The organism is Rahnella victoriana, assembly GCF_004330295.1.
Classification (GTDB): domain Bacteria; phylum Pseudomonadota; class Gammaproteobacteria; order Enterobacterales; family Enterobacteriaceae; genus Rahnella; species Rahnella victoriana.
The window spans coordinates 1-115343 of the sequence record NZ_SJOJ01000005.1; the positions used below are offsets into that span (position 1 = coordinate 1).

The following is a 115343-nucleotide window of genomic DNA, read 5'->3' on the forward strand; positions in this document are numbered from 1 at the left end:
AACGTGCGCGAGGTGCCGCCCAAAAGCGACATGGCGAACGTCATGCAGGTGGCGATCCAAAGCCGCGTGAAGCTGTTTTTCCGCCCGGCCGCCATCAGCAGTCAGATCAAAAATAACTGGCAGGAACAGCTTCAGGTTGTCCGGCTCCGCGACGGCCTGAAACTGACCAACCCCACGCCGTTTTACATCACCGTCGGTTATCTGGGAACGGACAATAAAGGCAATATTCCCGGCTTCGACAGCGTGATGCTGGCCCCCTTTGCGACGGAAAATCTCACCGGCAGCCGCTATGTCAGTGACGAATACAGCCTCGGTTACATGGACGATTACGGCGGTTTGCAGGTGAACGAATACCGCTGCCAGACCTCGCCGTGTCAGATCGTCAGCCAGCCCGCCAAAAAGTAAGGAAGCATGATGCGATTTGTCCTCAGACGATTACTGAACCCGCCGGTTTTAATCTTGTTGCTGCTGTTATTTTCCCGTCACGCGCTGGCGCTGGATTGTGTCGAAAAAGGCACCGGCATCGTGGATAAACCGGCGATCCCGGTCGGGCAACTGGCGATCCCGGCCAATGTGCCCGCCGGAACCAAGGTGTGGGAATCCAATGACATTACGGTGACGGCCTACTGCGACAACGTGCTGGGGTCGGCCATTGACGTGGTGCATTTCTACTTCAATCCCAAATCCCAGTCGATTGGCGAGGGATTAAGGCTGGGCGTCAGTTACAACGGGCAGGAACTGGAGCAGGATCAGCAACGCACCAGCACCAACAGCACGCCGATCCAGCGGGGCGGGAGTGTGACGCTGGATGTGACGTTTCGTCTGTATATCAAGGTGACCGGCACGCCGCCTTCCGCCGGGTATTATCAGGGGACTGATCAGTTTACGGTGTTTCAGCTCGACGGCAGCAGCCGCGTCAACAACACGCCGGGGGCGAAAAACCTTAAATATAATCTGTCGGGATTGCAGGGGGTCCGCTTTCTGGCCTGCGGTTCCGATCTCATGGTGTACCCGGAATCCCAGATTGTGGATTTCGGCGCGATCCACTCAACTACCTTATCGCGCTCGTCCGGCATTTCGCTGCCGTTTGCCATCAAAGCGGTGAAACAGGGGTGTCTGGATAATTTCTCGCTACAGGCCGAGTTTTCCACCGCCAGTCCGTTGCTGGATAACACCGCCATTGACCTGCAAAACGGCGCCAGACTGATGCTGTATAACGATCAGGATCAGCCGGTGGTTTTTAACCGTTACGATGACTTCGCCGCACTGAATAACGTGAATGAGGTGACGAAAAATTTCAGCGCCAGACTGAGTGCCATTCCCGGCCGGGCGCTGACGCTCGGGCAGTTTGATGCGTCCGTGATCGTCAAAATTAACTATTACTGACGACCGGCAAAAAGAACAACATTAAAGCTGACGCTGATCAGCCTGCAAGGTGCGCCGGTATTTCTGAATGGCTTTATCCAGCGCGGCTTTGCTGTTGTTCACGGCGATCAGGGCGTGCTGAATATCTTCCTGCGACACTGCCGACGCGCCGCCGTACTGGATCCGGCGGTTGTAATCATTCAGTGCCTGCTGATAGGCCATCTGCGCTTTCAGAATTCGGGCGTTATTACGGTCATCTCTGGCGTAACGTGCTTTCGCCATGCTGACCGTTTCGATCCGCTTCACCGGCATAACCGGCTCCACCGGTTTATTCACCGGGGCGGAAGCCGGGAGGAGATTTCTGGCAATATAAGCACGGCGGGGTTCTGGCGGTGGTGTCGAATTAAAATAACAACAGGGAACAGACAGTAAGTTAAATATAAAAAGTAACGCCAGACAAATTAATTGTGTATTGGTTCTCTTCATGAGAATAGTAAACCCCACGCAGACCGGGGCGTGTTGAGGTGATCCATCATTTAAATTGAAAAGTAAGAATAAACGTCACGGCCGATGAAATACACCAGACGCATCGGAAACTTTTGCAGGGAATATCCTACACGTGAAGTCCGGAGGGGAAATTAATTAACAGATACTATTTTTCTTAATGTGCATAGAAATGGGCATTCGGAGTAGGTAGACTGAAAATAGTCCCGTTGCTGAAAAAGAAGACTGCCAGAGCATGAGCAAAACCCATAAATTAAATGCGGTCATTGTTGACGATCATCCGCTAGCCCGTATGGCGATCAGAAACCTGCTGGAAAGCGAGGGGATCACTGTGGTCGGTGAAGCCGGTGATGGCGCACAGGCGCTGCAACTGGTGGATCAGCTGTACCCGGATCTGGTAATCGTGGATGTCGATATCCCGGTGATGAGCGGCATTGAGGTGGTGGAGAAACTGCGCAAGCAGGCGTTCAGCCGCATTATTATTGTGGTTTCTGCCAAAAACGATCTGTTTTACGGCAAACGCAGTGCCGATGCGGGGGCGAATGCCTTTATCAGTAAAAAAGAGGGAATGACCAATATTATCGCGGCAGTGAATGCCTCCCTGAATGGCTACAGTTATTTTCCTTTATCCCTGCATGCTTTTATGGGCAGCCTTTCCTCGGAGCAGGAAATGTTGCAGTCGCTGTCCAGTCAGGAAATCAAAGTGATGCGTTATATTCTCGCGGGTACCGATAATATGAAAATTGCCTCAGAGATGAACATCAGCAATAAAACGGTGAGCACCTACAAAAGCCGCTTAATGGAAAAACTGAACTGCAGGTCGTTAATGGATCTCTTCTCTTTTGCCCAACGCAATAAAATCGGTTAATGCCATGATCCGCCGGGTGATGGCCGTGATGTTTCTTCTGCTGGCGGTCGTCTGCCCGCTGCGCGCCGCCACGCCTGAACCGGTAACCCTCACCCTTGCCAGCGATTATCAGGTCTTTACCCCTGCGCTGCCGTTAAGCCATCTCGATCTGCTGTGGCTGGCGGCCAAACGGACACTGACTGTCGGCGTGTATGGCACGGAAACCCCGCCGCTCAACATGAACACCTCCACCGGTCGCTACCGGGGGATGAACGCCGATTACCTGTTGCTGCTGGAAAATTCCCTGCAAGTCCGCGTGGTGATCAAACACTATGCGGATCAGGCTCAGGCCCTGACGGCACTTCAGGGCGGCAACCTTGATCTGATCCTGACCTCCCCGTCGGGGGGAGAACCGCTGGCGGCACCGTTCACCGCCTCGCTGCCACTGGTCCGCGCTTTTCCGACGCTGGTGACCCGTCAGGCCGATGTGATGAAACCCTTGTCGGATGAGCATGACGCGGTGAAAGTGGCGATTAAGCAAGGCTATCCTTCCGACGCCTTTATCAAAACGGTGTTTCCGCAGGCGCAGATCACCGCCTATGCGGATAACTATCTGGCGCTGGCGTCGGTCGCCAATAAAGAAAACGACTACTTTTTTGGCAACAATCTCACCTCCAGCTTTATTCTGGTGCGCGATTTTTATCAGGCACTGGACATGGTGAAATTCTGGCGCGAACCGCAGACCGGCAACGCGTTTATTGTGCTCGCCAGCCAGCCGCAGTTACGGGGCATTCTCGATACCTTTATCAGTTCCCTGAGCGAGCAGACGCACAAACAGGTGGCGCAGTCCTGGGTGGATAACGGCAATATTTCCTTTTTAAATAAGGCGATGAAACTCACGCCGCAGGAAGAACGCTGGGTCTCCCGCCATCCGGTGCTGCATGTGCTGATCAACCCGTATTACGCGCCGTTCAGCATGATTGATGACAATCAGGAAATCCGCGGCCTGCTCGGCGATATTCTCAACCTGATCCAGTTGCAGACCGGCTTGTCCTTCGAACCGGTGATCGCCAATTCCAACAGCGACATGGTGAATATCATGCGCAAAGGCGGCTGGGATATTTTGCCGACGGCCACTTACAGTACCGAACGCGAAGAGCAGATGTTATTTACCCATCCGTTTATTGCCACGCCGTTTGTGCTGGTGACCCGCGACACGAGCGGGCACGAAGATAGTCTGTCGCCGGGGTCGAAAGTGGCGATACCGGCGTATCATCCGCTGAGTGAAAAACTGAAGAAGAAATATCCCGGCGTGACCTGGGTGATTGCCGAAAATACCAGTACGGCGCTGAGCAAACTGATGCTCGGCGATGTGGACGCCGTGGTGTCTACCCAGCTCGCGTCGCGGTTTATCATCGATCACTATTATCCTGAGATGATGACCTATACCCGCATTCCGGATGAGCCGTCGGCGCAGATTGCCTTTGCCATTCCGCGGGACGCGCTGGAATTACAAAGTATTCTGAACAAGGCGCTGGATGATATTCCGCCGAAAGAGATCCTCAATCTGGCCGGAAAATGGGTGAAAGCGCCGGATGTGAAAATCGGCACCTGGAATCTGTATAACCGGCCATTTTATCTGGTGGCGGGGCTGGCCGCATTGCTGGTCATCAGCAGCCTGCTGTGGGGTGTCTATCTTCTGCGGGCGATCAGCCGGGGCAAGGCGTCGCAGGCGGCGCTGAGTTATCAGCTTATCCTGCGCCAGACCCTGTCCAACGCCATTCCGGTGCCGGTATATGTCATCACGCCGGACGGTGAACTGGAAAGCTACAACAGCGCCTTTGGTGAATTCTTTACGCCGGAACGCCGTGAGGCCATGCGCTATTCGCTGTATGACCGCCGCAGCCCGCTGGCGGATGTGTTCCCCGATGTGCAGCAGGAAATCCAGAAAGGGCTGACGCCGGATTCGGTGATCACTCATCAGCTGGTGCTGAATAACGGCGAAGAAGATCGCCTGATCCTGCACTGGCTCACCTCATGCCGGATGCCGGATGAGTTGCCCGCCACCCTGATTTGCGGCTGGCAGGACATCACCGAATCCCGCCAATTGATGAAAGCGTTGCAGGTCGAGAAAGACAAAGCCATCGATGCCAGTCAGGCGAAAAGCCGTTTTCTCGCCAGCATGAGCCATGAAATCCGCACGCCGGTCAGCTCGATCATGGGATTCCTGGAATTACTGACCACCCGTAAACAAAGCGCGGAAGAAGCGAAAGACACCATCGAACTGGCCTACAGCACCGCGCAGACGCTGATCGGTCTGATTGGTGACGTGCTGGACATGGAAAAAATCGAGTCGGGCAATTTTACCCTGACACCGGAATGGGTCGATCTGGATCCGCTGATCCATACCACGGTGGCGAATTTCGACGGGCTGGCGCGGCAGAAAAACCTCAGGCTGACGGTGGATTGCCGCCTCGAAGCGGGCAAAACCCTGTGGCTCGATCCGCAGGCCACCAAACAGGTGCTGGCGAATCTGCTCAGTAACGCCGTCAAGTTTACGCAGGAAGGCGGCGTCGAAGTGATGGCGCACACGCAGGCGCTGGGCGAGGAGCGGGTGTATCTGTCACTCAGCGTGCGGGATTCCGGACCGGGGATCAGCGCCGGTGAGCAGCAGCAACTGTTCAAACCTTTCAGTCAGACGCAGGTCGGCAAGCGCAATATCGGCTCCGGGCTGGGGCTGGTGATTTGCCGTGAAATGGTGGAACGCATGGCCGGGCAGATGAGCATCGCCAGTCAGCCGGGCATGGGCACCACCATGATGGTCACGCTGATGACGCAATCCTCTGACCATGCGCCCGCCGTGCCGCTGATCGCCGAACAGCAGGCGACCCTGCCAGCCGCCTTGCGCATCCTGATTGCCGAAGATAATCCGACCAACCGGTTGTTGCTGCGCCGTCAGCTGGACATGCTCGGCTACCATGTGGATGAGGCCGAAGACGGCCTTCAGGCGCTTAGTCTGATCCAAAAACAAGAGTATGACCTGCTGATCACCGATCTGAATATGCCCCATATGGACGGCATCACGCTGACGCGGCGGGTGCGCGAACGCGATCAGCAGATGGTGATCTGGGGGCTGACCGCCAACGCGCAGACCGACGAAAAAGAACGCTGTCTGGCGGCGGGCATGAATATGTGCCTGTTTAAACCCATCGACCTGCAACAGCTGAAAGCCGCCCTCAGCGGCCTGAACCTGCCCGCCGCGAGTCTGGCGCTGGAAGAGTTTGTCGATATGCCGACGCTGGAAGCGCACAGTCTCGGTGATAAAAAACTGATGATGCAGATGCTGGAACAGGCGCGGACGGAGAATGAAAAGGATCTGACCGCCGCGTCACAGGCGCTGGCGCAGCAGGAATGGGGCGTCCTGCAACATCACCTGCACCGCATTAACGGCACCCTGCAACTGCTGAGTGCGACGGCATTGCATGAACTTGCCGAAAAATTAGAAGACGCCCTGGCCGCCGGGGAAACCGGGCCGGTGATTAAAGAAAATCTTAATGTGTTGGAACAACAAATACGGATGTTCAACAGCGCCATTGAAATGTATGCTAAAACTGCCCGCCATTAATAAATTCTGCCATTGAAATCTGTTCGTTATCCTACACCTGTAGTCTGCGCCCTTCGTGAAAATAAAGCCTCTCTGATATTTTATCTTTTCTCCCCTGCGTATTATCTCCTCCTCAGCCAAGGCAGGCTGAAATAACTTTTCTCTTGTCGTAATACTTATATTGAATAAAGGATTTAGTAATGAATAAAATTATCGCCCTTGCGCCTGTTGCTTTGATGATGGCTATGGCGGGTCAGGTTCAGGCTGCTACTCAGGCTGACGTCCAGCTGCAGGGCAATATTGTCGACACCACGTGTGAAGTGACGGCAAATAACGGCGCTTCCACCCTGAACGTCGGTTCTTTCTCTAGAATCGCTTTCGACGCAGCGAAAAAACAGATTGGTGAAGAGCCTCTGCTGGTTTCCCTGAAAAATTGCAGCAAAGACGAAGCGGGCGCGTTGCAGGTCAGCGGCATTGTTGCGACCGGTAACGAAACCGTGTTCCTGAGCGATGTTGGCCAGTCCGCAGGCTTCATGCTGACCCGTGAAGATGGCACCACTCAGGTGACCAACAACACCAGCATCCCTGTGGTGGCTGATGCTTCCGGCGCGCTGACCTATACCTTCAACACCGGTATGGCAGTGCTGGATAAAGCGAACGTTCAGCCAGGTGCTTACCACGCGCCAGTGAAAATCTCTTACGTCAGCAACTAAGCGTAAGCGGTTTCAGAACGTCACTATAAGCAGTACAGAAAAGAGAGGGTTATTACGGCCTCTCTTTTTCGTTTAACGGGCAGGAACAGTATGAAGTGTTATCACAAGTGGGCGTTTATTCTCAGCCTGAGCCTGGTATTGACCGCACCGGCGATAGCCAGTATTTCGCTCGGGGCCTCACGGGTTATTTTTAACGGGGCTGACAGTGCGCAGAGTATTGATATTAATAACCGCTCACAAAATCAACCTTATCTTATTAATGTCGGTATTTCCGGATCCCTTTCAGGCCAAACGACAGACAGCGTGTTTATTCCGACACCGGCGTTATTTCGTATTGAGCCTGATTCAACCAATAAAATTCGTATTCTGAAAAAAGCGAATGCTCTGCCGCATGACCGGGAGTCGGTTTTTTATCTGAATATTATGGCGATCCCGACCGGTAAAACCGGGCAGGAGACCCGCACGGAGAATGTCGGCGGGACATTGCAGGTAGCCACCGGCAATACCATCAAGCTGTTCTATCGCCCGGATAATTTGCCGATGACGCAAAAAGAGGCGATGGGCAAATTACAGTTTGTCCGGACAGGTCAGGGCGTCAACGTCAGCAATCCCACGCCTTATTACATCTCGCTGAATAAGCTGATGATTGATGGCAAGAAAGTGAAACTCGATGTGATCAAAGGCACCAGCATGATTGCGCCGTTTGCTGCCAATACCTATCCGGTGACCGCCGGGCAGGGGAAAGCTGAGTGGGCCGCGATTAATGATTTTGGTGGCGTGGAGGCGTTCCGTGGCACGGTTAATTAAACATATTTCTTCCGGCCTGCTGCTGATGTTATCAGGTATGCCGGTCAGTCAGGCGCTGGCCGCCACGACAGACATTAAAGCCAACATCACCGATGGCAGCTGTCAGGTGTCGCTGGATCAGACCAGCCTCAGTTTTGGCAATCAAAACACCACGCAGTTCGCCACCGGCACCGCGCAAATCCTGCCGCTGGCGGTGACGCTCGACTGCACGGATATGCAGGGGCAGACACCTGCGCTGAGTGTGACCGGTGAGTCGTCAGGCTTAAATGACGCTCAGCTGTTCCGTGCCGCCAGTTCAACGGCGAAGTACGCCGGTTTTATGCTGAAAAAAGGCACGCTGACCAACCTGAGCGATTTTTATAACGCCGCTGATACCGTGGCACCGGGCGATACCGTGACGGTCACCGGCGACAACAGCGCCGTGCAGCCTTTCTCCGTGGGACTGGTGCACAGCAATGGTGACCCGATGCCGACGGCGGGTGCAGTCAGCGCCCGGATCACCTTCGCCTTTATTTTCCCCTAACGCGTTCAACAGACAGACACGATGAAAAATCATAACTCTTTATCAGGACGTCACTTCGCCCTGAGGGCATCGCTTTGCCTGTTCCTGCTGGCGACAGCCAGCTGTCCGGCGGCAACGGATGTGCAGTTTTCCGCGAACTTTCAGGCGCCGACCTGTCAGGTTTCTGCTCCGGCGTCGCTGGATTTTGGTGACGTGTCGTCATCGGCGATCCGCCAGGGCGACAGTCTGGCGAATCCGCTGACCCTGACCCTCACCGTGTCGCAGTGCGCCGGGTTTGTCGGTGCGGTGCAAAAGCCGGGCGTGAAGGTGTCGGGCGTGGGGAATACCAGTATGGGCGATTTCCTGTTCCTGCAACCGGCCACCACGAAGGCGGTGAACTATGGCGTGCACATTGCCACGGCCACCGGCGACGTGGTGAACAACAACACCGTGCTGCCGGTGCTGCTCAGCGCGTCGGCCTTTGACGGCGGCAGCGTCAGCATCCCGCTCAGCGTGGCGTTGTCCTGCGGGAACAAATGCGCCGATGCCGCCACCAAAGGCGGCACGCTGAATGCCGCCGTGACCTTTGATTTTGCCTACCAGTAAGGGGTGAGCCGTGCATGTTATTTCGTTGTGTTTACGCCGCATGGTGCTGGTAACCGGCGTCCTGATGGCGCTGGTGCAGGGCGCGGCCGCCGCAGACGGCGGCATCGGCCTTAGCCGCACGCGGGTCATTTTTCAGGCAGGGGACAGCGCACAAACGCTGACCCTGCAAAACAACGGCTCGCGGCCTTATCTGGTGCAGTCGGCGGTGGTGACACAGCCGCAGGGCCATGAAGCCGCGCCGTTTCTCGCCACGCCGCCGCTGTTCCGGCTGGAAGCCAACAGCAAAAACACCCTGCGGATTTTGCGTAAGGACGGAGCCGCGCTGCCGGTCGATCGGGAGTCGGTCTTCTACTTCACCGCGATCGCCGTACCGGCCATGACGCTGCCGGAAACGGCGGACGAGGCCTCGCTGGCGGCGCGGGTGTCTGTCGGCATCCGGAACACCATCAAGCTGTTTTACCGCCCGGCCGGATTGTCGCTGGCACCGGAAGAAGCGCAGGGACGTTTAACGTTTCATCTGACCGGCGGAAAGGTGCAGGTCGGCAACCCGACGCCGTATTACCTGACCTTCTCGCACCTGAAGCTCGACGGCACGGAGATCGACGTCCGCAATCAGGGGGCGATGATTGCGCCGTTCTCGTCGGTCAGTTATCCGCTGACCGGCCATCCGCGGCAGGCGCACTGGTCGGTGATTAATGACTATGGCGGTAACAGTGCGGTTTACCACGCCACCGTGCAAAGCGGAGAAACGCCATGAGATTTTCCCTGAAATTACCGGCATGTGTCGCGGTGGTCGCCACAGCGCTGGCTGTGGCGGTGCCGTGTTTCGCCTCGCCGGAACAGCCAGCCGGTTTGTCGCTCACGCAGTTCCGGCTGGTCTATCCGGCGTCGGAAAAGAAGGGCATCACCTGGTCTCTGACCAACAACACCGACCGCGCGTATCTGATGCAGTCGTGGATCCGGCCGCTGGATGCCGCCACCGGTTTACCGGCGGCAGAAGAGGAACGCAAAGGCCCGTCAGCGACAATCCCGCTGCTGGTCACGCCGCCGTTAAAGCGCGTGGAGCCGGGCGATCCGTTGCAGCTGCGGCTGCGCATCACCGACATGTCGCTGCCGCAGGATCGGGAATCGGTCTTTTACCTGTCGGTGAAAGGGATTCCGTCCGTGCCGGATAAAGCCAGCCAGAACGGCGGGCAACTGGTGGTGGCGGTGGTGAACAACCTCAAGCTGTTTTACCGGCCGGAGGGACTGCCGGAAGGCGGGGTGAAAAAGGCAGTGCAGCAGCTGCGTTTCAGCCTGCAAGGCGATGTGCTGGTGGCGGATAACCCGACGCCGTTTTACCTGAACTTCAGCCAGCTGAGCGTGGGCGGAAAACCGCTTCCGGCCGCTGAACTGCGCAAGCTGGTGCCGCCGAAAGGCCAGCAGCGATACGCCGTGAGCGGCGGTGCGCAGGGCGCGGTGGAATGGCAGGTGCTGGATGAAGAGAGTCAGGTGACGCCGTTGCAGCGCCAGACATTGTAACGCCGGGAAAACCGGCGCAGAAAATCACTAATTGCAGAGCAGGGAACGATTTTGAGTAAGACATTGACGTCCTGTTTAAGGACTAACGGCATGGTAGCCAGCACCCGCGCCTTCCCGCGCAAAACGCTCGCCCTTTTTGTACTGATGAGCTGCCAGCCTGGCTGGGCGGCGGATTATTTCGACCCTGAATTATTGTCACTGGGCACCGGCACATCTGATGTGGATCTTTCCGCCTTTTCTCAGGCGGGCGGGATGGCCGAAGGCACGTATCCGGTCACGGTGTATGTGAACCAGCGTGAAGCGGTTTCACGGGATGTGCAGTTCAGCAAAAATACTCAGGGCAATGTGATGCCACAACTGACGCCGGAAATGCTTGGCGCGCTTGGCGTCAACGTCGGTCAGTTGCCTGCGTTTAAAGGACTGCCGGAAGACCAGCCGGTGGCCAATCTGAGCGCACTGATCCCGCAATCGACGGTGAAGTTTGATCTGTCGCATCTGCGTCTTGACCTCAGTATTCCGCAGGTGGCGATGCAGGCGGGTCAGGACAGCCAGTCGGATCCGGCGCAGTGGGATGACGGTATTCCGGCGATGTTGTTTAACTACAACCTCAGCGCCGGACGCAACGAGCAGAGTATCAACAGCGACACGCGGACCAGCAATAACCTGTTCGCCAACGTGCAGACCGGGGCCAACCTCGGCGCATGGCGTCTGCGCAGCACGCTGACGCACAGCCATTCGGATGCCGACAGCAGCAGTAACAGCAGCGACAGCACGCGTTTTTCGAATACCTACCTGTCACGGGATATCCGCGACTGGCGCTCGCGCGTCACGATGGGGGAAACCAGCACCGGCAGCGACGTGCTGGACGGCGTGCCATTCCGGGGTGTACAGCTGAGTTCGAGCGAACAGATGATGCCATCCCGTCTGCGTGGCTTTGCGCCGCAGGTCAGCGGTGTCGCCAGCAGTAATGCCCGCGTCACCGTGCGCCAGAACGGTTATGTGGTGTACGAAACGTATGTCGCACCGGGGCCGTTTGAAATCAAAGATCTGTATCAGGCAGGCACCTCCGGTGACCTTGATGTGGCGGTGACGGAAGCCGACGGCAGCGTGCACAGCTTTGTGGTGCCGTATTCGTCGCTGCCGGTGATGTTGCGACCGGGGGCAATCAAATACGAAGCCACGGCCGGGCGCTACAACGGCGGCAACACCCAGGGTTCGCGCGAATCTGACTTTGTGATGACCACGCTGATCTACGGTTTGCCGAAAAACCTGACGTTGTACGGCGGCCTGCTGGCGTCGCAGAACTACAGTGCGCTGAGCATGGGGACCGGCGTGTCGATGGGCGACCTGGGGGCGGTGTCGGCAGACGGAACGTTCTCCAGCACCAGACTGGAACATGAAGATCGTCAGGCAGGCAGTTCATGGCGGGTGCGCTACTCGAAAAGTCTGCTGACCACCGGCACCTCGTTTGATCTGACCGCGCTGCGGTATTCGACCCGCAACTATTACAGCTTCGCGGAATACAACAGCATCGGTTATTCGGCGCGTGAAGACGTGTCGCCGTGGGTGATGAGCCGTCGCCGCAGCAGCTTCCAGACTCAGGTCTCGCAGCAGCTCGGCAATCTCGGCTCGGTCAGCCTGCGCGCCAGCCGTGATGATTACTGGGGATCCACCAAAACGCTGACCAGTCTGTCCGCCGGTTATAACGGCAGTTATCACAGCGTCAGCTACGGGCTTTACTACACCGTTGACCGCATGAAAGGTCACGGCGACTGGCCGGAAAACCGTCAGGTGTCGTTCAACGTGAACGTGCCGTTCAGCATCTTTACTGCGGCACCGGCGCTGCAAAATGCCTATGCCACCAGTCAGATCACCCATGACAACCACGGGCGCACGCAGAATCAGGCGGGACTCAGCGGCAGCACTACTGACGGCAAGGTGTCGTACAGCGCGATGCAGGGCTGGGGGAATCAGGATCAGGTCAGCAACAGCACCCTGAATCTTGGCTATCAGGGCAGCAAAGGCAACGTGGCGGCGGGTTACGGCTATTCGAACGACATGCGTTCGATGAACCTGAACATGAGCGGCGGCGCAATTGTGCACAGTGAAGGCGTGACGCTGTCACGTTCGCTGGGCAGTTCGGTGGCGCTGGTCAGTGCGCCGGGTGCGCAGGATGTCAGCCTGTCGAACGGCAGCGGCAAGACGGATTCCCGTGGTTTCGCCGTGGTGCCGTATCTGTCGGATTACAGCCGCAACAGCATCGGTCTGGATCCGTCCACCTTGCCGGATAACGTCGATTTGCCACAGAACCAGCAGACGGTCTATCCGACCAACGGCGCGGTGGTGAAAGCCAACTTTGCCACGCGCATCGGTTATCAGGTGTTAATGACCCTGACCCGTGCGGGCGGGGCAGGCGTGGTGCCGTTCGGTGCCACCGCCTCGCTGGCGGAGAAAGCCGGCGGTGAGGAGATCACCGGTATCGTTGGCGATAACGGGCAGGTCTATCTGACCGGTCTGCCGCAAAAAGGCCAGCTCTCCGTGAGCTGGGGTAAAGGCAGCGATAAACAGTGCCGCGTCAGTTACAACCTGCAAGGGCTGGCTCCGACGGCGCAAATGCCGGTCATTCAGCTTGATGGCGAATGCCGCTGATAACAGGCCGCGCTCCCGGGCGCGGCATTTTCAATCCCTCATTTCTTAAGGAGCTGTGATGACAGCAAGGATGTTTTTAGGTGCCCTGACCCTTTTCTGGGGAGTGAACAGCGCCGCGCTTGAACTCAAATCCGGGTATCAGGTGGTCAGTGACGTGGTCAATACCCGGCTGACATGGACCGACGGCGATACCATTCCGGGCAACAAACCGGGCTGGTATTACTCACAAAACGTAGTGCCCTTTATGGCATCAGGTGTCGCGGGCACCGTGGTGGTTTCCCCCGTGCCGGTGCCCAGCGCGGAATGCGCATCGATGTATCCGATGAAATCCTATGACGGCTATCGCGGTTATGAGATTTCTCCCGGCATTCTGATGATCCCGTTCGGTTCCATATCCGGTCAGATTGTCATTAATTCCGGGACCATGAACCCGACTACCACCGGTGGTACGTTTATCCCTAACGGCGCGCCGGATCTGAACACCGTGTCGTCCGCGTCATGGGACAAATCCGGCAAAGGCAGCGGCGACGTCAGTGTTCGTACCGACTGTCTGGGGGTGATGACCACCTTTAACCAGTCATTTGGCGCGGTGGAAATGAACAGCGGCGGCGGCTCGCAGTCGGCGATGGGTTACGGCGTCTATGTGCAGCCGGGAGCCGCCAAAATGGCAGCAAAAACCGTTTATGCACAGGCCGCGCGTGGCTACCGCTGGAACGTCACCCCGGCGACCTTTGACCGGCGCATCCTGTCGCTGGCGTGGAGTGGCATGGACTGCACGGTGAATTCAACGCCTGCGATTGCCTTCGGTGATGTCACGCCGGATGACCGCAAGGTCGCGGTGAACTCCTCGGTGGATGTGACGTGTAGTAATCCTTCCGGCACCGCGCTGCCGGTGTCCTATTCGGTAACGCCGAAAACACAGGCCGGTGACCATTTCAGCATCCCGATGAAGTCGGCCAGCGGCACCGTTGACGGCGATGTACGCGGTTTTCTGGGCGCATCCGCGACGACAGAAGCCGGTTGTGCAGACCGCAATTCCTCACTGCCGATGGACGGCACCAAAATCAGCCTGCACACGGTCACTACCAGCACGAACTGGTCTGATCCGCTGGTCTGGGTGTTATGCCCGCGGACGACCGCAGAACCCGGTCCTGCCACGGCGGCGGTGACGCTTGACATGAGCTGGTAATCAACCTCATCGGGCCAGATTGCAGGCTCTACAAAATTGTTGATATAGGAAATAAGATGTCTGTTTTTAAGCGTTTTTTGGCGCAAGCCTTTCGTCGATGCGGGATCCAATGCATGGCCGCTATTGCACTGTTATCTTGTCAGGCGGCATTCGCGGTGAATCTCCCGCAGGGTTATACCCGTCTCGGCACCTGGACGCCGACCATCAACGGTACGGCTCATGGACCTTACGCTAGCTCCACCGCTCTGACATACGGATGGGGCTGGAAACTATCGGCCTGGCAAACCACGCCAAATGACAGTAATGGTGCAACCTGCTCAATAGCGGGCCTGCCCTACACCACGGTAGACGGTTGGTCGGGATACGAGATCCAAAAGGGCGTATTAATTGTCCTGACCGGCAGTCTGAACGCGACGACCATTACGGCGACGCCGACCGGCAACGCCAACGTGGTCACCGACACCTATTCCGCCACCTGGGACAGTAAAGGAGCCATCATCACTGACTGGCAGACACCCGGCACCGCGTCGCATTGTGCGGCGATAAAGCGTCCGATCAGCGGCAACTTCTTCATTCTTGACGGGTCTAGCACTTCGATGAATGTTTCGTACGGGGTGTATGTTTCACCAGGTGCCGCGGCAGGCCCGTTGCCCACAACCTATCTGCAACTGCATAAAACCAGTGGAAATAACAGACAGTCGCTACTGAGCTTCAGTGATCTGGTCGTGGCCAAAACGCAATGTTCGATGAACACTGCGGCGGTCGTGCCATTCGGTGACGTGACGCCGGGTCAGGCAACGGACGGCAAGGGGATTGCGGTACAGTCTTCGCTGAATGTGAACTGTACTCACGACGCCGGTGCCAGCGCCGATATCACCTATTCCGTGACACCCAAAACGCAGGCCGGTGATGATTATACGCTGCCGATGATCTCGACCGCAGGCGGCGGTATTGCGGGGGATATCCGTGGCTTTATGGGCGCAAACGCCAGCGCAGAGGCCGGATGTACCACCAAAGGCTCGTCCATGCGTATGGATAGCAGCAAAGCGACGTTGCGCACGGTGTCTTCCACGCAGTCCTGGTCTGACAATCTGGTGTGGGTGTTGTGTCCGCGCCCGACGGCAGAACCCGGCCCGGCCACGGCGGCGGCGACCCTGGATATCAACTGGTAACACACCTTCATTACGGATAACAAAAAAGGCGGACTGCATCAGAGCAGCCCGCCTTTTTTTGTGGCGTGAGATGAAAAGAGCGTCTCAGCGCAGGGGAAGCGGCTCCATCAGCTGATGAAAGAACACTGACGCCTCCACGGGGCGGGAGAAGAAATAGCCCTGAAAATGACTGACGCCCATCGCCGCCAGCGTTTCCCATTGTGACCGGGTTTCCACCCCTTCAGCGATGGTCAGACAATGCAGTTCGCGGGCGATAGCGACAATGTTGCGCACAATGGCGGCTTTACTGCGGTCGGTTTCAATCCCGCAGGTGAACAGTTTGTCGATCTTGATATAACGCGGCTGAAACAGCATCAGGTAATGATAATTCGAATTTCCCGTACCGAAATCATCCATAGAAAGGTGGACACCCAGACCTTCCAGTTTTTCGCACAATTCCTGCAACAGATCGGATCCGGTCACGGCTTGCCTTTCGGTAATTTCCAGACCGATGCATAAATCGGGCAGCCCGGTTTGCTGCATAAAGCGCTGGCAGGCGAGAAGAATGTCGTGATTTTCAAAATCCTTCGCGGCAACGTTAAAGAATAACGTGGTGTCAGGGCGGTAAATAAACGCCGTTGAGATGATGGTGCGGGCCACCGACTGAATACCGTAGGCGGTAATGCGGGAAATAAGACCGCTTTGCTCCGCCAGCGGAATAAAACACTCCGGGGAGATATTCCCCAGCGCAGGATGTTTCCATCGCATCAGCACTTCGCCGGCCACGGTATTTCCTGTGCGGGCATCCACAATCGGCTGAATAAACGGAATGAGTTGATTTTTATTGATTGCCCGGCGAAGCATAAAAAGCAGTGCGTGGCGTTGTCGCAGATATTTGCAAAACAGGCCAGACCGCAGGGCGGCAGAAAACATCTGATTAAAAAGACGCATAACGCACCGCAAAGTAAAAGTAAGGGCAGTGGTTTTAAAGCATTCCGTCTAAATAAATAATAAACAACTTTCCGTAATGCGGTTATTTCAGAGAGAGGCTACAGGCGTAGTCTCCGGCGTACATAAAAATAATCCGATACTGATGTTGGTCATTTGTTAACAGTGTAAAATTCACCCTAATCTGAAACGATAAAACGACGGCGACAATCAGGTATTTTCCCTAAGAAAATTCCATTTTTGGTTTTTTCTCAAGTTATGACTATCAAATCATCGCAGATCATTAAGAAAAACCTATTTATCACGGCGTTTCTAAATGTTGAAGTTATCGCGCATTGCGGTGTTTTGTGTGGTTATCAGATGGTTTTGCAGTGTTGTTTATGGTTGATAGCAAAAAAGTCAGCGTATGTGAATAGTTTTAACGGTTCAGAAAATGGCCGGTGCATTAGGGGTGTCATAAATTTGTAGTTTCTGTAAATTTTATAAAAGCAAACCACAGTATTTAATGACGTAAGAATACATAAAAGGACAGTTCAGAAAGGGAAGTTATATGGATTTATCAAACTCCGTAATTTCTGACGATTATTTTTTCATCCTCGGCCTGAGTGCGCTGTTGTCACGCGAGCTGATTGATGAAAATTATTATATCGTGGATGTGGAGACGACAAATCATTTGCAGGCCAGCCCCTGTTTATTCCAGGACAGAAAAGTTTTTGCCTTTATATCCAGTGATCTCGATTATTACACGCACTGCCATCTGGAGAATGTGACGTTTATTGACCGGCGTACGCCGGTAAAAGAAGTGCTGTCCTGTCTGCTGGTGGATAATGCGCGGTTTAATTACCGGGTCAGGCATCCTTTATCCGGCCGGGAAAAGGAAGTGTTACTCGGTATGCAGAACGGGCTGAGTACCCATGAGATAGGCGAAAGGCTGGGCATGAATATCAAAACATTTTATGCCCACCGCACCCGTCTGATTAATAAATTACAGGTCGGAAATCGTATTGCGTTATACAAAAATATTGCCAGGCACAGAGCAATAGCCTGACGCTTTTTCGGATTGAAAGACAGATGAATGAAAAGCGTCAGGATGAAAAGCAGTGGTCACCCTCATTTTTATTTCCATAAAAAGGAGTTGTCCCGATGAAATCAATACATCATATTCCACCGCATGAACCCTGGTCTGACACCCCTTCCGGCTGGGCCTCTGAAACGGGCGGCACGACCGGCGGGGGCGAAAGGCCCGTCCTCAGTTATTACGTGACCAATATCGAAGAACTGCGGGAGGCGCTCAACGAGTCCGGCGACCATCACAAATGCATCTGGGTTGGCGGTGTGATTGACGCCAGCGGCGGTTCGCCTTATCTCAACCGGCAGGATCAGTCGCGGCGGGGACGGATATTCATCAGCAGCAATACCACGCTGATAGGTATCGATCAGAATGCGAAGTTTATCGAAAGCGCGCTGATCGTTCAGGATGTCCACAATGTCATTATCCACAACCTGTTTATCGAAAATCCGGTGGATGTCGACCCGCAGTTTGAAGAGGGTGACGGCTGGAACGCCGAATGGGACGGGCTGAGCATTATCCGCGCCCATCATGTCTGGGTCAGTAATGTGGCCTTCAGTGACGGGCGTTTCACCATGGACATGTACAAAATTGTCGATGGCTGGAAATACGTGCAGCATGATGGCGCGTTAGACATCAAGCGGGCGTCGGATTACATCACCGTCTCGCGTTGCTTCTTTACGCTGCATGATAAAACAATCCTGATTGGCCACAGCGACGGCAATGACGCGGAAGACAGCGGCAAATTGCGCGTCACCTTCCATGACAATGTCTTTCACCGCATCGTGCAGCGCACGCCGCGCGTGCGGTTTGGCGACATTCATCTTTATAACAACCTGTTCGACAATGATGTCGCGGATCCGATTTACAAATACCAGTACAGCTTTGGTATCGGTAAAGACTCCCGCACGCTGTCGGAGCTGAATGTGTTTAATGTGAAAGGGCTGACCGATCACTGCAAATTATATAAAGGCTTTGGCGGCGAATATCTGCATGACGCGGAGTCAGTGTTCAACTGTACACGGGGGGATTTTAACGGCTGCGGTTTCAACCACACGTCTGTTCTGCGTCCGCCGTACTGTTATTTCCCGCAACGGGAACTGACGGAAGAGGTGCAAAACGCCCTGCGGGAAGCCGCCGGTAACGTGCATAATTACCGTATCTGGGTGTGATTCTCCGCCGTGATGCCCCGTACCGCAGGGCATCACGGCGATGTTTTTACAGCGTATTTTTGAGGATCTCCCCGTCTTTGACGATCACGCGAAACGCCTCTTCCGGCTGCGCAATCAGATCGATATCCGTCAGCGGATCGCCTGCCACCACAATCATATCGGCATACGCCCCGGCTTCTATGACGCCAATTTTCCCCGGATAAGGATTGCGCGGGCCGGACAGGGCGCATAATTGGGCATTCACACTGGTGGCCATTTTCAGAATTTCCGGCGGCGTATACCAGCGTTTCAGTTTGGCTAACTGCGCGCCCTGACGGGTGGCGAGCCGGGCGTCAAACAAGGTGTCCGTGCCCCAGGCGGTGTCGATCTGATATTTTTTTGCCAGTTGATAGGCCGTGTCAGTGCCTGCCGACATCACCCGCTGCTTGGCGCGTGACGCCGGAGTGGCCATCGGCACGGCATCTTCATCGTTCAGGAAAGGTTGCAGACACCACCAGATGTGCTGTTTCGCCATCTGCTGCACGGTTTCCTCATCCACCAGCTGACCGTGTTCAATGCACTTCACGCCGCCTTTTATCGCCATAGTCACCGCCCGCGCGGTATACGCATGCACCGTGACGTACGTTCCCCAGTTTTCAGCCGCGGTGACGGCGGCCTGAATCTCCGCCACCGATCCTTCGGTGACATCAATGCCGTCATACAGGGACGCCACGCCGCCGCCCGCCATAAATTTCACCTGCGATGCGCCGCGCATAAGCTGTTCCCGCGCGCGCAGCAGCACCTGATCGGCACCGTCGGCAATCGCCGTAATGCCCACCCGTTCGATATAACTCAGGCTGTCTCCCGGCGCACGCGGCACTTCATGCAGCAGGCGAAAATCGCCGTGCCCGCCGGTTTGCGAGATAAAGGCGCCGGAAGGATAGATGCGCGGTCCGGCGGTGATGCGTTCGTCAATCGCCCGTTTCAGACCAAAAACCGGCCCGCCCATATCCCGCACGGTGGTAAAGCCGCGCAGCACCGTCGCCTTGGCCTCTGCAATCGCCAGCGCCTGGATATAACTGAAGTCAGCGGTCATGGCGGTCATCATCGACGGGCGGGCCATGATGGCGTGCCAGTGGGCATCAATCAGCCCCGGCATCAGCACGCCGCCCGCCCCGTCAATGACGTCAATTCCGGCGGGCAGCGGCGTCCCCGCAGGCTCAACGGCGTTGATTTTATTGCCTTCGACAATGACCTGTAGCCCTTCGCGCAGGGCATCGGACATCCCGTCAAAAATACGCACGTTGATAAAGGCTTTCAGCGGCGCAGACGGAGCCGGGTTTTCGTCGTGTGGCGAACTGGCGTCGGACAGGGCAGCGGAAACCGTCGCGGCGGTGATCGGCGGGGCTTTTGCCGCTTCCTCTGTCAGCACGGTATTGATACGTCTGAACGCGGGGCTGTGACACAGACAGGCCTCAGAATGTTCATGGAGAGGGTAGATCAACGATATTTGTGGCATAACGCAACGCTCCTCATCGGATGCACGGATGTCATCAACGTATTGTATTCAGACGTAAAGTTAAGAAATAAATATAGCCGTCAATTATATGAGTTGTATTATCAGTTCATTGAATCAATAAGTTAATGGATTTTTTCAAGGAGAGTGGTGATGAAAGCGAAATTTCCGCAAGGTTTTATGTGGGGCGGGGCGACGGCGGCGAATCAGGTTGAAGGCGCTTACGATCAGGATGGCAAAGGCTTGTCGATTGTGGATGCCATTCCCGGCGGCAAGGCGCGCTTAAGTATTGTTTCCTCGCCGGAATTCGATTTCACGCTGGATAGCGAAAAGTACACCTATCCGAACCACAAGGGCATCGATCACTATCACCGTTTTCAGGAAGATATCGCCCTGTTTGCCGAGATGGGGTTCAGGTGTTACCGCTTTTCTATCGCCTGGACGCGCATCTACCCGAACGGTATTGAACAGCAGCCGAACGAAGCGGGGCTGAAACATTATGACGCGGTGATCGACGCCTGTATCGCCCATGGCATTGAGCCGGTGATCACGATTTCCCACTATGAAATGCCGCTGCATCTGGCGACGGCGTTTGGCGGCTGGAAAAACCGCGAACTGATCGGCCACTTCGAACGCTTTGCCCGCACGGTGCTGACCCGCTTTGGTCATAAAGTGAAATACTGGATGACCTTTAACGAGATCAACAGCGCGGCGCATTTCCCGATCATGAGTCAGGGGCTGACGGTGAAAACCGGCGCGCTGGAGGCGCAGGCCAAATATCAGGCGTGGCATAACCAGTTTGTCGCCAGCAGTCTGGCGGTGAAAATCGCCCACGAAACGCGTGCAGAAATTCAGATCGGCTGCATGATCCTGTTTGCGACAAATTATGCCTACGACTGCAATCCGGTGAACCAGCTCGAAACCCTGAAAGAGACGCAGGCGTTTAACTTCTACTGCGCCGACGTGCAGGCGGGCGGCAAATATCCGTACTACGCGAAACGTCTGTGGCAGTCGCAGGGCGTCGAACTGGATATTCAGCCGGGCGATCTGGAGCTGATTAAACAGCATACGGTGGATTACATCGGTTTCAGTTATTACATGTCATCGACCATCAATAAAACCAATCCGGATGCCGTCTCCGCGCAGGGTAATCTGCTGGGCGGCGCACGAAACCCGTTCCTTGAGGCCAGCGACTGGGGATGGGAAATCGATCCGGTGGGGCTGCGTATCGCCCTCAACCAGCTGTACGACCGTTATCAGAAGCCGCTGTTCATCGTGGAAAACGGTCTGGGCGCGGTGGATAAACCGGATGAAAACCACTTTATCGCCGACGATTACCGCATCAACTATCTGCGTCAGCATATTGAGGCGATGGCCGAAGCCATTGAAGACGGCGTCGAGCTGATGGGTTACACCCCGTGGGGCTGTATCGATCTGGTGAGTATGTCCACCGGCGAAATGAGCAAACGCTACGGCCTGATTTATGTCGATCTCGATGACAACATTTCCGGCACCGGCAACCGCTACAAAAAGAAATCTTTCCACTGGTATCAGAAGGTGATCAGCACCAACGGCGCGGATATTCGCTGACGCCGTCTGCTCTTCGCCGCATTCCCGCCCGGCTGGCGTAAACGAAAACGGCGACACAGTAAAACGTGTCGCCGTTTTGTCTTCAGCGCTTCTCCGGCGCTTAACCGGAATAACGCAGGGTATCAATCATCAGCGCGAAGGCGGGCGGATGCTGTTTCCGGCTCGGGTAATACAGATAATAGCCGGGAAATTCAGGGCACCATTCCTGCAAGACCTGCACCAGTTCGCCGGATTTTACCTGATCCACAATCGTGTCTTCCGGCACACAGGCAATACCAAAACCGGACAGCGCCGCATCGATTCGTTCGGACAGCAGGTTAAAGGTCAGTTGCCCTTCCACCCTGACCTTCAGCGGTTTGTTGTCCTTTTCAAACTCCCAGTGATAGACGCCCCCGGCGGTCGGCAAACGCATATTGATGCAGCGGTGATGTTGCAGTTCATGCGGCGTCTGCGGGATACCCTGTTGCGCAAAATACGCCGGCGCGCCGACAATCGCCATGCGCATATCCGGCCCGATCCTGACCGCCACCATGTCTTTATCGATACTTTCGCCAAGGCGCACACCGGCATCAAAACGGCCATCCACGATATTCACAAATCCATTATCCACCACCAGCTCAATGCTGATTTCCGGGTATTGCTTTAAAAACGGTTTCAGTTTGGGCCACAGCAGGCAGCGCGCCGAGTGTTCGCCCGCAGACAGTTTGATATTGCCGGAGGCCGACCCGTTCAGCTGGATCACCGCTTGCAGTTCCTGCTCCAGATCCGCCAGACGGGGTTCCAGGCAGGCGATAATTTTCTCACCGGCTTCGGTCGGTGCCACGCTTCGGGTGGTGCGGGTCAGCAGGCGCAGGTTTAAACGTTCTTCCAGAGCCCTTACCGCGTGGCTGAGCGCCGACTGAGAAACACCCAGCTTTCCCGCCGCCCGGGTAAAACTTCGCTCTCTCGCCACGACGAGGAAAATTTGCAGCTCATTGAAGTTCTCTTTCAGCACGGAGGCTTTCCTTAAATTGACGGTAACAGCGTAAACAGCACTTATGAAAGCCGTTCATAGATGCATCCATTTTAGCCCGATTTCCGTTATGAATGGCAGGGGTTATCCTTTCCGCCGCACAGGCTGTAATAAATATCGCAAAAAGATAAATCTTAAAATTTTTATGTGGATAAGTTGCGATATGTAACATCTCTATTATCTTTTTTAAGAGTCATAAAAATTAATCCGGCGGCGCTGTACCCCGTGTGAGGCAGAGCGGCGGATTAATGACCCGATTCCCAACAGGGAATGATTACTTTTTGAGGATAAGGAATGAAACTTAAATTGATAGTCAAAAGTCTTGCTCTGGCAGGGCTGCTTTCATCCACAACGCTCACACCGCTCTATGCACAGGTTGCCCCGAAGGACGCCACGGCAGCCACCAAACAAGCCAATGACGCGCTTTATAATCAGCTTCCGTTCTCTGACAACACCGATTTTACCAATGCCCATAAAGGATTCATTGCGGCAATCCCGGCTGATGTGATCAAAGGGGAGCAGGGCAATGTGGTCTGGGATCCGCAGAAATATGCCTTTATCAAGGAAGGCGATAAAGCGCCGGACAGCGTGAATCCCAGCCTCTGGCGACAATCTCAGTTAATCAATATCAGCGGTCTGTTTGAAGTGACCGACGGCGTGTACCAGATCCGCAACCTCGATCTTTCCAATATGACCATTATTGAAGGGAAAGAAGGGATTACGGTGGTTGACCCCTTAGTGTCGGCAGAAACGGCAAAAGTGGGCATGGATTTATACTATAAAAATCGTGGCAAAAAACCGGTGGTCGCGGTGATTTATACCCACAGCCACGTTGACCACTACGGTGGCGTGCGCGGCGTGGTTGACGAAGCGGATGTGAAATCCGGCAAGGTGAAAATTTATGCCCCGGCCGGATTTATGGATGAAGCGGTGTCCGAAAACATCATGGCCGGTAACGTCATGAGCCGCCGCGCCAGTTATATGTACGGCAACCTGCTGCAACCCGATGCGAAAGGACAGGTCGGTGCCGGGCTGGGGACAACCACCTCTGCCGGGACCGTCACGCTGATCGCGCCGACCAACTACATCACCAAAACCGGCCAGAAAGAGACCATCGACGGGCTGACCTACGATTTCATGATGGCGCCGGGTTCGGAAGCGCCTTCCGAGATGCTGTGGTATGTCGAAGAGAAAAAAATGATCGAAGCGGCAGAGGATATTACTCATACGCTGCATAACACCTACTCGCTGCGCGGGGCAAAAATTCGTGATCCGCTGGCGTGGTCAAAATACATAAACGATGCGATCAACCGCTGGGGCGATAAAGCGGAAATTATTATGGCGCAGCACCACTGGCCAACCTGGGGTAACGATAACGTCGTTAAGCTGATGAAAAGCCAGCGCGATATGTACCGCTACATCAACGACCAGACCCTGCGTCTGGCCAATACCGGCCTGACCCGTGATGAAATTGCGGCGAACTTCAAACTGCCGGATGGCTTAGCCAAAACCTGGGCCAGCCGCGGCTATTACGGCTCTGTCAGTCACGACGTCAAAGCCACCTATGTGCTGTATCTCGGCTGGTTTGACGGCAACCCGGCCACACTGGATGAACTGCCACCGGAAGAAGCCGCGAAGAAATTCGTCGATTACATGGGCGGAGCGGACAATATCCTGAAAAAAGCCAAAGAGGACTTTGATCAGGGGAATTACCGCTGGGTGGCGCAGGTGGTCAGCAAAGTGGTCTTTGCCGATCCGAATAACGAGGCGGCACGTCACCTCGAGGCGGATGCGCTGGAGCAGTTAGGCTATCAGGCGGAGTCTGGTCCGTGGCGTAACTTCTATCTGACCGGCGCGCAGGAACTGCGTAACGGCGTGCAAAAACTGCCAACGCCGAACACGGCCAGCCCGGATACGGTTAAAGCGATGTCGCCGGAGATGTTCTTCGACTACCTCGGCGTGCATATCAACGGCGAGAAAGCGGCGAATGCGAAGGCGGTATTTAACGTCGATCTGGGCAGTGACGGCGGCAAGTACAAGCTGGAGCTGGAAAATGGCGTGCTGAACCATACGGCGAATGCCGAAGCGAAAGACGCCGATGCCACCATTGTGCTGAACCGCGACACCCTGAATAAAATCATCCTGAAGGAAGAGACTCTGAAACAGGCTGAAGATAAAGGGGATGTGAAGGTGACCGGCAACGGTGCCAAACTGGACGAGATGCTGGGATACATGGATAAGTTTGAGTTCTGGTTCAATATCGTCACACCGTAATCTGTCTCTCCCTGTGGCATCCCCGCCACAGGGAGTTTCCTGCATTCACTTCCTGCTTTGCCATTTCTCCTTCTGTTCCCTTATGAGATATATTAGGCGCACTTTCGTTAAACGATCTCTCTATCACAGGTAACATCGGCAATGGCTCTGATCCCAAAAAACTATGCGCGGCTGGAAAGCGGCTACCGCGAGAAGGCCCTTAAAATCTATCCGTGGGTCTGCGGACGCTGCACGCGGGAATTTGTGTATTCAAACCTGCGGGAGTTAACGGTTCACCATATCGATCACGACCACACCAACAACCCGGAAGACGGCAGTAACTGGGAACTGTTGTGTCTGTATTGCCACGACCACGAACACTCGAAATACACCGAAGCTGACCAGTACGGCACCCGCGTGGTGGCAGGCGAGGACGCGCAAAACGATGTTGAGGCGGCGACGTACAATCCTTTTGCTGATTTGAAATCGATGTTTGATAAGAAGAAGTAAGGGCGGGGGCAGCTTGTGGGGGCTGCCGTTGTCGGCAATTTTACGTTAAGACTATACGTTAAAGTATCCTCTTGATTTTCATTCAGGCGCCTGTGATGTCAACCGTGATTTCTACCGAATCTTTTAGCAACATCGTCCATTTTGTGACGGCGGCAAACTCAGGCAGTTTTACCGAAGCCGCTGAGCAACTGGGCGTGTCGAAATCGGCCATCGGCAAAAGTATTCAGCGGCTTGAGCATAACCTCGGCATCACGCTCTTTCATCGCACCACCCGTAAAATCAGCCTGACGACCGAGGGCGAAGCCTATCTGGTCAGTTGTCAGAGTGCGCTTGAAACCCTGCAAATGGCAGAGCTGGCGCTGCGTTCAAAACTGACTGAACCCACCGGCACCGTGAGGATCGATCTGCCTGCGGCCTTTGGTCGTTCGGTGATGATGCCGGTGCTGATGGACATGACAAAACGCTATCCTCATCTGAAACTGACCATCACCTTTAACGACCGCATTATTGACCCGCTGGATATGGGTTTCGACCTCGCTATCCGTTTTGGTCCGGTGAAAGACACCACCGATCTCATCGCCCGTAAACTCAACGATCAGCATCTGATTATTTGCGCCTCTCCTGACTATATCTCGACTTACGGCACCCCTGACACGCTGTCCGATCTGGCACATCACCGCTGCATTCTGGCCTGGCGTGGTGGAGCGCCGCTTAGCTGGCGGATCCGTGATGAGGGCGGGAAGGAGATCAGGCTTAAACCCGTGCCTTTTCATCAAATCAGTGATGGCGATGCAATGATTGATGCCTGCATTGCCGGAGCCGGTTTAATTCAGTTTCCCGAAGCGTTACTGCGCCCGCATATTCAGAATGGCAGGTTAGTGCCGCTGCTGAGCACCTGCAATCCCGCGCCCACCGAACTCAATGTGATATGGCCGCGCGCCCGGCATTTGCTGCCCGGCGTTCGCTTTATTATTGATGAGTTAATTGCGTTAGCCGCGCAGAAAGCCTTCGAATGATTGTAGACTCCAGTTCTACACTCTGTCCTCTTTTAGCCTGTTTATCCACCTAAGCTATCCGCGTAGGATTTCTTCAACGTCAGCCTGACTGACCTTTTATCCATTTCTGAAGGAGTTCTGCCATGCCTGTAGTCAATATCCAGATGTTTGAAGGCCGTGATGAGGCTAAACCTGCTATCGCTAAAGCGGTGACCGACGCTATCGCTACTCACGCCAACGTCGATCCCCAATATGTCTATGTCATTTTCAACGACGTCACCACCGACAACTGGGCAATCTCAGGTGAGCTTTTTTCTGAAACACTGAAAAAATCGAGCTGACATCCGGCGTTTCTTGATCATATCCGCCGTTGTGCTCCGCGCATAACGGCCTGTTCCTCCTGCAGGGAATGTCTCCCGCTCCTCTTTGCCCGCTTTCCTGCTGCCCTGACTTTGGAAATCATGATGAAAAATGAAATCACCTGCGTGTTTAACCTGGCCGTCAGTGACGGACAATTCCCTGCATTTAAAGAATTAGTATCACGCGTGGTGGACGCCACCCGTAAAGAGCCCGGCACGCTGAGTTATGTCTATAGCATGAGTGACGATCAGAAAACGACCCACATCGTCGAGCGTTACCGTCAGGAAGATCTGGTGAGCCATGTTGATCACACCTTCGCACCTTTTGCCGAAACCTTTCTCTCGTTAGTTACCATCACCAGCCTGACGGTTTATGGCGAACCCGATGATGAAATCCGCAAACGGTTAGATCCGTTTGGTGCCGTGTATATGACCCCCTTTGACGGATTTACCCGTTAACGCCCTGAATCGTATAGGTATGTTAATGAATAAAATATTCATCAGTCTTTTCGCACTTTGCCTGTCGGCAATAACCGTACATGCTGCCGAAATACCGCCAAATCAACCTTTGCATTGGTTCGGACAGCAACCGGATAGCTACCAGAGCGCCACCCCTTACGGCAACAATGCCGGGGCCGGACATTATGTGCAGTCGGGTGACGCTAAAATTTATTATGAAGTTTATGGATCGGGTGAACCGGTTGTGCTTCTGCACGGCGGAGTCGTGGGTTCGATGGCAGAAATGGGTGAGTTTGCTGACAAACTTAAAAACGATCATCTTGTCATTATGGTGAATACCCGTGGACACGGAAAATCGGACATCGGCACCGTCATGCCAGACTATCAACAAAAGGCTAAAGATCTGCATGAGGTGCTTTCTGCCTTAAATATTTCAAAAACAGATGTTATCGGTTTTAGTGATGGTGCTTATACGGGGTATCAGTTTGCAGCCGATTATCCGCGACAGATTAACAAACTGGTGGCGATAGGTGCGGGTGAATGGAAGAAGGGCTTTGTGCAAGGCGGGCGTAAAGATCGAAGTGCTCCTTTGCAGTCTGTTATTGATCTCGATCCGCGGTACTGGGCAGAGCAAGCACAAATACGGCCGCAACCCGATAAAATGAAAGAATGGTTCAAACAAGCTAATCAGCAATACGATCAGACCACCGTCGGCAAGCCACTCTTTGACGCTATTCATGCGCCAGTGCTTGTCATGGCAGGGGAAAAGGATATCAATGCGCCCCTGGATACGGTGATTGCTGCCTATAAAATGCTGCCCAATGCGCGTCTCGCCATTATTCCTGATGCCCCACATCCTGCTTTTACCGTCAATTTCGATGCGGTATGGGCGGGTATCAGGCCGTTTTTAGCGGGCAAATAAACCGGGTATTGCCGGACAGCATCAGTGCGGATGCTGTCCCTTATATCAGGCCATAACCCTAAACTTTTGCTGCCACCAGTTCCTCAAATCGCGTCGTATACGCCGGTGCCCCAGAGGATAGGTATTACGCCACAGGGCGGTTATTCCATGTGTCCTTGTAGAGGATATTACCGTCACAGCATTTCCATGTGATGCTTTCGTAACGTAGCTGAAGATTTTCGAAGTGCGTTCCTGTCTGGCCGCCGGGGTATAAATTAGGTGTAATCGCCACGACCTTCACGTTTTCTAAAATAATATTGAAATACTCGACTTCATTACCGGCCTCAGTAATTTGATACATTTTTATTGTTGCTGATTGAAACGTCGCACCCTGGCATAACGCACGATATAAAAGGGGTGTCGTTTTATCAAATTCCTTCTGTAGCGTTATCGGCGAGTGAACCCGTGTCCCCGTTAGCCGGCCTGTATGTTGGTCTGTTGGAATGTTCACATTATGGTTTACTGACCTAAGTTCGATAGCGCCAAGTCTGCCAGAAACTAATGAATTGCCGACAACAGGTGAGCCGTTTTCATCGACCAACCATAGGTATGCTGGGTTTGACATATTACATCCTTATAAATTAAGTATGATGGATCTAATAATTAGCGGGGGTGAAATCTATTTAACCATTTTGCTAAAACATAAATAACGAAGGCGACGATAAGAATCGATATTATCCGTTCCGGCCAGCTATCAAAATAGAAAATACATGCCATAGAGAGCCAGAATGCAGCGCCTCCCAACAAGGCTCCCGTAAAGCCCAGTATATTATCTACAATTTTCCGTTTTAATCGGGATAGTTTAAACATGAGCATTCACTTTAGATTCAACAAGATCGAGGATGGATTTGAACGCAGTGACACCCTGATTTCTACGTGTAATCAGGGCATCAACAAATGGCTTCAGTGCCGGTTCGAACATAAAATAGAGTAAGTCATAATTTTTTACCCTCAGAGCTTCATACACCTCGGGTTCATCGACACTGAGCTTTTCCGAGGTTCTGATACAGAGTTCTGTCATACCTCCGGCGAGCAGGATGTTACCAATCAAACCACCCCGGAATGCGATGTATACTGATGCCTGCCCGCAAATGGCCGTTGCTATTTTACCTGATATGAGTGAATTGGCTGCTGTACGTCCTGCGAGTGAAAAAATAGCACGACTATATATTTTATTTTGTTGGCTCTCTGAGGCGTATTTGTTAAATTTTTCAAATACTGTCTGTATCGCTTCAATGATTCGATCATAATTAAGAATGCCGTTATCAATAGCCTGAATTATTCTTATGGTTTCGGTTTGGTTCGAGTATCGGGATCCTGAATCAATATAACCGTAAGCTAAATATCCTAAGTCCACAGGAACTGAAAGTACACCGTGAATGAACCCGATAGCACTGTCAGGCGAGATAATGATATCTGCGATGCGTGTGGCAATTTCCTCAACATGACTCATATTAATTCCCTTTATTATTCCTATCCTTTTGTAAGGGTATGGCGTCACAGTCACAAAGACAATATAGGTTCCTCACATTTCTTTCTTTTTCATTTTTATGGTGAAAAAACTATTTCACTTTCAATAATTCACTGAATCGCGTCGTATACGCCGGTGACAGCATGTCGCGTTTCATCGCCCAGCCGCGCTGGATCCCCTGACCGGCAAACCAGACTTTGCCGGTGCCTTTTTTGTGGATCTCATCCAGCGTTGCCATCAGTTGTTCGCTGTTTTTTCGTGGCTGATATTCATCGAATAAATTGAGCTGGGCGACGCCCTGACTGAAAAAGTCGCCCAGCATCACGCCGCCTTTCTGATAGCGATAGCCGGGTTGCCAGATCTGGTCGAGGCAGCGCACGGCGGCGCTGAGAATATCGCGGCTGTCCTGCGTCGGCGTCATGAGTTTGATCCCGGCATGAGGGCTGTAATAGGGGACGTTGGCGTCGTGCGGACTGGTTTTCACAAACGCCGACACATAGCGGCAATACTGATGCTCAGCGCGCAGTTTCTCGGCGGCGCGCACCGCGTAGTTGCAGATGGCTTCGCGCATGTCCTGATAGTCCGTGATGCGTTCGCCGAAAGAGCGTGAGCAGATGATCTGCTGTTTGGTCGGCACCGACTCCTCAAAGGCCAGACACGACTCGCCGCGCAGTTCGCGCACGGTGCGTTCCAGCACCACGCTGAAATGCTTGCGGATCAGGGCAGAAGGGCAGTCAGCCAGTTGCAGCGCGGTGGTGATCCCCAGCATGTTGAGTTTTTTGCTGATGCGCCGCCCGACGCCCCAGACTTCACTGACATCCACTTTTCCCATCAGGATGCGCTGATGGTCCGTGCGTGATAAATCGACCACGCCATGCGTCCCTTTCCACTTTTTCGCCGCAAAGTTGGCCAGTTTGGCCAGCGTTTTGGTGGGCGCAATGCCGACACCCACCATCAGGTGATTCTCCTTCCAGATCTTATCCTGCACTTGCTTACCGAACGCCGCCAGCGACATGCAGTTATCGATATTCGTGATATCCAGAAACGCCTCGTCGATGGAATAGATATCCACTGCGGGTGCCAGCAGTTCCAGCGAAGTCATTACCCGGCTGGACATGTCGGCGTACAGCGCGTAGTTGGATGAAAACACCGCCACGTTATGACGCCGGATGGTGTCACGCACTTTGAAAAAAGGTGCCCCCATCTCGATTTGTGCCTGTTTGGCGAGGGCATTGCGGGCAATGACGCAGCCGTCGTTATTCGACAAGACAATCACCGGCCGTCCGCGCAGATCCGGGCGGAATATGGTTTCGCAACTCGCGTAAAAGGAGTTCACATCAACGAGGGCAAACATGGTGGTGCGACCGCTGTAAGGAGTTCATTTTAGATACCCATAAGATACTGTTCATGCATACAGTATAATCATGAGTAAGGGGAAGAGAAAAGTCCTAATGCGTTGTTGCTGCTATCTTGCTGACGGCGAAGGAAAGAAAATGTTTTGTAAGAAACGGCCCGGGCTGGCGCGGATTCTTCGGGCGGGGTCAAGGTAAAAAGTATCTCAGCACGTTATATTGCCCGCTTGTTGGATTTTGGACACTTTGGGAATGTACGAGTTTAATCTGGTTCTGCTGTTGTTACAGCAGATGTGCGTGTTTTTGGTGATCGCCTGGCTGATGAGTAAAACGCGGTTATTTATTCCGCTGGTTCAGGTCACGGTTCGCCTGCCGCATAAATTATTGTGCTATATCACCTTTTCTATTTTTTGCATCATGGGCACCTATTTCGGCCTGCATATCGAGGATTCTATCGCCAATACCCGTGCCATCGGCGCGGTGATGGGCGGGTTGCTTGGCGGGCCGGTGGTCGGCGGTCTGGTCGGTCTGACCGGCGGCATCCACCGGTATTCGATGGGCGGCATGACGGCGCTGAGTTGCATGATTTCCACCATCGCCGAGGGATTATTAGGCGGTCTGATACACAGCATTTTGATCAAACGCGGCCGCATCGATAAGGTGTTTAATCCGCTGGTGGCGGCCGGGGTGACGTTCGTCGCTGAGATCCTGCAAATGGTGATCATCCTGCTGATCGCCCGTCCGTTTAACGATGCGCTCCATCTGGTCAGCAACATTGCCGCGCCGATGATGGTCACCAATACGCTCGGTGCCGCGATGTTTATGCGCATTCTGCTGGATAAGCGGGCGATGTTCGAAAAATATACTTCGGCGTTTTCAGCCACGGCGCTGAAAGTGGCGGCCTCGACGGAAGGGATTTTGCGGCGCGGCTTTAACGAAGAAAACAGCATGAAGGTGGCGCAGGTGCTGCTGAAAGAGCTGGATATCGGCGCGGTGGCGATCACCGATCGCGAGAAATTGCTGGCCTTTACCGGTATCGGCGACGATCACCATCTGGTAGGCAAACCCATCGCCTCAGAGTATACCTGGCGCGCCATCGAGAACGATGAAGTGGTGTATGCCGACGGCAACGAGATGCCGTACCGCTGCTCGTTGCATCCCAATTGCAAACTGGGTTCCACGCTGGTGATCCCGCTGCGTGGCGAAAATCAGCGGGTGATTGGCACCATCAAGTTGTACGAAGTGCGTAACCGGCTGTTCAGTTCCATCAACCGCACGCTGGGCGAGGGGATTGCCCAGTTGCTGTCGGCGCAGATCCTCGCCGGGAAATTTGAGCAGCAAAAAGCCCTGCTGGCGCAGTCGGAGATCAAACTGCTGCACGCGCAGGTCAATCCGCACTTCTTATTTAATGCCCTCAATACCCTGATGGCGGTGATCCGCCACGACAGCGATAAGGCCGGACAACTGGTTCAGTATCTGTCGACTTTCTTTCGCAAAAATCTCAAACGTTCCTCTGAAATCGTCACCCTGGCCGATGAGCTGGAGCATGTGAATGCCTATCTGCAAATCGAACTGGCCCGGTTTTCGTCCCGGCTCAACGTGGATTTACAGGTGCCGGATGAATTCTCTTTTCACAAACTTCCCGCTTTTACCCTGCAACCGCTGGTGGAAAATGCCATTAAACACGGCACTTCGCAGTTGCTGAGTAACGGCAATATTATTATTCGTGCTTACCGTGAAGGGCCGCGGGTGATCGTCGAAGTGGAAGATAATGCCGGGCTGTATCAGCCGGAAGAAAGCGGCGACGGATTAGGCATGAGTCTGGTCGATAAGCGTCTGCGGGCGCGCTTTGGCGACGATTTCGGCATTACCGTCAGCTGTAAACCTGATGATTTTACCCGCGTGACGTTACGTCTGCCGGTTGAGGGAGCGACATGTTAAGAGTTCTGATTGTTGATGATGAGCCGCTGGCGCTGGAGAACTTACGTTTACAGCTACAGGATGAAAGCGACATCGAGATTGTCGGCGAATGTACCAACGCCATTGAAGCCATCGGTATGATCCACAAAATCCGCCCGGACATTGTGTTTCTGGATATCCAGATGCCGCGCATCAGCGGGCTGGAAATGGTCGGTATGCTCGATCAGCAGCACCGCCCGCATATCGTTTTTCTGACCGCCTTTGAGGAATATGCCGTGCAGGCGTTCGAGCAGTGCGCGTTTGACTATCTGCTCAAGCCGATCCAGACGGCGCGGCTGCAAAAAACGCTGGGTCGTCTGCGTCAGGGTTATCAGGGCCAGGATGTCACGCAGTTGCCGCAATACCAGCAGCCGCTGAAGTTTATTCCGTGCATCAGCAGCAACCGTATCTGGCTGTTGCAGATGGAGGATGTGGCCTTTGTCAGCAGCCGGGTGGGCGGGGTGTATGTGACGCGGCAGGATGGCAAAGAAACCTTCACCGAACTGACCTTACGCACGCTGGAAGTGCGCACGCCATTGTTACGTTGTCACCGGCAGTATCTGGTAAACATGGATTATTTGCAGGAAATCCGCCTGGAGGATAAGAATCAGGCGGAACTGTTATTGCGCGATGGTCAGGTGGTGCCGGTCAGCCGTCGCTATCTGAAATCCTTAAAGGAGACGGTGGGGCTGTAAACCCCGCCGCTTTTCTTTTGGACACAGGACTCAGGCCGGTCGCAGCCGGTCAAAGGCTTCGCGGATTTGCGTTTCAGGTAACTGCACGCCGATGAAAACCAGTGCGCTGCGGCGCGTTTCGTCCGGCTGCCACGGGCGATCCCAGTCCGCACTGTACAGCCGCTGCACGCCCTGAAACAGCAGGCGGCACGGCTGGTCTGCTATCCATAACATCCCTTTATAGCGCAGCAGGTTATCGGCAAAACTGGCCAGCAACTCTTCCATCACGGCGGAAACCGCCGTCAGGCCGACCGGATAATCCAGTTCGACCACAATCGAAGAAACGGCGTTTTGCTGCGGCGCGAGGCGGTGGAATAACGGTTTTACCGCGAGCACGTTTTCTTCGAGCATAAATCCACGGGTATCGAACAACAGCGCCGGATCGATATCACCCTGAACCATGTTATATACCGGCGCGCGGGCGTTGATGCGTTGCAACCGCGCGGTCAGTTCAGGATTGTCACCGGCCACATCCGTTTTGGTCAGCAGGATACGGTCGGCATAACCAATCTGCGACTGCGCCAGCGGAAACTGATCCAGCTGCGACATGGCATGTACCGCGTCCACCAGCGTGATCACGCCATCTAACACATACCGCTCGCAGATGACGTCATGGGCGAAAAAGGCCTGCAGGATCGGGCCGGGATCGGCCATGCCGGTGCATTCAATCATCAGCCGGTCAAACTGCACGTCGCCTTTATCCACGCTGTCGAGCAGATCCAGTAACGCCGCTTCCAGCTCGCCCGAACGGGTGCAGCAGATGCAGCCGTTAGACAGCGTGGTGATGCGGGTCGCCCGGTCGCCAATCAGCTGGTTATCGAGGGGCATTTCGCCAAACTCATTCTCGATCACCGCAATTTTTATCTCCTGCTGCGTATGCAAAATCTGGCGCAGGAGCGTGGTTTTTCCGGCTCCCAGAAAACCGGTTAATACTGTGACTGCAATCGGATCCATCGTTGTGCTCCTCTTAACAACAGCGCATTCCGCCTTTACCGTCCCCGCCGTAACGCGCCTGCTGGCGCTCGCGGAAAAACTCTTCATAGGTCATCGGCGTGGTATCCGGGTGGTTGGTCTGCATATGCAGAACGTAAGTGTCGTAATCCGGTATGCCCACCAGCATACGCGCGGCCTGACCGAGGTATTTCTTCGCCGCACCTAAGTTGTCAAACATACGTACTCCTCTGAATTCTGTGAAAAAGCCCCGCGTGTGCGGGGCTTTCAGGTAAACGGTTAGTGCCCGGAGGAGATTTTAATCCCTTCCGCCGGAACCGGCACATAAGGCGTTTCCTTATCGGTACGCTTATCGGTTTTACGTGCCTCAAGGCAGGCGCGGATACCGTAGAAAATGATGCTGTACACCACAATCAGGAACAGAATACTCAGCCCGGCGTTGGTGTAGTTGTTGATCACAATGTGATGCATATTGCTGATCTGCTCCGGTGTCAGGCTCTCGCCGCCAGCAGCAATGCGTTCTTTATACTGACCGGCCATGTAGAAGAAGCCTTCCATCTGCGCATTGGTGCTGAACAGTTTCAGCCCCAGCGCCCAGGTGGTGCAGATCAGCAGCCAGATGGCGGGCACCATGGTGACCCAGATGTACTTCGTGCGTTTCATTTTCACCAGCACCACGGTGGCGAGGATCAGCGCGACGGCAGCCAGCATCTGGTTTGAGATGCCGAACAGCGGCCACAGGCTTTTCACGCCACCCAGCGGATCGACCACGCCCTGATACAGCAGATAACCCCACAGCCCGACGCAGCCTGCGGTGCCGATAATCCCGGCGATCAGCGAGTCGGTTTTTTTCAGGAACGGCACAAAGTTACCCAGTAAATCCTGCAACATAAAGCGGCCGGAACGCGTACCCGCATCCAGCGCGGTCAGGATGAACAGCGCTTCAAACAGAATGCCGAAGTGATACCAGAAGCCCATATCCGCCAGCGGCATGATTTTGTGGAACACATGCGCAATACCTACGGCAAGCGTTGGTGCGCCACCGGCACGGTTCAGCACTGAGGGTTCGCCGATGTCTTTCGCGGTTTGCATAATCTGCTCAGGCGAGATCACAAATCCCCATGAACTGACGGTTGCCGCCGCGTGCGCCGTGACGTCTTTCAGCTGCGCCAGAATCATCGGTGCATTATCGCCGCCCAGTTCGTGCAGGTTTGGCATGGTAATGCCCAGACCGGCTGGCGGCGTATTCATGGCGAAGTATAAACCCGGCTCGATGATCGAGGCCGCGACCAGCGCCATTACCGCCACAAAGGATTCCATCAGCATCGCGCCGTAACCGATAAACCGTGCATCGGTTTCGCAGGCCAGCAGTTTAGGCGTGGTGCCGGAGGCGATCAGCGCGTGGAAACCGGACACCGCACCGCAGGCGATGGTGATAAACAGGAACGGGAACAGTGCGCCTTTCCACAACGGACCTGTGCCGTCGATGTACTGGGTCAGGGCAGGCATTTTCAGTTCAGGATTGAGGATCACGATGCCGATCGCCAGCCCGACGATCACGCCGATTTTCAGGAACGTGGCCAGATAGTCACGCGGTGCCAGAATCAGCCACACCGGCAACAGGGCAGAGACAAAGGCATAACCAATCAGGGTAAAAGTGATGGTGGTGTCTTTGAAGGTCAGCGCCGGACCCCAGTAAGGATCGCTGGCGATCACGCCGCCGAAATAGATTGAAGCGACCAGCAGAACCACGCCAATCACCGAGATCTCACCCACGCGACCCGGCCGGATAAAGCGCATGTAGATGCCCATAAACAGGGCGATCGGCACCGTCGAACAGACGGTAAACACGCCCCACGGGCTTTCTGCCAGCGCTTTCACCACGATTAAGGCCAGCACCGCCAGAATAATAATCATGATCAGGAAACAGCCGAACAGGGCAATGGTGCCCGGCACCGGCCCCATCTCTTCTTTGATCATCTCGCCCAGAGACGCGCCGTTACGGCGTGAAGAGATAAACAGCACCATAAAGTCCTGCACCGCACCGGCCAGCACCACACCGGCCAGCAACCACAGCACACCCGGCAGATAGCCCATTTGCGCGGCAAGCACCGGACCGACTAACGGACCGGCACCGGCGATGGCGGCAAAGTGGTGACCGAACAGCACATTGCGGTTGGTCGGCACATAGTTCAGACCGTCGTTGTTCACCACGGCAGGCGTGGAGCGCGACGGGTCAAGTTTCATGACCTTTTGCGCGATATACAGGCTGTAATAACGATAGGCCACCAGATAAACCGACACGGAGGCCACGACGATCCATAACGCACTGATGTGTTCACCCCGCCGCAGGGCGACGACGCCCAGACAGCAGGCACCGAGGATCGCAACAATCATCCACGGTAAGTGCCTGAAGAAAGCTTTTTTATTCATAAATAACCCGGTTATTTTAAAAGACTGACGAAAAACCCTTCTCTGTTTGGTTTAATTGAGGAATGGCTGGCAGAGAAGTGGGATCTGTTTTATTGCGGCTATAGGGTGCCAAAATCAGCGGTGCAAAGGCGGGAAACCTGATTAGCGGTCACAGAGGGAGATAAACGGTAATAACACGGATTAAGCGGCAAACGACGGCATGAATGCCGGGAAATCTGTGAGTCAGATCACGTGGAGAGACTCAGCCCCTGCGCAGGAACTGAGCCTGAAAAGTCTGAGGGGGGCTTTTATCAGGCGAAAAGCCCGTCACCGGCACTAAAAATCATCCCCGCCCGTGCTGATGTAAGGTATATCCCCCGTCACAGCAGTCGCGGATCTTGCCCATTCCCGAGACGTGCGGACCGGCGATCAGCGTCTCTTCAGTGGCAAGCTGTGCCAGCAATTTCACGCGGGTCGCCAGCGCCTGCGGCGGATCCATATCAAATCCGATGCTCCAGTGCGGATAGCGCAACTGCAACAGGGTCGAATGCACCACGTCTCCCCAGATAAGCAAACGCTGGCCACCGCCGGTGATCTCAATCCCACTGTGGCCGGGGGTGTGCCCGTGCAGCGGCACCAGCCGGACACCGGGAAGCACCTCTGCGTTGGCCGCCACTGTTTTCACCGCGCCTTCATATGCCCGTAACACCGAAGCAATCAGGGCGAAAAGCCCCGATGTGACCAGATGCGGATAATCTTCCTGCGACGTCGCGCGGGTCCAGAATGTCAGCTCTTCCTCTGAAATATACAATGTGGCCTGCGGATAAAGCGGCATGCCGTCTTGCGTGATCAGCCCGCCAATATGATCTTCATGCAGATGGGACAGGATAATCCCTCCGACCTGATCCAGCGTGAACCCGGCGTTTTGCAGTGCGGCCGATGCCCTGCCGAATCGCGGACCGAGTTCACGACCGCAACCGGCATCAATCAGCCACAACTGATCCTCTTTTTTCAGGGCAAAGGCGTTAATGGGTTCCGGCGATGGCCCGGTCGCAGGCAAACCCACGCTTTTATACAGTGCTTCGCCCTCAGCGGATTTGGATGCGGGGATAAAATCCGTGTCGCAGAGAAAAATTCCGTCCTGCAATGTAATGAGGGTGAAGTCCCCGATCTGATGTTGTTCAATCATAAAATGCTCCTTGTCGTGTTAAAAAAGGCGTGTCAGCCGGACGCACAGCGCCAGAAGGGCGGAAGCGGCGGCCATTACCATCACGGCGGTCCAGCCACCGTGTTCCCAGGCCAGACTGGCGGCGGCAGAACCGGCCGCGCCGAAAGCAAACTGTGCCGCCATGAAAACGGTGTTAAAGCGGCCCCGTGCGCTTCCCGCCGCGCGGAGTATCAGACTCTGATGACTGATCAGCGAAATTTGCAGGCCGGTGGTCATCATCACTACGCCGATGCCCAGCCCGGTCAGGGTCTGCATCGGGATCATCAGCAGGAAGCTGGCCGCGACCAGCAGCACGCCGGAAAGTGCGGCGGCCTGTGGCCCTCGTTTACCCGTGACTCGCAGACCAAAGGGCACCAGCACGGCACCGGCAAGCGCCACCACGCCGAACAGACCGGCGCTGCCGCTGTCGAGGCCAAAGCGGGGCGTCTGAAGCAACAGCGCCAGAATTGTCCAGAACGCGCTGAAGCCGAAAAACAGCAGACTTTGCGTCAGCGCGGCGTTCCTGAGAACCGGTTCGTGACGTGCGAGGGTAAACAGTGAGCGGAGTAATTGCGGGTAGGCGGGCTGGCGATCCGGCTGGCTGCGCGGCAGCCTTATGGCAAGGCAGCCCATCATCAGCACAGACAGCAGCGCACCCAGCAGGAAAACCGAACGCCAGCCATACCATGCCCCCATGAAACCACTGACGGTTCGGGCAAGCAGTACGCCTGCCAGCAGCCCGCTGGTTAAGGTCGCCAGCACCGATTCACGGCGCAAAGACGAGGTGAGTCCGGCGGCATGCGGGATCATCTGCTGCGCAATAGTGGCGAACACCCCTGTCAGCATCGAAGAAAAGGCAAGGCTATATATGCCGGGAGAAAGACTGGCGGCCACCATGGCCAGCGTCAGCCCGAGGCACTGAAGCAGTATCAGCGTCCGTCGCTCCATCTTGTCGCCCAGCGGCACCAGCAGAATGAGTCCGAGGGCGTAGCCTGTCTGGGTTGTGGTGGCGATCAGACCGGATGCCGTACCGAAATCATTGGCAATCATGCCCAGCAGCGGCTGATTGTAATACTGGCTGCCTACCGCGATCCCTGTCGCGGCGGCCATCATCAGCACCTGTCCCTGGCTGAGGTCAGGGTTGTCCGGCGAACTGAGCGGGACTGAATGAAATTTACACATAAAAACTCCTTCCCACCGGCAGGCAGCGGGATTCGTCGCAAAGGTAACGCCGGGTATGGGCCGTCGGAGGATGGCGTGATATTGACGGAATGAATAACATCTGGGAAATTGATAGCAGGCATACCAACTATCTCTGAAAATGATGAAAACACCGACACTGAGAAACCTCGATCTGAATCTGCTTTATGCGTTTACCATTTTGATGGAAGAGCTGAATGTCAGCCGCGCAGCAGAGCGGATGTACATCGGACAGCCGGGACTCTCCGGCGCACTTCGCCGTCTGCGGGAAGCCCTGGGCGACGAACTTTTTATCCGTGTGGGACGCAAGTTACAGCCGACGCCGCGTGCGCTGGCGATAGCGCCGGACATCGCCAGCGCGTTAGCGACGATCGAACGCACGGTGCAGCCGCCGGATGCTTTCGATCCGGCAACGTGGGAAGGGGAATTTCGGGTCGGGCTGTGCGATAACCTGGAAATGGCTTTTTTCGGGGTATTGACCGCGCGCGTCCGTGAACTGGCACCGCATGCGCGGGTCGTGGCGGTGGCCGCCACCAAACGTGATTCGGTATCGTTGCTGGAGGAAGGGGCTTACGATTTCAGCGTGGCCGTACACGGTGAACCGGCGTCGTGGCATATCCGCCAGCCGCTTTTTGATCAGCATCTGAAATGCCTGTACGACCCGCAGCGTCTTCCTCTGACACAGCCGCTAAGCATGGAAGAGTATGGAAACCGGCAGCACGTTATTGTGTCATCCGTGGGGAATGACGTCCGCGAGGTGGATGCCTTTTTGCAACTCGCCGGGGTCAGCCGGGAGATTGTTGCCAGCGTATCGCGCTACTCCGCCGTCGGCCCGGTATTGCAGGCCATACCAGCCATCGCGACCGTGCCTGAAACAGTGGCGCATTGCATGGCGCGGCTGTATGGCCTGAGTGTCTGCGACACACCTCCCGATTTCCCGGTCGAACCGATTTCACTGCTTTACCGCAAAGTGGATGAGGTAAAGGGAAGCGCCGTCTGGTTCCGGCAACTGTTTTCCGACGTCGCCCTGCAGGCATTAAAGGATTCAGGGTGTTTGCCTGAAGGCGTGCGTTCTTCTGAGCCTGAACTGCGAAATCGCAATCTCGGGTCAGACGGATAACTTTCCACTTCCCGACTATCATTTACTCAAACAGAACTGAAATTAAACCTTGGTGGACTTATGACAGGGAAGAAAAATTACGTTTTACTCATCGCGTTGTTCTGCCTGGTGTTTAATGTCGCCGCTGAGACTGCCGGCACGATGAACGACACGTCAGGCGGCGTATCCGGTTTATGGCAGGATTTCAAAGACAACGTCTCGCAGACCTGGAATGAACCGCAATATACCGATATCTATCTGCCGTTTCTCAGCTGGCATAACCGCTATATGTACGATAAGCACAAAACCGATAATTATAATGAGATGCCGTGGGGCGGCGGGATCGGCGTCTCGCGCTATACGCCAGAGGGCAACTGGAGCGGGCTTTTTGCGATGGTCTTTCAGGATTCCCACCGGGAATGGCAACCCGCCGCCGGTTACGGCTGGGAGAAAGGCTGGTATTTAACCCAAAGCAAAGACCTGCGCCTTGGTCTGGGTTTAGCGGGGGGAATTACCGCCCGGGATGACTTCGCGAATTACGTGCCGCTGCCTTTTGTCTTTCCGCTGTTCTCTGCGGGCTATAAAAATATCAATCTGCAGTTCACCTATATTCCGGGCACTTACAACAACGGCAATGTGCTTTTTGCGTGGCTGAGAGCGGGCTTTTAGCCGTTCTTCTGCGTCAGCATGAACCGGCCATGCCGTTCAGTTTTGCGCGTCTTTCCCCGGAAGGTCATTCCGCCATGGCCTTCTCGTTCTTCGCCCGCAATTTCTTCGCCCGGCTTTCCAGCAGCAGATAGCACACCAGCGCCAGCAGCAGCGGCAGGAAGTAGTAGAGCATGCGATAGGCCAGCAGGGCGGCGATAATCGCCCCCTGCGAGGTGTGTTCTCCCGCCAGCAGCGCGATAAACACCGCTTCCAGCACGCCAATCCCCGCCGGAATATGCACGATGACCCCGGCGATACTGCTGACTAACAGCACGCCCAGCACAAAGAAATAGTTGACCTCCTGACCCAGCAGCAGCCAGATAATCGCCGCCATGGCCATCCAGTTGGCGGCGGAAATCACCATCTGCGCCAGCGCAAATTTAAACGACGGCAGCACCAGTTTTTGGCCTTTCACCGTCATATGGCGGTGTTTCGCAAAGGCGCAGAACCAGACGTAAACCGCCACCATCGCCAGCAGCGCAATGCCGACAATGCGCAATGTGCCGTCGCTGATGTACCAGTGCGAAGGGAGATCCACCACGCCGGAGGTGAAAATAATGCCGCCCAGCAAAATATAGCCAAGCCAGTTGGTGGAAATGCTCAGCGAGAAAATGCGCGTGATCGTGCCGCCGGGCAGACCCAGACGGGAGTAGAGCCGGTAGCGCATGCCAATGCCGCCAACCCAGGTGCTGAGCGTGAGGTTAAAGGCGTAGCAGATAAATGACACCAGCATGACCTGACGGGCGGCGAGTTTGTGTCCGCAGTAGGCGCGGGCGAGCAGATCGTAACAGCCGTACAGCAGATAGCTGACAATCACCAGCGCCACCGACATCAGCAGTGTCGTGCGGTTGTAATGGCGGATGACCTGCCACACGTCATCCCAGTTGACCGTGCGGGCGTAAACCACCAGCAGCACGGCCACGGCGATAAAGAAAATCCCGGTGAGGATTTTTTTCGCCAGACGCCATTTTGGATGCGATGCAGACATCAGGGTTTCACCTCCGAATTCTCTGTCGTCACCCGATCCTGCGTTTCAATTTCGGGTTGTACGGGCGGCGCTACCTGAGAAAGCCTTGGCGTGTGTGCCGGTAGCCAGCCGACCATTGCCGGGAATTTACGCAGAAAGTGGAACGCCACCACGCTTTTCGTCAGGTTCCACCAGGTACGTTTCGGGGCCATGGTTTCATCCACACGCTGGCAGTCTTCGGCAATAATCCCGTGGAGATTCTCACGCAGCGTCTGGTTAAAGGTACGGTCATGGATAATGAGATTGGCTTCAAGGTTGAGCGACAAACTCAGCGGATCGAGATTGCTGGAGCCGACCGTCGCCCAGTGCGCGTCCATCAGTGCGACCTTGCCGTGCAGCGGGCGACGGCGATATTCATACACCTGCACACCGCCTTTCAGCAGATAGTTGTACAGCAGCTCCGCGCCGACTTTCACAATCGGCATATCCGGATTGCCCTGCACGATGAGTTTCACCCGCACCCCGCGTCGTGCCGCATTGCGCATGGCGTGCAGCAGACGGTAGCCGGGAAAGAAATAAGCGTTGGCGATAATCACTTCACGCTTCGCGCTGGACAGCATTTTCAGATAGTGACGCTCAATATCATCACTGTGATCGTCGTTATCGCGCCAGACAAACAGCGCCTGCGCCTCGCCGGGCTGGCGATTTTCGGCGGCATGATAGCGGCGACGTTGCTGCCACCACCGGCGGGTTTGCGACTGATCGGGCAGGTTTTCCAGCTCAAACTGTAAAATGTCATCCACCACCGGGCCTTCTACCCGCACGGCGTAATCCTGCTTGGCTTCGGGACCGTAACTGGTCACATGTTCGGCGGAGTAATTGATCCCGCCGACAAACGCTACCGTACTGTCGATGACAACAATTTTACGGTGCATACGGCGGAACAGATTGGTGCGCATCCCTAACAGCCGCTGACGCGGGTCGTAATAGCGGAACACCACGCCTGCTGACGTCAGTTCGCTGACGAACTCCTCGCTCAGATCCGGTGATCCATACCCGTCGAGCAGCACCTGAACGTCGATACCGCGCTGTGCGGCGCGCAGAAGCACCGCATGCAACTGGCGTCCCACGTTATCTTCAAACCAGATAAAGGTTTCGAGGATCACTTTCCGCTGAGCGTTATCGATAGCCTCGAATAACGCCGGGTAATATTCGTCGCCATTTACCAGAAGCCGGATGTGGTTGCCTTCCCGCCATGCGCTGTTCATAAGTGGATCTCCGCGCTTAACGGCGCATGGTCGGACAGATGACGCCAGAGACGCAGCGGCAGCGTGGCGGGCGCGCTGGCATTGGCATTTTTTACATAGATCCGGTCGAGACGCAGAAGTGGCAGACTGACCGGGAAAGTGCGCGCCGGACGCCCTCTGGCGCGGGTGAAAATCTCATCCAGCCCCGCCTGCGCTTTGAGCGGGTGGCTGGCCTTCTGCCGCCAGTCGTTGAAATCGCCCGCGACCAGCACCGGTTCTCCCTCCGGGAACGCGTTAACCCAGTCGGCCAGAATTGTCAGCTGCGCCTGACGGTGCGCTTCGCGCAGCCCCAGATGCACACAAATCACATGGACAGGATACTCAAGCTGCGGCGGCACGATGCGGCAGTACAGCAGGCCGCGGTTCTCACTGCCTTCCACCGACACGTCGCGATTCTCATAATGTTCAATGGGATAGCGTGACAGCACGGCATTACCGTGATGACCTTCGGGGTAGACCGCGTTGCGCCCGTAGGCGTAATCGCTCCACATGGTGTCAGCAAGAAACTCGTAATGGGTGGTGTCCGGCCAGTTTTCCACATGCAACGGATGCACTTCGTGCGCGCCCATCACTTCCTGCAGGCAGACGATATCGGCGCCCACGGTGCGTACCGCATCGCGCAACTCGGGTAAAATGAAGCGTTTATTAAACGCAGCGAAGCCCTTGTGGGTATTAATCGTCAGTACCTTCAACGAAAACTGTCGGGGTTGTGGGGTCATGTCTTCTCCTGCGTGTGCCACTATCCTGATGAAAATAAAGTATAGTTTCTGTCACGAAAAAGAGGCGCGGTTACAGATTTCTCCGTAAAACCGTTTCCCCGGCAGTCGCTTTGTGGCGGTTATCCGTTTTGCCCGTGAAGATAAACCGGCCAGAAGCCGTTCAGCGCCGCATCGTGCAACGCTTTCACGGTGACGGGCGTCACCCGGCCACGCTGACGGCGGAGACTGAAAGCCAGTGAGCTGAGAAAACCCGCATCCCGCGGGAAGTGATTGAAAGTGAAATAATTTCTGGCATTGACCTTAAAGCGGATAAAAAAGTCATTCATTAAGGTATCGCGCTGAATTTCATTGAGCGGAAGCGTGACTAATGAAAAATCACCGCCGCTGATCTTTTTATAAAATCCGAAGACAGTGGGGCAGTTATGCTGTTCAAGAAAATCAATGATCTCTCTTTCCAGCGCCTGATTAACAATCATGTGGCCTCCTGAGCAGTTCCCCGACGGCCTGATATACGTCAGCAGGCAGGATCGCCCTCATGGGATGCGCCGCGTTTTTACCTTCAGGACGGTGCAAAATAATGTGCTTTTGCGGATCCTGACAGGGGCCGGTATAGGCCGGGTTGGCGGTGGCAAAAAGACTGACGGTTCTGACCCCGGCGGCCACGGCGATATGTAAGGGTCCGGTGTCACCCGTGACGAGAATATTCAGGCTTTTTACCAGCGTCACCAGTCCGGTCAGCGGCGTTTGTCCTGACATGATGCAGATATTATTTTGATGGTGCGCCGGTAATCGTTTTAAAAAATCCTCCGCCAGATGTTTTTCCGCCGCCGTGCCGGTAATAATAATATCCAGATCACGGTATTCATTTAACAGCAGCCCCGCGAGCTGGCTGAAAAATTCAACCGGCCAGCGACGCGATTCATTGGATGCGCCTAACTGAAAGCCGATGCGTTTGCGTAAATACAGACGCGGCGCAGGCGTATTGATCACCGGCAGGTGCATACGGCTTTCGCCGGGGTTTTCACACACCGGTTCAATCAGTTTTAATTTTCGCCGGATGGTGTGGCCGTCAAAATATCCCGAGTAATGATCTAAGTAGTGATTAAATACAGCCGGTTCACTGCCGTAGTGATCACGTAAAATCATTTTACTGCCGGATAATACCGCACACAGCACATCGTAAGGAAAGTGTGCATGTAAAATAACGCTAAGGTCAGGTTTGTGTTTCCTGAGCTTAAGGATTAACGGCAGTATTCTCACCACTTTGTTGTCCCAGACATAAATATTATCGTACCAGTTGTATTGCACCACCAGACTGTGATTCTTTTTACTGGTCACCAGAATAAACCGGCTGGCGGGAAAACTCGTTTTTAACTGCATTATCGCCGGGGTATTCATCAGATAATCCCCCAGCGCGGTGGTGGAATAAATGACAATGTTTTCCGGTGCGGCTGTCCATGCTGAAAGAGAAAAGGTCTTTCTTCGCGTTAACAAACAATAAAGATGCAATATTGTTTTGATTAACTTCATTTTCATGGCTTTCATTTCAGTTCAGATTACCTGTCATACGGGAAAATATTTTTTGGCTATCCGTCACTTCATTTCTCAGCGCAATAAACTCGTGAAAAACGTCTTCGGCGGAAAGTCGGGCGACGTCTTCCTCCGCTGAGGCAATGATCCGGCACGGCACTTTCCAGGGACCCCAGACCCGCGGATCGCTGTTGCCGAACAACGCCACCACCGGTCTTCCCACGCCTGCGGCGATGTGCAATGCGCCGCCGTCACTGGTGATGATCTGGTCACACAGGGACATCCCGGCCATCAGTTCGCGGATGTTCACCGTATTGAACGGCACCATAATAATGTCTTTGCAGGCGTTCATAATGCGTTGGGCTTTTTCATCGTCTCCCGGATGTTGCAGGTTATCTTCTGCGCCCGGAGACCAGAACAGAATGATTTTGCAAGGCTCCGTCCGCGACAGCCTGTGCGCGAATTCAATATAATTCTCAACCGGCCAGCGTTGTTTTTCTTTTCTGGCGCTGATCTGCACACCATATAACGGCATGTTATAGGTGTTCTTTATTTTATGAACGGCAAATTCCCTTTCGGATTTTGTCACCCATAATGCCAGTGCGCCGGGTTTCGTATAACAATCTAATGGCCGGGCAAGTTCTGCCATCTGTTCAACCATATGTTTACCGTCTGGCATATACGGTATTTTATCGGTAACGGCATCCGGCGCATCCTCGCCAATGGCAATGATTCTTTTCGCCCGCGATAATGTCGCCCACTGTAAAGGTCTTTTATTCCAGTTGCCCGCCACGATAGCGACGTCATACCCTTCCCGCCATATGCTGAAGGTGGTGGCAATACGGTGGAAGAAAGCGTGGATCTTTTTCCTCACGGATCCTTCATGGTGCAGTTTGGTATAATGATGCACTTTACGGACGCCGGGATGACCGTCCAGCACTAATTTATTGTAAGAATTAACCAGCATATCGACCTGATGATTTTTCGCCAGTATCGAAATCAGCGGGGTGGTCAGGATCAGATCACCGATATTTTCCCGTCTGATGATTAATATTTTCATTACTTCCCTCATTAAATACACCTTCATCATGCAGGAAGATTTATTGATTACAATCGCCGCCATGACACCATTACATTGACTGTAAAGGTAGACTTAACCCTAAAAAGTTAGTTCCGCTGATAACGTCAGCGTAAAGAAAATGTTGTGTTAAAGGTTGTGAGTATTTCGTGAGGAATGATCCCGTTAAATAAATATATCGATGTTGTGCGCGAAAATAATCTGAAACCGGTCGCTATCCGCTGTATTAAACAGGAACGAAAATTCAACCTGGTGGCGATTTCTTATGGGAAGGGACGCCTTTACGTCACAGGACATACGCCTTTCAGCAAGCCGTGGCTGCCGAAAGGCGGGTTAATGATCTTCAGATTGCGTGGACGTGAACACCGTAAGGGCACATGTCAAAATGGCAGGTGTCTTTGCGGTCACAGTGATGCAGGGCCGGATCTTTATTGCCCGGACAGTCGAGGCTTTTTTCAAACGTCTGCCAGAGATTATCATTAAACGGAAAAGCATGAAGAAGGCTAATGTCACGGATATTCCCATTCACGACGATGCCTAAATCGCTGACAATAACTTCGCCGCCGGGGCGCAGGAAATAATGGCTTTTGTACCATAAAATAATCCTCAGATTCCGATAGCTGGATATCACCGCAAAGGCAGCCCCCGTCGAAGGACAAACCAGATTTCTTTCAATCAACCATTCCATGTTAATACCTCCTTGTTGCTGGAAAGGGGATATTTCAGATTTTTGTCACAGGTCTGTTCCGGCCGGGAGAAGAAGGCTGATGAATATATTTATATTCCGCCCGGAAGTCGCTGGTACGGTACCGGTGCGGTGAGACAGAGAAGTAGTGGGTAAATGAGCGTGTAAAAGATTGTTGTGATTCAAAGCCATACCGGCATGCGAGTGAGAGGATCGGCTCGTTACTGTTTTTAAGGTTCTGCGCGATAAGCGTCAGTTTTCTATTGCGGATATATTTCCCTAAGGTTAATCCTGTCTCCTTTTTGAATATTCTTTGCAAATGCCATTTTGAATAGCCTGAATACTCTGCCACACACTGTACTGAAAGCGGGGTGTCTATATTCACTTCAATCCAGCTAATGATATCGTTGATGACGTCTTTGGTGAATGTCGTCACAGCTTTATACCCTCCCTTTATCCTTAAAAGTTGAGGTGTTTATAACATGGAGGAATATAAGACGATTCCGCTATTTCATAACTTTACTTAAGTAAAACTTAACTCACACCTCCCCGGGACGATCAGAGCCGAAATAATAAAGACGCTATTATTCCCGTTGTGAAATTAATTCCGTCATAACGTTTTTTAGCGGACATTCTATACTCACATCTGGCCGGTGCGACTCGATTTCCTACTTAGCTTCTTGTTCATTAAGGCGGTGGTTGAAGTGCTCAAAAAAGTCTGGGGTTTGTCATGCTTTCCGTTGTTACTCCTCTCTGCGGCAAATCAGGCTGACGAGATCAATTTATATTCCATAAACACCGGATCTTTTGTTTACCATCTGACCCACAACCGCGGCCAGTACAATGAAAAATTTGATAACCACTTTTACTCGGTGGAACGCAAATTCTCTGAAGATTCCAAATACAGCCTGTTAGCGGGCACCATGAAAAACAGCTTTGATGACCGCTGTATCGCGCTGGGGCTGCGAAGGGACTGGGTGTCCGGCAACACCGGCTGGGTGTTCAAAGGGGTCTACGGTTATACCGGCGAGTTCTTCTTTGATGCCTTTAAACATTGCGGTGATGAAGGGTCGTACAACGATTTCAAAAAAGTCACCGGCATCGGGTTCTCGCCGTATATCTACCACGCCGTTCAGTACAATTTTACCGATTACTTTGGTGTGGAAAGCGGGATTATTATTCCTGCCGTGTTCGTGGTCAGTGTGCAATGGAGCTTCAGATAACCGTTCGTTTAATCAGAATTCATAGTTGTAATTGATGCTGAAGAAATAAATCGACGGATCGTCATAACCGCCTTTCAGCAGCGGGTTTTCGACCTGCGACGATTCCATGGTCAGGTATTCAAACGCCATACCGACATTGCTGGCGGTGGTCACCTGATACTGCGCACCGGCACCAAAACGCCACGCCGCGCCGGAAGGCATGGTCAGTGAGGCGTCATCCTGCGATTTATAAAAACTGCTGTCATAGGCGATACCGGTATTCAGCCGCCAGGTTTCATCCGGGCGGAACTGCACGCCGAATGCGGTATGCCAGGTGTCCTGCAATTTGTTGTCGCGATCCAGCGGACGGCTGCCGGTGTAGATCTGATTGCTGCCGTAGGCGCTCCAGTTCTGCCAGCCCAGATCGCCCATCACCGACCAGCGTTTATTCACGTCATGCACCACGCTTAACATCAGCTGGTCCGGGGTATTCACGTCGGCGGTCAGCGGCAGGGTATATTCCCGGTTATCCAGCTGCGGGAAGCGCGCTTTGCCATCAATATTAAAATGGTACTGCGTTTTACTGGTGAAATTCAGGCCGACGCGGGTCTGGTCGGTGGCTTTAAATAACACGCCGGTGCGGAAATTCAGCGCCCAGTCGTGATCCGACTGCTTATGATCCTCATCATCGACATTGCGCGTCAGCGACAGAAACCCGTAATTAATCCCGATGCCCGCGCCCCAGGATAACCGGTCATTCACTTTCCAGGCCAGCGCCGGGCTGAGCGTCAGTCCGACCAGGGTACTTTTCTTAATCAGCCGGTCACCCGCCCAGTCACCAAAATCCAGCCCCAGACCGTAATTGCCATACAGCCCGATCCCGGCGGATAACGAATCATTCAGCCGCTGCTGATAAAACAGATTGGCGCCGGGGAACCAGCCGATGGTGTTACCGGGGCTGCTGCCGCGTAAGGCGGAATTATCATCGAGGGAATACGGCGTGTGGCCGTAAAGCGCCTGCAGGCCGCCGGTCAGCATATGATCGGGTAATTCGGTTAAGCCTGCGGGGTTAGACACCAGCGTCGAGGCATCCTGCGCACGGGCGGCCTGACCGGCACCGGCGAGGCCGGTGTCTTCGGTGCCGATTTCATACAGATACAGCCCTGCCGCCTGTGATGACATGGAAAATAAAATGCCACTTATCAAGAAAGTAAGTCTTTTCATATTTCGCCCGGGATCAGCTTGCGATGGAATGACGTGATGCCTATCTAACGATTAGAGAAAGAACCGGATAATTGCAAATAGCCGATAACAAAAAATAAAAAGATGTGTCCATCTGCTAGAAATAATTTCACTTACTGACTAGCCTTTACGCAAACGCCTTCCCGATGAAAACACACAATTCTTTCTATTTAGCAGGATGTTGAGATGAATTATTTATTCCGCGTTTCCGCCCATCGCGGCGGAAAATTGCCGCGTGTCGTCGTCGCTTTTACGCTGTTTATTGTCCTCGCCTGTCAGATGGCGTATGCCGCCACTGAGGCGACGGCCAGTCTTCCTTCCTGGAATGATTCCGCCACAAAATCAAAAATTATTGATTTCGTGCAAAAGGTGACGCTGGAAGGCGGACCGGAATTTGTGATGCCTGAAGCGCGGATTGCGGTGTTCGACAATGACGGCACGTTGTGGACCGAACAACCGGCCTACGTTCAGCTGATTTACCTGATGGATCGTATTAAGGCGCTGGCTCCGCAACACCCTGAATGGAAGAACCAGCAGCCCTTTAAAGGCGTTCTGGAAAATGACATGCATGCGGTTGCGGCGACCGGTAACCCGGGGCTGATGGCGATTGAACATGCCGCCGACGCCGGAATGACCACTGAAGAATTTAAAAAAAGCGTGTCAGCGTGGCTCGATACCGCCCGCGATCCGCGTTTCAAACGGCCTTATACCGAACTGGTGTATCAGCCCATGCTGGAATTGCTGAGCTATCTGCGGGAGCACGGTTTTAAAACCTATATTGTCTCCGGTGGCGGCACCGACTTTATGCGGCCGTGGGCGGAGAAAGCCTATGGTATCCCGCCTGAGCAGGTGATCGGCTCCACCGACAAGATCAAATTTGATATCGATAAACAGGGCCATGCCCGGCTGGTCAAACAGGGCGTGATCAATTTTATCGATGACGCGGAAAATAAACCGGTGGCGATCCACCGCTACATTGGCCGGATGCCGCTGCTGGCGTTTGGGAATTCCGACGGTGATTTACCGATGCTGCAATACGTCTCTTCCGGCGCCGGTCCGAATCTGGTGCTTTATCTGCATCACGACGATGCCGCGCGCGAATACGCCTACGACCGGAAATCCGGCTTCGGCAAACTGGATAAAGGTCTGGATGAGGCGGCGAAAAAAGGCTGGCCGGTGGTCAGCATGAAAACTGACTGGAAAACCGTTTTCCCTGCTGCTCAGGCGAAATAATGCATTACCGGAGGCGGATGAACAGATTCAGCAGGGCACAACCCTTTCTTCTCGTGCTGTGCCTCGGGTGGGCACCTCTGGCGGGGGCAGAAACCCCCGCGGTCACGGACCCGAAAGACGCGGCCAGTGACGACGGCCGCACCTTCCCGATCTGGGGGGATGAGGCGCGGGCGCGTGGCTATTCCATTCCGCTGCCGTTTGGCGTCAATCTCAGTTATATGAATATGCGTCAGAACGTCGATGTCGACAGTATCACCTTCTCCGGCCTGAAATTAGGCGCGCATCCCATTCCTGCCGAGATGTTTGATATTGATGTCGCCAAAACCCGCGAGCGCAGCCAGACAGAAAATCTGCGTCTCGATATGTGGGTGTTTCCCTTCCTGAATGTGTACGGTCTGCTGGGTTACACCAAAGGGTCTTCGATCTCCAACGTGTCGGTGGATGCGGATCCGTCACGCTATACCGGCCTTAACCGCGTGATTGCCACCTCGGTCCACAATCTGTACCGCAACGGCGATTTGCAGGATATCGACTTTACCCTCGATTTTCAGGGGCGAACCTGGGGCACAGGTTTCACGCTGGCGGGCGGCTATGGCAACTGGTTTACGCTGGTGGATACCAATTACACCCGCACGGATTTCGACATTCTTGACGGCAGTATTTCGGCAGTGACGGTTTCGCCGCGCGCCGGCTACCGTTTCAACCTGCAAGGCATCACCGGACCTTCGCACCTGAGCCTTTGGGTGGGCAGCATGTATCAGGATGTGCAGCAGGAATTCAAAGGCAAGCTGTCTGATCTGCATATGCCCGCAGAACTTCAGCCGCTGATCAGCGCCGTCAATCAGGATGATGAGGGGCGTTTTGACGTCAAACAGCATCTGAATTCGCCGTGGAATATGCTGATCGGGGCGCAATACGAAATCACGCAAAACTTCAACGTGCTGTCGGAAATCGGTTTCAACGACCGCAACAGCTTCTTTGTTGCAGGTGAATATCGATTCTGATGAACAGATCAGCATGGCTGGCGGGCGGAGTGCTGAGTCTGATGGTGTCGCCGCTGAGTGCCGGAGAACTGTCGCATGAGCAGATCGACGGTTTTCTCAATAAACTCGGCGCGGACAATCATTTTGATGCCAGCAAAGGCGTGGACTGGAGCGTATTGCCCGGCCCGTTTTATACGCCGGAACTGAAACTCGGTCTCGGCACGGCGGTGGCGGGCATTTACCGTATTGATCCGCAAGATAAGCAGACGCAGAACTCCTCCGTGTCGTTTACCGGTTTTGTCAGTACCAGCGGGGCGCTGGGTGTGGGGCTGACCAATTACACCTTTTTCAGTGATGACCAGTGGCGGCTGTTCGTGGATGGCTCACTGGCAAAAATCCCCACCGGTTTCTGGGGCATTGGTTACGACGCGGCGCAGGGAGATGAAATGAAATACACCGAAAATTCGCTGCGCCTGCATCCTCAGATTTTCTACCGGCTGGCCGATCATTGGTATGGCGGCGTGGGCTGGGATTTTTCGACGATCCACGCCGACGTGGACGATCCCCATCAGAACGACCTTTTTACCCGCTACGGTGCTGACACCCGGTCGCAGAGTTCCGGCGGTTCCGTCGCGCTGAATTACGATACCCGTGATGTGATCACCCGGCCCCGGCATGGCCAGTTTTTCAGTGCCGAATACAGCGTTTTTGATCCGGCTACCGGTTCTGATACGCATTTCACCGCCTTACAGTTGCAGTACAACCATTATCAGCCGCTCAATGACAGCGACGTGCTGGCGTTTGATGTGTGGGGACGATTTTCACAGGGCGATGTGCCGTGGGACCGTCTTTCGCTGGCCGGCGATGACCGCCGGTTGCGCGGCTATTATCAGGGGCAATACCGCGATAAAGACGTGGTCAGCACCCAGCTTGAATACCGTAAAAAACTCAACTGGCGACACGGTTATGTGCTGTGGCTGGGGATGGGCGCACTGGGCGATACGCCGGGGGATCTGACCTCGCATCCTCTGTTACCCAATGCGGGGGCCGGTTACCGGTTTGAGGTCAAACCGGATATGAATGTGCGGCTGGATCTGGGCGTCGGCCGGGAAAGCGCAGGTTTTTATTTTCAAATTGCGGAGGCTTTTTGAACCACAAAATGCTGTGTACGTGGCTGTTGTGCGCGGCGTCGGTGAGCCATGCTGAAACCATGCCGACGGACATTCTGCCCGTCGAATCCGCTGCCCGTGTCGGACCGGTCGCCCGGCACCTGACCGCGCCGGAATCCCTGCGTCCGTGCTGTGCCTTTGGCTATGGATTACGTGTTCGCGCCATCGGCGTGCCGGTGCCGTTTTACCAGATCGGCAACGTGTTATCCGCCGGTTCGCTCGGTACGCACCATTACAACGACAGTGCGCTCGGAGCGGTGAAAAGTATCGTCGGGCTGAGCGCGGAAAAAAGCGGGCTGATTTACACCCGGCGCGGCGGTTTTATCGATATCGCCCACGTACGCGACACGGCGGATAACACCTTTTACCTGTTCACCCGCATTTACCCGCGCCTCGGCAGCGGCTGGCGTTTGTTCTACAGCGAGGAGCTGGGTCTGCGGCGCATTCAGCTGAAGGCGTTTACCCGTCCGCACACAACGGCGGAGCGGTATACCCTGGCGGCCTGGCTGGCGGGGCATCTGGCCTTTCAGCTGGCGCAATGGCATGAGATCGCCCAGTGGTATGGCTTCCAGTCGGTGAAAGGCTTTTCAGAGGAAATCTCGGCGTTTTCGCCGGAAGATCTCTATTCCAATCTGCTGGGCGCGCGGCTGGCGATTAACGTCATCCTGCACGGCCACGCCGGTTCGCCGGAAAAATACAACGCGGCGATGGGATCCGCCTTACACGACGCGCTGATCCGGCTGGGTGCGGTCAGTGAAGCGGAAACCAAGCGGCAATTTCATGAGGTGGATGGCATCTGGTGGAACAGCAAGCGCCGGGTGCCGGATAAATTTCTGGTGTTAAACCGCAACTATGATCTGAGCGACAGCCGCTTTCCGACGCCGGTGCCTTTCGAAAAAATCCCGCCTTATCGGCTGACGATGCCTGAGACGGTGGCGGGATACCGTTTGTCTGCACTGGGGGAACTGCAAATTTACCCCGGCAGCGAGATGCACGGGCTGAAAACGCCCGCGCATTTTTATACTCCGTCACAATTTCCTGCGCTGGCAGAAAAAGCAAAATACGCCGACCAGATACAGTTGCAGAAATTGAATAAATAGACATTAACGAAACGAGAGTCAGGGAGTCTGTGAATGGCCGACAACAGGTTGAACGCGTTTATCCCGACGTTGATAAGGCGGGGCGGAGTCTTTCTTTTTCTGGCATGTATTGCCCTTTTCAGCGTGTCTCACTCACAGGCGGCGGAACCGCGCCAGTCACCGTCCGATCAGGAAAAAGCCCGTACGGTGTATATTTTCCACCAGCCGATCGTGATGTTGCAGGCGAAGTTCGGTTTGTCCACGCCGGAGGAACGGGTGCTGCGTATCCGCAATACGCTGCGTTCCCTCAGCGAGGAGGACATGCGCCATCCGGTGCAAATCCTGCCGGTGCAGCGCTACGGTCAGCAGGGCCGGTTATTTGTGATCAATGGTAAGCCGCTGATGTTGCTGGCGGAAAGTGATCTGGATGAAGGCGATGACCTGACGCTCGATCAGGCCGCGCAGCGGGTGCTGGCGCGTTTTAATGCGCAACGCACCTCGCTTATCGATCAGTATTCTTCCTCGTATCTGACCCTCGCTACCGTCAAGGTGCTGGCGGGCACCGCCGTGCTGATCCTGCTGTATTACCTTGCCTTTCGATCCTGGTCGCGGGTTAAAGCCTATTTTACGGCCAGGATTTTGCTGAAGAAGGGCTTGATCCCCTATCGCTGGCGCAGCCTGCTGGGGGCGGTGGAAGTACATGCCTACGCGCTGCTGATGATTTTACTCAGCATCGTGGCGTTCTATCTCTGGCTGAGCTGGCTGTTCCGCCTGTATCCGTGGACGCGTGTCTGGGGCGAATCCCTTGGCGACTGGTCGGTGAATGTCATTCAGCGGATCGCGCTGGCCATTGTGTCGGCGTTCCCCGGTTTGCTGATTGTGGCGATCATCTTCCTGCTTACCGCGTTTATCCTCAAGCTGCTGAAAATACTGCTCCGGCGGGTAGAGACCCGCAAACTTCAGGTGCCGGGGCTGCATCCGGAAACCGTCGGGGCGACGCGTAAACTGATTTCGGTGATGGTGTGGTTGTTCGCACTGTCTGCGGCCTATCCGTTTTTACCGGGAGCCAACTCGCTGGCTTTCAAAGGGGTCAGCGTGTTCTTTGGTCTGATGCTGACGCTGGGGTCGGCCGGGGTGATGAACCACGCGATGAGCGGGCTGGTGCTGATTTATTCCCGTGCGCTGCGCAAAGGCGATGTGATCCGCATCGGCGATAACGAAGGGCTGGTGAGTGAAATCGGCATGCTGGCGACGAAAATCATCACCCGTGAAAGTTACGTTGTCACTGTGCCTAATGCGGTGGTGGTCAGCGGCAAGATCACCAACCTCAGTGCCCAGAATCCGGGCGGAGGCGTCAATCTGACCACCGGCGTTACCATCGGTTACGACACGCCGTGGCGGCAGGTGCACGCCATGCTGGAACTGGCCGCCAGCCGCACGCAGGGCATCGATCCGCAGCACAAACCGCTGGTTCGCCAGCTCAGCCTGATGGACTGGTATATCGCGTATGAATTGCAGGTGCATCTGCGGGCGGGCGAATCCCTCGCGGCGGTGAGAACGGAATTACACAGCCATATTCAGGATGTCTTTAACGAATTCAATGTGCAGATTATGTCGCCGAATTTTGTGAATCAGCCGGAAAACGCGGTGATGGTGACCAAAGATAACTGGTTCGCGGCACCGGCGTCGCCGCCGGAAAACACCTAGCCCAGCAGACCGAGATGTTCGACGAGGATCGAGGTACCGATGGCGATCAGCACCACGCCACCCAGAATTTCCGCCCATTTCCCCATCGCCGCGCCGAGGAAGCGGCCAAGCAGCATCCCGGACGTCGCCATAATGGTGGTGGCGGCACCGATAGCCAGCGCCATCACCAGAATATTTACCTGCAGGAAGGCCAGACCGACACCCACGGCCATCGCATCCAGACTGGTTGCCACCGCAGTGGTCACCAGCAACCAGAAGCCGTGACGACGGGGCGCTTCGGTTTCTTCGCTGGCGTCTTTTTTGAACGCCTGCACAATCATGCGCAAACCGAGGATCAGCAGCAGGGTGAACGCCACCCAGTGATCCCAGCTCATGATAAACTGGCTGGCCGCCAGCCCGATCCCCCATCCGATAACCGGTGTAATGGCTTCAATGACGCCAAAAATCAGTCCGGTGCGCAGGGCTTCTTTCAGCGGCGGGCGGTGCAGTGATGCGCCCTTGCCGATCGCCGCAGCGAAGGCATCCATGGACATGCCGAAAGCTAGAATGAGGACGGTATAGAGTTGCATAAAAACGGACCAGTCAGGCCTTCAGGGACAAAAAGGCTGTTTATTAATTGAGGTGCGCAGTCTGCCACAAAACCGGAAATAAAAAAACCTGTATTTTCAAGGTGTTATAGTATTGGTTAAGAAAGTTAGCACAGGCTATATTTGGTTAATAAGCCCGCTTATTGATGAAAATGGCAGCGCTGTCATACAAAAATGCCTGCCATCATAAGGATTTAGCACGAGTGCGGTTTATTCAGAAAATCTGACCCCGGGGTGTGCGGTGCGCCTATCTCGTGGCGTACACGATAAACGTCACCACACCGAAGATCTCAAGCGACGCTTCATCCTGAAAAGTGATGGGGGAATAGGTCGGATTCATCGGCACCAGCTGCAATACCGGACGGGTACATAATTTCTTTACCGTGAACTCACCGTCCACCGCCGCCACCACAATGTCGCCGTGCACGGCGGTCAGGGCGCTGTCGACCACCAGCAAATCGCCGTCGTTAACATTGGCGTCCGTCATCGAATGGCCTGAAACGCGGATAAAGTAGGTTGCACTTGGGTGAGCGATCATCAGTTTGTTCAGATCGAGCTGCGCCTCCACGTAATCCTGCGCCGGTGAAGGGAAGCCGCAAGGGACGCGATCCAGAAACAACGGCAGGGTGATACTTTTCAGCGGGCTGCCGGGAGTGTGTAAAATCATACTGAGTTCTCGTGATACTGGTTTTATATACAGTATTCACGTCAGCGTGGCGCTGATCAAGCCTGTCAGAGACAGAAAAATGTATCTGCCTGATTGGCGGTGGAATTTATGTTTATGCGGATCGCTACCGGCAAACGAGATTTGGCCGGCGGAGCAAAAATGTCAGGTTTTTGGATAAAAATAACGCGTTTTACAGTTCATCCTACCCTTTTTATTTGTAATACCTGCTCACAAAGAAAATTCAAAGCAAATAATATGTAACAGAAATTATCTTGGGATAATAAAGTAGGTTTTTATTCTTTAAAAGAAAATTGCATTTTTTCAATTGTCACGATAAATCATTTCCCTTTCCTCAATTCACTGTTTTAATAAAATGAATGCTTGCGCATCCTGTTGTTTTTAAATGTTTTTATCTCAGTTATTTAGAGGTGGTTAATATAATAATAAGCAGAGTGATATGTGAAAGTCCTTAATTACTGTTTATTATCCCCGCATAATTTTACCTCCTCAAACTTTATGGTGATTTATCCGTGAGTAACACACAATATAAACTGAGCAAAGCGCGTCCTCCCCGCGTGCAAATAACGTATGACGTTGAAGTCGGCGGCGCTGAATCCAAAAAAGAATTACCTTTAGTGATGGGGGTGATCGGGGATTTCGCAAAAGACGATATGCCACTGCGTGACCGTCGTTTCACTCACATTGATAAAGACAACTTTAATAATGTGATGGAAGGGATGAAACCGGCAGTCGAAATGCTGGTGGAAAGTACCCTGCCAGAAAAAGAAGGCCAGATGGCGGTCGCTCTGGAATTCAACAGCATGGACGACTTTTCTCCGGAAAACGTGGTGATGCAGGTTGAGCCGCTGCGCAAGCTGCTTGAACTGCGTGAGCAACTGAGCGATTTACGCAACCGCACCGCCAGCAATGATCGCCTGAAAGAGCAATTGGTTGAGCTGCTCGAAGGTATCGCGAAAGACGCAGAATCCGCCAAAGGAGATGCAGAATGAGCGATATCCAGGTGATGAACGCCTCTGCCCAGGCTGAGCAATCCGGCGATTATCTTGATCAGATTATCGACAATACCCAGGCCATCCGCCGCGAATCCGACCGGACCAAGGTGAAAAGTCAGCTGGATAACTTCCTGTCGGAAGTGGCATCCGGCGCGGTCATCGTGTCCAATGATCTGGTCGGCAGCATCGAAGCCCGCATTGCGGCCATTGATGAACTGCTCTCTTCTCAGGTCAGCAAAATTATTCAGGCTCCGGAATTCCAGCGTATGGAATCTTCCTGGCGCGGTCTGCACAAACTGGTGCAAAGCAGCGTCACAGAAAACACCAAAGTGCGCGTGTTTAACTGCACCAAGAAAGAGCTGATGCGTGACTTTAAATCAGCCTCCGACTTTGATCAGTCTTCCTTATTTAAAAGCATTTATGAAAGTGAATATGGCACCTTCGGCGGTGACCCGTATTCGGCTTTTGTCGGCGATTTTGAATTCGACTGCATGCCGGAAGATGTTCAGTTGCTCGAGCACATTTCCCATGTTGCCGCCGCAGCCCACGCGCCATTCCTGAGTGCTGCGAATCCTGGCATGTTTGCTATGGGATCCTTCTCCGAAATGCCGCGTCCGCGCGATCTGGGCAAGCTGTTTGAAACCTCCGACTATGCCCGCTGGAAATCCTTCCGCCAGAGCGATGACTCACGCTATGTCGGTTTGACGCTGCCACGCGTCATTGGCCGTCTGCCTTACGGTGCGAAAACCGTGTCCGTGGAGGCGTTCAATTTCGAAGAGAAAATTGACGAAAATAACGACGGTGCCAGCTACCTGTGGGTCAACGCGGCTTACGATTTAGCGGGCCGTATGGTGGAAGCTTTTGAAGAGCACGGCTGGTGCGCGGCAATCCGCGGCGTGGAAGGCGGTGGTCTGGTGAAATCCCTGCCAACCTACAACTACATTTCCCAGACCGGCGAAAAAGTTATGCAGTGTCCGACAGAAGTGGCGATCTCTGACCGTCGCGAAAAGGAACTGGCTGAACTTGGTTTTATTCCGCTTATTTATTGCAAGGGCACCGATTATGCCGCGTTCTTCGCCGTGCAATCGACCAATAAACCGCGCAAATATGATTCTGAACTGGCCAATGCAAACGCTAAATTGTCCAGCCAGTTGCAATATATTATGACGACGTCGCGCTTTGCTCATTATTTAAAATCCATCGTGCGCGATAAAGTGGGCAGCTTTATGTCCAAATCTGAATGCCAGAATTTCCTGCAAAACTGGATCAACCAATATGTTGTGGGTTCAGATAATGTAGGACCAACGATTAAAGCAAGCCATCCGTTGCGTGAGGCTGTGGTTGAAGTTGTTGATGTACCAGGTTCTCCGGGCAGTTATCGCGCCGTTGCATATTTAAAACCGCATTTCCAGCTTGAAGGGCTAAGCATGTCGCTGCGCCTGGTAGCGGAACTTCCTGCATCGACGGGTGCATAAATATAATCGTTAAAATAAGGATATAAAATGGCTACTGAATCGCTTTTTATGCAAATTGAAGGTATTAAAGGTACTGTCAGCAATAAAGGTTATGAAGGCTGGATCGCTGTTGAGAATATGAATTTCGGTGTTTACTGCTCGGCTAAAATTGATAATGCCAGCGGTCAGGTTAACAGCGATGGCGTTAACTTTGATGCGATTTCATTCTCAAAAGCAATGGATACCACCTCTACTCAGTTATCCAATATGGTTGCGCAAGGCAGCAACGTTAAGCAGATCGTGATTGTTAAGGCCTTGTTCCAGGGCGAGAAACTGGTTGAAGCGCTGAAACTGACCTACAAAAACTGTGTGCTGAACAGCTACAACTTTAATGCCTATTCTGAAGGCGATATCCCGAGTGAAAATCTGAGCTTCGTATTTGGTCAGATGACATTCGAAACCAATATGGTTGAGCCAGATGGCAAAACCAGCAAACAGGGTCCTGTGGGCTGGAACCTGGTTGAAAATACCAAGCTGTAATTTTTCAAAACAACAGTGCACGCCGCAAGCGTGCACTGTATTAAGGTTTATGGATGAAAAGTTTATTGCAGCAATTATCAGATAATAATCCGAAAGACCAGAATGATATTTCTGAGGCAGAAGACAAAAGCAGCACACTTATTGATGAGATATTGCTGCTTTTGTCTTCCCGCCCCCGAAGTTACCGTATTGACGATATTCCGTTAATTAATGCGTCGATCCTTAATTATGGCGTCAGTGATGTTTTTGCCAGCGATACACCGCGTCTTGAGCGCAATGCCATTATGCAATCACGTATTGAAACTGCATTACAGCGCTTTGAACCCAGATTAAAAAACGTCTGTGTCACGCCAGGTGAAGAACTGGGAAGTCTTTGTTCCTTCATCATTGACGCCGAAACACTCGCAGGCGAAGTCCGTTACCGGCTTATGTGGGACGATGTCATCAGTCAATTTTCTCTGCGTGACTAACGAGTAATTCAAATGTTGGCGAAAAAATTAATTTCTTATTATCAGAATGAACTCGCTTACCTCAAAACGCAGGGAAAGGCGTTCGCACGCCATTTTCCCAAAGTCGCCCGCCGTTTAGGGATGTCAGAAGGCACGTCTGAAGATCCGCATATCGAGCGAATTATTGAATCCTTTGCGCTGGTCACCGCGCAGATCCAGCAACGTCTTGATGAAGATATGCCGGAAGTGACCGATGCATTACTGACCGTGCTGGCGCCGCAATTTTTGCGTCCTTTTCCGTCGGTGTGTGTCGTACAGATGCAGCCGGATATCAAAATCAGCGCGCTGACGGCCAGCAACCACATTGATGCCGGAACGGCCTTGTATTCGCGTCCGGTCAACGGTCAGGTTTGCCGTTTCCGCACCACTTATCCGGTTACGCTTCAGCCGGTCAGCCTGCATAAAGCCAGCCTGCATCTGGATGCCGATGACATGAGCTGGAGTCTGAAAATACAGTTGTCGGTGTGGCCGGGTGCCACACTGGCGGCGGATTCCCTGAGGCTGCATCTCAGCGGGGCCAGCCGGATCGTGAACATTCTTTATACCTTGCTGTGCAGCGAAGTGGCGTCACTTTCTGTTCTCCTGCAGGGGCAACACCATACGCTGCCACCGGAGAGTCTCCGGGCTGTCGGTTTCGGCGAAAATGAAGGTTTACTCGCGGGTGACTCGCGGGTTTCACCGACCCACAGCCTGTTGCAGGACTATTTTTTCTTTCCGCAAAAGTTTCATTTTATTGATATGCCGCTGCCTGCGGGCGTCGTGGCAGGCAGTCAGGATGATCTCTCGCTGGTAGTGAAATTCAACCGCTGCATGATGGCGCGACTGCTGGAAAAAATAGCCAGTGCGGTGAATGAAAATCTGTTTTTGCTCAACTGCACGCCCGCGGTCAATCTCTTCGCCCATCGCGCCGAACCGATTTCGCCGGATCACGAAACGGCGGAATATCCGGTGATCCCCGATATCCGCCATCAGGATGCGATGGACGTCTGGTCGGTTGACGGCGTGTCGGCAATGCGCAAACAGGGCAACGAAACGCAGTCCCGCCCCATTTATCCATTGTTTGGTTTAGACCATTCCGCCAGTGACGGAGAGACCGGGCTGTTCTGGCAATCCATGCGCCGTGAAACCATGCAAAACCATGGCGTCGCTTCCACGCTGTTTATCGCGTTTTCTGACCGGGGAGAGAAGCCCCTGGCGCCCGGTTGCGACATTGTCAGCATGAACCTGACCTGCACCAATCGCGACATTCCGGCCGCCATGCGCAATGGCGACCCTGACGGTGATTTCGATTCGGAACTGCCGATTGCGGGCATGAAGATTATTGCACTGACGCGCCCGACGCTGCCGGTCAGGCCGCCGGTGAAACAGGCCACGCGCTGGCGGTTAATTTCTCAGCTTTCGCTCAACCATATGCTGATCAGCGGGCCGGAAGGCGCCCGTGTGCTGAAAGAATCTCTGGCGCTGTACAACTTTGTCGATAATCCGGGCATCAGCCGCTTGATCAACCTGATCCAGCATGTCGAATCCAGCCCGGTGATCACCCGGCTGGCCCCGCTGGATCCGCGTTCTATGGCGCGGGGGATTGAAATCCGCGTGACATTTTCCCGCGAGGCAGCGGAAGAGGTGGAGTATTTCCTGCTGTGCCGCTTTATCGATTCGTTTCTGGCGCTGTACGCGCCGGTCAACAGTTTCACCCGGGTGGTCACCTGCATTGACGCACCGGGAGAAACCGCACGTATCTGGCCGGTCCGGGCGGGAAGACTGTCATGGATTTGAGCAAAATCCTCAGCCCGCATAACTTTTTCCAGCAGGTGCGTCTGATGTTGCGCAGGCTGACCCGCGGGCAGGGCAAAGACAGTAAGCAGGTTCTCGAAGAGCAGCTTTATTTTATTTCGCCGCTCTCGCTGGATGCGCCGAAAGGCGACATTACGCAGGTCACGCCGCTGGATAAGCAGCGCTGGCAGGTTGAGGTGGCCGCCCACGGGCTGACAGGCGCGCTCGGCGCGTTACCGACGGTCTACACCGAATGGATGATCGAACGGTATTACCGCCACGGCGATAAAACGGCCAAAGCCTTTCTGGATATGTTTAACCACCGGCTGCACAGCCTGCGCTATCTCGCCTGGCAGAAATATCATTATTACGCCATGGCGGAATTCACCGCCACGCGGCCGCTGAGTCAGGCCATCCGCGCCTTATCCGGCGTGGCGGCCAGCACGCCGTCTCTGCAACAGGAGCAGTTTGCGGATTTGTTCGCCCATTCCGTCCGCTCAATGCTCAACATTGAAACCTGGTTACGACACCGTTTTGCCGTGGCAGCGAAAGTCACGCCTTTTACCGGTGGGTGGCAGGTGATGGATCCGGCCTTGTGTTGCCGGCTGGGAGAACCGACACAAACGCTTGCCGCCGCGCCTATGCTCGGCAGCGTTTACTGGGACCGGCAGTCACATTTTACGGTGACGCTGGGGCCGGTGCCGATGAAAAACGCCGGTTTGTTTTTGCCGAAGGGAAAACACTACCCGCACCTGTGGTCGCACATCCGCGAATACGTCGGGCAGGGGCTGGATTTTGATATTGATCTGCTGATCGAAAATACGTCGAACATCATCACTCCGCTGGGATGCGGGCAACTCGGGCTGGATATATGCCTTGGGCATTCCGAGGGTGCTGGCCAGCATAAAATTCGTTTACCCGTCTGCCGGGAAGGAAAATAAAAAATGGCAAAATCACTGGGACAAGACAACCGCTTTATCCGGTTTGTCGGCGATGCCGCGGATGCTCTGACGCTGATGCACATCGAGGGCGATGAACAATTTTCGGACACTTTCCGTTATCAGATCCAGTTCCGTACCTCGCTGGTCACCCCGCAGATGGGGCGTTTTCTGGGGCATGAAATGGCCTGTGAGATTGGCCGGGGCAACCAAAAACGTTACGTGCATGGCGTGCTGACCCGCATCGAAGAAGACAACAATGTCGATGGCATCAGCACCTTCACCGGCACGCTGGAACCCCGGATGGCGTTGCTGCGTCTGGGGCGTAATCTGGCGGTGTTCCAGAACATGACCGTGCCGGATCTGGTGTGCAAACTGCTGCGCCAGCAGAACATCAGTCACATTGATTTGCGCCTGCGCGCTACGTATCAGCCGCGTGAATATTGCATTCAGTATCGCGAATCCGATTTCGACTTTATAAGTCGTTTGCTCGAACAGGAAGGGATCTATTACTTCTTCCAGCACGATGCCGGACAGCACACGCTGGTTCTGGCCGATCATCCGTCCAGTCATCAGTCCGGCAAAACAGCAGAATTACCCTTTATGCCATTGCAGGGGCGGGGTGATGGCGTCGGGATCCTGAGCTGGGTCGCGAGTGCTTCGCTGGCGGCCTCATCTGTCACGCTCAAAGGTTTCAATATGGTGCAGGCGGCCAGTGTGGAAGGGGAATCCCAAGCCGTGGTGGCGGAGTATTCCGTGCCGGGCGTCAGTTATGTGGATGCGCACGGTCATGAAAAACGTGACGTATTGCAATCCGGCGCGCGCCTGAAAATGGAACAGCTTGAGTCGGATAATCAGCAGTTCTATGCCGAAGCCAGCGCCTGGTGGTTAGGTTGCGGCGATAAATTCCAGCTGAGCGGGCATCCGTCCTGTCAGGGGAATTACCGCATCAGGTCGGTGCATATGCAGGCTTCGAGCAGCATTGATGACGGGCAACCTGATTTTAGCTACGCGCTGACGGTGCTGAAAGACAGCCTGTCATGGCGTCCGCCGTGCCTGACAAAACAGCCTGAAATCGCCGGTATTCTGACCGCCATTGTGGTCGGGCCGAAATCAGAAGAAGTCCATACGGACGAATATGGCCGCATCAAAATTCAGTTCCCGTGGGATCGCGAAAACAAACACGACGATGGCAGTTCCTGCTGGGTACGGGTTTCCCAGCCGTGGGCGGGCGGTCGCTTTGGCGCCATGTTCCTGCCGCGCGTCAACAGCGAAGTCACGGTCAGTTTTGTGCACGGTAACCCGGATTATCCGCTGGTGACCGGATCGGTCTTCAATGGTCAAAACAAACCGCCGCTGAGTCTGCCTGAAGAGAAAAACCATGCCGGATTTGTCTCGCGCAGTTCCGTGAACGGCAACGTTGAAGAAGGGCATGAACTGCGCTTTGACGACAAAAAAGGCGAAGAGCGGCTGATCATCACCTCGCAAAAAGATCTGCTGCTGACGGTGAAAAACGATGTCACCGGCAGCATCGCCAAAAATGTCACACAAACCATTGGCGAAAACCGCACGACCGAACTCACCAAAGGGAACGACAGCCTGACGCTCAAACAGGGCGATTACAGCCTGGACATCAAAGGTAACCTGCAGGAAAGCCTGACCAGCGGTAATCATCAGCTAAAAATCAGCGGGGGCGGCAGCACGGTGAAAGCGGACAAAGCCTGCGTCATTGAATCCACCCAGTCGATCGAACTGAAAGTCGGCAGCAGCAAAATCACGCTTTCTCCTTCCGGCATCACGCTGAGCGGCACCACGATCAAAATCGAAGGGAAAGGCACGGCAGAACTTAAAGGCGCAATGGTCACTGTTCAGGGGAGTGGTATGACCCAGATCAATGGCGGCGTGACGATGATTGGCTGAGGAAAAATCACATGAAAGCAAAACTGCTCACGCCGGACGCGCTTGCGGCTTATAACCCGCGACAAAACGGGGCTGAAAACGCCGCGCAACTGATGATGACCGAACAATGGGAAGACGCACTGGCCAGTGTGGTTGCAGATTCTCCACAAGAGAAACTGCTGGCATGGACGCTGCAACAGGCGCTGAACCAGCCGGGATCCGCAGAACAGCCGGTGCAGCAATGCGCCAGCGACATCCGGCAATGGCTGGCGGAACACGATGACGCCCGGCGCTTCCGTATTTTCCAGCAGGCAGAACAGCTGGGCTTTGATACGCCGGTTGGCGCACTCGGTTTAGCGGTGTTCTGGATGGACGGCAGCATGACGCCTGCGGAATTTGATGCGGTTTACCCTGAAGCGCATTTGTCCCGACTGATGCTGCTTTGCGCCCTGAAATTACTCAGCGTGGGGATCGCGGCGGAAAACGCCCCTCTGACAGGCGCACAGACATTACTGGCGCAATGGCATGCCGTGCAGGGAGGTCACTGATGGGACAACCCGCTGCCCGCGTGGGCGATATGCATGTTTGCCCGATGGTGACGCCCGGCCTGCCGCCGATCCCTCACGTTGGCGGGCCGGTGACCACGCCCGGTACGCCCACGGTGCTGATTGGCGGAATGCCCGCCGCGACGATGGGATCGATGGCGGTGTGTGTCGGGCCACCGGATACGGTCGTCAAGGGCAGCGCGAAAGTGCTGATTGGCGGTAAACCCGCAGCGCGCATGGGCGACAGCACGGCGCATGGCGGAACCATTGTTGCGGGTTGTCCGACCGTACTGATTTCATAGAGTGTATTGAAATGATAATGAATGTTGAGTCTTTGCTCGCCCCGGTCAGTGACGATCAGCCCGGTGGCCGCAATATGGAATATGAGCAGGTCTATAACGAGATCCGTGAGGCGCGGGAAAGCGATCCTGACTATTTGCCGCAGGGCGAATGGGCCACGGAATTACGAAAAGCCGACTGGAGCAAAGTCGTTCGCTTAAGCACGAAGGTGTTGCAGGCGGAAAGCAAAGATTTTCAGGTTGCCTGCTGGCTGATCGAAGGTCTGAGCCAGCAACACGGCATCGCGGGGCTGCTGGAGGGCGTCGGTTTTCTGACGCCGTTTATCCAGACTTACTGGCAAAACGGCTGGCCGGAACAGGATGAGGACGGCCTGGTGATCCGCCATGGCATGATCAACCGTCTGGATCGCCAGCTGGCGCAACTGCTGCATTGTCATCCGCTGTTTGGTCAGCCGGAAAGTACGCTGGATCACTGGCGCAAAGTGCTCGCCTATGAACACCGCGTGACGATGAAACCGGACAGTGCCGCCGAACGGGGCAGTGACGACGATTTCTCGATGGAGACGTTCAACCGCTGGGCCGCCACGCTGGATCCGCAAAAAGTCGCCGCGCAGAACGAGATGTTAAACCAGATGGTGACCGCGCTGGATCAGCTGGAAACCACTTACGGCCAGCTGAATCCGCAGGCTGATTCTCTGGCGATGGGGCAGACGCGCAGTGCCATCGCCGAAATGCAGGAGTTTGTGAAACGCCTGTTTGACCGTGCGGCACCCGCTTATGACGACGTCATGACGCTGAACGTCTTAACGCCTTATGAGGATGAGCCGGACACTGACGTCAGTTCGCTGATCAACAACACCAAAAAACAAACCATGTCGCGGGATCTGGCCATCAGCCAGATGCTGACGATTGCCCATTTTTTCCGTCAGACCGAGCCGTCAAGCCCGGTGCCGTTTCTGATGGAGCGTGCGGCGCGCTGGGCGGCGATGACACTGACCGAATGGCTGGAAGAGATGTTGCAGGATGACAGCAGCATGCGCGATATCAACAAGGTACTGAAAGGGCATAGCAAAGAATGAGGGGGATAACGGGACTGGCAGGGCTGATGCTGGCTGTCATGCTGCTGGCAGGTTGTGCGACAGATAACGATGAAGGTCGCCAGAAGGCGGTCGGCGAGGTGAGCGCGCCTTTCGCCAACGGCGCCATCACCCTGCAACTGCGGGCGGAACCGGGACTGAACAGCCTGAACGACATGCCCAACAGCTGTACGGTATTGCTGCTGCAAACCAAAGACAAACCTGCGCTGGATAAGACACTGGGCAACCCCGCAACGTTGAAAAGTCTGTTTGCCGGTGCCGGTAGCGAAGGGGATGTTTTGCAGGTGGATCGTTACGTGATGATGCCGGGGCAAACCAACACGGTACATATCGACCGCGCACAGGATACCCGCAATGTGGCGCTGGTCGCGGGCTACTATCCCTTCCCGGTGAAAAAACATATGGTCAGCGCGGAAGTCCCGGTGGCCGCTGAAAGCACAGGTTGGTGGGAGCCGGTCTGGCAGGCGCATTTAACGCCGCTCACGCTTTCTGTCACGTTAGGCAGTGAAAGCATTGTCAGCTCAGATGTCCCTGCTGCCGGAGAGAAAAAATAATGTATCCAGAACAACAGCAGATCTACTGGCATTCCGGACTTTACCTGCAACCGCAGCACTTTCAGTCGCTGGATCTGCATTACGAATGGAATCTGGCAGAACATCTGCGTCTGGCGCAGCCCTATAATCACGGGCTGATTGAGGTCAGCATTAACGACGCAGCGCTGAACGACTATGTGATCAGCGTTGAGCAGATCCGGTGCATTTTGCCGGGAGGCACCCTGCTGTCGCAGCCCGGCAACAGCCGCGTAGAGCAACGCAACTTTCGTGAAATCTGGAAGCAACGCGATCAGCCGCTGACCCTCTGGCTGGCGGTGCGCCGCTTCGATCCGCTGCACAGCAACGTCACCACGCTGGAAAAAGAGCACGACCGCGCCGTTACCCGCTGGATCAATACCAGCGAAGAGCGGGTGATGAAAGATGTCTATGACCATGCGCCGGACGCTGCGGTCGCCCGCCTTTGCTATAACGTCAGGCTGCTGACAGACGTGGAAAAAGACGATGCGGTTGACTGCGAATGCATTCCGCTGACCCGCCTGCGTTACGAAAACGAACGGGTGATCCTCGATCCGACATTCTCGCCGCCTTCCGTCACTTTGTTCGGGTCGTTCAGCCTCGGCAAGATGATTGACACCATCTACTTCGAACTGAGTGCGCGGGCCAGAAAGCTTGAGGAATACAAACGCTCAGAGCGGCTGGTCAGCGACGCCGATCGTGGCGATCAGGTGACGCAGTTGCTGGCGATGCGCTCCCTTAACCGGGTGCTGCCGCAACTGAAAAACTTTTGCCAGGCGCGTCAGGTTCATCCGTGGCAGGTCTACAACATTTTGTGCCAGCTGGTGGGCGATCTCTCTTCGTTCAATGACAGCTGCTCCTTTCTGGGGGAGTGGCACGATGGCGAAAACCCGCTGCACGCCTACAACCATAATGAACTGCTGAGTTGTTTCGACAGCGCCCGTAAGACGCTGATTACGCTGCTGAACAGTCTGGTACTTGAAGACAATACTTACATTACGCTGGAGAACGATCTTCAGGGTGTGTTCACCGGCAGCTTTGACAGTACGCAGAGCAAAAATGCGGAGACGGTACTGCTGCTGTTACGTTCCGCCAATATGCCGATGGAAAACCGTCAGATCAAAAATCCGGGCGGCATCAAACTGGCCTCGCCGAAGATGATTGAACCGCTGATCCAGCATGCGTTGCCGGGTATTCCGGTCACACGCTGCGTGCAGCCTCCGCGTGGTGTGCCTAACCGCAGCGATTCGCACTATTTCCTGGTCGAACAGGACAGCGAACTGTGGAGCAAAGCCCGGCAGCACAGCAGTATTTCCTTCTACTGGCCTGATATGCCGGAAGACCTTCAGGTACAAGTGATATTTGTGGTGCCCTCATGATGAGTTTACTCAATTGTTATTTACCGCTGTTCCGCTATGTAACGGCATTTTTTATTGATCCGCAGGAATATCCGGATTACAGCGCGTTTCGTGAAAAAAGCATTACGTTATTACAGCAGGCATTGCGTGAATCAGAACGTCATCACGAAACCGCTGAATGTGAAGATGCTTATTTTTCCGTGGTGCTGTGGGTCGATGAACGCGTATTACGTTCCCGCGCAGAGTGGGTGAAGGAATGGCGCAGCAGTCTGTTGCAAAAATATTATTTTGATATTTCTGTCGGCGGCGAGGCGTTTTTCGAACGGCTCGATAAGACAGATAAAAATAATACCCAACTGAGAATGGTCTATCTGTTCTGTCTGCTGATGGGTTTCCACGGGAAATACACCTCTCAGGATGCGCAGCTTTTGCAACAACGGATTAATGATGAACGCCAGTGTCTGCCGGAAGAGTGGCGTCAGTGGCCGAACGACGCCTTGCTGGTAGAGCAGGAAGCCGGTGGCGGTGAAAAAAATAAAGCGGTGAAGAAGCGACTGCGTCAGCGTAAAGGGCTTTTGTTTTCCCTGCCGCTGGCTATTTACTTATTAATGCTGCTCGCCGGCTTAGGGATATTTTTCGGATAACACACTATGTTTAAAAAATTAGTTTCCTTTGCCGCATGGGCGTTATTCCTGTGTCTGCTGCTTATTGTCTGTGTCGTCATGTCCGTGGTTCTGGAACGGTCATTGCTGCATGCGTTCGCATTGTGGCTGATCGTTATTATTGCCGTTTTACTGGTCCGCTTTGTCTGGGGTTCTGTTTCAGGTATTGCACAGGCGAAATATATTTCCGGCCTGAAAGCGAAATTTAAACTTACCCGGCTGGAATATGTGTTATTCGAGCACTGGAAAACCGGTGCCGCGGTCATTAAACGCATCAGACGGCGCAAGCAGCCGATCCCCTGGTTTGTCCTGACCGGCGGGCGGAGCGGTAAAACGACGCTGATGGCTGGTGCGGGATTGCCGTTATTTTCCAATGAGCCGGAAAGTTCGCTGGTGGTGCCGACCCGTACCTTACGCTGGTGGTTCTTCCGCTCTGCGGGTTTTCTCGATCTCTCCAGCCAGTTTCTGAATAAAACCCCGGCCTTTGAGCGCGGCTGGTTGCGGCTGGTGAACTGGTGCGGACGTCTGCCCGCGCCCGCAGGCATTGTGGTGTGCGTGTCCGTCAGCGAACTGCTGGAAAAAGATGACGCGGATCTGCATCTGCATGCGCGGCATATCCGCACGCAGATTGAGCCGCTGGTCAGCAAAGTCAAACGCCGTCTGCCGGTATACCTGTTTATTACCTGCTGTGACCGCATGCCCGGCTTTAGCCACTGGACCCGTCAGCTTTCGGCCGCCCAACGCCAGCAGCCGCTGGGGTATTACTGGCGCAGTTCACCGATCGTCGATGGCAAGGATCCGGCACTGCTGGATCCGCTGTTCAGGTGTGTGAAAGACGGGCTGGATAAAGTACGCGTCAGCATGCTTTCCGGTGGCGAACCGGATGCCAATACGCTGGCGCTGATGGATTTCCCGGAACAACTGCCGCAACTGCAACCGGCGCTGCAACGCTATCTGGCGGCATTGTGTGAGCCGGACGCTTACTTTCAGCCTGCGGCACTGGGCGGGATCTGGTTTACCGCCACCGAGCCGGTCAGCAAAAACAGCGCGTCGCGTCAGGCTTTCTTTATCCATGAACTGATGACGCGGTTATTGCCGACGTTAAGTCGTCAGCGTGAAGTCGAACCTGTCGGGTTTGGCCGCCGTTATCTGCATAAATGGGGCGCGATGACCTTCAGTGCGCTGGCGATCACCTATCTGCTGATCGCCGGTTATTTCACCGGCCGTCTTACCGCAGGGACACCGGCGCTGATGGAGACCACGGCGCAGGTTCAGCAGATTGAGAATATCGAAGGCTGGCGCCGTCATCCGCTGCACTATTTACCCTTTGTGCCGGTGCTTCATCACCGTCATGAGCAGCTTGAAGCCAGCATTATTGCGATGACACCGCGTGACAATGTGAACCTGCGCGAGACAGCGGATCACTACCAGCAACAGTTCACCGAGGCGGTGCCTGAGCAAAAACGCGCGCTGATCCTGGATCTGGCACGCACCCTGATCGCCAAACAGGCCATGTGGGGAAAACAGCCGGTCAGTGAACTGCTCACCCAGCCCCCGGTTCCGGCGGCGCTGAGCATGACGGGCGCCACGGTGCCTTTATCCCGTCAGCAGGATGTGGTGTTGCAGCGCGCCCTGATACAGCAGCCGGGGGGCAGAAAGCAGTTAGTGGTGCTGCGTGAATTACTGGGGCGTCTGGTCAACAGTGATCCGCAGATGGTATGGCTGTTGGCACCGTCAGAGGAGCTGACGCCGGTGAACCTGACCGATTTCCTGCCTTTGTCTGAGGACAAAACGCAGGTCAGCGGCCTGTGGACGAAGCAGGGCACCGCGCAAATTCAGGGCTGGCTGGATGAGATCCGCCGCGCTGGCGATGAACAGGTTCCGATGCCTGAACTGGCAGCCTTTGAACAACGCTGGCCTGCACTGCGCCAGACCCAATGGATGACCATGATGCTGGCGATGAACCAGCAACCGGCACCGGTGCTGAGCGGTGAACAGTGGCAAACCGCGCTGATTGCGCTCGATCAGGGCCACAGCCCGTCGATGAAATTTGCCCGTTACGTCAGTGAGCAACTGGACGACATCCGTGCTCAGGATGCCGTGCTCTGGCTGCGTGAATTGCGCCGGTTAAATCAGTTACAGGCTATGCCGGTACCGGGGGCGCTGGTGCCGCGCATCAGTAAGATTCAGCAATCCATCCAGAAGAAAATGTCAGCACTGCTGAAAATTTACAGCAAAACGCTGACACCGGTGCTTTCGGATCTGAATGTGAAGAACTGGAATGCGTGGAAAGCCAGCGTGCATGCGGCGGTTTCCGACGTGTTCGCCACGCCGAAAAGCAGCGACCGGCTGACGCGCGGCTTGTTCCAGACCGGTGCCGCGGGCGACAGCAATCCGCTGCAACTGCTGGACAGCCGTTTTAACGTGCTGCGTAAAAGCCTGTCTGCCGAGCGCGATGATTTTGCCACCAACGCGGTATGGACGCTGTATCAGAGCGATGCGCACTGGCTGGTGGCGCAGGCCATGCAACGTTCTGCCTGCTGGCTGGAGCAGCAATGGCAGAGCCGGGTGCTGTGGCCGATGGAAAATAACGCCAGCCGTCTGGAATACGACGATCAGCAAGATCAGGCGTGGCAATACCTGTCTGACTTTATCCGCGGACCGGCGAAAAGTGTGCTGGTTGTCGGTGACGGTGGACCCCGGGCCGGTGAATTCAACGGACATACGCCCGGCCTGACGCCGGAATTCCTGCGGATGGTGAACCACGTGCTGCGTCCGGATGACGTGCTGGCGATGCCGGAACGTGAAAATACCCGCGATGACGATGCGCTGGCCGCCCTGAAAGAGGAACAGGCCGATCTCGAAGCCCAGATGGCGGCACTGGAAGCCAAACCGCTGGAACTGACGCTTAAAAGCCTGCCAGCCACCATTCCGGGCGGCGCGCGGCTGATGCCGACAGGCACCGGGCTGACGCTGTTCTGCGATGAGCAACAGTGGAAACTCAACAGCATGAACTTCAGCGAACAGGCGGCATTCCGCTGGCGTCCGGGGCATTGCAGCCGCGCCACGCTGGTGATCAAATTCCCGGGCTTTGACCTGACTTACGACTACTTTGGCGACGCGGCCTGGCCGGATTTCCTGCACGACATCGCCGACGGACAGCACCGCTTCAAAGCGGAAGATTTCCCGGATGAGGCTGCACAACTGGCGGCGCTGGGCATCAGCGAAGTCATGGTGCGTTATCAGGTCGGTTCGCAGAATGCGATACAGGATAACTGGCATCAATGGCAGGAACTCCGTCAGGCACTGAATGACAACGCCGTGGCGCAGCAGGAAACGGGCACTAAAAAAGCGGAAAAACAACGGCCAACGGCACTCAGGAGCGCGTTCTCACAATTGCCTGTCCGTATCACCGAATGTCACTGAGCGTCCGGACAGGACGCCGTTAGAAAAAATTACACAGGATGATGTATGGGTAACTACCTGAAGAAAATTGTAGAGAAAATGAATGTTGAGGCGCGTGAGTGCCTTGATGCCGCGATCAGTCTGGCCGTCAGCCGCACGCATCACGAAGTGGACATTGAGCATTTGCTGCTCGCCCTGGTGACCCGTCAGCCCGCGCTGATTGAGCAACTTTGTCTGAACGCCGGATTACGTGGCGATGCCCTGGTCGATGCGCTGAAAGTCAGCCTTAATCACCTGCGTAGCGGCAATACGCGCAGCCCGGTGTTGTCCGAATTGCTGGTCGAACATCTGGAGAAATCCTGGTTACACGCCAGTGCCTGCTGGCAACACATCCAGCTGCCGGTACAGGCATTTCTGGGCAGTCTGATTGCCGCTGAAAAAGACAATCAGATGCATCTGTCACCGGCGTTACAGCAGGCGCTGATGTGCCAGACCGATCGCGCCGACCGCCTGTTGCGCGAAGCCTGCGCACCGGCTCAGGTCATGACTAATCCGGCAGCGGCCAGTCACAACGCGGATTCCGCGGTGATGAAATTTACCCGCAACCTGACCGGACAGGCCCGCGACGGGGCGCTGGATCCCGCGCTGGGGCGTGAGCAGGAAATCCGTCAGCTGATTGACGTGTTGCTGCGCCGTCGCCAGAACAATCCGGTCCTGACCGGCGAACCGGGCGTGGGGAAAACCGCGCTGGTGGAAGGGCTGGCGCAGCGTATCGTCGACGGAACCGTGCCGGAAGCCCTGCAGAAAATGGAAATTCTGTCGCTGGATATGGGGCTGCTGCAGGCCGGTGCCAGCGTAAAAGGTGAATTCGAAAACCGTCTGCAAACCCTGTTGCGCGAAGTGAAGGACTATCCGTCGCCGGTCATTCTGTTTATCGATGAGGCGCATACGCTGATCGGGGCAGGCGGTCAGGCGGGGCAGAACGATGCCGCGAACCTGCTGAAACCGGCGCTGGCGCGCGGCGAGATGCGCGTGGTAGCCGCCACTACCTGGGCGGAATACAAAAAATACTTTGAGAAGGACGCCGCACTGGCCCGCCGTTTTCAGGTGATCAAGGTGGCAGAGCCGGACGAAGAAACCGCTACGGCGATGCTGCGCTCGCTGAAACCGGCGCTGAGTCAGCATCATGGCGTGCAGATCCTCGAAAGTGCGCTGGTCGCCGCCGTGCGCCTCTCCAGCCGTTATATTTCCGGCCGTCAGTTACCGGACAAATCCATCAGCCTGCTGGATACCGCCTGCGCCCGCGTGGCGATTTCGCAATGCCACGAACCGAAGGAGATCGAAGATCTCAACGCGCTGCTCAGCAACATTCATACCGAGCGGGAAAGTCTGCTGAAAGAGGGCGACAACGCCACAAGGCTGAAATGGCTGGATCAGCGCGAAAGCGAACTCACGCAGAGTTTAGAAACACTGCTGCCGGTCTGGCATCAGCAGCAGGACATTGTGGCGCAGATTAACGGCACTGACGATGTGGCGCAAATTGCCGTCTTACGCTCGCAACTGGCTGAGATGCATAAAGATCAGGCGCTGGTGTATGACTGCGTGGACGCGATCTGTGTCGCCGATGTGATTGCCGGCTGGACCGGTATTCCGCTGGGCCGGATGATGGAAAAAGAGCAGCAACAGCTCGGTGATCTGGTCGCGCGTCTGGAAAGCCGGGTGATCGGCCAGTCCCACGCGTTAGCGGCCATTGCACAGCAAATCCGCATCGTGCGCGCCAATCTGGCGGATCCGGTTAAACCCACCGGGGTTTATATGCTGGCCGGTCCGTCCGGTGTCGGGAAAACAGAAACGGCGCTGGCCTTATCCGAACTGCTTTTTGGTGGCGAGCAAAGTTTAATCACCATCAATATGTCCGAATATCAGGAAGCCCATTCCGTGTCCGGCCTGAAAGGTTCACCGCCGGGATATGTCGGCTATGGACAAGGCGGTGTGCTGACCGAGGCCGTGCGCCGTCGCCCGTACAGCGTGGTATTGCTGGATGAAGTCGAGAAAGCCCACCCGGACGTGATGGAGATGTTCTATCAGGTCTTTGATAAAGGCGTGATGGAAGATGCCGAAGGCCAGCTGATCAATTTCCGCAACACCCTGATTATCCTGACCAGCAATCTGGCCAGTGATCTGGTGATGACCGCCTGCGCTGCCGGAAACCCCGATCAGACCGCGCTGACCGCACTGCTGCGTCCTGAATTCGACCAGTTCTTCCGTCCGGCCCTGATGGGGCGTCTGCAACTGATCCCTTACCTGCCGGTGGTGGGCGATACCCTGGCGAAAATCATCCGTCTCAAAATCGACAAAGTGTGTAAACGCTTTGCCGGTGCCGGTGAGGGCAATTCTTCGCTGACGTACAGTGAAAAAGTGGTGGAGTTCATTGCCAGCCGCTGTCAGGTCGAGCAAAGCGGGGCGCGTGAAATTGACGCGGTCCTTAACCGGGAACTGCTGCCGTTGCTGACCGACCGCCTGCTGGCGGTGGAAAACAAAGCGGATATCCATTTGCAGGTGGGCGTCAGTAAAGATCAGCTCACGCTGACGAAGCAGCCTGCTGCGAAACGTGCTGCGGCGAAACAACCCGTCTGAACGACAGGAAAAGGATGACCATGAAAAACCGGGTGAATTTGCGGGCGCTGAAAATCAACGGGCATGATCCACGGCTCAGTAAAGCGTTCCTGTTGCTGAGCAGTGAACTCAGCCCGCTGAACGGGACCCTTCCCGCGAGGCTGGACTGGCATGCGCTGGAAGAACGGTGTTTTCAGCTGTTCCATGAATACGGCTATGACCTGCAAAGCGGCATGTGGTTTTGTCTGATCAATTTGCGGCTGAAGAGCTGGAAGGGGCTGGCGCTGGCGCTCGATCTGCTGTCGACAGCCTTCACCCACAACAGCCAACGCTGCTGGCCGCCGGTGGCTGCCGTTTCGCAGCGTCAGCAACTCATCGACTGGTTCAGTGCCAATGTGGCGACCCATATCTATACGCTGGAATACGGGCCGGAAAACAGCACGGAAATGCGTCAGGTAGAAAGAAGCATCGGCGTGTTGTGCAGTCAGTCTAAAAACCTGCAATCGCGCAGCCACGACTCCCTGAACAATCTGCATTATTTCCTGCAGGTTCGCTGCCGTTCTGTGCCGTATCCGGCACAGGTCAGCGTGACGAAAACCGCACCGGTCGCGGCAGAAAACACGCCGCCGGCAGTGAGTGAGAAGAAGGCGCCCGCGCCGGTGGCTGAAATCGTACAGGATGCCGAACCGGCAGAAATCCGGCTGGCGGTGGAAACCCGTCTGCGTCCGTTATGGTGGGCGCTGGGGGGAATGGCGGCGGGGATCGCGCTCTGCGCGGTAGTTGCCGCGTTATGGTGTTACTCGCAGACGCTGAGTTTCAGTGAAACGCTGAGCGCCCCGTTACTGGCACTGCAACACAGCGAACATCAGTTGAATGACGCCTGGAATCATGCACCGGATGCCGATTTGCAGGCGCAAAAAGAGGCGGTCCTGGCGCGTGCTGCGCCGGTTCTCGAATGGCTGAGTGCGCAACCGCCACAAGCGTTGCTGCGTCAGGGGGAGCAATTGTCTGACCATCTGGAAAAGGCCTATCCGGGAAATCAATACAGTGCCCGATGGCAGCGCACATTAGACGAAAAGGCGGGTGATATTCCGGCACTGGATGGCTATGTGCTGGCGAATAAACATCTGGATGAGCTGGAAGCCCGCCTGCTATACGCCGAGCAAAAACAGAGCGAATATATGACCGTGTCGGAGTTGAAAACGGCGGTATACCAGATACGTCAGGATCTGCAACGTAATGGGACCAGCGCAGAAACATTGTTATGGACGATCCGGGAGAATAAGAAAAATCACAGGGAAGGGAATCCGGCACTTTTAAAACAATTTACGCAACGAATCGACGCACTGAATGCGAACGGTTTGGTGAATGAGTAATCGAGTTCAGGCAATTTTTAATTGCCATAATTTCATTTTTACAATTTAGATGATTATATTTCACGATAAAATTTTATTAAGGGTTAACGATGAAAAATAAAGCATTCTCACAAAGTAAATATATTGACGATAATCGAAATATTTTCTCTGGTAGTCTGGATGGGCTATGTTTTGGTCTATCTCTCACATGGCTTGATTCAAAGATCAAGAAAAGAGGATTTAATAAGTATAGTGAAAGGACAAAAATTAAATCCCGGGTGTTAACCAGGCAAGAATCAATGGACCGGAGAATCATTCGCACGCCGTGGAATGGTGACGACAAGGAATATATGATGAAGCAACTGAGAGTCACCGAAGGGGTTTTTCGTAGCTGGGGCGGGATCCGGGGATGTGAATTCATTTATTCTCAGGCAGCTTATAATAATGGTTCCAGTTATGTTTTAGCCAATGAACTGGCAAATCAAATAATTAAGCCCTGTTTTAGTGCTGAGGTGTATGGTGTTATCAGTATCTTTTCAACCGGGTCTGCGCATAGCATGGCCTGGTCCCAGAAAAATGAGTGGTATGATTTTTTTGACGCCAATACCGGTTCATTCCTGAAGATACATGAAGATCATTTCTCCTCATTCTTTACTGACCATATACGAAAGTATTACAGCAATTTTGACGCAGCATGGGATATTGTGAAACTTGGCCCTCCAAAAAAGCGTGGCGGATTATTTTCCTGTTTTGGACGGTAATTCTTTAAAAAGCCGTGCGGCGGAACTGGTTAAAATAATTAATTAGGCATATTTGCAAGTGCTTTCACTATGGATAGAAATGATGCATCCGGCAGAAGAAAGATTAAGAATACTCTTACCCTTTGTCATAGCGAATGCTAAGCAACAGTTGCATATTGCCCTGAAGGCCCTGGGGCGGAGTAAGTTATCAGAGGAAACCAAAAAGATCCTCAATGAATTGTTGAATGAAAATAATTCTGCGACGGTGAAAAAACTCATTCATTCTCTGAATGAAATTAAAAGGAAGATGGAAAATTTAACACCAGAGCATTTTGATGTTGCAGAAGAGTTGTATGAGGCAGGAGGGGGCACTGTCGGATACGTGAAAGCGACGGATGCCAGAGACTTCAATAATGGTGTCCGGAAGAAATATATTGCATTGTCTTATCTGCGCACCGGACGCATGCATATTGATGATATTGCTGCAACGGTGATTCACGAGTTAAGCCATCTGGTTTTAAATACAGAGGACAACGCCTATTCTATCAGTATGGAAAAGCAGGCATCGGGTTTGTTCACACCGTGGTCGGTAAAAGACTTACATCGTTATGCCAGAGAAAAGCACAGCCTTCCTTTGAATAATGCTGAAACCTTATCAAGAATTGTATTGTTGATTTATTTTTCAGAAAGTAAATTACCCCAGTATAAAAAAGCCTATGCCTTATATTGGGAGTCAGGAGATAACAAAATACTGGCATTTCATCGTATGGATGCAGATAGAAATCCAAGGGTGAGTAGCCCGGAATTAACAAGGAAATCAAACAAGTTACGTGTCATTGGTGGGCATATGGTTATTTGATTTTGATATTACCACAAAGGATTTATGCAAGTGAAAAATCAGGTGGTAAAAAGAGTGAAATTGTTAAAAGTATATTTATTAATAGTCATCATATAATGGAGTTACATTATGTTTGGAAATAAACAACTAAAGTCACCTGATGCTGACAAAGTCAAAACGTTAAAAAAATGGGACGCACGCAATAAGAAAAGACAACTTCTTATTCATACCATTTCGATAAACTATGGGTCCTCGCCTTTACTGACAAGACCTGCCCGAGAGGTTTTTAAAACCTGGGATGTCATTTCAAGTTCATTCATTGACCTGGATGCTGTGCTGAGAGGCTTCCGTCTGGGGCGCGGGCTTACGGTCAGATCGCAATCAGGCTTGTTTTTTGAAGCAGGATTTGTTCTCGATGTACCGGTGCAAAATATATTGGGGACGTTCAGTAATGATATCTGGTTCCCTAATCATGCTGGTGTCAATACCGGTACCGGCAAAGTCTATGATCGGTTTTCTCTTGCTGACAAAATTTTCGAGGGTAAAGGCAAAAATAAAGAGATCATGGCGCCTGGTGGTTACAATCAAATTCAACCACCCGGGAAGATACTTAAGAAAACTAATTACCAATGGCATAATGAGATATTGCTTGTTGGCCGACCGAATATTAACACTTATCAGGGACTACCGCCGACGAGTGACATAAAAATAGCAGGGATTTTTGTAGCACCTAAGACCATACGCGCGACCCGGGAAATGACAATCGAGGCTAACGAAAGGTTGTATAAGTTAGTTGACCGGATGAAAAAATGTAATCCAGGTATTCCGGTTACAGATATTTCCCGTTAATGCAAAACTTCGCGGCGATGATTCTCACACCGCTGTGGATAAACGCGGGATTGAGTCAGAAAAGCGTCATCAATGAACTGATGGCATGTGAGTGCAACTATACTCTTTCTGTGGGGCGATCACTGTCGCCCCGGAAATTGTGAAGCCACTCATGACGCAAACTAAAAATAAATCATCGCTGCTGACCGTGACGGTGGCGTGTATCGGCGTCGTCTATGGCGACATCGGTACCAGCCCGTTATATACCCTGCGTGAATGCCTGACCGGACAGGCAGGCATTGCCGTGACACAAAGTGCGCTGTTCGGCTTTCTGTCGCTGATTTTCTGGCTGCTGATGCTGGTTATTTCCGTGAAATACATCAGCTTCGTGATGCGGGCTGACAATGACGGCGAAGGCGGTATTCTCACCCTGATGGCGCTGGCGATCCGTAATCTGAATCCGCGCTGGATCCCGTTTATCATGTTTATCGGGCTGGTAGGGGGCAGTTTTTTCTACGGCGACGGCGTGATCACGCCCGCCATCTCGGTGCTTTCGGCCATTGAAGGGCTGGAAATTATCGAGCCTTCACTCGACCGTTTCATCATTCCGTTTGCGATTGCCGTCCTGACATTGCTGTTTTTCATTCAGAAAAAGGGCACCGGGATGGTGGGCAATATTTTCGCGCCGGTGATGGTGTTGTGGTTCGTGACCATTGGCGCGCTCGGTATTGGTGGCATCGTGCGTAACCCTGAGGTGTTGCAGGCGATGAATCCTTACTGGGCGCTGCATTTCTTTGTGGAATACAAAATCGTGTCGTTTTTCGCCCTTGGCATGGTGGTGCTTTCGGTCACCGGCGGCGAGGCGCTGTATGCCGATATGGGACATTTTGGCAAGAAGCCCATCCGCATCGCCTGGTTTGCGCTGGTCGGGCCTTCGCTGGTCATGAACTATTTCGGTCAGGGCGCATTATTACTCAGTCAGCCCGCCGCCATTAAGAACCCGTTTTTCCTGCTGGCGCCTGACTGGGCGCTGATTCCGCTGCTGGTGCTGGCGACGCTGGCCACCGTGATTGCCTCGCAGGCGGTGATTTCCGGCGTGTTCTCACTGACCCGGCAGGCGGTGCGCATGGGCTATCTGCCGCCCATGCGCATTATCTATACCTCGGATGTGGAGTCCGGTCAGATATACATTCCGGTGGTGAACTGGCTGCTGTATTTCGCGGTACTGATTGCCATCGTCAGCTTTAAACACTCGGGTAATCTGGCGTCGGCGTACGGTATCGTGGTGACCGGCACCATGGTGATCACCTCCGTGCTGCTCGGCATCGTGATGGTGAAAAACTGGGGCTGGAAATCCTGGGCAGGCGGACTATCGATGGCGGTGATGCTGCTGATAGACATCCCGCTGTTTGCCGCCAACCTGATCAAACTGTTTTCCGGAGGCTGGCTGCCGGTGGCGATCGGCCTGAGTATTCTGGTGATCATGCTGACGTGGAAAACCGAGCGGTCGCGCCTGCTGCGCCGTCTGCGTCAGGATCCTGAAGCCCTGGAATCGCTGATTTCGTCGCTGGAAAAAGCCCCGCCGCAGCGGGTGCCGGGCACGGCCGTGGTGATGTCCCGCGGGCAATACGAAGTGCCGCTGGTGCTGTTGCACAACCTCAAGCACAACAAAATTCTGCATGAGCGCGTGGTGTTACTGACTATCGTCACTGAGGATGTGCCTTATGTGCATAACGTCCGGCGGGTCACTATTGAACAGCTTTCACCGGCATTCTGGCGGGTGGTCGCCAGTTACGGCTGGCGCGAGAAACCGAATGTCACGGATATCCTTTACCGTTGCGGGCTGGAAGGGCTGAAAAGCAGCATGAACGAGACATCATTCTTCTTATCCCGTGACACCTTTATCCTCGGCGAACCGCGCCCGTGGTACCTGAAGGCGCGCGCAAAACTGTTCCAGGTGTTGCAGCGTAATTCCCTGCGTGCGCCGGAGCATTATCATATCCCGCCCAACCGGGTCATTGAGCTGGGCGCGGTGGTCAGGTTCTGACTGCCCGTCCGCGTTACGAGGCCATCTGCTGCGGGACAAGTTTTTGCAGCAGGGCGGCCACATCGACCTCATCGACGTTTTCCGCCAGCAGATACCGGCTGGCGTAGTCGCGCCAGATCTCCGATTGCAGGAAAAGCACAAACACATCGCGGTTCAGATGCTGTTCATTCACCATCGAGGTCATGATATTCAGGGCTTCTGACAGCCGCTTGCCCGGTTTATAAGGGCGGTCGGCCGCCGTCAGGGCTTCAAACACATCCGCCACGGCCATCATTTTCACCGGGATACTCATTTGCTGATCGCTGAGCTGATAAGGATAGCCTTTGCCGTCCATCCGCTCGTGGTGACCTCCTGCAATCACCGGCACATTGGCCATGGTGCGCGGGAACGGCAGTTTTTTCAGCATGATAATGGTCTGCATAATGTGTTCGTTAATTTTATAGCGTTCCTCATCATTGAGCGTGCCGCGTCGGATCGACAGGTTGTAAATCTCGCCGTAGTTGTAGAGATACACCGGTTCGCGGAGCCTGAACTGATAGCTTTCCGGCAGGTGATTTTTGCTGTCGCGGTAGATGATATGTTCCTCTTTATCGGCCAGCAGCGGTTCCTGTACCGGCAGTGATTGCGCCGGACGGCGGCCTTTACGCGCCAGTTCACCCGCCGAGACGCCCGCCGTGTCGTCAAGCGTGCGGGTCCACTGATAACCGGCGATATGCTGAATTCTCAGCAGGGCAGCGTCGGAAAGAAACTCCGTGCCGATATTACAGCGGGCGATGAACGCGAAATCGTCATCCAATTGCGCCAGTGCGGCGGCAAGTGACTGTTTGTCGGTGTCCGTCGGCGTCACGGCTGCGTGACAACGTAACCAGTCGATCTCTTTTTCCCGTTTCAGCACTTCAAACCGCATGCGGATTTCATGAATACGGTCGTAGATCAGTTCCAGCTTGGTGGCTTTATCGACGACAAATTCCGGCGTGGTGATCTTGCCGCAGTCATGTAACCAGCAGGCGGTATGCAGTTCCTCCCATTCGTGATCCGTCAGGGTGAACGCGGTAAAAGGCCCTTCCTGAGAATCGACCGCCGCCTGCGCCAGCATTTTGGTGATTTCCGGCACCCGCTGACAGTGGCCGCCGGTGTAAGGGCTTTTGGCATCGATCGCGCCGGCGATCAGCTCAATAAAGGCGTTCAGCAGGTTCTTTTGTTCCTGTAGTAAATACTGGGTTTCGATGGCAACGGACAGGCTGCCGACCAGCGCATCGACCAGCTGGATCCTGGCCTTCTGGCGCGGTTCGCTCAGCGATTTCACGCTGAATAACAACAGGAACCCGAGCAGGTGATCATCGTGAGTCTGCATCGGCACCGCGAAATAATGCAGCGGAAGATAAGGGGAAAGCAGGTCGCGCAGCGGCGCGGGGATCTCCCCGGTATGCCGGAAAACACCGGCCACCGGCGTGCCCTCGCGAACCTTCCAGAACGCCGGTAAATCATGGTGATCAAACCGCACCGACGCCACGTCGGCCATCTCCGGCGGTGCGTTGCCCCGGTTAACCGCCACCGGCGTGAAGGTTTCACCGTGCTTATCCGCCAGAAAAATAATGCCGCCGTCCATGTCGGCGATGTCGGTAGTTTCATCCAGCAATCCCTGCATCTGGCGGGGGAAATTGTCTTTGGCCGAAAGAATGCTGCCCATCGAAATAAACTGTTTCAGCCTGCGCCGCATTTTTGCCATCGCGAGGCGCAGATCATCCACTTCAGCAATGGCGGAAGGGCGGCTTTCTCCCTCATCAAAAATCAGGCTGCTGATGGATTCGGCATCCCGCTGCAAATGCAGCAACGGGCGGGAAATGCGCAGGGAAAAAAACCAGACCACGGGCAGGCTGAGGAGCAACAGCACAAAGGCCACCAGCGTGGCCCTGTTTCTGACCGCATTGGCACCGGCGGTCAGCGTGGCGGAAGGCGTGGCGATCAGCAACTGGTAGCGGTTGCCGTTGTTGCTGAGGCTGATCACTGAGCCGAACCAGTCCTCATCGTGTGCCCTGAACATCCGGCTGTCGCCGTGGCCTGGCGTGGCGCGGGACGCCAGCAGCGCCTGTAATTCCGGCGACCGGTCACCTTTTCGCAACGGCTGGCTGGCGACACTCTCATTGGCAAAATTGACGATTTCTGCCTGACTGCCCGCCGGTAAATCCTGTTGTTTCAGAAACTGAGAAAGCAGGGCCAGCGAGACATCCAGCCCGATCACCGCCTGCTGATTATCCGCCAGACGGCTGTAAGTGAAGCCGGTCTCGCCGGTGCCTTTAAACAGGTAATTAGGGGAAGTCACCAGCCCCTGAGAGTGTGATGCCTGAATAAACCAGTCGCGGCTGCGCGGATCAAACAGCTCGTTGTCGACAACACGCTCACTGATAATGTGCTGATTATCATCCAGATAGATAAAGCGTTTTTCAGGTTTACCCGCCAGCCACTGATTGCTCTGAACCAGCCATTTCGCGTTGGCGGGGATCTGGAAAAAGGCGCGGCTGGCGGCAGTGATCCGGCGCAGCATAAAAAAGTCACCGCCGGCATAGCCGATATACACTGAACTGGCGTAATCATTTTGCCGCAGGATTTCGATAAATTTGCCGACCTGCGCCATTCTCTGACTGAGATTTTCCGCGCCGGTGACCGGCATGCCGGTCAGAATATTCACCGACATCATCATGGTGCGCGTCACATTATTCAGTTCCGCCGCCACCGCATCCCCGGTTTGCTGATATTGCCGCGCGGCGCTGATCTGAGTTAAGCGGGTGAGCTGGCTGTGGCTGAAAAGGGCGATCACGCTGCCGATGACCACAATCAGTAACGTGAACAGCGTGGCGATCTGAAGATGCAACGGATAGCGGCGGGTCAGCCCCGAAAGGTAGCCTGACATACGAAGTCCCGGAATAAGTGTCAACTTATCTGATCGTAGCTAACTTACCGGCGGATAAAGAAAATATCAGAAGAGTGCCATGGTTTGCCATGCCCGGCGCGATAAACCGGGCATGAGAAAGACGACGTACGGGAAGGGGTTATGCCTGCGGGGTTTCCGTCAGATTGGTGACGTTAACGTCCTGCGGTGACGCAGATTGAGTGGTCTGTGACGACGGGGTTGGCGTCAGCTCGGTCACTGCCGGTGTGGCCGTCTGCTGAGTTGTCACCGGTGCCGCTGGCGTTGCGGTCTGTGTGGTGACCGGTGCCGCTGGCGTTTCAGGGGTCGCCTGCGGTGCGGTAACCGGGGCGGCAGGGGTTGTCGTCTGCGCCTGTGCGTCCGTCGCCGGGGCGACATCTTCAATTTGCTTCGGCATGCTCGGCACCGGTTCTGCCGGGATCGATTCTGACTTAGGTTTCGGCACCGGAGTGGACGCGCGAACTAAGAAGGTCGGTTTGAGATCCGCAACAGAATAGGTCACATGGCTGATCATATCCGGCGAGGTGGCCACGTCGACCGGTGAAATGGTCACGCGGCCAATCAGCGAACGGGCATAGCCGCCGACCTTGTGTTTGCCTTCCGGCAGCTTAACTTCCAGGCTTTCGCCCAGTCCTAACGCACCGGCATCTTTACCGTCAACGGTCACATACAGTTTGGTGCCATCGTCCGTTTTTGTCGGGATGTGGGTCACGGTCACCCGCGTCGAACCGAAATCGAAAGCCGGTGCCTGTTCGGCGGTTTTCGATTTTGCGCATCCTGTCAGGACGAAAATGGCCGCAACAGCGGCCAGAGTGAAGCGATAACTCATAGTACGGCGTCTTCCTTTAAGGGATTTTTGTGATCTGCGTACCAATATACCCGATCCGGGAGGAGAGATGAATGCGCAAAGAGGGAACTCGGAACAGTCTGCCGGAACGGATGTTTCCTTCGTCGCATAACCTGCAACTTTCGGTTGAACCGTTTGGTCAATTTGTGTATTTTTATGCAAATTAATTGCATAAAATAACAATCACACAGGAGTGACCATGCTTAAGTCCTTAATTTTCACCGGGTGTCTGCTTTCTTCCTTAATCACATCTGCCTATGCCGCACAGACGACTTATGTGGTCGGTTCCGGCGGAACTTACCGTCCGTTCGAATATGAAAACAGCCAGAAACAGCTGGAAGGCTTTGATATCGACATCATCAAGGCCATCGCGAAAGCGGAAAACTTTGATATCAAACTGGTCAATACGCCGTGGGAAGGCATCTTTGCCACCCTGAATTCCGGCGACCGTGACATCATCATTTCCGGTATCACCATCACCGATAAACGCAAAGCGATGGTGGATTTCTCCGCGCCGTACTTCCCGGCAGAGCAGTCCATTGTGGTGCCTGAAGATTCCAAAGTGGATTCCGTTGCCGCGCTGAAAGGACAGAAAGTCGGCGTGGTGAACTCCAGCACCGGCGACATCGTGGTGTCGAATGAGCTGGGTAAAAACAGCACCGACATCAAACGCTTCGATAACACGCCGCTGATGTTGCAGGAACTGGCGGAAGACGGCATCGGCGCGGCGGTAGGTGACGTGGGCGTGGTGAAGTACTACATCAAATCTCATCCTGAAAAAGCGCTGAAACTGGTGCCGGATGCGAAATTTGAACGCCAGTATTTCGGCATTGCGGTCGCCAAAGACAACACCGAGTTGCTGGGTAAAATCAACGCCGGTCTGAAGAAAATCGTGGCCGACGGCACCTACGCGAAAATCTACCAAACCTGGTTCGACAAGAACGTTCCCACTCTTCCTGCCAACTGAATATTTCAATAAAACACAACGTTAATCAGGGGCGGCAAAACGCCCCTGAACAAGGACAGGTATGACCGGATTTCGCTGGGAGATAATCTCAGAATATGCGCCGCTGTTTGTACAGGGCGCGCTGATGACCATCAAATGCACCATTATTTGCGTCATTTTAGGCACCACCTGGGGGCTGCTGCTTGGCCTCGGCAGGATGGCCCGCGCCGATGACGGCCCGTGGAAACACATCCTGCGCTTCGCCGTGCAATGGCCGGTGCGCATTTACGTCAGTGCCTTTCGTGGCACGCCGCTGTTTGTGCAGATCATGGTGGTTCACTTTGCCCTGGTGCCGCTGTTTATCAACCCGCGCGACGGGATTTTAGTCGCCAACGGCCTGATGTCTTCTGATTTCGCCCGCGCATTGCGTTCCGATTACGGCGCATTTTTATCCTGCGTGGTGGCGATTACCCTCAATGCGGGGGCTTACGTCTCGGAAATCTTCCGTGCGGGTATTCAGTCGATCGATAACGGTCAGATGGAAGCCTCGCGCGCGCTGGGCATGGGCTGGGGCAAAACCATGCGCAAAGTGATTTTGCCGCAGGCGTTCCGCCGTATTCTGCCGCCGCTGGGCAATAATGCCATTGCGATCGTGAAAGATTCCTCGCTGGCCTCGGCGATCGGCCTTGCCGATCTGGCGTATGCCGCACGCACGGTGTCCGGCGCTTACGCGACCTACTGGGAACCCTACCTGACCATTTCACTGGTTTACTGGGTGCTGACTTTCCTGCTCTCGCTGCTGGTTCAACACATGGAAAAGAGGTTTGGCAAAAGTGATTCACGTTAAGGATTTACAGAAGCAGTTTGGCGAAACCCATATTTTGCGCGGCATCTCGTGCGATATCGCAGAGCAGGAAGTGGTGTGCATCATCGGGCCGTCCGGCTCAGGCAAAAGTACCTTTCTGCGCTGCCTGAATGCGCTGGAAAAGCCGAACGGCGGTGAAGTGGTGGTCAACGGTTTCGCCGTGCATGACCCGAAAACCAATCTGAACACGCTGCGTTCCGGCGTCGGCATGGTGTTTCAGCGCTTTAATCTGTTCCCGCACATGACCGTGCTGGAAAACCTGATCATGGCGCCGATGTCACTGAAAGGGCTGAGCAAAGCGCAAGCCGTATCACGGGCGGAAAAGCTGCTGAAAAAAGTCGGGCTGATCGACAAAATTGATGCCTGGCCTGCCAGTTTGTCCGGCGGGCAGCAACAGCGCGTGGCGATTGCCCGTGCGCTGGCGATGGAACCGTCAGTGATTTTGTTCGATGAACCGACATCGGCGCTCGATCCGGAACTGGTCGGCGAAGTGCTGGCGGTGATGAAACAACTGGCGCTGGAAGGCATGACGATGGTGATCGTCACCCACGAAATGGGCTTCGCCCGTGAAGTGGCCGACCGCGTGGTGTTTATCGATCAGGGTGTGATCCAGGAACAGGGGCCGCCAGAGCAACTGTTCAGCGCCCCTGAAAATCCCCGTACGAAGGCATTTTTGAGTAAAGTGTTGTAATCCTCCCGGGCGCACTGTGTTGCGCCCGTTTTCTCACCCTGACGAGGGCTGTCCGTGCCGCAATTCCATTCTTACTGCATTTCCTCCACCGGCGAAGAAACGGGAAACGGTGATCTCATCGCGCGTTTCCCTTACTGGAGTTTTACCAAAACCGCCATCGCGATCTGCGCGCTGAAACTGGCTGAGCAGGGTGTTCTGCATTTGGATCACCCTGTGGAGGGGGAAAACTTTACGCTGCGCCAACTGCTCAGTCATACCGCCGGTCTGCCTGATTATGGCGCACTGGGCCGCTATCATGACGCGGTTGCCGCCGGAGAAGAGCCGTGGCCGCGTGAGACATTACTCGCCGCCGCTTTCGCCCAAGGCAGGTTGTTTGCGCCCGGTGAAGGCTGGTCGTATTCCAATATCGGTTACATGTTCGTACGTGAACTTATCGAGGCGGTGTCAGGCAAAAGCTTTGCTCAACTGGTGAATGACATCATCAGCCAGCCGCTCGGGCTGACCAGTGTTTTTCACGCCACCACCCGCGAACAGTTCGCAGAACTTCATTGCCCGGCGGCCGGACATTATCATCCGGGTTGGGTGTATCACGGCTGTCTGGCGGGTAACGCACCGGACGCGGCAAAACTGCTGCATGGGTTATTTTCCGGCCAATTACTCAGCGCGTCGTCGCTGGCGGAAATGCAGGTGACGTATCCGCTCGGCGGCGCGATTGCCGGGCGTCCGTGGACCGAATGCGGCTATGCGCTGGGGCTGATGCGCGGCGCGATGGGCGGGAGCGGTCGCGTTGCCGGCCATACCGGCGGCGGCCCTTCCTGTGTCAACGCGGTGTACCATTTTCCGGATCTGCCCGATGCCATGACCGTTGCCTGTTTTGCCGAAGGCGATCATGAGGGAAGTGTGGAATCCGAAGCGGGCAGGCTGGCAAGGGCGTAAGCTAATGGCCTCTTATTGAAGCCACTTTGTGCTAAATTAGCCGACATTCTTACTGGCATTCCCGAGGCAACATGATCACTCCGCTCAACCGTACCACCCGTGAAATGAAGATCAACAATGTGGTGCTGGTCACCAGTGCGTTGAAATCGCTGGGGTCGGCGACCAAAGCGGATCTGGCAGGGGTGACCGGGCTGAGTATTGCCACCTGCGGCGCGGTGCTCAACGATCTGAGCCTGAGCCGCGAAGTGCTGGCGCTGGAACGGGAAGTGTCACGCGGCGGCCGTCCGGCACAGCGTTATGCCTATAACCCGGATTTCTTCTCCGTGCTGAGTCTGTATGCGCAGGGCAGTGATGCGGGCGCGCAGATTATCTGGTCGGTGAATACCGCCACGGGCGAAAGTCTGGCGCAGGGCGAGGTGCGTTTTCTGCCACTGACCCTGACCCGGTTTTATCAGCAAATTGAGCGTCTGCTGGCGGAGTATCCCAACATCAAAGCCCTCGGTATCGGGTTGCCGGGTGTGGTGGTAAAAGGCACCGTCGCGACCTGTGACATCAGTGCCTTCGCCGGTGTGCCTGTGGAGCAGCAGTTGCGCGAGCGGCTGGGGATTTACGTGCAGGCCGACAATGACATGAACTACACCGCCTGGGGATTTTACCGCAGCAGTTGCGCCGGTGTGACCGCGCCGGTGGCCTATCTGTTCAAACCGGCGGTGCCGTGTCTGGGCTGCGGCATGGTGGTCAACGGTCAGGTTTTGCACGGTGCCAGCCAGTTTGCCGGTGAAGTCTCCAATCTGCCTTATCAGGATATGGATAAACTGCCGGTGGCCGAAGAGATGGCGAAGGTGGTGATCTCCCTGGCGGCAATCATCAACCCGGCGACCATCGCGCTCTCCGGCCCTAAAATCAGCGAGGCGCTGATCCCTGAACTGACCGCTCTCTGCCTGCAACATATCCCGGCGCAACATATGCCCGCGCTGATTTACCGTCCGTCGATGCGTCAGGATTATCTGCAAGGCATCACGGAACTGACCCTGAGAAATTACAACCTGCACGTCGCTTTCGGCGAGTGATCCGCATTGACTTTGTTTTGAGCGCGCCTTTATACTCGCCACTTATTAAAAGTCTTTTAATAAGTAATTTACCTGCCGGGAGAAGCCGATGTCATTGTCCTCTGAGATGGAAAGTCTGAACGCGCACGCCGGAAGTCCGGCCAGACGGGTCGCCACGCGGGCGATATTTTTTGTCACCGGCATGGCGATGGGGCTATGGGCGGCGCTGGTGCCTTATGCGCAAATGCGTACGCACTCGGAGGCCGGTGATCTCGGCTTGCTGCTGCTGTGTCTGGGAGCCGGGTCGCTGCTGTCAATGCTCGGATCGGGACGGATCATTGGCCGGTTCGGTTGCCGCGCCGTGATCATCGCCGCTGTGGTGTTGTACTGCCTGATGCTGCCATTACTGGCGTTTTTCAGCGACATCTGGCTGCTGGCGCTCAGCCTGTTTATTTTCGGCATGGGTATCGGGCTGGCCGATGTGGCGGTGAATGTGCAGGGCACGCTGGTGGAACAGGCGGCGGATAAACCGCTGATGTCCGGTTTTCATTGCCTGTGGAGCGTCGGAGGCATCGCCGGAGCCGGTGGCGGGGCGCTGTTGCTCAGTGCCGGGGTGTCGCCCCTTGGCAGCACGTTTTGCGCGGTGGCGCTGGTCGCTGTGGTCACGGCGTATTCCTTTCGCGGCATGCTGCCTTTTGGCGCGCATGAAGAAGACGCGGGCGAAGGGAAACCGAAAGCCAGACCCAATTTCAGGCTGATGCTGATGGCTGTTATGGCGATGATCTGTTTTATGGCAGAAGGCGCGGTGCTTGACTGGGGCGGCGTATTTCTGACCCGCGAACGCGGTCTGGCGCTGGAACATGCGGGCTGGGGATTTGCCGTGTTTGCCGTGGCGATGTCGCTGATGCGTCTAACCGGTGATGCGATTGTCAGTGCGCTCGGACGTAAACGTATTCTGATAGTCGGCGGCGTGCTCGGTATTGCAGGTTATCTGATGGTGGTGTTGTTGCCGGGCTGGATCCTGCCACTGTGCGGATTTGCCCTGGTGGGGATCGGCGCGGCGAATATCGTGCCGGTGCTGATCACCCTCGCCGGTCAGGAAAAGGTGATGCCGGTGAACATGTCCGTGGCAATGGTCGCGACGCTGGGCTATCTCGGTGTGCTGGGCGGTCCGGCGCTGATCGGGTTTATTGCCCATCTTTCCAGCCTGTATGTGGCGTTTTCGGCGGTGGCGGCGGCATTTCTTGTCATTACGTTTGGGGCTTATAAACTGAAGTACTGAAGGTGCGTGAAAAACGATTTAAAACTGAGTGGCAACCTTGCCAGCTGACGCCTGAACCCCGTCAGCCTTTTTTTATTCTTAACTTTGTATTTTTAATCCGATACCCGACCCTGTAAGGAGTTGTAATGGCTGTAAAACTTATTGCCGTCGACATGGATGGTACATTCCTTAATCAGCATGGCGAATATAATAAAGCCCGCTTCCGCGAGCAATATCAGCAACTGCTGGCGCGTGACATCAAGTTCGTGGTGGCCAGCGGTAACCAGTATTACCAGCTGAAATCCTTCTTTGATGATATCGATGAACAGATCGCTTATGTGGCCGAAGGCGGTGGCTATGTGGTCGATAAAAAACAGGAAATTTACTGCGGTAAACTGGAACCGGCGCAGGTCGCCGACGTGCTGGACTGGATCAGCCGCACCCCTGGCATCAACACTATCGTCTGCGGGCGAAAGGGCGCGTATGTCCTTAACGGTACCGACGACGCTTATATCAGCCGCATGCGCCGCTATTATCATCGCCTGAGCCCCGTTTCTGATTACGCCGATATCGATGACACGATTTTTAAATTTGCCCTCAGCTATGTGGAAGATGACGTGTATCCGCTGATGAGTGAAATCAATGCCCGCCTGGGCGGCATCGTGTCGCCGGTGACCAGCGGACATGGTTCAGTGGATCTGATCATTACCGGCAATCATAAAGCCAGTGGCCTGCGGAAAATTCAGCAGATCTACGGGATCCGCGACGACGAAGTGCTGGCATTCGGTGACAGCGGCAACGATCTGGAAATGCTCAGTTACGCCGGTTTTGGTTTTGCCATGGAAAATGCCTCTGAACCGGCGAAAGCCGCGGCAAAATACACCGCACCCTCACACCGTGAAGAAGGCGTGCTGAAGATTATTGATGACGTATTGAACAACCGGTCACCTTTCACCGAAAGCGCCTGATCCCTCCCATGCCACCCGCCGGACAGCGGTTCCGGGTGGCATGCTTCAAACATTTTGTGCTGAAAACCCTCGCTGCGCCACAATTCAGAAATATCGATGAACAGCCTCTAAAATTCCTACTGCCATTAACCAAAACGTTGACGCAAGCTGCCTTGTGGTGATTTTTTTTGCAAAAAACACCCTGAATGCGCGGCCGGAAAATTGATGTCAATAAAGTCAATCAGACGGTGTAAATAAGGCATGAAAAAATAATAAAGGATATACCGCTATGCTCGACGAACGTTTCGGAATTTTCTCCCGCATGGAATGATAACCGCCATCATTTAAACAGGCATTGTTATGTTTTTATGGTTTTTTATGACAGAACTCTAAAATTCCTAACTGTTTGTATTGTTATCCCAAAATATCGACATAGGAAATATCCCGAATTAAGATTGCCGGGCATTCGGGAGTTTTAGGATTTTTCTTCTGAAAAGGGCAAAACGGAAAGTGATACCAACGGAATGATTAATGAAACATACAGTGATTATCCACTCTGGTTATTATGAGAGGCTGACTATTTCGTCAGTACTTAATCATCTTGACTTACAAACGCACCCTTTTATGTCGCTCAATGAATTTTACAATTCAGGGGTAGGGATGGGCGTTGATAGTATTATTCTCGAGGTGAAAGACTCGCCCGAAAATTTCAATGCGGTGATGAAATTTATCCGCAGAATGGATTTTTTATACACTCCCCCGCGGCTTATCGTCGTCACCAAAATTGAACAAACTGATAAGCTGGCCCTGCTCACGGAAGAGGGGATTGATATGCTGATCTCCGAACAGGAAGCGTTGCCTGTGCTCAGGAAAATGCTCATTACCGGTGCCGCTGATCTGAATTATCAGATGGCGATCAGCCCTTATTTACAGCAAAAGCAAATGGCTTCGGTACAGTCGGCACAACAGTGCCTGACGGCAACGGAATGGGAAGTATTAAACGAAATAAAAACCATGAAAACCAATGCCAGTGTGGCGGAGAAAATGGGAAGGAGCAGTAAGACGATCAGTACTCACAAGCGAAATGCGATGAAGAAACTGGGGTTGAAAAATTCGATTGAATTGTACAAATACCTGATGCAATAACCTGGCTACGATCAGCCAGGTTGAGGTTCAGAGTGAGTGATTCAGTACCCGGTTAAGATAATTGAACAGTTCTTTGGTATTCTTTAATTTAAGTTTTCGCATGGCGCTGTATTTATAATAATAAAGATTCGACAAGGGGATCGAGGTGGCTTTTTCGATATTTCTCATTGTCGGATCTTGAGATAAACAACGGAGCAAAATCGCTTCGTTTTTCGTCAAAACATAGTCCTCAACGAAGGGGCGCAGCGCGTCATAACGGGCTTTCAGTAAGCTATCAAAGAAGAAGAAAATCTTTGAAAACGAATGCTCTTTGCATAAATGAAAGTCTGCCAGCCGGCTGTTGACGATCACATTGTCGCTCAGGATGACAAATTTCGCCTCTCCCTGAAGTAACGACTTTAAATTGTAGATAAACTTATCAATATTAAACTCGGATTTCACTTCTCCGGGTTCAATAATGTAAATGTCGTACGTTCCCTTCTTTGTATCAAGCGCATCTTCCGCACTGATTTGATTGAAAGTGATGCTCTTTGGTGTATGGGCTAAAGAAAATAAATGCTTTAATCCGATATACGTCAATGTGCATGAGTCAATAAGTGCAATGCGCATCATTAATTCATTCCTTTAAATGAACTTATTCTCCGTAAAAGACATTGCATATATTCAATGATATCCCTCCGTTATTATCATCAAATATGCCTGTAATCATAATATATAGTCTGGTTCTCGTCGTCAACGTAACCGAAATTTATTGATTAAGCTTTATGTAATTAAATATTCCGGCTTTGCAGGCATAACTCTTTGATAATTAGAATCAAATAGGAATTTTTGTAATGATTGGTATTACCCGTTTAGGATTATTTTTTCATTTCTATATCTAATACTTAAATAATCCTAGACTACTCCATAAAGTTGACATGATTATACAATAAACAATATAAGCAAATGATGATGAAGTGTACAAGACGCTTAATACTTTCATTTGTATTTTAAAACGAAAGTTTTGTCATTAATAAAACCGCCGGGAACCCGGCGGATGAGAACAGATTTTGTTCAGAGGGTGGCTTTGCGGCTTTCGGTAAAACGACGGAACGCATCAAGGGTTTCGTCACTGACATGATGTTCAACACCTTCCGCATCGAGACGCGCGGTTTCCGCGCTGATCCCCAGTGCGATGAAAAACGCTTCCACCACGTTATGGCGCTCGCGGTTTTCGGCGGCCAGTCTTTCGCCTTCCGGTGTCAGGAACGTCCCGCGATAAGGCAACTGATGCACCAATCCGGCGTTGGCCAGACGTTTCAATGTTTTTGCTACGGTAGGCTGGGAAACCCCGAGACGCGCCGCCAAATCAACCTGACGGGCTTCGCCAAATTCATGGATTAAGTCTGAAATCAGCTCAACGTAATCGTCCATTAATTCCCGGCGATGCGCCTCGCGCACCTGTAAAAAACCCTGAGCGTGTTCTTCCACATCCAGTAATGGATTTATTTTTTTCTCTTTCACTACGCCTGCCTCTTGCTAACTCAATGGTTTTTCCGCCCCCGCGTACATCACGGCAACTCACGCATTGTAAACCAAGTGCACACATCTACCAATTTCTGAAAACTTTGCATTGGCTATGGAGTATAGCCTGTGCTATACCTGAGTAATAAACCGCCGGTTGATGTGCAGTGTGACAGGAGAACTTTCATGGGAAATGGACAGAACATCTTAAAATTATTCAGTCAGTCGCCGTTCCGTTTACGGCTGATGCTGGTTGGCATGATCGTGGCGCTGATCACCGGCCACGCGCAGGCGGCGGAAAAAGACAAAAAAAAGTTTAAGGTCGTCACCACCTTTACGGTGATCCAGGATATCGCGCAAAACGTCGCCGGTGATGCAGCGACGGTGGAGTCGATCACCAAACCCGGCGCGGAAATCCATGATTACCAGCCGACACCGCGTGACATCGTAAAAACGCAGTCTGCTGATCTGATTTTGTGGAACGGTTTTAACCTCGAACGCTGGTTCGGCCGCTTCTTCGGCAACATTAAAAATGTGCCTTCCGCGACCGTGACAGACGGCATCGCGCCATTGCCTATTCAGGAAGGGCCGTATGTCGGCAATCCGAACCCGCATGCCTGGATGTCGGCCAAAAATGCACTGGTGTATGTCGAGAATATTCGTGCGGCGCTGGTGAAATATGATCCGGAAAATGCCGCTGTCTATGACCGTAACGCGAAAAGTTACGCCGAAAAAATCAGCCTGCTTGATGCACCGCTGCGTGAACGTCTGGCAAAAATTCCTGAAGGTCAGCGCTGGCTGGTGACCAGTGAAGGCGCGTTCAGTTATCTGGCGAAAGATTACGGCTTAAAGGAAGCTTATCTGTGGCCGATCAACGCCGAAGAACAGGGTACGCCGCAGCAGGTGAAAAAAATCATCGATCTGGTGCGTCAGCAACAGATCCCGGTGGTGTTCAGTGAGAGCACCATCTCAGACAAACCGGCGAAACAGGTCAGTAAAGAGACGGGGGCGAAGTACGGCGGCGTGTTGTATGTCGATTCACTTTCCGCCGCAGACGGACCGGTGCCGACATATATTGACCTGCTGAAAGTCACGGTGGGCACCATTGCAGAAGGATTCGGCCAATGAATGATGCTGCGCTGCAACTCGACGTTGACGATATCTCGGTGACCTACAACAACGGTCATACGGCGATTGAAAATGCCTCGTTTACGCTGCGCGGCGGCTCGGTTTGCGCGCTGCTCGGCGTCAATGGCAGCGGTAAATCCACCCTGTTTAAAACCATCATGGGGATTATCCGTCCGACCCACGGACGGGTAACGCTGGATGGCCTGAACGTGGCGAAGGCGCTGAAACAAAACCTGATTGCTTATGTGCCGCAGTCTGAAGAAGTGGACTGGAATTTCCCGGTGCTGGTGCGTGATGTGGTGATGATGGGGCGTTACGGAAAAATGTCGTTTCTGCGCATCCCGTCAGCGGAGGACAAAAAACAGGTGGCGTCGGCACTGGCGCGGGTCGGCCTGACCGAACTGGCGCACCGCCAGATTGGCGAGCTGTCCGGCGGCCAGAAAAAACGTGTCTTTCTGGCGCGGGCGCTGGCTCAGCAGGGGCGGGTCATGCTGCTCGATGAGCCGTTCACCGGCGTCGATATCAAAACGGAAAATGCGATTATTGATCTCCTGCGCCAGTTGCGCGATGAAGGGCATCTGATCCTGGTGTCCACTCATAACATCGCCAGCGTGCCGGATTTCTGCGACCGCGTGGTGCTGATTAACCGCACGGTAATGGCCGCCGGTCCGCTGGAAAGCACCTTTACCCATCAGAATCTTGAAAATACCTTCGGCGGTGCGTTGCGCAATATTGGTTATCTGGTCCCGCAGGAACCGGTGAGGCGGGTGATATGATCGGATTTCTGCTTGAGCCGTTTCAGTACAACTATATGGTTAAAGCGATCTGGGTCAGTGCCGGCGTGGGCGCGGTATGCGCTTTTTTATCGGCGTACCTGATGCTTAAAGGCTGGTCGCTGATGGGCGATGCGCTGTCGCATTCCGTGGTGCCGGGCGTGGCGGGGGCGTATGCGCTGGGTTTTCCGTACGCCATTGGCGCGTTCGGTACCGGTATTCTGGCCGCGCTTTCCATGACGCTGTTACGCCATTTCACCAAACTGCGGGAAGACGCGATTATCGGTTTCGTCTTCTCCACCTTTTTTGCCCTTGGCCTGTTACTGGTGTCGCTCAATCCGACCTCGGTTAACGTGCAGTCGATCCTGTTTGGCAATATTTTAGGCATTGATGATGCCGATATCTTGCAGGTGCAGATTATTGTCGGGGTATCGCTGCTGGTGTTATGTGTGATCTGGCGGGATCTGCTGGCGGTCTTTTTCGATGAGGCGCATGCCGTTTCGGTCGGGCTTTCTCCGCTGTGGCTGAAAGTCATCTTCTTCACCATTTTCAGCGCCTGCAGCGTGGCTGCATTGCAAACCGTCGGCGCGATTCTGGTGATCGCCATGGTGATCACCCCCGGCGCGACGGCCTATCTTCTCTCCGACCGCTTCTCCCATCTGCTGATGATTTCGGTGGCGATCGGTGCCGTCACCAGTGCGGCAGGGGCATGGCTGAGCTATTACCTTGATGGTGCCACCGGCGGGGTGATTGTTTGCCTGCAAACCACCGTTTTCCTGCTGGCGTTTCTGTTCGCGCCGAAACACGGCTGGCTGGTGAACCATTTCCGTATTAAAAACCGGAGCCGCGCATGATGTCCTGGTTTGAAGTGCTGACGGAGCCGCTGAGCTTTGATTTTATGCAACGTGCGTTGCTGACCGCCGTGGCGACCAGCATTGTCTGCGCGATATTTTCCTGCTTTCTGGTGCTGAAAGGCTGGTCACTGATGGGCGATGCCATTTCGCATGCGGTGCTGCCCGGCGTGGTGCTGGCGTATCTGGCGGGGATCCCGCTGGTGATTGGCGCTTTCGGCTCCGGCCTGTTCTGCGCCGTGGCGACCGGTTTTATCAAAGAGCATTGCCGGGTAAAAGAAGACTCGGTGATGGGCATCGTCTTCTCCGGTATGTTCGCCGCCGGACTGGTGTTGTTCTCGCGGGTCAACACCGAACAGCATCTCAGCCACATCCTGTTCGGCAACGTGCTGGGCGTGACCGACAGCGAAATGCTGCAAACGCTGATCATCGCCACGGTGGTGACGCTGGCAATCATCCTTAAATTCAAAGATCTGATGCTGTTTTGTTTTGATCCGGTACAGGCTAAAGTTATCGGGCTGCCGGTTCGTTTCTATCATTATGCGTTGTTGTGCATGCTGGCGCTGACCATCGTGGCCGCACTACAGGCGGTCGGCGTGGTGCTGGTAGTGGCAATGCTGATCACGCCAGGTATCACGGCGTTTCTGCTGTGTAAAACTTTACCGAAGATGCTGCTGGTCGCGGTGACCGCGTCAATGCTGGCCGCCATCAGCGGCACCTTTATCAGCTTTTATATCGATGCGGCGACCGGCCCGACGATTGTGCTGGTGCAGGCGGCGCTCTTTCTGTTGGCGCTTGCCCTGCATTTATTACGTAAATCCGTCAAACCCCGCCATGCCGCACCGAATGCGTAGTACCGGCACGGCAGGTTTGTCATGCTGCACGCCGTGTTCCCTTCCTGAGAGATTCTGATGACTCAACACTTTGCGCCTGTCGAACTGGAAAAAGCTTACCGTCTGATTAACCACGGCACCACCGCGCTGGTCTCCGCGCACCATGCGGGCGTGGACAATGTGATGTCCGCTTCCTGGGTGTGTGGTCTGGATTTCAGACCAGCAAAACTCACCGTGGTACTGGATAAAATCGCCCGCACGCGCGAGCTTATCGAAGAAAGCGGATTTTTTGTGATTCAGGTGCCCACGGTGGCGCAGTTGCAAATGACCTATGACCTCGGTAACCGCACGCTGAGAAACGATCCGGAAAAACTGCAACACTGCGGCGCGGAACTGTTCCGCATGGAAGGGCACGGTGATCTGCCGTTTGTGGCGGGCTGTACTGCATGGCTGGCGTGCAGGCTGATCCCGGAACCGCATAACCAGCAGGCGCATGACTTATTTATCGGGGAAATTGTCGGAGCATGGGCGGATACCCGCGTGTTCCGCGACGGCCACTGGCATTTCGAAGAGGCGGATCCTGCGCTGCGTAGTCTACATTACATCGCGGGCGGCCAGTTTTACGCCACCGGTGAACCTCTGAATGCGAATACGGAATTGAGCTGACGGGCAGGGCATTAAAGAAAGGTCATATGGGGAAATAACAGGGCGGCGAGGCCAACATCCGCCCGAAATAATAAATGCTACAGAACTCTCATTTGTTGAAACAAATGCAATTCTGTAGCATTTTAGGTACTACACACGTTTAAATTTCCCTGGTGTTGGCTAATGTTGCCGCCTGACTCTGCTGGTCAGGTTTTTTTTTGCTAATTAATTGTTATGCGGTGATTATACGGGTGGAGGCGCATCCGGATAGTTGTACTAAGGTGTAATGGGATACTGTACTTTATGACAGAAACTCCACGAAAATCAAAAGGGAACGGGCTTTAGCCAGGGGGGAGACAGTTATGCATTCTCGTGTAAGAAATGATCAGAAAATAATAGAAACGTTGCGCGACTATATCGAGCGGAAATTAGTTTCGTACGGGCCTTTAAAATACACCTATATGGTCATCAATAAAAAAAATCCTACTAATATTTTTGTGGTGACCAGCTATCCGGATGAATGGGTCAATATTTATACCACGCATAACTATCACCATATTGATCCTGTGGTTCTCACTGCCTTCAAGCGTGTTTCCCCCTTCGCCTGGGATGAAAACCTGACAGTACTTTCTGACCTCAAATCGTCGAAGATTTTTTCATTGTCGAAGAAGTTCAGCATCGCCAATGGCTACACGTTCGTGCTTCATGACCATATGAATAACCTCGGCATGTTGTCTCTGATTATGGAATCCGGTCAGGAAAAAGGTCCGGAAAGTAAAGTGGCTCAGGACATGGATAAATTGCAGTGTCTGCTGATTAAAACCCATGAAAAAATGCTGATGCTTAACCAGAGCGCGGCGACGGCCTCGGCAAATACCACGATGAATACCAGCAAACCCATTTTCTCCGCGCGGGAAAATGAAGTATTGCATTGGGCAAGTATGGGCAAAACCTATGACGAAATTGCGCAGATTGCCAATATCACCACCCGCACAGTGAAATATCACATGGGGAATGTCGTCAGGAAACTGGGCGTGATTAACGCCAAGCAGGCCATCCGGCTTGGCGTTGAACTTGAGCTGATTAAGCCTGTACTGGTGTCACCTGCAAAGACATAGGCCACTCGCACAGGGCGGCGATATCTGACTCAGACTGCTCACTGATCCGCTTCGCCAGCAGATGCTGGTTGTGGCGGTCAATTGGCAGACGCAGAAGATAAATCGGTTCATTTTCAGCGACAAAGCCTTCTTTCACCACCTCGACTTCCCAGCCTGAGCGTTTGGCAATCGTCAGCATCGCCCGGCTGACGATGGTGTAAATCCCCGTATGGCCGTGATGACGCGCATAGTTGATCATCGACAAAAACAGCACATAACTGATGGGATAACGGCTGCCCAGCAGGTCTTTCGCCCGGTTCTTATCGACAAAAAAACGGCTCGATTCGATATAATCACCCTCAGGTAATGTCACGTCGCCAAATAAGGCGTGGAACGTGTGGGTGATCATATTAGGCAGCCGCAAATCAATAAAACGGACACTGCACACCAGCTGGTTGTCGTAAATTCCCAGCATGTAGCGCGTATCCGAATTATCGTATTCGTCGAACTCCATGCCATTGCTGCAATTAACGGCCCAATCCAGACGGTCCTTAAAGGTTTTCTTCCTCAGTTTATACAGGTCTTGCGAACGTCTTTCTGTCAGGTCGTTGTAGCTGACATCAAAAATTTCTAACATTTTTTTTCCTGATATTGAATACGGTCGAAGAGGAGGTTATTTGCATCTGCCCTGATTATTGCAATAAATAATCGGCAAATAAATCACAGACTGTAGGGGAATTGTGATTAGCAGGAAGAAAAACAAAAGCCATGCGCTGGCGCATGGCTTGATCTGGAGCAAGCAGGGCGGTTTAGCGGTAAACCGGCAGTAAACTGAAAGCCGACAGGATATGCACCACCGCGTTCAGAATGCCGAACAGCAACACCAGCACGATCATCTTATTGCCGCCCCACACGCGATACTGCGGGCTGCCGAAACGCTGGCGGGAGGCACGGGCCATCAGCGCAGGCACAATCACTGCCCAGACCGTGGCGGCGAGACCGGCAAAACCAATCGCGTAAATAAAACCATCCGGATAAATCACACCGCCAATCACCGGCGGCACAAAGGTTATCAGCGCTGTTTTAAAACGACCGGTACGGCTGTCATCGAACTTAAACAGATCGGCAAGATAGTCGAATAATCCCAGGGTCACACCGAGGAACGAGCAGGCGACGGCGAAGTTGGAGAAAATCGTCAGCAGTAAATCCAGACCGGCGCTGTTGAGGATCTGACTCAGCGACTGCACCAGCACGTCAATATTGCCACCCCGTTCGGCGATACCGATAAATTCCGGGCGCGGAATGTTGCCCATCGTCCCCAGCATCCAGATGATATACAGCCCCAGCGCCATCAGCGTGCCGGTCAGCAGACATTTTTTAATGATCTGCGGGTTCTTGCCGTAGTACTTCATCAGGCTCGGTACGTTGCCGTGATAGCCAAACGACGCCAGACAAAACGGCAGCGTCGCCAGCACATAAGGCGCGTAACTCGGGTTCAGCTCCACGCTGTTGAGCAGATTCACCGGTTTGATATGCCACAACAGACTGCCGAAGGTCAGGAAGAACGCGATGATTTTGGCACCCAGCACGATAGCGGTCATGCGGCTCACGGCGCGGGTACTCAGCCAGACGATAAACGCCACGGCCAGCGCGGTCAGCAGGCCGCCGAGGCGCGGGGAGAAACTCACCGACATTTCGCGCAACGTATGCTGGATCACCGAACCGCTGGCCGAAATATAGGCATACGTCAGGATATACAGCACGAAGGCGATGGTGATGCCGTTCAGCCGGTTCCAGTTTTTGCCCAGCAAATCACCGGTCACCGTATTGAAACTGGAGCCGACCGGGTAGTTAAGGTTGGCTTCCAGGATCATCAGACCGGAATGAAGCATGCAGAACCAGGTAAAAATCAGCGCGGCGACTGACCAGAAGAACCAGGCACCCGACATGACCACCGGCAAAGAGAACATCCCGGCACCGATAATGGTGCCTCCGATAATCATTGCGCCGCCCAAAACAGAACGTTGCGGGGCGGTCACGGAAAGCGTCGCCATAATGCGTATCCTCGCGTGGCTTTTATCACGATTCGGTAAATGAATTGCTGTAAAAGAAGTGACAGGAAAAACGGCCATCAGATGCGCGTTTATGCTGCGTCTTTGGCCTTGAGCGCCGCAATATAGTGGATCGCCAGCGGAATGTACACCGTTGAACTAGTTTGCTGGTACAAAAGGGGGCGTTAACCACCCACAAAGGGAAATAACGCCGAAAATGTGTACAAAATATTATTATTGTGCAATTTTCAGGTTAAACGGGTAATGAATATTCCCAGCGCAGATCACAGATTTCATTAGGGTTTATCCTATTACGCCAAATAAAAAAGCTGTTCGTAAATACAGGGTTGACAGCGAGTTTATTACGAGTAAATTAGAACTCAGCACCAGAGAGAAGTGGAATGAAAATTTTATTTCGCGGTGCATTTAGCAGGTTGATAAACTTGCAAGTAATGAGATGCGATAAAGGCCACGAAGTATTTTAGTTTGGGTGATTCAACACCGGGTGGTAATTTCAAACCCGTGAGATGACGCTTTAAGGCCACGCAGTAAAGCTGTGCAATCGCATGATGTGGAACACAACGCGATGATGTAACGCCTTGTTAGTCAGAGTAATGTTCGCGATTTGGGTACGTTAAGTCTGAAATCGAGAATATCGCGACGAGAGTAAGGTCACGCATCAAAGAGTCTATATCGCGAGGGTGATGTACTCATTTATCCCGACTGAAAACCGGCTTAAGTGAAATGAACAGGATACCGATGTTATTCCACGAAATTATAGGAGGATAGCGTTACCAGACAGCAAAATATATCCTGTGAAACGATGTACATCTTTAAAAGCAGTAATATGTAATTAAGTTGATGAATGTTAAATATTAATTTGATAGTACCTTAAAAGCCCCGGTTTAACGACTGGGGCTTTTTCATTATTAAGATGCCATTCTTTATGACAGCAGGTTATTACTTACCGCTGATGGTGCCTTCCAGAATCGCTTCTGCACCCAGACAAACCAGGAAACACACCAGTGTGGTCTCTTTCTTCGCCGTGGCGGCAGACAACGTACTTTCCTCATCACTGATCGCATCGCCTTTCGACAGGCTGACATCTGCGATATTGATTTCACCGTCCATCACATACAGCCATTGCGCAAAACCGGGATGCGCGGGGATTTCCGTGGTGCTGTCAGCGTCCAAGCGGATGTCGTACACATACACCGCCTGACGGATTTCCAGCGGTGATTCAATGCCTTCCGGCGCGGCCAGCAGCGTCCACGCGTTTTGTTTCACCCCGTCCGGTCGATCCATAAACTGCACGCGACCTTCAAGATTTGCCTTACGCGGGCGGATAAAAATCTGCAACATTTCGGCCGGTACCAGCGGCGTGGATTCTTCATGCCAGAAGCTTTCACCGGCATTCATCATCATCAGCTTTTTCGGCGAGAGCGGCACACGGTGACCCGCCGAATCCTCGTGCACCATCGATCCGCGCCACATATAGCTGAGGATCTCGTCATTGTTATGCTCATGCATCTTCACCAGCGTACCCGGTTCCAGATTGGCATGATCAATCACACTCAGCGGCCCGAAAGCATCATCGCCATTTTCAGGCAGGATTTGCCCGGGGCGAATACGGCGGATACGAAACGGGCCATATTCGAATGTGGTTTTAGGCTCAGCACGTAAAACGTTAAACATAATATCTCCGGCAGGGACAGGAATGCATTGCGTCAGTAAAAATTCGGATACCATTTCTTAACATATGTCTTCAGACCAGATCCAGCAACGCATTCAGTTGCGCAATCTTTTGCAACCATTGCTGCTGAAGTTCGGGCTTCTGATGTTTCGTTTTCCGCGCCCGGTCTTCTTCCAGCTTGCTTTCCAGATCCAGCAGCAGGGCGAGCAGCCGTTCCTCCCCGGTTTCCGCCACTTCCGCTGTTTCGGTTGCGGGTGCCGTTACCGTCAGGGAAGGGACGGAAGACGCCCCAGCCAGCAGGGCATACACCGGTGCCAGCGCGTGCCACTCCTCCAGACGCTGTTGGTCGATCAGCCAGAAGCGGTTGCAGCTTTCTTCGATCAGCGTCCGGTCATGCGACACCAGCAACACCGCGCCGCTGAAGGTTTTCAGCGTCTGCGCCAGTTCCTCTTTGCCTTCAAGATCCAGATGGTTGGTCGGCTCATCGAGCAGCAGCAGGGAATAATTCGCCAGCGTCAGGCCGATAAACAACAACCGCGACCGCTCGCCGCCGCTGAGGGTACTGACTTTTTGCTGATGACGGATAAACGGGAATCCGGCACCGATCAGGGCCATTTTCCGCTGTTCTTCCGTCAGCGGTGCAAACGGCGACAGCGCATCCGTCAGCGAATCATCATCCTGTAACTGATGCTGGTTCTGATCGTAATAGCCGGTCCGCACGCGCGGGTGAAAAATAATGCCTCCGTCATCGGGTTGCGGCTGGCTGTACGCCTGCCATAAAGCCTGTAAAAGCGACGATTTCCCGCAGCCGTTACGCCCGACCAGCGCGATGCGATCGCCGCTTTTCACCCGCAGGTTATCCAGGGAAAACAGCACATGGGCCTCTGCCGCCGGGCGTACCTGCAAACCGGAAAGTGCCAGCACACGGTCCGCCGCCAGCGCCTCGCCGTTCAGCCGCAGGGTCCACTGATTTCCCGCCGTGACCTCCGTCTGGTCGTCTTTCATCCGGCCGACCTGTTTTTCCATTTGTTTGGCCTTGCGCGCCAGCCCTTCGTTATCGTAAACGCTGCCCCACACGGCCAGCCGTTTTGCGCTTCGCGTGACGCGGTCAATTTCCTTTTGCTCGGACTTACGGCGCAGGGCGTCGGCGATATCTTTCTCATCCAGCGCCTGTCGCGCCTGCGTGCATGGCAAACGGATAAATTGCAGCGTTTTATCGCGCAGGATCCAGGTGCTGTTGGTCACGCTGTCGAGCAAACGGCGGTCATGGGAAACCAGCACAAAGCTGCCATTCCAGTTTTTCAGAAACTGTTCCAGCCATAACAGAGTGGGCAGATCCAGATGGTTACTGGGTTCATCAAGCAGCAACACATCCGGCTGGCGGATCAGCGCGCGTGCCAGCAGCAGACGGGTATGCTGTCCGCCGCTGAGGGTTCCGGCCGTCAGTTTCAGGGCCTGTTCATCAAACCCGAGGCTGGAAAGCAGCACCTGCGCCTGCCAGGCTTCCGGCTGATGCAGGCTGTCGGGCAGAAGGCTGAACACCGCGTCCAGCAGGCTGTGGTCATTGAGTTCAGCGGGCAGATGTTGCTCGACACGCGCCATCAGGCAGTGATTCGCGAGCGTGACGGTGCCGGCGGTGGCCGCCAGTTCACCGCTGAGGATTTTCAGCAGGGTACTTTTACCGCAGCCGTTATGGCCGATCAGGCCGATGCGGTCGCCTTTTTTCAGGCCGAAGGAAATCTCAGCCAGCAAAGGGCCGAAGGCATTATCGAAAGATAAGGATTGTGCAGATAACAATGTCGTCATGATGCTTACTCAGGTTTAAGGCATAGCAATGCCCATCGTCAAAATAGCCGACGATAACCGGTAAGCCGGAGGGAAGTTCTCAGGATGTCAGTTAGCTTCGCTCAGGCAGGTTATCGCGGCACGGAGCCGGAAACACCTGAGCAGTGACGATCGCTAAGGACGAGTGAAATTAAAAAAACTTCACGGGTCAGCATGGCAATCCTCCTTATATATAACGTTGGTGAATGAATGAGCTGATTATATTGGGGATTTTCGATTTGTTCCAGTGCCGAAAATCCCCGCAACATTATCAGGATGCGGCGATGTCATTTTCCAGTTTCTGCCGTTTACGCAGACCGGGGAACCAGGTCATCCATAATCCCACCACGATCAGCGTGCCGACACCGCCGATGGCCGCAGCAGGCACTGCGCCAACCCAGGCTGCCAGCAGGCCGGATTCAAATTCGCCGAGCTGGTTCGAGGTATTGATGAAGATGGAATTCACGGCGCTGACGCGGCCGCGCATGTCGTCCGGCGTATCGAGTTGCACCAGCGCGCCACGGATCACCATGCTGATCATGTCGAAACCGCCGAGGGCAAATAACGCCAGCATGGATAACCACAGCGAGGTGGAAAAGGCGAATACCAGCGTGGCGGCACCAAACCCGGCGACAGCGGCGAACATGATTTTCCCGACATTCCGGTTGAGTGCCCGATGGCTGAGCCAGAACCCGACAATCAGGCCGCCGACCGCCGGTGCGCCGCGCAATAAGCCCAGTCCCCACGGACCGGTGTGCAGAATATCATGGGCAAAAATTGGCAGCAGCGCGGTAGCCCCGCCGAGCAGGACCGCGAACAGATCGAGGGAAATAACGCCCAGCACGTCCGGCCGGGCGCGGATAAAACCAATACCGGCGAACAATGTTTTGAAAGTGGCGGGTACGCGGCGTGGCGGCGTCTGTTCATAACGTAAACGGCTGACCATCACGATCGACAGCAGGTACAGACAGGCGCATACCGCGTAAGCCACTCCCGCGCCCGCGACATACAGAAAACCGCCGAGCGCCGGACCGACCATGGCCGCCGCCTGTCCGGAGACACTGTTGGCGGCCATCGCGCGTGCCAGTAAATTCGGCGGCACCAGCGCGGGCAACATGGACTGCAACGACGGCGCTTCCATCGCTTTAGCGGTTGAAATCACAAAGATCAGGCCGAGCACAATCACTTCATTAACGTGATGCGTCAGCGTCAGATAAGCCAGTGCGGCAATCGCCACCCATTCAGCGATTTGCCCGAGCAGTACCACGCGGCGGCGGTCAAACTGATCGGCCACGTGTCCGGCGACTAATGCCAGCAACACGGAAGGTAAAAACTGCACCAGCCCGATAAGCCCGAGATCAAACGCGCGGCCTGTTATCGAATAAATCTGCCAGCTCACCACAATGGAAAGCATCTGGAAACCAAAACTGGATGCGGCGCGGGCGATCCAGAAAGCGACAAACGAGCGGTGCTGTAACAGTGAATCCGGACCGACGGCAGGAGCAGACATGACAAATCCCTGAAAAATGAAAGATGCCGTGTCTGCGGTCAGTGACGACTCGTTAGCGCGGCAATTATTGTGTATACAAATAATTAACAAACAATCTGAGTCGTCTTTTTATCATAAAAAGTTCAGCAAATCTTCATCTCACATTGTGAAGAAATTGTGCAGCTCGCGGGCTAAGACCACAGGCTGTTCTTCGGGGATAAAGTGGCCGCTGTGCGCAATGATAATGCCGGTGACGTTTTCAGCGAAAGCGCGCAGGGGAAGAGCCATATCCGGAATCGATCCCTGACTGGCGCTGACCGCCAGCAGCGGCATTGGCAGTTTTCCCCGCCGGTTCAGCTCGCGGTTCTGTTCAGCGGATTTCGTCACCGAGCGGTAATACGCCAGCCCGGCGCGCAGACCGCCGCTTTTGAGGAAAACACGCAGATACTCGCTGATATCGTCCTCGCTGAACGCATCCGGCGCGGCGGTTTTACGGCGTAAAAACCAGTCGAGATACACCCGTTCGTTGCCGGTGATCAGCGCCTCCGGCAAATCAGGCAGCGTATGGAAGGCGAAATGCCAGGTTTTCCACGAGGTATCCGGCGTCACCGGCAGGGCATCCGGCAAGGTAATTCCGGGGATCCCGGCATCCAGCAGCGCCAGCCGCCGGACTTCATCGCCATACATCGCCGCATACGGATAAGCCACCCATGCGCCGACATCGTGTGCCGCCAGCGAATAATGTGAATGCCCGAGAAGCTGCATCAGGCCGTGAATTTTCTGCGCCAGATTTTGCGTGTCGTAGCCGCTTTCCGGCCGGTCAGAATCCCCCTGACCGGGAAGATCCGGCGCAATCAGCCAGAAATCGTTCGCCAGTGCCTGCATCACGCCGCGCCACGCATACCAGGTTTGCGGAAAACCGGCCAGCAATAACAACACTTTACCTTCAGGATTGCCGCCGCTGACGTAATGCAGGCGCACGCCTTCGACGCTGGCATAGCGATGGGTAAAGCCGGGCAGTGTAGGGGCAGCCACGGCGAAAGGGTCGGCAGACACCACAGAAGAGCGCGTTTTATCAGTCATAGTCAGTCTCCGTAAAAAGGATGATTAGGAAATGATTGTTTCCTAAATGGGGAAAAATTTTTAATCGAGTATTTTCAGGGCCAGTTGCAATGTCGCGTCCATGTCCTGATTGTTTTCCACTTTACCGGCAACCCGCATGCCCAGTGCAATACACAGCAGCAGCGAGGTGGCGGCGGCAGCGTCGAGGTTGGGCGATACTGAACCGTCGCGCTGACCCTGTTCAATCAGGCCCGTGAGCAGGGACTTGTTGCGCATAATGGCCTGACGAACCCGTGTGGCGAGTTCCTCGTCCAGCGTGAGTAATTCGACGGCGCCGACAACCACCAGACAGCCGCGACGGCCTTCGATTTCATGGGAAGAGGTGAGGTAAAAACGCAGCAGTTCGGCGATACGTTCACGGCCGGTAGTGACGCGCTCAATCTGCTGGCGCAACTGCGCATTACGCAGCGACGTATAACGTTCAAATACGTGAAGAAACAGGGTGCGTTTATCGGTGAAAGCTTTGTAAATACTGCCTGCGGTCAGGTTCATCGCCTGACTCAGGTCACTGACGGAGGCGGCATGGAAGCCTTTTTCCCGAAACACCGTCATGGCGTTATCCAGCGCAAGTCCGGTATCGAATTCACGCGGACGGCCGCGATCTTTAGGTGAAGCGGATGTCATAAAAATGCCACCATTAGGAAACGTTAATTTCCTAATGGTGGCATTAACACAGAAACGGATCAAGCCGTTTGTCAGATCACGGCGGGTTTACCAGCGCAGTTCGCGACCGGAATATTCCACAAAGTGATGGCCGCCTTTGCCACGCCAGGCATCGAACTGATCGACAATCCCGGTGGCACTTTCCGTCACGGTCAGGGTGGCATTCTCGCCGCCCATATCCGTCTGTACCCAGCCCGGATGCACGGAAAGCAGCGTCAGTTCCTGCTTCTCTGTCTCCTCCAGCAAGCCACGGGTCAGCATGTTCAGTGCCGCTTTACTGGCGGAATAAAGCGGATAAGTCGCCACTTCGTTCTCATTCAGGCTGGACAGTTCAGAGGTCATTAATGCCAGCACACCGGTGCGGTGATTTAACAGCGGCAGCAACGCAGAGGCAATGCGCACAGGGGAGATGGTATTGGTCATAAACAGCTGAACAATTTCTTTATCGCTGGCCTGATGCAGATCCTGATGATCCGGCCCGAACGCCCCGGCGTTGACAAAAATCAGGTCAAAACGGCTTTCTGAAAGCGCGTCTTTAACCGCTTCGCGCTGTTCCGCTTCGTTGATATCCAGTTTCAGCCAGTCGGCAGAACCCGAAGCGCCTGCGGGAACCGCGTCACGCGTGGTGGCCGTGACCTTCCAGCCGCGTTCTGCGAGCGTTTTCACCACACCCAAACCGATACCGCGTGATGCGCCGATGATCAATGCTTTCTTAGAGTCAGTCATATTCATCCTTTTTAATCAATGCGTTAACTTCAGTTCGTTATTTTTATCAAACCGGTGAAACGTATTTCATGGTTAACCGCAGTATGTGACAGCCGGACGCCAGCAACAATGGGCTGGAGTCTGATTTTCCCAGCCGGGCTTTTTTGTTGAAAAAATCATCGTGACCGGACTCGCAAATTTGTCATGGGGCAGGGGATAATCAATGAAACGGCACCTTGCTGATCACGCTGCTGTTTGGTTACACCTTGTGTTATATGCCCCCTCTGGCGCTGACCAACAATATTATTGTGTTCCACAGCCTGAAAAACGTCGATAAGCGTTTCCGGTGTGCTGTATAACCCTCTGGTGGCGGTGCATCCGGTGTACAGACAACGCCGGGCTTTCGTTCATGCCGCCGGTAATTTGCCACGGCTCGTTGTCCAAAAATCTTTCAAAGGAGAAGAAAAGCATGCTCGCCTTTAAATGGATAAGTCTCGGATTTGTTCTCTTACTCTTACTGTCTTTCGGATACAGCTACGCCAAAGCTACGCAGACCCGGGAAGAACCCGCCGGAGAGAGCTGGTCCACGGCACGGCGGGATTCCGCCGGTATTGCGCCGGATCCGGTTAAATTCAAAAACACCGCCATTATCCAGGTCTATGCCGCCCCGACCTATGGCTGGCGCGGGCTGGTGGCCGTGCATCCGTGGATTATTTTCAAACGTGAAGGTGAAACGGAATTTACCCGTTATGACGTCATCAGCTGGGGCAGCACCAATGTGGTCAGGCGTAATTACACCGTCCCGGACGGTTACTGGTTTGGCTCGCGGCCGCGGGTGCTGGTGGATCACCGTGGTGCAGCGGCGCAGGCGATGATCCCGCAGATCACTGCGGCGATCAAAAGCTATCCCTATCCGCACACTTATCACGCGTGGCCGGGGCCGAACAGCAATACCTTTATCGCCCATATAGGGCGTGAAGTGCCTGATTTACATCTCGATTTGCCATCCAATGCCCTCGGGAAAGATTACCGGGCAATCACCCATCCGGTGGGGTTGCCACCCTCAGGGCGCGGCGTGCAAATTTCCGTGCTCGGGTTGCTTGGCGTGACGCTGGGCGTCGAAGAAGGGGTAGAGGTCAATGTGTTAGGGCTGAATCTGGGCATTGATGTGAAGGATCCGGCTTTGCGGTTGCCGTTTGTCGGACGCGTCGGATTTGATAATCCGGGTAACGCTGAACTGTGATCCCGTGTTAAGCATAAAATTCTCTTAACTGTTTATCTCTCCCTTGCCCTGCTGTTTTTTCACTTTCGCCTGAAGTCTTTCAGGTGAAAGTTCCGGGAATTTGTCTCAGAATAATCTCACCCCGTGCGTTCATCCCGCCCTGTAAAAAGCCACAAAAACGCAAATTACCCCGCATTTCTTTGTAAGGATTTTGCAAATTTCCCTAGGAAGTGACTGACTTTTGTAAGGCTAATGGGTCTGTTGTAATCAAATTGTCTTCATTTCCGCCTTCCGGGTGATCAGATTTTTCCTTTCTGGCAACAAAACAACGGCCTGATTTTTAAGATTTTTCCATTCACGCCATCAATGTTTTTAATAGGATATTTCGCCTTAAATCAATGTATTTCAAACCGTGCCCCTCTCTGTGGGCCACTTTTGCACAGGACAGAAGGTTGTAATAATACCCCTGCAAGTCAGAAGGAATGTGGGTTCCGGAAACTGCGTCAGCATGGCGCGAGGACGTTTCCGGTAAGGATAATGACAGGAGTGTCAGATGAAAAAAACGCTGAGAAAAGTCGCAGGTAAGTTAAGTATTTTGACAGTGTGTCTGGCGCTGCCCCTTGCCGGTCATGCAGATGTAACAAAAAGTGACGGGGACTGGGCCGCAGCACCTTCGATGAAAGGGCTGGACTCAGTGGATCTGAAAACCGCCATCCTGCAGGCGTTTTCACGCAGCCCGTCGGTCACCCAGCAGGCGTATCAGATGGGGATCGGCCAGGCGCAGATCCGCGAGGCGCAAAGTGCGTGGTTTCCGCAGATCGGGCTGACTGCCAATACCGGCAGCTCGACGCAACAGGATTTCTCCAACAGCATGAACAACGCGGCGGCTTACGGCCTGACGTTGTCACAGCTGATTTATGATTTCGGCAAAACCAATGCCAGCATCAGCCAGCAGAAATCTGCCCAGGAAAGTTATCGCTATAAATTACTGGCAACCCTGTCGGACGTCGCAGAGCAAACTGCCACGGCGTATCTGGATGTATTGAAATATCAGGATCTGACAGCAGCAGTGGAAGAAAATATTCGCGCACTGGAAGACGTGAGAAGAATGTCGTCCTTACGTTCCGATGCCGGATTAACGACGCAATCCGATGTATTACAGGCTCAGTCACGTATTTCCGGTATGCGTTCGACACTGAAACAATATCAGGCGAACTTAGCGGCGGCGAAGGCGCAATTAACGTCACTGACCGGCGTGAGGGCGAATAATTATAAACCTTTCGTGACAGATAAATTCGACACGCCGGTTGCGCCGGATAATATCGATTATTCGACCATACCGACGGTGTTATATGCGCAGGCGCAACAACAATCTGCGTCATTTGACGTGAATAAAGCCAAGTCCGATTATTTGCCGACGCTGAGTTTGCAGGCGAACCGGACGCGTTATGAAACCAAAAATGATCCGTACTGGAATAACCAAATCCAGTTACAAGTCAGTGCGCCGCTGTATCAGGGAGGGGCGGTTTCCGCCAGAGTCAGGCAGGCCGAAGGGCGCAAAAACATCGCAGGCACGGTGGTGGATCAGGCCAAGCTCGACGTTCTGCAAAAAGCTTCGGTGGCCTACGCCAACTGGGCTGGCGCGGAAGGACAGGCGCAGGCCAGTGCCGACCAGTTGCAGGATTCCATACGCTCCCGCGATGTGTACAAAAGCGAATATAAACTCAGTCAGCGCACATTGAATGACTTACTGAGCGTCGAACAGGATGTGTTTCAGGCAAAGTTTTCGCAAATCAGCGCGAAATACGACAGCCGTTATTCGCTGGTCAGTTACGCCACGGCGATTAACGATTTATTACCCCAGCTTGGGATCAGTCAGGGAGCCGGTCAGCCATTACCTGACCTTAAGTAATCTGCATTTAACAAAAAATCCAATCACTGACAACAGTATTGGAATAACGCCCCACAGGTATAACAAGGATTAAGGAAGATAGCATGCGCAAAACCATGGATATTATTTCTCGTAAAACATCGTTGAAAAATGAATTCACTGCACAGGGAAATACGGCTGTTGCCATGAATGAATCCGGCATTGTGGTTATTCATGACTCGGTGAAAAATGTCGCCAGTTATGAACGCAGCGGCAATGACCTGATTATTCATATGCAGGATGGCTCTGTCATTCGCTGTGTAGGATATTTCGAGAATATTGGTGAGAAAGACGAAAATAAACTGGTCTTTCAGGATGGCAAGCAGGAGCTGACGGAAGTCACCTTCACGGACGCTGCCGTTGCTCATGACGCACCTGTGTTTGCCCTCCATGCGGTTGAAACCCCGCTGGCTGGCATCGAATCGCTGTTGCTCAGCACCACGGAAGTCACGGTGGAATGGCCGTACCTGCTGGGCGGCGCGCTGGGCGTGGGCGCAGTGGGTGCACTGCTGGCGCACGGCGGAGGTTCGGACGAAAAAACGAAAGTCATTGATAACACCAAAGCGGTTGAAGTGGCGCAGCCAACGTTCCTGGTGACCGATACGCAGGGCGACAGTCAGGGCATTCTGGCCAATCAGGCGGTCACAGACGACACCCGTCCGACCTTTACCGGCACCGGTTATCCGGGCGCGGATATCGCCATCGTCGATGCCAGCGGCAATATCATTGCCACCGCCCTGGTCGACAGCAACGGACAATGGACCGCCCAGCTGGCGCCGCAGGCGGCCGGTTCGCATACCTACATTGTGGTGCAGGAAAGCAACGGTTCCACCACCAGCGCGGGTTCCATCACCCTGACCGTGGTCACCGCCAAAGCCTCGCTGAGCATTGATACGATGGCGGGCGATAACGTCCTGAATGCCGCCGAAGCCGGCAGCGATGTCGCGATTTCCGGTAAAAGTGACAATCTGGCCGCAGGCACCACGGTGACGGTCTCTCTCAATGGCACAAGCTGGCAAACCACCGTGGGCGCTGATGGCACCTGGGCGGTGAAGGTTCCGGCGGCAGACGCGCAGGCACTGGCCGATGGCGTGTATACCGTACAGGTCAGCGGCGTGGATCGCGCGGGCAACACCATTACCTCCAGTTCTTCTTTGGCGGTTGATACGCACGCTCCGTCGCTGACCATCGCCACTCTGGCGGGCGATGACATGCTTAATGCGGCCGAAGCGGGCAAAGACCTGACGCTCAGCGGCACCTCGGATGCCGGTGCCGGACGAGTCGTCACCCTGAACCTGAACGGCCAGACTTACACCGCGACAGTCGGTGCGGACGGCAACTGGTCGGCGACCGTTCCTGCGGCACAGGCAGGCGCGCTGGCGGACGGCAATGTCACGATCAGCGCATCCGTCAGCGATGCAGCGGGCAACAGCACCTCCACCACGCATGATTTGCGTGTCGACACTACCGTTCCGGTCGTCACCATCGATACCATCGCCGGTGACAATATCCTCAACAGCGCGGAACAAACCCAGGCGCAAATCGTCAGCGGCACCAGTACCGGCGGGGAAGCGGGCGACACGGTCACCCTGCTGGTTAACGGACAGACGTACACCACGACACTCACCGCCGATGGTTCATGGAGCATCGGTTTACCGGCGTCCGTGTTCAGTTCCGTGGCGGATGGCAGCTACACTGTCAGCGTCAGCATTACCGACAAAGCCGGAAACACCGGCTCGCAGTCAACGACAGTGCTGGTCTCTTCAGAAGTGCCGGAACTGGCCATCAACACCGTGGCAACCGACGACATCATCAATGCCCTTGAGAAAGGCAACGCGCTGGAAATCAGCGGGACCAGCAACAGTGCCGATGGCACGCCGGTATCGCTGACGCTGAACGGCGTGACTTACAGCGGCACCGTCAGCGGCGGCCACTGGTCTGTCACCGTCCCTGCCAGCGATGTTTCAAAACTCGGCGAAGCGACCTATACCCTATCCGCCAGCAGCACAGATGCCGAAGGCAACAGCGGTGCGGCCACGCATAACGTGGTGGTTGACTCCGTTCTGCCGACCGTCAGCATTGCAGTGACGGCTGGCGACAACATCATTAACGCTACCGAAATTGACACCGACCAGACCCTCAGCGGTAAAGTGGCCAACGCCGCCGCCGGGGATGTGGTCACT

104 protein-coding genes and 1 pseudogene (1 of these 105 running past the window's edge) are annotated in these 115343 nt (G+C 54.1%); 70 read left to right on the forward strand and 35 right to left on the reverse strand.

Going from position 1 to position 115343, the window contains the following annotated elements:
• Together EYY67_RS05545 and EYY67_RS05550 are read left to right on the forward strand one after the other, a co-directional pair.
• A partial coding sequence (locus EYY67_RS05545; protein ID WP_165497946.1) for a fimbrial biogenesis chaperone occupies positions 1-405 on the forward strand: 405 nt, incomplete at its 5' end.
• Between the two features lie 9 nt (positions 406-414).
• Entirely contained in the window at positions 415-1386 is a 972-nt protein-coding gene (locus EYY67_RS05550; protein ID WP_131693105.1) for a fimbrial protein, read from the forward strand.
• A gap of 21 nt (positions 1387-1407) precedes the next feature.
• Here the strand turns inward: EYY67_RS05550 and EYY67_RS05555 are convergent, their stop codons facing one another.
• On the reverse strand, positions 1408-1677 hold the full coding sequence (locus EYY67_RS05555; protein WP_119824504.1) for a hypothetical protein: 270 nt from the start codon (positions 1675-1677) through the stop codon (positions 1408-1410).
• Between the two features lie 427 nt (positions 1678-2104).
• Between EYY67_RS05555 and evgA the strand changes: the two genes are divergently transcribed.
• From evgA to EYY67_RS05610, 11 genes are all read left to right on the forward strand, one after another.
• Positions 2105-2737 carry an acid-sensing system DNA-binding response regulator EvgA gene (gene evgA, locus EYY67_RS05560; RefSeq protein ID WP_095925612.1) on the forward strand — a complete coding sequence of 211 codons (633 nt, stop codon included), beginning with the start codon at positions 2105-2107 and terminating at the stop codon, positions 2735-2737.
• A complete protein-coding gene (locus EYY67_RS05565) occupies positions 2712-6341 on the forward strand; it encodes a response regulator (protein WP_242675577.1) in 3630 nt (1209 codons plus the stop codon). Before evgA ends, EYY67_RS05565 begins: the two co-directional genes overlap by 26 nt.
• Positions 6342-6520: 179 nt before the next feature.
• Positions 6521-7033: a fimbrial protein gene (locus EYY67_RS05570; RefSeq protein WP_095925614.1), complete on the forward strand. Its 513-nt coding sequence runs from the start codon at positions 6521-6523 to the stop codon at positions 7031-7033.
• A gap of 90 nt (positions 7034-7123) precedes the next feature.
• Positions 7124-7840 carry a fimbrial biogenesis chaperone gene (locus EYY67_RS05575; protein WP_131693013.1) on the forward strand — a complete coding sequence of 239 codons (717 nt, stop codon included), beginning with the start codon at positions 7124-7126 and terminating at the stop codon, positions 7838-7840.
• Complete coding sequence (locus tag EYY67_RS24665; protein WP_233432942.1) at positions 7824-8363, forward strand: fimbrial protein; 540 nt, start codon at positions 7824-7826, stop codon at positions 8361-8363. Before EYY67_RS05575 ends, EYY67_RS24665 begins: the two co-directional genes overlap by 17 nt.
• A gap of 21 nt (positions 8364-8384) precedes the next feature.
• Complete coding sequence (locus EYY67_RS05585) at positions 8385-8948, forward strand: fimbrial protein (RefSeq protein ID WP_095925616.1); 564 nt, start codon at positions 8385-8387, stop codon at positions 8946-8948.
• Positions 8949-8958: 10 nt separating this feature from the next.
• Complete coding sequence (locus tag EYY67_RS05590; RefSeq protein ID WP_131693014.1) at positions 8959-9705, forward strand: fimbrial biogenesis chaperone; 747 nt, start codon at positions 8959-8961, stop codon at positions 9703-9705.
• On the forward strand, positions 9702-10469 hold the full coding sequence (locus EYY67_RS05595) for a fimbrial biogenesis chaperone (RefSeq protein WP_095925618.1): 768 nt from the start codon (positions 9702-9704) through the stop codon (positions 10467-10469). The genes EYY67_RS05590 and EYY67_RS05595 overlap by 4 nt, the downstream gene beginning before the upstream one ends.
• Positions 10470-10559: 90 nt before the next feature.
• Positions 10560-13118, forward strand: coding sequence for a fimbria/pilus outer membrane usher protein (locus tag EYY67_RS05600; RefSeq protein ID WP_131693015.1), 2559 nt, complete (start codon positions 10560-10562; stop codon positions 13116-13118).
• 58 nt (positions 13119-13176) lie between these two features.
• Positions 13177-14307, forward strand: a complete 1131-nt coding sequence (locus tag EYY67_RS05605) for a hypothetical protein (RefSeq protein ID WP_131693016.1) — start codon at positions 13177-13179, stop codon at positions 14305-14307.
• Between the two features lie 113 nt (positions 14308-14420).
• Positions 14421-15479 (forward strand): hypothetical protein, encoded by a 1059-nt coding sequence (locus EYY67_RS05610; protein WP_131693017.1) that lies wholly within the window; start codon positions 14421-14423, stop codon positions 15477-15479.
• A gap of 84 nt (positions 15480-15563) precedes the next feature.
• On the opposite strand, the gene EYY67_RS05615 is transcribed toward EYY67_RS05610, so the two are convergent.
• Positions 15564-16409 (reverse strand): EAL domain-containing protein, encoded by an 846-nt coding sequence (locus tag EYY67_RS05615; protein WP_131693018.1) that lies wholly within the window; start codon positions 16407-16409, stop codon positions 15564-15566.
• A 547-nt stretch (positions 16410-16956) separates the two neighbouring features.
• Between EYY67_RS05615 and EYY67_RS05620 the strand changes: the two genes are divergently transcribed.
• Complete coding sequence (locus tag EYY67_RS05620) at positions 16957-17454, forward strand: helix-turn-helix domain-containing protein (RefSeq protein ID WP_131693019.1); 498 nt, start codon at positions 16957-16959, stop codon at positions 17452-17454.
• A gap of 95 nt (positions 17455-17549) precedes the next feature.
• Positions 17550-18647: a pectate lyase family protein gene (locus EYY67_RS05625; RefSeq protein WP_131693020.1), complete on the forward strand. Its 1098-nt coding sequence runs from the start codon at positions 17550-17552 to the stop codon at positions 18645-18647.
• 46 nt (positions 18648-18693) lie between these two features.
• Here the strand turns inward: EYY67_RS05625 and EYY67_RS05630 are convergent, their stop codons facing one another.
• Complete coding sequence (locus EYY67_RS05630) at positions 18694-20145, reverse strand: metal-dependent hydrolase family protein (RefSeq protein WP_095925625.1); 1452 nt, start codon at positions 20143-20145, stop codon at positions 18694-18696.
• Positions 20146-20295: 150 nt separating this feature from the next.
• On the opposite strand from EYY67_RS05630, the gene EYY67_RS05635 reads away from it, so the two are divergent.
• The gene (locus EYY67_RS05635; RefSeq protein WP_131693021.1) at positions 20296-21732 is read left to right on the forward strand and encodes a glycoside hydrolase family 1 protein; all 1437 of its coding nucleotides are present in this window, start codon (positions 20296-20298) and stop codon (positions 21730-21732) included.
• 100 nt (positions 21733-21832) lie between these two features.
• Here EYY67_RS05635 and EYY67_RS05640 read toward each other — a convergent pair whose 3' ends face one another.
• The gene (locus EYY67_RS05640) at positions 21833-22726 is read right to left on the reverse strand and encodes a LysR family transcriptional regulator (protein WP_131693022.1); all 894 of its coding nucleotides are present in this window, start codon (positions 22724-22726) and stop codon (positions 21833-21835) included.
• 312 nt (positions 22727-23038) lie between these two features.
• Here EYY67_RS05640 and EYY67_RS05645 point away from each other — a divergent pair, with 312 nt between their 5' ends.
• The 6 genes from EYY67_RS05645 to EYY67_RS05670 all read left to right on the forward strand — a co-directional run bounded on the left by EYY67_RS05645 (position 23039) and on the right by EYY67_RS05670 (position 28242).
• On the forward strand, positions 23039-25018 hold the full coding sequence (locus EYY67_RS05645) for an alkyl/aryl-sulfatase (protein ID WP_131693023.1): 1980 nt from the start codon (positions 23039-23041) through the stop codon (positions 25016-25018).
• A gap of 141 nt (positions 25019-25159) precedes the next feature.
• The gene (yajD, locus tag EYY67_RS05650) at positions 25160-25507 is read left to right on the forward strand and encodes an HNH nuclease YajD (protein ID WP_095925628.1); all 348 of its coding nucleotides are present in this window, start codon (positions 25160-25162) and stop codon (positions 25505-25507) included.
• A gap of 95 nt (positions 25508-25602) precedes the next feature.
• Complete coding sequence (locus tag EYY67_RS05655; protein WP_095925629.1) at positions 25603-26523, forward strand: LysR family transcriptional regulator; 921 nt, start codon at positions 25603-25605, stop codon at positions 26521-26523.
• Between the two features lie 122 nt (positions 26524-26645).
• A complete protein-coding gene (locus EYY67_RS05660; protein ID WP_037035512.1) occupies positions 26646-26843 on the forward strand; it encodes a tautomerase family protein in 198 nt (65 codons plus the stop codon).
• A gap of 120 nt (positions 26844-26963) precedes the next feature.
• Positions 26964-27320 carry a putative quinol monooxygenase gene (locus EYY67_RS05665; protein ID WP_242675578.1) on the forward strand — a complete coding sequence of 119 codons (357 nt, stop codon included), beginning with the start codon at positions 26964-26966 and terminating at the stop codon, positions 27318-27320.
• A 25-nt stretch (positions 27321-27345) separates the two neighbouring features.
• Positions 27346-28242: an alpha/beta fold hydrolase gene (locus EYY67_RS05670; RefSeq protein ID WP_131693024.1), complete on the forward strand. Its 897-nt coding sequence runs from the start codon at positions 27346-27348 to the stop codon at positions 28240-28242.
• 124 nt (positions 28243-28366) lie between these two features.
• On the opposite strand, the gene EYY67_RS05675 is transcribed toward EYY67_RS05670, so the two are convergent.
• The 3 genes from EYY67_RS05675 to umuC form a co-directional block, all read right to left on the reverse strand.
• Positions 28367-28846, reverse strand: coding sequence for an Hcp family type VI secretion system effector (locus EYY67_RS05675; protein ID WP_095925631.1), 480 nt, complete (start codon positions 28844-28846; stop codon positions 28367-28369).
• 237 nt (positions 28847-29083) lie between these two features.
• A complete protein-coding gene (locus EYY67_RS05680; protein WP_131693025.1) occupies positions 29084-29734 on the reverse strand; it encodes a hypothetical protein in 651 nt (216 codons plus the stop codon).
• A gap of 109 nt (positions 29735-29843) precedes the next feature.
• Positions 29844-31106 carry a translesion error-prone DNA polymerase V subunit UmuC gene (gene umuC / locus EYY67_RS05685; protein WP_095925633.1) on the reverse strand — a complete coding sequence of 421 codons (1263 nt, stop codon included), beginning with the start codon at positions 31104-31106 and terminating at the stop codon, positions 29844-29846.
• A gap of 250 nt (positions 31107-31356) precedes the next feature.
• On the opposite strand from umuC, the gene EYY67_RS05690 reads away from it, so the two are divergent.
• Together EYY67_RS05690 and btsR are read left to right on the forward strand one after the other, a co-directional pair.
• The gene (locus EYY67_RS05690; RefSeq protein WP_131693026.1) at positions 31357-33045 is read left to right on the forward strand and encodes a sensor histidine kinase; all 1689 of its coding nucleotides are present in this window, start codon (positions 31357-31359) and stop codon (positions 33043-33045) included.
• Entirely contained in the window at positions 33039-33758 is a 720-nt protein-coding gene (gene btsR, locus EYY67_RS05695; protein WP_095925635.1) for a two-component system response regulator BtsR, read from the forward strand. Before EYY67_RS05690 ends, btsR begins: the two co-directional genes overlap by 7 nt.
• A gap of 30 nt (positions 33759-33788) precedes the next feature.
• On the opposite strand, the gene yjiA is transcribed toward btsR, so the two are convergent.
• The 5 genes from yjiA to EYY67_RS05720 form a co-directional block, all read right to left on the reverse strand.
• Entirely contained in the window at positions 33789-34751 is a 963-nt protein-coding gene (yjiA, locus tag EYY67_RS05700; RefSeq protein WP_131693027.1) for a GTPase, read from the reverse strand.
• 13 nt (positions 34752-34764) lie between these two features.
• The gene (locus tag EYY67_RS05705) at positions 34765-34968 is read right to left on the reverse strand and encodes a YbdD/YjiX family protein (RefSeq protein ID WP_014341854.1); all 204 of its coding nucleotides are present in this window, start codon (positions 34966-34968) and stop codon (positions 34765-34767) included.
• Positions 34969-35027: 59 nt separating this feature from the next.
• On the reverse strand, positions 35028-37181 hold the full coding sequence (locus tag EYY67_RS05710; RefSeq protein WP_131693028.1) for a carbon starvation CstA family protein: 2154 nt from the start codon (positions 37179-37181) through the stop codon (positions 35028-35030).
• A gap of 322 nt (positions 37182-37503) precedes the next feature.
• Positions 37504-38349 carry an MBL fold metallo-hydrolase gene (locus tag EYY67_RS05715; protein WP_131693029.1) on the reverse strand — a complete coding sequence of 282 codons (846 nt, stop codon included), beginning with the start codon at positions 38347-38349 and terminating at the stop codon, positions 37504-37506.
• A gap of 18 nt (positions 38350-38367) precedes the next feature.
• Positions 38368-39549, reverse strand: coding sequence for an MFS transporter (locus EYY67_RS05720; RefSeq protein WP_131693030.1), 1182 nt, complete (start codon positions 39547-39549; stop codon positions 38368-38370).
• A 142-nt stretch (positions 39550-39691) separates the two neighbouring features.
• Between EYY67_RS05720 and EYY67_RS05725 the strand changes: the two genes are divergently transcribed.
• Both EYY67_RS05725 and pagP read left to right on the forward strand, forming a co-directional pair.
• Entirely contained in the window at positions 39692-40687 is a 996-nt protein-coding gene (locus EYY67_RS05725) for a LysR family transcriptional regulator (RefSeq protein WP_242675579.1), read from the forward strand.
• A 60-nt stretch (positions 40688-40747) separates the two neighbouring features.
• Positions 40748-41335: a lipid IV(A) palmitoyltransferase PagP gene (gene pagP / locus EYY67_RS05730; protein ID WP_119824455.1), complete on the forward strand. Its 588-nt coding sequence runs from the start codon at positions 40748-40750 to the stop codon at positions 41333-41335.
• A gap of 64 nt (positions 41336-41399) precedes the next feature.
• Here the strand turns inward: pagP and EYY67_RS05735 are convergent, their stop codons facing one another.
• The 8 genes from EYY67_RS05735 to EYY67_RS05770 form a co-directional block, all read right to left on the reverse strand.
• Positions 41400-42362 (reverse strand): lysylphosphatidylglycerol synthase domain-containing protein, encoded by a 963-nt coding sequence (locus tag EYY67_RS05735; RefSeq protein WP_095925642.1) that lies wholly within the window; start codon positions 42360-42362, stop codon positions 41400-41402.
• Entirely contained in the window at positions 42362-43609 is a 1248-nt protein-coding gene (gene clsB, locus EYY67_RS05740; RefSeq protein WP_131693032.1) for a cardiolipin synthase ClsB, read from the reverse strand. Before clsB ends, EYY67_RS05735 begins: the two co-directional genes overlap by 1 nt.
• Positions 43606-44367, reverse strand: a complete 762-nt coding sequence (locus EYY67_RS05745) for an endonuclease/exonuclease/phosphatase family protein (RefSeq protein ID WP_119824449.1) — start codon at positions 44365-44367, stop codon at positions 43606-43608. Before EYY67_RS05745 ends, clsB begins: the two co-directional genes overlap by 4 nt.
• A 119-nt stretch (positions 44368-44486) precedes the next feature.
• On the reverse strand, positions 44487-44843 hold the full coding sequence (locus tag EYY67_RS05750) for a DUF1493 family protein (protein WP_131693033.1): 357 nt from the start codon (positions 44841-44843) through the stop codon (positions 44487-44489).
• Entirely contained in the window at positions 44833-45747 is a 915-nt protein-coding gene (locus EYY67_RS05755) for a glycosyltransferase family 9 protein (protein ID WP_341352838.1), read from the reverse strand. The genes EYY67_RS05750 and EYY67_RS05755 overlap by 11 nt, the downstream gene beginning before the upstream one ends.
• Positions 45748-45913: 166 nt before the next feature.
• Positions 45914-46957 (reverse strand): glycosyltransferase family 9 protein, encoded by a 1044-nt coding sequence (locus EYY67_RS05760; RefSeq protein ID WP_131693035.1) that lies wholly within the window; start codon positions 46955-46957, stop codon positions 45914-45916.
• Between the two features lie 361 nt (positions 46958-47318).
• Complete coding sequence (gene iraM, locus EYY67_RS05765; RefSeq protein ID WP_131693036.1) at positions 47319-47663, reverse strand: anti-adapter protein IraM; 345 nt, start codon at positions 47661-47663, stop codon at positions 47319-47321.
• Positions 47664-47697: 34 nt separating this feature from the next.
• Positions 47698-48096, reverse strand: coding sequence for a helix-turn-helix domain-containing protein (locus EYY67_RS05770; RefSeq protein ID WP_095925649.1), 399 nt, complete (start codon positions 48094-48096; stop codon positions 47698-47700).
• Between the two features lie 289 nt (positions 48097-48385).
• Here EYY67_RS05770 and EYY67_RS05775 point away from each other — a divergent pair, with 289 nt between their 5' ends.
• A complete protein-coding gene (locus tag EYY67_RS05775) occupies positions 48386-48883 on the forward strand; it encodes a hypothetical protein (protein ID WP_162928629.1) in 498 nt (165 codons plus the stop codon).
• 12 nt (positions 48884-48895) lie between these two features.
• On the opposite strand, the gene EYY67_RS05780 is transcribed toward EYY67_RS05775, so the two are convergent.
• The gene (locus tag EYY67_RS05780; RefSeq protein WP_131693037.1) at positions 48896-50086 is read right to left on the reverse strand and encodes an OmpP1/FadL family transporter; all 1191 of its coding nucleotides are present in this window, start codon (positions 50084-50086) and stop codon (positions 48896-48898) included.
• A 204-nt stretch (positions 50087-50290) separates the two neighbouring features.
• Here EYY67_RS05780 and EYY67_RS05785 point away from each other — a divergent pair, with 204 nt between their 5' ends.
• The 5 genes from EYY67_RS05785 to EYY67_RS05805 are packed head-to-tail and all read left to right on the forward strand — an operon-like array spanning position 50291 to position 56275.
• A complete protein-coding gene (locus EYY67_RS05785) occupies positions 50291-51337 on the forward strand; it encodes an HAD family hydrolase (RefSeq protein ID WP_233432945.1) in 1047 nt (348 codons plus the stop codon).
• A gap of 17 nt (positions 51338-51354) precedes the next feature.
• Entirely contained in the window at positions 51355-52341 is a 987-nt protein-coding gene (locus EYY67_RS05790; RefSeq protein ID WP_242675580.1) for a porin family protein, read from the forward strand.
• Positions 52341-53471, forward strand: a complete 1131-nt coding sequence (locus tag EYY67_RS05795) for a BamA/TamA family outer membrane protein (protein ID WP_131693038.1) — start codon at positions 52341-52343, stop codon at positions 53469-53471. Before EYY67_RS05790 ends, EYY67_RS05795 begins: the two co-directional genes overlap by 1 nt.
• Before the next feature lie 8 nt (positions 53472-53479).
• Positions 53480-54589, forward strand: coding sequence for a DUF4056 domain-containing protein (locus EYY67_RS05800; protein WP_131693109.1), 1110 nt, complete (start codon positions 53480-53482; stop codon positions 54587-54589).
• A gap of 33 nt (positions 54590-54622) precedes the next feature.
• A complete protein-coding gene (locus tag EYY67_RS05805) occupies positions 54623-56275 on the forward strand; it encodes a mechanosensitive ion channel family protein (RefSeq protein WP_131693039.1) in 1653 nt (550 codons plus the stop codon).
• Here EYY67_RS05805 and mntP read toward each other — a convergent pair.
• Both mntP and umuD read right to left on the reverse strand, forming a co-directional pair.
• Positions 56272-56844: a manganese efflux pump MntP gene (gene mntP, locus EYY67_RS05810; RefSeq protein ID WP_095925653.1), complete on the reverse strand. Its 573-nt coding sequence runs from the start codon at positions 56842-56844 to the stop codon at positions 56272-56274. The genes EYY67_RS05805 and mntP overlap by 4 nt on opposite strands.
• A 265-nt stretch (positions 56845-57109) precedes the next feature.
• The gene (umuD, locus tag EYY67_RS05815; protein WP_095925654.1) at positions 57110-57529 is read right to left on the reverse strand and encodes a translesion error-prone DNA polymerase V autoproteolytic subunit; all 420 of its coding nucleotides are present in this window, start codon (positions 57527-57529) and stop codon (positions 57110-57112) included.
• Between the two features lie 530 nt (positions 57530-58059).
• On the opposite strand from umuD, the gene tssB reads away from it, so the two are divergent.
• The 20 genes from tssB to kup all read left to right on the forward strand — a co-directional run bounded on the left by tssB (position 58060) and on the right by kup (position 82014).
• Positions 58060-58539 carry a type VI secretion system contractile sheath small subunit gene (gene tssB / locus EYY67_RS05820; protein ID WP_095925655.1) on the forward strand — a complete coding sequence of 160 codons (480 nt, stop codon included), beginning with the start codon at positions 58060-58062 and terminating at the stop codon, positions 58537-58539.
• Complete coding sequence (gene tssC / locus EYY67_RS05825) at positions 58536-60017, forward strand: type VI secretion system contractile sheath large subunit (RefSeq protein ID WP_131693040.1); 1482 nt, start codon at positions 58536-58538, stop codon at positions 60015-60017. The genes tssB and tssC overlap by 4 nt, the downstream gene beginning before the upstream one ends.
• A gap of 27 nt (positions 60018-60044) precedes the next feature.
• A complete protein-coding gene (locus tag EYY67_RS05830) occupies positions 60045-60536 on the forward strand; it encodes an Hcp family type VI secretion system effector (RefSeq protein WP_095925657.1) in 492 nt (163 codons plus the stop codon).
• A gap of 53 nt (positions 60537-60589) precedes the next feature.
• Positions 60590-61006: a GPW/gp25 family protein gene (locus EYY67_RS05835; protein ID WP_131693041.1), complete on the forward strand. Its 417-nt coding sequence runs from the start codon at positions 60590-60592 to the stop codon at positions 61004-61006.
• A gap of 12 nt (positions 61007-61018) precedes the next feature.
• Complete coding sequence (gene tssF, locus EYY67_RS05840) at positions 61019-62821, forward strand: type VI secretion system baseplate subunit TssF (protein WP_131693042.1); 1803 nt, start codon at positions 61019-61021, stop codon at positions 62819-62821.
• Positions 62812-63759, forward strand: a complete 948-nt coding sequence (gene tssG / locus EYY67_RS05845) for a type VI secretion system baseplate subunit TssG (RefSeq protein ID WP_095925660.1) — start codon at positions 62812-62814, stop codon at positions 63757-63759. Before tssF ends, tssG begins: the two co-directional genes overlap by 10 nt.
• A gap of 3 nt (positions 63760-63762) precedes the next feature.
• Positions 63763-65676 carry a type VI secretion system Vgr family protein gene (locus EYY67_RS05850; RefSeq protein WP_131693043.1) on the forward strand — a complete coding sequence of 638 codons (1914 nt, stop codon included), beginning with the start codon at positions 63763-63765 and terminating at the stop codon, positions 65674-65676.
• Between the two features lie 11 nt (positions 65677-65687).
• Positions 65688-66203: a DUF6931 family protein gene (locus EYY67_RS05855; RefSeq protein WP_131693044.1), complete on the forward strand. Its 516-nt coding sequence runs from the start codon at positions 65688-65690 to the stop codon at positions 66201-66203.
• The gene (locus EYY67_RS05860) at positions 66203-66502 is read left to right on the forward strand and encodes a PAAR domain-containing protein (RefSeq protein ID WP_095925663.1); all 300 of its coding nucleotides are present in this window, start codon (positions 66203-66205) and stop codon (positions 66500-66502) included. Before EYY67_RS05855 ends, EYY67_RS05860 begins: the two co-directional genes overlap by 1 nt.
• An 11-nt stretch (positions 66503-66513) precedes the next feature.
• Positions 66514-67578 carry a type VI secretion system protein TssA gene (gene tssA, locus EYY67_RS05865; RefSeq protein WP_131693045.1) on the forward strand — a complete coding sequence of 355 codons (1065 nt, stop codon included), beginning with the start codon at positions 66514-66516 and terminating at the stop codon, positions 67576-67578.
• A complete protein-coding gene (locus EYY67_RS05870) occupies positions 67575-68150 on the forward strand; it encodes a type VI secretion lipoprotein TssJ (RefSeq protein ID WP_131693046.1) in 576 nt (191 codons plus the stop codon). The genes tssA and EYY67_RS05870 overlap by 4 nt, the downstream gene beginning before the upstream one ends.
• Positions 68150-69544: a type VI secretion system baseplate subunit TssK gene (gene tssK / locus EYY67_RS05875; RefSeq protein WP_131693047.1), complete on the forward strand. Its 1395-nt coding sequence runs from the start codon at positions 68150-68152 to the stop codon at positions 69542-69544. Before EYY67_RS05870 ends, tssK begins: the two co-directional genes overlap by 1 nt.
• Positions 69541-70167, forward strand: a complete 627-nt coding sequence (locus tag EYY67_RS05880) for a DotU family type IV/VI secretion system protein (RefSeq protein WP_131693048.1) — start codon at positions 69541-69543, stop codon at positions 70165-70167. The genes tssK and EYY67_RS05880 overlap by 4 nt, the downstream gene beginning before the upstream one ends.
• A gap of 6 nt (positions 70168-70173) precedes the next feature.
• A complete protein-coding gene (locus EYY67_RS05885) occupies positions 70174-73611 on the forward strand; it encodes a type VI secretion protein IcmF/TssM N-terminal domain-containing protein (RefSeq protein WP_131693049.1) in 3438 nt (1145 codons plus the stop codon).
• 45 nt (positions 73612-73656) lie between these two features.
• Complete coding sequence (tssH, locus tag EYY67_RS05890) at positions 73657-76227, forward strand: type VI secretion system ATPase TssH (protein WP_131693050.1); 2571 nt, start codon at positions 73657-73659, stop codon at positions 76225-76227.
• A gap of 14 nt (positions 76228-76241) precedes the next feature.
• Positions 76242-77582, forward strand: coding sequence for a VasL domain-containing protein (locus EYY67_RS05895; protein WP_242675581.1), 1341 nt, complete (start codon positions 76242-76244; stop codon positions 77580-77582).
• Between the two features lie 89 nt (positions 77583-77671).
• Positions 77672-78322, forward strand: coding sequence for a YopT-type cysteine protease domain-containing protein (locus tag EYY67_RS05900; RefSeq protein ID WP_095925670.1), 651 nt, complete (start codon positions 77672-77674; stop codon positions 78320-78322).
• Between the two features lie 79 nt (positions 78323-78401).
• Positions 78402-79160 (forward strand): M35 family metalloendopeptidase, encoded by a 759-nt coding sequence (locus EYY67_RS05905; protein ID WP_232770735.1) that lies wholly within the window; start codon positions 78402-78404, stop codon positions 79158-79160.
• 108 nt (positions 79161-79268) lie between these two features.
• Positions 79269-79988, forward strand: a complete 720-nt coding sequence (locus tag EYY67_RS05910; RefSeq protein WP_095925672.1) for a hypothetical protein — start codon at positions 79269-79271, stop codon at positions 79986-79988.
• Positions 79989-80139: 151 nt separating this feature from the next.
• On the forward strand, positions 80140-82014 hold the full coding sequence (gene kup, locus EYY67_RS05915) for a low affinity potassium transporter Kup (RefSeq protein WP_131693051.1): 1875 nt from the start codon (positions 80140-80142) through the stop codon (positions 82012-82014).
• Positions 82015-82027: 13 nt separating this feature from the next.
• On the opposite strand, the gene EYY67_RS05920 is transcribed toward kup, so the two are convergent.
• Positions 82028-84925, reverse strand: coding sequence for an HD domain-containing phosphohydrolase (locus tag EYY67_RS05920; RefSeq protein ID WP_131693052.1), 2898 nt, complete (start codon positions 84923-84925; stop codon positions 82028-82030).
• Positions 84926-85064: 139 nt separating this feature from the next.
• Positions 85065-85772 carry a hypothetical protein gene (locus EYY67_RS05925; RefSeq protein ID WP_131693053.1) on the reverse strand — a complete coding sequence of 236 codons (708 nt, stop codon included), beginning with the start codon at positions 85770-85772 and terminating at the stop codon, positions 85065-85067.
• A gap of 217 nt (positions 85773-85989) precedes the next feature.
• Here EYY67_RS05925 and EYY67_RS05930 point away from each other — a divergent pair, with 217 nt between their 5' ends.
• The 8 genes from EYY67_RS05930 (at position 85990) to EYY67_RS05965 (ending at position 93631) form a co-directional block, all read left to right on the forward strand.
• The gene (locus EYY67_RS05930) at positions 85990-86757 is read left to right on the forward strand and encodes a basic amino acid ABC transporter substrate-binding protein (RefSeq protein WP_095925676.1); all 768 of its coding nucleotides are present in this window, start codon (positions 85990-85992) and stop codon (positions 86755-86757) included.
• A 61-nt stretch (positions 86758-86818) separates the two neighbouring features.
• Entirely contained in the window at positions 86819-87583 is a 765-nt protein-coding gene (locus EYY67_RS05935) for an amino acid ABC transporter permease (RefSeq protein ID WP_095925677.1), read from the forward strand.
• Entirely contained in the window at positions 87570-88292 is a 723-nt protein-coding gene (locus EYY67_RS05940; RefSeq protein ID WP_131693112.1) for an amino acid ABC transporter ATP-binding protein, read from the forward strand. The genes EYY67_RS05935 and EYY67_RS05940 overlap by 14 nt, the downstream gene beginning before the upstream one ends.
• A gap of 54 nt (positions 88293-88346) precedes the next feature.
• Positions 88347-89228, forward strand: a complete 882-nt coding sequence (locus tag EYY67_RS05945; protein WP_131693054.1) for a serine hydrolase domain-containing protein — start codon at positions 88347-88349, stop codon at positions 89226-89228.
• Positions 89229-89299: 71 nt separating this feature from the next.
• The gene (locus tag EYY67_RS05950) at positions 89300-90298 is read left to right on the forward strand and encodes an ROK family protein (RefSeq protein ID WP_131693055.1); all 999 of its coding nucleotides are present in this window, start codon (positions 89300-89302) and stop codon (positions 90296-90298) included.
• An 88-nt stretch (positions 90299-90386) separates the two neighbouring features.
• The gene (locus EYY67_RS05955) at positions 90387-91559 is read left to right on the forward strand and encodes an MFS transporter (RefSeq protein ID WP_095925680.1); all 1173 of its coding nucleotides are present in this window, start codon (positions 90387-90389) and stop codon (positions 91557-91559) included.
• A 125-nt stretch (positions 91560-91684) separates the two neighbouring features.
• Positions 91685-92506 carry a Cof-type HAD-IIB family hydrolase gene (locus EYY67_RS05960; protein ID WP_095925681.1) on the forward strand — a complete coding sequence of 274 codons (822 nt, stop codon included), beginning with the start codon at positions 91685-91687 and terminating at the stop codon, positions 92504-92506.
• Between the two features lie 510 nt (positions 92507-93016).
• On the forward strand, positions 93017-93631 hold the full coding sequence (locus EYY67_RS05965) for a helix-turn-helix transcriptional regulator (RefSeq protein WP_095925682.1): 615 nt from the start codon (positions 93017-93019) through the stop codon (positions 93629-93631).
• A gap of 27 nt (positions 93632-93658) precedes the next feature.
• On the opposite strand, the gene EYY67_RS05970 is transcribed toward EYY67_RS05965, so the two are convergent.
• Both EYY67_RS05970 and mntR read right to left on the reverse strand, forming a co-directional pair.
• Complete coding sequence (locus EYY67_RS05970) at positions 93659-94243, reverse strand: helix-turn-helix transcriptional regulator (RefSeq protein ID WP_095925683.1); 585 nt, start codon at positions 94241-94243, stop codon at positions 93659-93661.
• Positions 94244-94684: 441 nt separating this feature from the next.
• Entirely contained in the window at positions 94685-95134 is a 450-nt protein-coding gene (gene mntR, locus EYY67_RS05975; protein WP_095925684.1) for a manganese-binding transcriptional regulator MntR, read from the reverse strand.
• A gap of 186 nt (positions 95135-95320) precedes the next feature.
• Between mntR and EYY67_RS05980 the strand changes: the two genes are divergently transcribed.
• The 6 genes from EYY67_RS05980 (at position 95321) to EYY67_RS06005 (ending at position 100482) form a co-directional block, all read left to right on the forward strand.
• Positions 95321-96262: a metal ABC transporter substrate-binding protein gene (locus tag EYY67_RS05980; RefSeq protein ID WP_131693056.1), complete on the forward strand. Its 942-nt coding sequence runs from the start codon at positions 95321-95323 to the stop codon at positions 96260-96262.
• Complete coding sequence (locus EYY67_RS05985; RefSeq protein WP_095925686.1) at positions 96259-97038, forward strand: ATP-binding cassette domain-containing protein; 780 nt, start codon at positions 96259-96261, stop codon at positions 97036-97038. Before EYY67_RS05980 ends, EYY67_RS05985 begins: the two co-directional genes overlap by 4 nt.
• Positions 97035-97889: a metal ABC transporter permease gene (locus EYY67_RS05990; protein WP_119824413.1), complete on the forward strand. Its 855-nt coding sequence runs from the start codon at positions 97035-97037 to the stop codon at positions 97887-97889. Before EYY67_RS05985 ends, EYY67_RS05990 begins: the two co-directional genes overlap by 4 nt.
• On the forward strand, positions 97886-98740 hold the full coding sequence (locus tag EYY67_RS05995) for a metal ABC transporter permease (RefSeq protein ID WP_095925688.1): 855 nt from the start codon (positions 97886-97888) through the stop codon (positions 98738-98740). Before EYY67_RS05990 ends, EYY67_RS05995 begins: the two co-directional genes overlap by 4 nt.
• A gap of 57 nt (positions 98741-98797) precedes the next feature.
• Positions 98798-99385 carry a flavin reductase family protein gene (locus tag EYY67_RS06000; RefSeq protein ID WP_131693057.1) on the forward strand — a complete coding sequence of 196 codons (588 nt, stop codon included), beginning with the start codon at positions 98798-98800 and terminating at the stop codon, positions 99383-99385.
• 341 nt (positions 99386-99726) lie between these two features.
• Positions 99727-100482, forward strand: coding sequence for a helix-turn-helix transcriptional regulator (locus EYY67_RS06005; RefSeq protein ID WP_131693058.1), 756 nt, complete (start codon positions 99727-99729; stop codon positions 100480-100482).
• On the opposite strand, the gene eagI is transcribed toward EYY67_RS06005, so the two are convergent.
• The 8 genes from eagI to EYY67_RS06045 all read right to left on the reverse strand — a co-directional run bounded on the left by eagI (position 100448) and on the right by EYY67_RS06045 (position 110029).
• On the reverse strand, positions 100448-101098 hold the full coding sequence (eagI, locus tag EYY67_RS06010) for an acyl-homoserine-lactone synthase EagI (RefSeq protein WP_095925691.1): 651 nt from the start codon (positions 101096-101098) through the stop codon (positions 100448-100450). The two genes, EYY67_RS06005 and eagI, sit on opposite strands and share 35 nt — an antisense overlap.
• 172 nt (positions 101099-101270) lie before the next feature.
• Positions 101271-102515 (reverse strand): tryptophan permease, encoded by a 1245-nt coding sequence (gene mtr / locus EYY67_RS06015; RefSeq protein WP_131693059.1) that lies wholly within the window; start codon positions 102513-102515, stop codon positions 101271-101273.
• 957 nt (positions 102516-103472) lie between these two features.
• Positions 103473-104207: a pirin family protein gene (locus EYY67_RS06020; RefSeq protein WP_131693060.1), complete on the reverse strand. Its 735-nt coding sequence runs from the start codon at positions 104205-104207 to the stop codon at positions 103473-103475.
• Between the two features lie 70 nt (positions 104208-104277).
• Complete coding sequence (locus EYY67_RS06025) at positions 104278-106011, reverse strand: ABC-F family ATP-binding cassette domain-containing protein (protein WP_131693061.1); 1734 nt, start codon at positions 106009-106011, stop codon at positions 104278-104280.
• Between the two features lie 289 nt (positions 106012-106300).
• The gene (locus tag EYY67_RS06030; RefSeq protein WP_095925695.1) at positions 106301-107539 is read right to left on the reverse strand and encodes an MFS transporter; all 1239 of its coding nucleotides are present in this window, start codon (positions 107537-107539) and stop codon (positions 106301-106303) included.
• Between the two features lie 138 nt (positions 107540-107677).
• Positions 107678-108601 carry an alpha/beta fold hydrolase gene (locus EYY67_RS06035; RefSeq protein ID WP_131693062.1) on the reverse strand — a complete coding sequence of 308 codons (924 nt, stop codon included), beginning with the start codon at positions 108599-108601 and terminating at the stop codon, positions 107678-107680.
• 60 nt (positions 108602-108661) lie between these two features.
• Entirely contained in the window at positions 108662-109264 is a 603-nt protein-coding gene (locus EYY67_RS06040; protein WP_131693063.1) for a TetR/AcrR family transcriptional regulator, read from the reverse strand.
• An 87-nt stretch (positions 109265-109351) separates the two neighbouring features.
• The gene (locus tag EYY67_RS06045) at positions 109352-110029 is read right to left on the reverse strand and encodes an SDR family oxidoreductase (RefSeq protein ID WP_131693064.1); all 678 of its coding nucleotides are present in this window, start codon (positions 110027-110029) and stop codon (positions 109352-109354) included.
• Between the two features lie 206 nt (positions 110030-110235).
• Between EYY67_RS06045 and EYY67_RS24670 the strand changes: the two are divergent.
• The 4 genes and pseudogenes from EYY67_RS24670 to EYY67_RS06060 form a co-directional block, all read left to right on the forward strand.
• A pseudogene (locus tag EYY67_RS24670) lies at positions 110236-110352 on the forward strand (hypothetical protein); the annotation flags it as partial.
• Between the two features lie 125 nt (positions 110353-110477).
• Complete coding sequence (locus EYY67_RS06050) at positions 110478-111251, forward strand: DUF3750 domain-containing protein (RefSeq protein ID WP_131693065.1); 774 nt, start codon at positions 110478-110480, stop codon at positions 111249-111251.
• Between the two features lie 532 nt (positions 111252-111783).
• Positions 111784-113142 carry a TolC family outer membrane protein gene (locus EYY67_RS06055; protein WP_119824391.1) on the forward strand — a complete coding sequence of 453 codons (1359 nt, stop codon included), beginning with the start codon at positions 111784-111786 and terminating at the stop codon, positions 113140-113142.
• Positions 113143-113225: 83 nt separating this feature from the next.
• A protein-coding gene (locus EYY67_RS06060) for an Ig-like domain-containing protein (protein ID WP_131693066.1) crosses the window boundary here: on the forward strand, positions 113226-115343 show its beginning. The gene runs 17655 nt beyond the window's last position; the window shows 2118 of its 19773 coding nt (coding positions 1-2118); its start codon is at positions 113226-113228; its stop codon lies beyond the right edge, outside the window.

What these genes read in the sequence shown, in the direction of transcription:
- EYY67_RS05550 (WP_131693105.1), top strand. Translation starts at nt 415, where the DNA reads ATGCGATTTGTCCTCAGACGATTACTGAACCCGCCGGTTTTAATCTTG.
- EYY67_RS05555 (WP_119824504.1), bottom strand. Translation starts at nt 1,677, where the DNA reads ATGCCGGTGAAGCGGATCGAAACGGTCAGCATGGCGAAAGCACGTTAC.
- evgA (WP_095925612.1), top strand. Translation starts at nt 2,105, where the DNA reads ATGAGCAAAACCCATAAATTAAATGCGGTCATTGTTGACGATCATCCG.
- EYY67_RS05570 (WP_095925614.1), top strand. Translation starts at nt 6,521, where the DNA reads ATGAATAAAATTATCGCCCTTGCGCCTGTTGCTTTGATGATGGCTATG.
- EYY67_RS05575 (WP_131693013.1), top strand. Translation starts at nt 7,124, where the DNA reads ATGAAGTGTTATCACAAGTGGGCGTTTATTCTCAGCCTGAGCCTGGTA.
- EYY67_RS05585 (WP_095925616.1), top strand. Translation starts at nt 8,385, where the DNA reads ATGAAAAATCATAACTCTTTATCAGGACGTCACTTCGCCCTGAGGGCA.
- EYY67_RS05595 (WP_095925618.1), top strand. Translation starts at nt 9,702, where the DNA reads ATGAGATTTTCCCTGAAATTACCGGCATGTGTCGCGGTGGTCGCCACA.
- EYY67_RS05600 (WP_131693015.1), top strand. Translation starts at nt 10,560, where the DNA reads ATGGTAGCCAGCACCCGCGCCTTCCCGCGCAAAACGCTCGCCCTTTTT.
- EYY67_RS05605 (WP_131693016.1), top strand. Translation starts at nt 13,177, where the DNA reads ATGACAGCAAGGATGTTTTTAGGTGCCCTGACCCTTTTCTGGGGAGTG.
- EYY67_RS05610 (WP_131693017.1), top strand. Translation starts at nt 14,421, where the DNA reads ATGGCCGCTATTGCACTGTTATCTTGTCAGGCGGCATTCGCGGTGAAT.
- EYY67_RS05615 (WP_131693018.1), bottom strand. Translation starts at nt 16,409, where the DNA reads ATGCGTCTTTTTAATCAGATGTTTTCTGCCGCCCTGCGGTCTGGCCTG.
- EYY67_RS05620 (WP_131693019.1), top strand. Translation starts at nt 16,957, where the DNA reads ATGGATTTATCAAACTCCGTAATTTCTGACGATTATTTTTTCATCCTC.
- EYY67_RS05625 (WP_131693020.1), top strand. Translation starts at nt 17,550, where the DNA reads ATGAAATCAATACATCATATTCCACCGCATGAACCCTGGTCTGACACC.
- EYY67_RS05630 (WP_095925625.1), bottom strand. Translation starts at nt 20,145, where the DNA reads ATGCCACAAATATCGTTGATCTACCCTCTCCATGAACATTCTGAGGCC.
- EYY67_RS05635 (WP_131693021.1), top strand. Translation starts at nt 20,296, where the DNA reads ATGAAAGCGAAATTTCCGCAAGGTTTTATGTGGGGCGGGGCGACGGCG.
- EYY67_RS05645 (WP_131693023.1), top strand. Translation starts at nt 23,039, where the DNA reads ATGAAACTTAAATTGATAGTCAAAAGTCTTGCTCTGGCAGGGCTGCTT.
- yajD (WP_095925628.1), top strand. Translation starts at nt 25,160, where the DNA reads ATGGCTCTGATCCCAAAAAACTATGCGCGGCTGGAAAGCGGCTACCGC.
- EYY67_RS05655 (WP_095925629.1), top strand. Translation starts at nt 25,603, where the DNA reads ATGTCAACCGTGATTTCTACCGAATCTTTTAGCAACATCGTCCATTTT.
- EYY67_RS05660 (WP_037035512.1), top strand. Translation starts at nt 26,646, where the DNA reads ATGCCTGTAGTCAATATCCAGATGTTTGAAGGCCGTGATGAGGCTAAA.
- EYY67_RS05665 (WP_242675578.1), top strand. Translation starts at nt 26,964, where the DNA reads ATGATGAAAAATGAAATCACCTGCGTGTTTAACCTGGCCGTCAGTGAC.
- EYY67_RS05670 (WP_131693024.1), top strand. Translation starts at nt 27,346, where the DNA reads ATGAATAAAATATTCATCAGTCTTTTCGCACTTTGCCTGTCGGCAATA.
- EYY67_RS05675 (WP_095925631.1), bottom strand. Translation starts at nt 28,846, where the DNA reads ATGTCAAACCCAGCATACCTATGGTTGGTCGATGAAAACGGCTCACCT.
- EYY67_RS05680 (WP_131693025.1), bottom strand. Translation starts at nt 29,734, where the DNA reads ATGAGTCATGTTGAGGAAATTGCCACACGCATCGCAGATATCATTATC.
- umuC (WP_095925633.1), bottom strand. Translation starts at nt 31,106, where the DNA reads ATGTTTGCCCTCGTTGATGTGAACTCCTTTTACGCGAGTTGCGAAACC.
- EYY67_RS05690 (WP_131693026.1), top strand. Translation starts at nt 31,357, where the DNA reads ATGTACGAGTTTAATCTGGTTCTGCTGTTGTTACAGCAGATGTGCGTG.
- btsR (WP_095925635.1), top strand. Translation starts at nt 33,039, where the DNA reads ATGTTAAGAGTTCTGATTGTTGATGATGAGCCGCTGGCGCTGGAGAAC.
- yjiA (WP_131693027.1), bottom strand. Translation starts at nt 34,751, where the DNA reads ATGGATCCGATTGCAGTCACAGTATTAACCGGTTTTCTGGGAGCCGGA.
- EYY67_RS05705 (WP_014341854.1), bottom strand. Translation starts at nt 34,968, where the DNA reads ATGTTTGACAACTTAGGTGCGGCGAAGAAATACCTCGGTCAGGCCGCG.
- EYY67_RS05710 (WP_131693028.1), bottom strand. Translation starts at nt 37,181, where the DNA reads ATGAATAAAAAAGCTTTCTTCAGGCACTTACCGTGGATGATTGTTGCG.
- EYY67_RS05715 (WP_131693029.1), bottom strand. Translation starts at nt 38,349, where the DNA reads ATGATTGAACAACATCAGATCGGGGACTTCACCCTCATTACATTGCAG.
- EYY67_RS05720 (WP_131693030.1), bottom strand. Translation starts at nt 39,549, where the DNA reads ATGTGTAAATTTCATTCAGTCCCGCTCAGTTCGCCGGACAACCCTGAC.
- EYY67_RS05725 (WP_242675579.1), top strand. Translation starts at nt 39,692, where the DNA reads ATGAAAACACCGACACTGAGAAACCTCGATCTGAATCTGCTTTATGCG.
- pagP (WP_119824455.1), top strand. Translation starts at nt 40,748, where the DNA reads ATGACAGGGAAGAAAAATTACGTTTTACTCATCGCGTTGTTCTGCCTG.
- EYY67_RS05735 (WP_095925642.1), bottom strand. Translation starts at nt 42,362, where the DNA reads ATGTCTGCATCGCATCCAAAATGGCGTCTGGCGAAAAAAATCCTCACC.
- clsB (WP_131693032.1), bottom strand. Translation starts at nt 43,609, where the DNA reads ATGAACAGCGCATGGCGGGAAGGCAACCACATCCGGCTTCTGGTAAAT.
- EYY67_RS05745 (WP_119824449.1), bottom strand. Translation starts at nt 44,367, where the DNA reads ATGACCCCACAACCCCGACAGTTTTCGTTGAAGGTACTGACGATTAAT.
- EYY67_RS05750 (WP_131693033.1), bottom strand. Translation starts at nt 44,843, where the DNA reads ATGATTGTTAATCAGGCGCTGGAAAGAGAGATCATTGATTTTCTTGAA.
- EYY67_RS05755 (WP_341352838.1), bottom strand. Translation starts at nt 45,747, where the DNA reads ATGCAGTTAAAAACGAGTTTTCCCGCCAGCCGGTTTATTCTGGTGACC.
- EYY67_RS05760 (WP_131693035.1), bottom strand. Translation starts at nt 46,957, where the DNA reads ATGAAAATATTAATCATCAGACGGGAAAATATCGGTGATCTGATCCTG.
- iraM (WP_131693036.1), bottom strand. Translation starts at nt 47,663, where the DNA reads ATGGAATGGTTGATTGAAAGAAATCTGGTTTGTCCTTCGACGGGGGCT.
- EYY67_RS05780 (WP_131693037.1), bottom strand. Translation starts at nt 50,086, where the DNA reads ATGAAAAGACTTACTTTCTTGATAAGTGGCATTTTATTTTCCATGTCA.
- EYY67_RS05785 (WP_233432945.1), top strand. Translation starts at nt 50,291, where the DNA reads ATGAATTATTTATTCCGCGTTTCCGCCCATCGCGGCGGAAAATTGCCG.
- EYY67_RS05790 (WP_242675580.1), top strand. Translation starts at nt 51,355, where the DNA reads ATGAACAGATTCAGCAGGGCACAACCCTTTCTTCTCGTGCTGTGCCTC.
- EYY67_RS05795 (WP_131693038.1), top strand. Translation starts at nt 52,341, where the DNA reads ATGAACAGATCAGCATGGCTGGCGGGCGGAGTGCTGAGTCTGATGGTG.
- EYY67_RS05800 (WP_131693109.1), top strand. Translation starts at nt 53,480, where the DNA reads ATGCTGTGTACGTGGCTGTTGTGCGCGGCGTCGGTGAGCCATGCTGAA.
- EYY67_RS05805 (WP_131693039.1), top strand. Translation starts at nt 54,623, where the DNA reads ATGGCCGACAACAGGTTGAACGCGTTTATCCCGACGTTGATAAGGCGG.
- mntP (WP_095925653.1), bottom strand. Translation starts at nt 56,844, where the DNA reads ATGCAACTCTATACCGTCCTCATTCTAGCTTTCGGCATGTCCATGGAT.
- umuD (WP_095925654.1), bottom strand. Translation starts at nt 57,529, where the DNA reads ATGATTTTACACACTCCCGGCAGCCCGCTGAAAAGTATCACCCTGCCG.
- tssC (WP_131693040.1), top strand. Translation starts at nt 58,536, where the DNA reads ATGAGCGATATCCAGGTGATGAACGCCTCTGCCCAGGCTGAGCAATCC.
- EYY67_RS05830 (WP_095925657.1), top strand. Translation starts at nt 60,045, where the DNA reads ATGGCTACTGAATCGCTTTTTATGCAAATTGAAGGTATTAAAGGTACT.
- EYY67_RS05835 (WP_131693041.1), top strand. Translation starts at nt 60,590, where the DNA reads ATGAAAAGTTTATTGCAGCAATTATCAGATAATAATCCGAAAGACCAG.
- tssF (WP_131693042.1), top strand. Translation starts at nt 61,019, where the DNA reads ATGTTGGCGAAAAAATTAATTTCTTATTATCAGAATGAACTCGCTTAC.
- tssG (WP_095925660.1), top strand. Translation starts at nt 62,812, where the DNA reads ATGGATTTGAGCAAAATCCTCAGCCCGCATAACTTTTTCCAGCAGGTG.
- EYY67_RS05850 (WP_131693043.1), top strand. Translation starts at nt 63,763, where the DNA reads ATGGCAAAATCACTGGGACAAGACAACCGCTTTATCCGGTTTGTCGGC.
- EYY67_RS05855 (WP_131693044.1), top strand. Translation starts at nt 65,688, where the DNA reads ATGAAAGCAAAACTGCTCACGCCGGACGCGCTTGCGGCTTATAACCCG.
- EYY67_RS05860 (WP_095925663.1), top strand. Translation starts at nt 66,203, where the DNA reads ATGGGACAACCCGCTGCCCGCGTGGGCGATATGCATGTTTGCCCGATG.
- tssA (WP_131693045.1), top strand. Translation starts at nt 66,514, where the DNA reads ATGATAATGAATGTTGAGTCTTTGCTCGCCCCGGTCAGTGACGATCAG.
- EYY67_RS05870 (WP_131693046.1), top strand. Translation starts at nt 67,575, where the DNA reads ATGAGGGGGATAACGGGACTGGCAGGGCTGATGCTGGCTGTCATGCTG.
- tssK (WP_131693047.1), top strand. Translation starts at nt 68,150, where the DNA reads ATGTATCCAGAACAACAGCAGATCTACTGGCATTCCGGACTTTACCTG.
- EYY67_RS05880 (WP_131693048.1), top strand. Translation starts at nt 69,541, where the DNA reads ATGATGAGTTTACTCAATTGTTATTTACCGCTGTTCCGCTATGTAACG.
- EYY67_RS05885 (WP_131693049.1), top strand. Translation starts at nt 70,174, where the DNA reads ATGTTTAAAAAATTAGTTTCCTTTGCCGCATGGGCGTTATTCCTGTGT.
- tssH (WP_131693050.1), top strand. Translation starts at nt 73,657, where the DNA reads ATGGGTAACTACCTGAAGAAAATTGTAGAGAAAATGAATGTTGAGGCG.
- EYY67_RS05895 (WP_242675581.1), top strand. Translation starts at nt 76,242, where the DNA reads ATGACCATGAAAAACCGGGTGAATTTGCGGGCGCTGAAAATCAACGGG.
- EYY67_RS05900 (WP_095925670.1), top strand. Translation starts at nt 77,672, where the DNA reads ATGAAAAATAAAGCATTCTCACAAAGTAAATATATTGACGATAATCGA.
- EYY67_RS05905 (WP_232770735.1), top strand. Translation starts at nt 78,402, where the DNA reads ATGATGCATCCGGCAGAAGAAAGATTAAGAATACTCTTACCCTTTGTC.
- EYY67_RS05910 (WP_095925672.1), top strand. Translation starts at nt 79,269, where the DNA reads ATGTTTGGAAATAAACAACTAAAGTCACCTGATGCTGACAAAGTCAAA.
- kup (WP_131693051.1), top strand. Translation starts at nt 80,140, where the DNA reads ATGACGCAAACTAAAAATAAATCATCGCTGCTGACCGTGACGGTGGCG.
- EYY67_RS05920 (WP_131693052.1), bottom strand. Translation starts at nt 84,925, where the DNA reads ATGTCAGGCTACCTTTCGGGGCTGACCCGCCGCTATCCGTTGCATCTT.
- EYY67_RS05925 (WP_131693053.1), bottom strand. Translation starts at nt 85,772, where the DNA reads ATGAGTTATCGCTTCACTCTGGCCGCTGTTGCGGCCATTTTCGTCCTG.
- EYY67_RS05930 (WP_095925676.1), top strand. Translation starts at nt 85,990, where the DNA reads ATGCTTAAGTCCTTAATTTTCACCGGGTGTCTGCTTTCTTCCTTAATC.
- EYY67_RS05935 (WP_095925677.1), top strand. Translation starts at nt 86,819, where the DNA reads ATGACCGGATTTCGCTGGGAGATAATCTCAGAATATGCGCCGCTGTTT.
- EYY67_RS05950 (WP_131693055.1), top strand. Translation starts at nt 89,300, where the DNA reads ATGATCACTCCGCTCAACCGTACCACCCGTGAAATGAAGATCAACAAT.
- EYY67_RS05955 (WP_095925680.1), top strand. Translation starts at nt 90,387, where the DNA reads ATGTCATTGTCCTCTGAGATGGAAAGTCTGAACGCGCACGCCGGAAGT.
- EYY67_RS05960 (WP_095925681.1), top strand. Translation starts at nt 91,685, where the DNA reads ATGGCTGTAAAACTTATTGCCGTCGACATGGATGGTACATTCCTTAAT.
- EYY67_RS05965 (WP_095925682.1), top strand. Translation starts at nt 93,017, where the DNA reads ATGAAACATACAGTGATTATCCACTCTGGTTATTATGAGAGGCTGACT.
- EYY67_RS05970 (WP_095925683.1), bottom strand. Translation starts at nt 94,243, where the DNA reads ATGATGCGCATTGCACTTATTGACTCATGCACATTGACGTATATCGGA.
- EYY67_RS05980 (WP_131693056.1), top strand. Translation starts at nt 95,321, where the DNA reads ATGGGAAATGGACAGAACATCTTAAAATTATTCAGTCAGTCGCCGTTC.
- EYY67_RS05985 (WP_095925686.1), top strand. Translation starts at nt 96,259, where the DNA reads ATGAATGATGCTGCGCTGCAACTCGACGTTGACGATATCTCGGTGACC.
- EYY67_RS05990 (WP_119824413.1), top strand. Translation starts at nt 97,035, where the DNA reads ATGATCGGATTTCTGCTTGAGCCGTTTCAGTACAACTATATGGTTAAA.
- EYY67_RS05995 (WP_095925688.1), top strand. Translation starts at nt 97,886, where the DNA reads ATGATGTCCTGGTTTGAAGTGCTGACGGAGCCGCTGAGCTTTGATTTT.
- EYY67_RS06000 (WP_131693057.1), top strand. Translation starts at nt 98,798, where the DNA reads ATGACTCAACACTTTGCGCCTGTCGAACTGGAAAAAGCTTACCGTCTG.
- EYY67_RS06005 (WP_131693058.1), top strand. Translation starts at nt 99,727, where the DNA reads ATGCATTCTCGTGTAAGAAATGATCAGAAAATAATAGAAACGTTGCGC.
- eagI (WP_095925691.1), bottom strand. Translation starts at nt 101,098, where the DNA reads ATGTTAGAAATTTTTGATGTCAGCTACAACGACCTGACAGAAAGACGT.
- mtr (WP_131693059.1), bottom strand. Translation starts at nt 102,515, where the DNA reads ATGGCGACGCTTTCCGTGACCGCCCCGCAACGTTCTGTTTTGGGCGGC.
- EYY67_RS06020 (WP_131693060.1), bottom strand. Translation starts at nt 104,207, where the DNA reads ATGTTTAACGTTTTACGTGCTGAGCCTAAAACCACATTCGAATATGGC.
- EYY67_RS06025 (WP_131693061.1), bottom strand. Translation starts at nt 106,011, where the DNA reads ATGACGACATTGTTATCTGCACAATCCTTATCTTTCGATAATGCCTTC.
- EYY67_RS06030 (WP_095925695.1), bottom strand. Translation starts at nt 107,539, where the DNA reads ATGTCTGCTCCTGCCGTCGGTCCGGATTCACTGTTACAGCACCGCTCG.
- EYY67_RS06035 (WP_131693062.1), bottom strand. Translation starts at nt 108,601, where the DNA reads ATGACTGATAAAACGCGCTCTTCTGTGGTGTCTGCCGACCCTTTCGCC.
- EYY67_RS06040 (WP_131693063.1), bottom strand. Translation starts at nt 109,264, where the DNA reads ATGACATCCGCTTCACCTAAAGATCGCGGCCGTCCGCGTGAATTCGAT.
- EYY67_RS06045 (WP_131693064.1), bottom strand. Translation starts at nt 110,029, where the DNA reads ATGACTGACTCTAAGAAAGCATTGATCATCGGCGCATCACGCGGTATC.
- EYY67_RS06050 (WP_131693065.1), top strand. Translation starts at nt 110,478, where the DNA reads ATGCTCGCCTTTAAATGGATAAGTCTCGGATTTGTTCTCTTACTCTTA.
- EYY67_RS06055 (WP_119824391.1), top strand. Translation starts at nt 111,784, where the DNA reads ATGAAAAAAACGCTGAGAAAAGTCGCAGGTAAGTTAAGTATTTTGACA.